At 71.5% G+C, this 112,623-nt stretch carries 100 protein-coding genes, 1 tRNA gene and 1 pseudogene (2 of these 102 cut by a window edge); 44 read left to right on the top strand and 58 right to left on the bottom strand.

Annotation, left to right across the window (positions count from 1 at the left end; genetic code table 11):
* The 16 genes from E5N76_RS04490 to E5N76_RS04415 all read left to right on the top strand — a co-directional run.
* Positions 1-474, top strand: partial view of a TRAP transporter substrate-binding protein gene (locus E5N76_RS04490; protein WP_149536088.1) — the final stretch only. Its footprint begins 615 nt before the window's first position; the window shows 474 of its 1,089 coding nt (coding positions 616-1,089); the start codon falls outside the window, past its left edge; its stop codon occupies positions 472-474.
* A gap of 225 nt (positions 475-699) precedes the next feature.
* Positions 700-1,482: an ABC transporter ATP-binding protein gene (locus E5N76_RS04485; protein WP_149536087.1), complete on the top strand. Its 783-nt coding sequence runs from the start codon at positions 700-702 to the stop codon at positions 1,480-1,482.
* Positions 1,466-2,176, top strand: coding sequence for an ABC transporter ATP-binding protein (locus E5N76_RS04480; RefSeq protein WP_149536086.1), 711 nt, complete (start codon positions 1,466-1,468; stop codon positions 2,174-2,176). Before E5N76_RS04485 ends, E5N76_RS04480 begins: the two co-directional genes overlap by 17 nt.
* 68 nt (positions 2,177-2,244) lie before the next feature.
* Complete coding sequence (locus E5N76_RS04475) at positions 2,245-3,117, top strand: branched-chain amino acid ABC transporter permease (RefSeq protein WP_149536085.1); 873 nt, start codon at positions 2,245-2,247, stop codon at positions 3,115-3,117.
* An 11-nt stretch (positions 3,118-3,128) separates the two neighbouring features.
* Positions 3,129-4,139 (top strand): branched-chain amino acid ABC transporter permease, encoded by a 1,011-nt coding sequence (locus E5N76_RS04470; protein ID WP_149536084.1) that lies wholly within the window; start codon positions 3,129-3,131, stop codon positions 4,137-4,139.
* Positions 4,140-4,230: 91 nt separating this feature from the next.
* The gene (locus E5N76_RS04465; protein ID WP_207791859.1) at positions 4,231-5,439 is read left to right on the top strand and encodes an ABC transporter substrate-binding protein; all 1,209 of its coding nucleotides are present in this window, start codon (positions 4,231-4,233) and stop codon (positions 5,437-5,439) included.
* A 55-nt stretch (positions 5,440-5,494) separates the two neighbouring features.
* A complete protein-coding gene (locus E5N76_RS04460) occupies positions 5,495-6,706 on the top strand; it encodes an ABC transporter substrate-binding protein (protein WP_149536082.1) in 1,212 nt (403 codons plus the stop codon).
* A 127-nt stretch (positions 6,707-6,833) separates the two neighbouring features.
* The gene (locus tag E5N76_RS04455; RefSeq protein ID WP_149536081.1) at positions 6,834-7,244 is read left to right on the top strand and encodes a hypothetical protein; all 411 of its coding nucleotides are present in this window, start codon (positions 6,834-6,836) and stop codon (positions 7,242-7,244) included.
* 192 nt (positions 7,245-7,436) lie between these two features.
* Positions 7,437-8,357 carry a polyphosphate kinase 2 gene (gene ppk2, locus E5N76_RS04450; protein ID WP_149536080.1) on the top strand — a complete coding sequence of 307 codons (921 nt, stop codon included), beginning with the start codon at positions 7,437-7,439 and terminating at the stop codon, positions 8,355-8,357.
* A gap of 90 nt (positions 8,358-8,447) precedes the next feature.
* A complete protein-coding gene (locus E5N76_RS04445; RefSeq protein WP_235907568.1) occupies positions 8,448-9,971 on the top strand; it encodes a pyruvate kinase in 1,524 nt (507 codons plus the stop codon).
* Between the two features lie 36 nt (positions 9,972-10,007).
* Complete coding sequence (locus E5N76_RS04440; RefSeq protein WP_149536079.1) at positions 10,008-12,341, top strand: Orn/Lys/Arg family decarboxylase; 2,334 nt, start codon at positions 10,008-10,010, stop codon at positions 12,339-12,341.
* Between the two features lie 176 nt (positions 12,342-12,517).
* Positions 12,518-13,570 (top strand): ABC transporter substrate-binding protein, encoded by a 1,053-nt coding sequence (locus tag E5N76_RS04435; protein WP_149536078.1) that lies wholly within the window; start codon positions 12,518-12,520, stop codon positions 13,568-13,570.
* A complete protein-coding gene (locus tag E5N76_RS04430; RefSeq protein ID WP_149536077.1) occupies positions 13,570-14,652 on the top strand; it encodes an ABC transporter ATP-binding protein in 1,083 nt (360 codons plus the stop codon). Before E5N76_RS04435 ends, E5N76_RS04430 begins: the two co-directional genes overlap by 1 nt.
* Positions 14,652-15,491, top strand: a complete 840-nt coding sequence (locus E5N76_RS04425; RefSeq protein ID WP_149536076.1) for an ABC transporter permease — start codon at positions 14,652-14,654, stop codon at positions 15,489-15,491. Before E5N76_RS04430 ends, E5N76_RS04425 begins: the two co-directional genes overlap by 1 nt.
* A complete protein-coding gene (locus E5N76_RS04420) occupies positions 15,488-16,288 on the top strand; it encodes an ABC transporter permease (protein ID WP_149536075.1) in 801 nt (266 codons plus the stop codon). Before E5N76_RS04425 ends, E5N76_RS04420 begins: the two co-directional genes overlap by 4 nt.
* A 148-nt stretch (positions 16,289-16,436) precedes the next feature.
* A complete protein-coding gene (locus E5N76_RS04415) occupies positions 16,437-17,477 on the top strand; it encodes a GGDEF domain-containing protein (protein WP_235907574.1) in 1,041 nt (346 codons plus the stop codon).
* Between the two features lie 207 nt (positions 17,478-17,684).
* On the opposite strand, the gene E5N76_RS04410 is transcribed toward E5N76_RS04415, so the two are convergent.
* The 6 genes from E5N76_RS04410 to E5N76_RS04385 all read right to left on the bottom strand — a co-directional run bounded on the left by E5N76_RS04410 (position 17,685) and on the right by E5N76_RS04385 (position 25,730).
* A complete protein-coding gene (locus E5N76_RS04410) occupies positions 17,685-19,136 on the bottom strand; it encodes an N-acyl-D-amino-acid deacylase family protein (RefSeq protein ID WP_149536073.1) in 1,452 nt (483 codons plus the stop codon).
* A 107-nt stretch (positions 19,137-19,243) separates the two neighbouring features.
* On the bottom strand, positions 19,244-20,917 hold the full coding sequence (locus E5N76_RS04405; RefSeq protein ID WP_149536072.1) for a hydantoinase B/oxoprolinase family protein: 1,674 nt from the start codon (positions 20,915-20,917) through the stop codon (positions 19,244-19,246).
* Positions 20,918-20,929: 12 nt separating this feature from the next.
* The gene (locus E5N76_RS04400; RefSeq protein WP_187829973.1) at positions 20,930-21,343 is read right to left on the bottom strand and encodes a DUF3574 domain-containing protein; all 414 of its coding nucleotides are present in this window, start codon (positions 21,341-21,343) and stop codon (positions 20,930-20,932) included.
* Positions 21,340-23,466 carry a hydantoinase/oxoprolinase family protein gene (locus E5N76_RS04395; RefSeq protein WP_235907567.1) on the bottom strand — a complete coding sequence of 709 codons (2,127 nt, stop codon included), beginning with the start codon at positions 23,464-23,466 and terminating at the stop codon, positions 21,340-21,342. Before E5N76_RS04395 ends, E5N76_RS04400 begins: the two co-directional genes overlap by 4 nt.
* A complete protein-coding gene (locus E5N76_RS04390) occupies positions 23,463-24,728 on the bottom strand; it encodes a hydantoinase/carbamoylase family amidase (protein WP_149536070.1) in 1,266 nt (421 codons plus the stop codon). The genes E5N76_RS04395 and E5N76_RS04390 overlap by 4 nt, the downstream gene beginning before the upstream one ends.
* Positions 24,729-24,938: 210 nt before the next feature.
* Entirely contained in the window at positions 24,939-25,730 is a 792-nt protein-coding gene (locus E5N76_RS04385; RefSeq protein WP_149536069.1) for an SDR family oxidoreductase, read from the bottom strand.
* Between the two features lie 199 nt (positions 25,731-25,929).
* Between E5N76_RS04385 and E5N76_RS04380 the strand changes: the two genes are divergently transcribed.
* Positions 25,930-26,904 (top strand): 2-hydroxyacid dehydrogenase, encoded by a 975-nt coding sequence (locus E5N76_RS04380; RefSeq protein ID WP_149536068.1) that lies wholly within the window; start codon positions 25,930-25,932, stop codon positions 26,902-26,904.
* Positions 26,905-27,354: 450 nt separating this feature from the next.
* On the top strand, positions 27,355-28,338 hold the full coding sequence (locus tag E5N76_RS04375; protein ID WP_149536067.1) for an MBL fold metallo-hydrolase: 984 nt from the start codon (positions 27,355-27,357) through the stop codon (positions 28,336-28,338).
* Positions 28,339-28,704: 366 nt separating this feature from the next.
* Here the strand turns inward: E5N76_RS04375 and E5N76_RS04370 are convergent, their stop codons facing one another.
* From E5N76_RS04370 to E5N76_RS04350, 4 genes are all read right to left on the bottom strand, one after another.
* On the bottom strand, positions 28,705-30,246 hold the full coding sequence (locus E5N76_RS04370) for an EAL domain-containing protein (RefSeq protein WP_149536066.1): 1,542 nt from the start codon (positions 30,244-30,246) through the stop codon (positions 28,705-28,707).
* Between the two features lie 1,000 nt (positions 30,247-31,246).
* Positions 31,247-32,659 carry an amidase family protein gene (locus tag E5N76_RS04360; RefSeq protein WP_235907566.1) on the bottom strand — a complete coding sequence of 471 codons (1,413 nt, stop codon included), beginning with the start codon at positions 32,657-32,659 and terminating at the stop codon, positions 31,247-31,249.
* Between the two features lie 85 nt (positions 32,660-32,744).
* On the bottom strand, positions 32,745-33,926 hold the full coding sequence (locus E5N76_RS04355) for a phytanoyl-CoA dioxygenase family protein (RefSeq protein ID WP_187829972.1): 1,182 nt from the start codon (positions 33,924-33,926) through the stop codon (positions 32,745-32,747).
* 654 nt (positions 33,927-34,580) lie between these two features.
* Positions 34,581-36,077, bottom strand: a complete 1,497-nt coding sequence (locus E5N76_RS04350; RefSeq protein WP_149536063.1) for an aldehyde dehydrogenase family protein — start codon at positions 36,075-36,077, stop codon at positions 34,581-34,583.
* A 249-nt stretch (positions 36,078-36,326) separates the two neighbouring features.
* Between E5N76_RS04350 and E5N76_RS04345 the strand changes: the two genes are divergently transcribed.
* Positions 36,327-36,737 (top strand): carboxymuconolactone decarboxylase family protein, encoded by a 411-nt coding sequence (locus E5N76_RS04345; RefSeq protein ID WP_187829971.1) that lies wholly within the window; start codon positions 36,327-36,329, stop codon positions 36,735-36,737.
* Between the two features lie 46 nt (positions 36,738-36,783).
* Here the strand turns inward: E5N76_RS04345 and E5N76_RS04340 are convergent, their stop codons facing one another.
* Complete coding sequence (locus tag E5N76_RS04340; RefSeq protein WP_207791858.1) at positions 36,784-38,262, bottom strand: aldehyde dehydrogenase; 1,479 nt, start codon at positions 38,260-38,262, stop codon at positions 36,784-36,786.
* Between the two features lie 114 nt (positions 38,263-38,376).
* Here E5N76_RS04340 and E5N76_RS04335 point away from each other — a divergent pair, with 114 nt between their 5' ends.
* The 3 genes from E5N76_RS04335 (at position 38,377) to tsaA (ending at position 40,076) form a co-directional block, all read left to right on the top strand.
* The gene (locus E5N76_RS04335; RefSeq protein ID WP_149536061.1) at positions 38,377-39,090 is read left to right on the top strand and encodes a M24 family metallopeptidase; all 714 of its coding nucleotides are present in this window, start codon (positions 38,377-38,379) and stop codon (positions 39,088-39,090) included.
* Positions 39,091-39,092: 2 nt separating this feature from the next.
* Positions 39,093-39,500 (top strand): peptide-methionine (R)-S-oxide reductase MsrB, encoded by a 408-nt coding sequence (msrB, locus tag E5N76_RS04330; RefSeq protein WP_149536142.1) that lies wholly within the window; start codon positions 39,093-39,095, stop codon positions 39,498-39,500.
* 84 nt (positions 39,501-39,584) lie between these two features.
* Complete coding sequence (tsaA, locus tag E5N76_RS04325) at positions 39,585-40,076, top strand: tRNA (N6-threonylcarbamoyladenosine(37)-N6)-methyltransferase TrmO (protein WP_149536060.1); 492 nt, start codon at positions 39,585-39,587, stop codon at positions 40,074-40,076.
* Positions 40,077-40,683: 607 nt separating this feature from the next.
* Here the strand turns inward: tsaA and E5N76_RS04320 are convergent.
* Both E5N76_RS04320 and E5N76_RS30935 read right to left on the bottom strand, forming a co-directional pair.
* On the bottom strand, positions 40,684-41,457 hold the full coding sequence (locus E5N76_RS04320) for a hypothetical protein (protein WP_149536059.1): 774 nt from the start codon (positions 41,455-41,457) through the stop codon (positions 40,684-40,686).
* Positions 41,458-42,154: 697 nt separating this feature from the next.
* Positions 42,155-43,111 (bottom strand): LysR family transcriptional regulator, encoded by a 957-nt coding sequence (locus E5N76_RS30935; RefSeq protein WP_149536058.1) that lies wholly within the window; start codon positions 43,109-43,111, stop codon positions 42,155-42,157.
* 130 nt (positions 43,112-43,241) lie between these two features.
* On the opposite strand from E5N76_RS30935, the gene E5N76_RS04310 reads away from it, so the two are divergent.
* Positions 43,242-43,673 (top strand): DoxX family protein, encoded by a 432-nt coding sequence (locus E5N76_RS04310; RefSeq protein ID WP_149536057.1) that lies wholly within the window; start codon positions 43,242-43,244, stop codon positions 43,671-43,673.
* A gap of 89 nt (positions 43,674-43,762) precedes the next feature.
* On the opposite strand, the gene E5N76_RS04305 is transcribed toward E5N76_RS04310, so the two are convergent.
* Together E5N76_RS04305 and E5N76_RS04300 are read right to left on the bottom strand one after the other, a co-directional pair.
* The gene (locus E5N76_RS04305; protein ID WP_149536056.1) at positions 43,763-44,587 is read right to left on the bottom strand and encodes a TauD/TfdA dioxygenase family protein; all 825 of its coding nucleotides are present in this window, start codon (positions 44,585-44,587) and stop codon (positions 43,763-43,765) included.
* 289 nt (positions 44,588-44,876) lie between these two features.
* The gene (locus tag E5N76_RS04300; RefSeq protein WP_149536055.1) at positions 44,877-45,239 is read right to left on the bottom strand and encodes a hypothetical protein; all 363 of its coding nucleotides are present in this window, start codon (positions 45,237-45,239) and stop codon (positions 44,877-44,879) included.
* A gap of 184 nt (positions 45,240-45,423) precedes the next feature.
* On the opposite strand from E5N76_RS04300, the gene E5N76_RS04295 reads away from it, so the two are divergent.
* Positions 45,424-46,869 carry an FAD-linked oxidase C-terminal domain-containing protein gene (locus E5N76_RS04295; RefSeq protein ID WP_149536054.1) on the top strand — a complete coding sequence of 482 codons (1,446 nt, stop codon included), beginning with the start codon at positions 45,424-45,426 and terminating at the stop codon, positions 46,867-46,869.
* Positions 46,866-48,062, top strand: a complete 1,197-nt coding sequence (locus E5N76_RS04290) for an FAD-binding protein (RefSeq protein WP_187829970.1) — start codon at positions 46,866-46,868, stop codon at positions 48,060-48,062. Before E5N76_RS04295 ends, E5N76_RS04290 begins: the two co-directional genes overlap by 4 nt.
* A 410-nt stretch (positions 48,063-48,472) precedes the next feature.
* On the opposite strand, the gene E5N76_RS04285 is transcribed toward E5N76_RS04290, so the two are convergent.
* The 8 genes from E5N76_RS04285 to thyX form a co-directional block, all read right to left on the bottom strand.
* Positions 48,473-48,549, bottom strand: a tRNA-Pro gene (locus tag E5N76_RS04285).
* A gap of 54 nt (positions 48,550-48,603) precedes the next feature.
* A complete protein-coding gene (locus E5N76_RS04280; protein ID WP_149536053.1) occupies positions 48,604-49,590 on the bottom strand; it encodes a Bug family tripartite tricarboxylate transporter substrate binding protein in 987 nt (328 codons plus the stop codon).
* 19 nt (positions 49,591-49,609) lie between these two features.
* Positions 49,610-50,287, bottom strand: a complete 678-nt coding sequence (locus E5N76_RS04275; protein WP_149536052.1) for a DUF1028 domain-containing protein — start codon at positions 50,285-50,287, stop codon at positions 49,610-49,612.
* Between the two features lie 439 nt (positions 50,288-50,726).
* The gene (locus E5N76_RS04270) at positions 50,727-51,140 is read right to left on the bottom strand and encodes a RidA family protein (RefSeq protein WP_149536051.1); all 414 of its coding nucleotides are present in this window, start codon (positions 51,138-51,140) and stop codon (positions 50,727-50,729) included.
* A gap of 157 nt (positions 51,141-51,297) precedes the next feature.
* A complete protein-coding gene (locus tag E5N76_RS04265; protein WP_149536050.1) occupies positions 51,298-52,347 on the bottom strand; it encodes a TauD/TfdA family dioxygenase in 1,050 nt (349 codons plus the stop codon).
* Between the two features lie 119 nt (positions 52,348-52,466).
* On the bottom strand, positions 52,467-52,694 hold the full coding sequence (locus tag E5N76_RS04260; protein ID WP_149536049.1) for a hypothetical protein: 228 nt from the start codon (positions 52,692-52,694) through the stop codon (positions 52,467-52,469).
* Positions 52,694-53,302, bottom strand: a complete 609-nt coding sequence (locus E5N76_RS04255; protein ID WP_187829969.1) for an HD domain-containing protein — start codon at positions 53,300-53,302, stop codon at positions 52,694-52,696. The genes E5N76_RS04260 and E5N76_RS04255 overlap by 1 nt, the downstream gene beginning before the upstream one ends.
* Positions 53,299-54,225 carry an FAD-dependent thymidylate synthase gene (gene thyX / locus E5N76_RS04250; protein ID WP_149536047.1) on the bottom strand — a complete coding sequence of 309 codons (927 nt, stop codon included), beginning with the start codon at positions 54,223-54,225 and terminating at the stop codon, positions 53,299-53,301. Before thyX ends, E5N76_RS04255 begins: the two co-directional genes overlap by 4 nt.
* A 490-nt stretch (positions 54,226-54,715) precedes the next feature.
* Between thyX and E5N76_RS04245 the strand changes: the two genes are divergently transcribed.
* Both E5N76_RS04245 and E5N76_RS04240 read left to right on the top strand, forming a co-directional pair.
* On the top strand, positions 54,716-55,753 hold the full coding sequence (locus tag E5N76_RS04245; RefSeq protein WP_149536046.1) for a polysaccharide deacetylase family protein: 1,038 nt from the start codon (positions 54,716-54,718) through the stop codon (positions 55,751-55,753).
* Positions 55,754-56,116: 363 nt separating this feature from the next.
* Positions 56,117-57,517, top strand: a complete 1,401-nt coding sequence (locus E5N76_RS04240) for a TIGR03013 family XrtA/PEP-CTERM system glycosyltransferase (RefSeq protein ID WP_149536045.1) — start codon at positions 56,117-56,119, stop codon at positions 57,515-57,517.
* A gap of 219 nt (positions 57,518-57,736) precedes the next feature.
* Here E5N76_RS04240 and E5N76_RS30255 read toward each other — a convergent pair.
* Positions 57,737-57,844 (bottom strand): annotated as a pseudogene (locus tag E5N76_RS30255) (thermonuclease family protein); the annotation flags it as partial.
* A gap of 77 nt (positions 57,845-57,921) precedes the next feature.
* Here E5N76_RS30255 and E5N76_RS30020 point away from each other — a divergent pair.
* Positions 57,922-58,203, top strand: a complete 282-nt coding sequence (locus tag E5N76_RS30020; RefSeq protein WP_207791857.1) for a hypothetical protein — start codon at positions 57,922-57,924, stop codon at positions 58,201-58,203.
* A gap of 152 nt (positions 58,204-58,355) precedes the next feature.
* On the opposite strand, the gene E5N76_RS04230 is transcribed toward E5N76_RS30020, so the two are convergent.
* From E5N76_RS04230 to E5N76_RS04205, 5 genes are all read right to left on the bottom strand, one after another.
* Entirely contained in the window at positions 58,356-60,035 is a 1,680-nt protein-coding gene (locus E5N76_RS04230; protein ID WP_149536044.1) for a M3 family oligoendopeptidase, read from the bottom strand.
* A 28-nt stretch (positions 60,036-60,063) separates the two neighbouring features.
* On the bottom strand, positions 60,064-60,606 hold the full coding sequence (locus E5N76_RS04225) for a HutD/Ves family protein (RefSeq protein WP_187829968.1): 543 nt from the start codon (positions 60,604-60,606) through the stop codon (positions 60,064-60,066).
* A 4-nt stretch (positions 60,607-60,610) separates the two neighbouring features.
* Positions 60,611-61,228, bottom strand: coding sequence for a glutathione S-transferase family protein (locus E5N76_RS29335; protein WP_187829967.1), 618 nt, complete (start codon positions 61,226-61,228; stop codon positions 60,611-60,613).
* A gap of 295 nt (positions 61,229-61,523) precedes the next feature.
* Positions 61,524-63,143 carry a DEAD/DEAH box helicase gene (locus E5N76_RS04215; RefSeq protein WP_328593053.1) on the bottom strand — a complete coding sequence of 540 codons (1,620 nt, stop codon included), beginning with the start codon at positions 63,141-63,143 and terminating at the stop codon, positions 61,524-61,526.
* 344 nt (positions 63,144-63,487) lie between these two features.
* Positions 63,488-65,800, bottom strand: a complete 2,313-nt coding sequence (locus tag E5N76_RS04205; RefSeq protein WP_408021693.1) for a helicase-related protein — start codon at positions 65,798-65,800, stop codon at positions 63,488-63,490.
* 234 nt (positions 65,801-66,034) lie between these two features.
* Between E5N76_RS04205 and E5N76_RS04200 the strand changes: the two genes are divergently transcribed.
* Complete coding sequence (locus tag E5N76_RS04200) at positions 66,035-67,021, top strand: DMT family transporter (protein WP_149536039.1); 987 nt, start codon at positions 66,035-66,037, stop codon at positions 67,019-67,021.
* Between the two features lie 107 nt (positions 67,022-67,128).
* Here the strand turns inward: E5N76_RS04200 and E5N76_RS04195 are convergent, their stop codons facing one another.
* The 3 genes from E5N76_RS04195 to E5N76_RS04185 all read right to left on the bottom strand — a co-directional run bounded on the left by E5N76_RS04195 (position 67,129) and on the right by E5N76_RS04185 (position 70,905).
* The gene (locus E5N76_RS04195) at positions 67,129-68,475 is read right to left on the bottom strand and encodes a globin-coupled sensor protein (RefSeq protein WP_149536038.1); all 1,347 of its coding nucleotides are present in this window, start codon (positions 68,473-68,475) and stop codon (positions 67,129-67,131) included.
* 124 nt (positions 68,476-68,599) lie between these two features.
* Positions 68,600-69,316: a metallophosphoesterase gene (locus E5N76_RS04190; RefSeq protein WP_149536037.1), complete on the bottom strand. Its 717-nt coding sequence runs from the start codon at positions 69,314-69,316 to the stop codon at positions 68,600-68,602.
* Entirely contained in the window at positions 69,313-70,905 is a 1,593-nt protein-coding gene (locus E5N76_RS04185; protein WP_235907565.1) for an ABC transporter substrate-binding protein, read from the bottom strand. The genes E5N76_RS04190 and E5N76_RS04185 overlap by 4 nt, the downstream gene beginning before the upstream one ends.
* 380 nt (positions 70,906-71,285) lie before the next feature.
* Between E5N76_RS04185 and E5N76_RS04180 the strand changes: the two genes are divergently transcribed.
* From E5N76_RS04180 to E5N76_RS04170, 3 genes are all read left to right on the top strand, one after another.
* Positions 71,286-71,744 (top strand): MaoC family dehydratase, encoded by a 459-nt coding sequence (locus E5N76_RS04180; protein ID WP_149536036.1) that lies wholly within the window; start codon positions 71,286-71,288, stop codon positions 71,742-71,744.
* Between the two features lie 208 nt (positions 71,745-71,952).
* Entirely contained in the window at positions 71,953-73,458 is a 1,506-nt protein-coding gene (argH, locus tag E5N76_RS04175; protein ID WP_187829966.1) for an argininosuccinate lyase, read from the top strand.
* A gap of 92 nt (positions 73,459-73,550) precedes the next feature.
* Complete coding sequence (locus tag E5N76_RS04170; protein WP_149536034.1) at positions 73,551-73,904, top strand: hypothetical protein; 354 nt, start codon at positions 73,551-73,553, stop codon at positions 73,902-73,904.
* Positions 73,905-74,428: 524 nt separating this feature from the next.
* Here the strand turns inward: E5N76_RS04170 and E5N76_RS04165 are convergent.
* The 11 genes from E5N76_RS04165 to E5N76_RS04115 form a co-directional block, all read right to left on the bottom strand.
* The gene (locus E5N76_RS04165) at positions 74,429-75,391 is read right to left on the bottom strand and encodes a Bug family tripartite tricarboxylate transporter substrate binding protein (protein WP_187829965.1); all 963 of its coding nucleotides are present in this window, start codon (positions 75,389-75,391) and stop codon (positions 74,429-74,431) included.
* A 43-nt stretch (positions 75,392-75,434) separates the two neighbouring features.
* Positions 75,435-76,487, bottom strand: coding sequence for an Ldh family oxidoreductase (locus tag E5N76_RS04160; RefSeq protein WP_149536032.1), 1,053 nt, complete (start codon positions 76,485-76,487; stop codon positions 75,435-75,437).
* A gap of 113 nt (positions 76,488-76,600) precedes the next feature.
* Entirely contained in the window at positions 76,601-77,005 is a 405-nt protein-coding gene (locus tag E5N76_RS04155; protein ID WP_207791855.1) for a hypothetical protein, read from the bottom strand.
* Positions 77,002-77,367 carry a nuclear transport factor 2 family protein gene (locus E5N76_RS04150; protein WP_149536030.1) on the bottom strand — a complete coding sequence of 122 codons (366 nt, stop codon included), beginning with the start codon at positions 77,365-77,367 and terminating at the stop codon, positions 77,002-77,004. The genes E5N76_RS04155 and E5N76_RS04150 overlap by 4 nt, the downstream gene beginning before the upstream one ends.
* Positions 77,368-77,417: 50 nt before the next feature.
* On the bottom strand, positions 77,418-78,587 hold the full coding sequence (locus E5N76_RS04145) for a CaiB/BaiF CoA transferase family protein (RefSeq protein WP_149536029.1): 1,170 nt from the start codon (positions 78,585-78,587) through the stop codon (positions 77,418-77,420).
* Positions 78,588-78,816: 229 nt separating this feature from the next.
* A complete protein-coding gene (gene fahA, locus E5N76_RS04140; protein WP_149536028.1) occupies positions 78,817-80,088 on the bottom strand; it encodes a fumarylacetoacetase in 1,272 nt (423 codons plus the stop codon).
* The gene (gene hmgA, locus E5N76_RS04135) at positions 80,088-81,401 is read right to left on the bottom strand and encodes a homogentisate 1,2-dioxygenase (protein ID WP_149536027.1); all 1,314 of its coding nucleotides are present in this window, start codon (positions 81,399-81,401) and stop codon (positions 80,088-80,090) included. Before hmgA ends, fahA begins: the two co-directional genes overlap by 1 nt.
* Before the next feature lie 232 nt (positions 81,402-81,633).
* Positions 81,634-82,491 (bottom strand): HpcH/HpaI aldolase/citrate lyase family protein, encoded by an 858-nt coding sequence (locus E5N76_RS04130; protein WP_235907564.1) that lies wholly within the window; start codon positions 82,489-82,491, stop codon positions 81,634-81,636.
* Entirely contained in the window at positions 82,488-83,816 is a 1,329-nt protein-coding gene (locus tag E5N76_RS04125) for a CaiB/BaiF CoA transferase family protein (protein WP_149536025.1), read from the bottom strand. Before E5N76_RS04125 ends, E5N76_RS04130 begins: the two co-directional genes overlap by 4 nt.
* Positions 83,817-84,674, bottom strand: a complete 858-nt coding sequence (locus E5N76_RS04120; protein ID WP_149536024.1) for an HTD2 family dehydratase — start codon at positions 84,672-84,674, stop codon at positions 83,817-83,819.
* 9 nt (positions 84,675-84,683) lie between these two features.
* Positions 84,684-85,655: a Bug family tripartite tricarboxylate transporter substrate binding protein gene (locus tag E5N76_RS04115; RefSeq protein ID WP_149536023.1), complete on the bottom strand. Its 972-nt coding sequence runs from the start codon at positions 85,653-85,655 to the stop codon at positions 84,684-84,686.
* Between the two features lie 118 nt (positions 85,656-85,773).
* On the opposite strand from E5N76_RS04115, the gene E5N76_RS04110 reads away from it, so the two are divergent.
* Positions 85,774-86,562, top strand: coding sequence for an aldolase (locus E5N76_RS04110; protein WP_149536022.1), 789 nt, complete (start codon positions 85,774-85,776; stop codon positions 86,560-86,562).
* A gap of 62 nt (positions 86,563-86,624) precedes the next feature.
* Here E5N76_RS04110 and E5N76_RS04105 read toward each other — a convergent pair whose 3' ends face one another.
* The 4 genes from E5N76_RS04105 to E5N76_RS04090 form a co-directional block, all read right to left on the bottom strand.
* Positions 86,625-87,383, bottom strand: a complete 759-nt coding sequence (locus E5N76_RS04105; RefSeq protein WP_187829964.1) for a sensor histidine kinase — start codon at positions 87,381-87,383, stop codon at positions 86,625-86,627.
* Between the two features lie 66 nt (positions 87,384-87,449).
* On the bottom strand, positions 87,450-87,752 hold the full coding sequence (gene rpmB, locus E5N76_RS04100) for a 50S ribosomal protein L28 (RefSeq protein WP_149536020.1): 303 nt from the start codon (positions 87,750-87,752) through the stop codon (positions 87,450-87,452).
* Between the two features lie 130 nt (positions 87,753-87,882).
* Positions 87,883-88,152 carry a hypothetical protein gene (locus E5N76_RS04095; protein ID WP_149536019.1) on the bottom strand — a complete coding sequence of 90 codons (270 nt, stop codon included), beginning with the start codon at positions 88,150-88,152 and terminating at the stop codon, positions 87,883-87,885.
* 79 nt (positions 88,153-88,231) lie between these two features.
* Positions 88,232-90,106, bottom strand: a complete 1,875-nt coding sequence (locus tag E5N76_RS04090; RefSeq protein WP_235907563.1) for an ABCB family ABC transporter ATP-binding protein/permease — start codon at positions 90,104-90,106, stop codon at positions 88,232-88,234.
* Positions 90,107-90,332: 226 nt separating this feature from the next.
* Between E5N76_RS04090 and E5N76_RS04085 the strand changes: the two genes are divergently transcribed.
* Positions 90,333-91,157 carry an NUDIX hydrolase gene (locus E5N76_RS04085; RefSeq protein WP_149536018.1) on the top strand — a complete coding sequence of 275 codons (825 nt, stop codon included), beginning with the start codon at positions 90,333-90,335 and terminating at the stop codon, positions 91,155-91,157.
* A 190-nt stretch (positions 91,158-91,347) separates the two neighbouring features.
* Here the strand turns inward: E5N76_RS04085 and proC are convergent, their stop codons facing one another.
* From proC to E5N76_RS04070, 3 genes are all read right to left on the bottom strand, one after another.
* Positions 91,348-92,163, bottom strand: coding sequence for a pyrroline-5-carboxylate reductase (gene proC / locus E5N76_RS04080; RefSeq protein WP_149536017.1), 816 nt, complete (start codon positions 92,161-92,163; stop codon positions 91,348-91,350).
* Positions 92,164-92,267: 104 nt separating this feature from the next.
* Positions 92,268-92,771 carry a type III secretion system chaperone family protein gene (locus tag E5N76_RS04075; RefSeq protein WP_149536016.1) on the bottom strand — a complete coding sequence of 168 codons (504 nt, stop codon included), beginning with the start codon at positions 92,769-92,771 and terminating at the stop codon, positions 92,268-92,270.
* A gap of 141 nt (positions 92,772-92,912) precedes the next feature.
* Positions 92,913-93,269: an accessory factor UbiK family protein gene (locus E5N76_RS04070; protein WP_149536015.1), complete on the bottom strand. Its 357-nt coding sequence runs from the start codon at positions 93,267-93,269 to the stop codon at positions 92,913-92,915.
* 483 nt (positions 93,270-93,752) lie between these two features.
* On the opposite strand from E5N76_RS04070, the gene rfaD reads away from it, so the two are divergent.
* The 5 genes from rfaD to E5N76_RS04045 all read left to right on the top strand — a co-directional run bounded on the left by rfaD (position 93,753) and on the right by E5N76_RS04045 (position 98,948).
* Positions 93,753-94,730 (top strand): ADP-glyceromanno-heptose 6-epimerase, encoded by a 978-nt coding sequence (gene rfaD, locus E5N76_RS04065; protein ID WP_149536014.1) that lies wholly within the window; start codon positions 93,753-93,755, stop codon positions 94,728-94,730.
* The gene (lgt, locus tag E5N76_RS04060; protein ID WP_149536013.1) at positions 94,730-95,554 is read left to right on the top strand and encodes a prolipoprotein diacylglyceryl transferase; all 825 of its coding nucleotides are present in this window, start codon (positions 94,730-94,732) and stop codon (positions 95,552-95,554) included. The genes rfaD and lgt overlap by 1 nt, the downstream gene beginning before the upstream one ends.
* A 373-nt stretch (positions 95,555-95,927) precedes the next feature.
* Positions 95,928-96,935, top strand: a complete 1,008-nt coding sequence (locus E5N76_RS04055; protein ID WP_149536012.1) for a class I SAM-dependent methyltransferase — start codon at positions 95,928-95,930, stop codon at positions 96,933-96,935.
* Entirely contained in the window at positions 96,932-97,714 is a 783-nt protein-coding gene (gene pgeF, locus E5N76_RS04050; RefSeq protein WP_149536011.1) for a peptidoglycan editing factor PgeF, read from the top strand. Before E5N76_RS04055 ends, pgeF begins: the two co-directional genes overlap by 4 nt.
* Before the next feature lie 367 nt (positions 97,715-98,081).
* A complete protein-coding gene (locus tag E5N76_RS04045; protein ID WP_149536010.1) occupies positions 98,082-98,948 on the top strand; it encodes a hypothetical protein in 867 nt (288 codons plus the stop codon).
* A 391-nt stretch (positions 98,949-99,339) separates the two neighbouring features.
* Here the strand turns inward: E5N76_RS04045 and E5N76_RS04040 are convergent, their stop codons facing one another.
* Both E5N76_RS04040 and fliK read right to left on the bottom strand, forming a co-directional pair.
* On the bottom strand, positions 99,340-100,005 hold the full coding sequence (locus E5N76_RS04040; RefSeq protein WP_149536009.1) for a flagellar hook assembly protein FlgD: 666 nt from the start codon (positions 100,003-100,005) through the stop codon (positions 99,340-99,342).
* A gap of 18 nt (positions 100,006-100,023) precedes the next feature.
* Positions 100,024-100,971: a flagellar hook-length control protein FliK gene (gene fliK / locus E5N76_RS04035; RefSeq protein ID WP_149536008.1), complete on the bottom strand. Its 948-nt coding sequence runs from the start codon at positions 100,969-100,971 to the stop codon at positions 100,024-100,026.
* 1,114 nt (positions 100,972-102,085) lie between these two features.
* Between fliK and flgE the strand changes: the two genes are divergently transcribed.
* The 4 genes from flgE (at position 102,086) to E5N76_RS04015 (ending at position 106,809) form a co-directional block, all read left to right on the top strand.
* Positions 102,086-103,387 (top strand): flagellar hook protein FlgE, encoded by a 1,302-nt coding sequence (gene flgE, locus E5N76_RS04030; RefSeq protein WP_149536007.1) that lies wholly within the window; start codon positions 102,086-102,088, stop codon positions 103,385-103,387.
* 31 nt (positions 103,388-103,418) lie between these two features.
* Positions 103,419-104,942, top strand: coding sequence for a flagellar hook-associated protein FlgK (locus tag E5N76_RS04025; RefSeq protein WP_149536006.1), 1,524 nt, complete (start codon positions 103,419-103,421; stop codon positions 104,940-104,942).
* Between the two features lie 245 nt (positions 104,943-105,187).
* Complete coding sequence (locus E5N76_RS04020) at positions 105,188-106,246, top strand: flagellin (RefSeq protein ID WP_149536005.1); 1,059 nt, start codon at positions 105,188-105,190, stop codon at positions 106,244-106,246.
* A gap of 107 nt (positions 106,247-106,353) precedes the next feature.
* On the top strand, positions 106,354-106,809 hold the full coding sequence (locus E5N76_RS04015) for a flagellar biosynthesis repressor FlbT (protein WP_149536004.1): 456 nt from the start codon (positions 106,354-106,356) through the stop codon (positions 106,807-106,809).
* Positions 106,810-106,880: 71 nt separating this feature from the next.
* Here E5N76_RS04015 and E5N76_RS04010 read toward each other — a convergent pair whose 3' ends face one another.
* Positions 106,881-107,417, bottom strand: a complete 537-nt coding sequence (locus tag E5N76_RS04010; RefSeq protein WP_149536003.1) for a hypothetical protein — start codon at positions 107,415-107,417, stop codon at positions 106,881-106,883.
* Positions 107,418-107,512: 95 nt separating this feature from the next.
* Between E5N76_RS04010 and E5N76_RS04005 the strand changes: the two genes are divergently transcribed.
* Entirely contained in the window at positions 107,513-108,550 is a 1,038-nt protein-coding gene (locus E5N76_RS04005) for an AbrB family transcriptional regulator (protein ID WP_187829963.1), read from the top strand.
* A 153-nt stretch (positions 108,551-108,703) separates the two neighbouring features.
* On the opposite strand, the gene E5N76_RS04000 is transcribed toward E5N76_RS04005, so the two are convergent.
* The 5 genes from E5N76_RS04000 to E5N76_RS03980 form a co-directional block, all read right to left on the bottom strand.
* Positions 108,704-109,045 carry a Lin0512 family protein gene (locus E5N76_RS04000; RefSeq protein ID WP_149536001.1) on the bottom strand — a complete coding sequence of 114 codons (342 nt, stop codon included), beginning with the start codon at positions 109,043-109,045 and terminating at the stop codon, positions 108,704-108,706.
* A gap of 1 nt (position 109,046) precedes the next feature.
* Complete coding sequence (locus tag E5N76_RS03995) at positions 109,047-109,412, bottom strand: Lin0512 family protein (protein WP_149536000.1); 366 nt, start codon at positions 109,410-109,412, stop codon at positions 109,047-109,049.
* A 231-nt stretch (positions 109,413-109,643) separates the two neighbouring features.
* Positions 109,644-111,218 (bottom strand): ABC transporter substrate-binding protein, encoded by a 1,575-nt coding sequence (locus E5N76_RS03990; RefSeq protein ID WP_187829962.1) that lies wholly within the window; start codon positions 111,216-111,218, stop codon positions 109,644-109,646.
* Positions 111,219-111,464: 246 nt separating this feature from the next.
* Positions 111,465-112,445 (bottom strand): Bug family tripartite tricarboxylate transporter substrate binding protein, encoded by a 981-nt coding sequence (locus tag E5N76_RS03985; protein WP_149535998.1) that lies wholly within the window; start codon positions 112,443-112,445, stop codon positions 111,465-111,467.
* 96 nt (positions 112,446-112,541) lie between these two features.
* Positions 112,542-112,623 carry the final stretch of a radical SAM protein gene (locus E5N76_RS03980; protein ID WP_149535997.1) on the bottom strand. 872 nt of this gene lie beyond the right edge of the window, so 82 of the gene's 954 nt are visible here — the last part of the coding sequence; the start codon falls outside the window, past its right edge; its stop codon occupies positions 112,542-112,544.

Below are 112,623 nucleotides of genomic sequence, written 5' to 3'. Positions count from 1 at the left end.
ACGATCGACGGCGTGGAATATATCGGCCCCTATGACGACGCCAAGCTCGGCTTCAACAAGGTGGCCCGCTACTACTACTACCCGGGCTGGGGCGAGGGCGGCGCCATCTTCCACGCCTATGTGAACCTGCAGAAATTCCAGGAATTGCCCCCCGCCTACCGCGCCGCCATCGAGACCGCCTGCACTGCCGCCACCAACTGGATGCTGGCGCAGTACGATTGGAAGAACGTCGAGGCGATGTACCGGCTGGTGGCGGAGGGCGTGCAGCTCCGCCAGTTTTCCAATGAGGTGATCGACACGCTCTACCGCGCGACGCAGGAGGTGTTCGCCGAGCAATCCGCGGCGAACCTGCAATTCAAGGCGATCCTCGACAGCCAGATCGCCTTCCGGGACCGGCATTTCGCCTATCACCAGGTCTCTGACTACGCCTTCGACAGCATGATGCTGCGGCTGCGGCGGCAGCAGGCAAGGTAGGCGCCGTCGCGATTTGTGGCTTGCGCCTAGCGTTGTGTTTTGTGGCTTGCGCCTAGCGTTGTGTTTTGTGGCTTGCGCCACGGGCGCGATCTCCGCTCCAATATCCCCATTCAAGGATAAGCCCCGGCCGGCCAAGCGCCGGGGCGGCAAGAATGGGGAGGTTGCGGCATGGTCCTTCCGGGCCGGCCCGTCCTGGCGTGCGCATCGCGCTGGGCGGCTTGAGTCGTGGCGCTGCTGGAGGTGGAGGAGGTGGTGGTGCGCTTCGGCGGCGTCACCGCCGTGGCCGGGGTCTCCTTCACGGTCGAGGACCGGCAGATCTGCGGGCTGATTGGCCCGAACGGCGCCGGCAAGACCACGCTCTTCAACGTCATCAGCGGCATCTACCGGCCGAGTGACGGCCTTGTGCGCTTCGCCGGCGAGGTGGTTACCGGCCAGCCGCGCCACCGCATGGCGGCGCTGGGGCTGGGCCGCACCTTCCAGAACCTGGCGCTGTTCCGCAGCATGAGCGTCAGGGAGAATGTGCTGGCCGGGGCGCATGCCGAGGGCCGCACCGGCTTCCTCGCCAATGCGCTGCGCCTGCCCGCGGCGCGGCGGGAAGAGCGGGCGGCGGCGGTGCAGGCGGCGCAGCTTCTCGCCCTGCTGGAACTCGACCATGTGGCGGAGGTGCCGGTGGCCGCCCTGCCCTTCGGCACCCAGAAGCGGGTGGAAATGGCCCGCGCCCTGATCTCCCGCCCCCGCCTGCTGCTGCTGGACGAGCCTGCCGGCGGGCTGAACCATGGCGAGGTGGATGCGCTGGCCGCGCTGCTGCGGGAGGTCGCCGCCCGCTTCCACTGCGCCATCCTGCTGGTCGAGCACCACATGAACCTGGTCATGCGCGTCTCCGACAAGGTGGTGGCGCTGGATTTCGGCCGGAAGATCGCCGATGGCACGCCGGCCGAGGTGCGCCGCGACCCTGAGGTGATCCGCGCCTATCTCGGCGATGGGGGCGGCCATGCCCGCGCTGCTTGAGGCGAAGGGGCTGACCGCCGGCTACGGCGCCGCGCCGGTGCTGCACGGGCTCGACTTCGAGGTGGAGGAGGGCGGCGTCACCGCGCTGCTCGGCGCCAATGGCGCAGGCAAGACCACCACCTTGCGCGCCGTCTGCGGCATGCTGCGCACCGCCGGCGAGATCCGCCTCGGCGGCCAGAGCATCGCGGGGCGGGCGACGGAGGAGATCGCCCGGCTGGGCCTCGCCCATGTGCCGGATGGACGCGGCACCTTCATGGAACTGACCGTGGAGGAGAATTTCCGCCTCGGCGCCTATATCCGCCGCGACCGCGAGGTGCAGGCGGATTTCGAGCGCATGTGGGCGTGGTTCCCCCGGCTGAAGCAGCGCTGGCGGCAGCAGGCCGGCACGCTTTCAGGCGGGGAGCAGCAAATGCTGGCCATCGCCCGCGCTTTGCTGCTGCGCCCCCGCCTGCTGCTGCTGGACGAGCCGAGCTTCGGCCTGGCGCCGCTGATCGTGCAGGAGATCTTCGCCATCATGCGCCGCATCCGCGAGGAGAGCGGCGTCGGCATCCTGCTGGTGGAGCAGAACGCCAACCTCGCGCTGGAACTCGCCGACCGCGCCTATCTGCTGGAGACCGGGCGCATCGTCGTCGCCGGCCCCGCCGTGGAGCTGCGCGAGGATGAGGCGATCCGCCATTCCTATCTGGGGTACTGAGGCCGTCCGATGATCGGAGCATCGCAGATGCAGAGATCTGAATCGGCCGGCTCTTACGGAGCATGAGTATGGATGGGCTCACGCATCAGATCATCGCCGGCATCGCCACAGGCGGCATCTATGCCGCCGTCTCCCTTGCTTTGGTGATGATCTACCAGGCGACGCATCACGTGAATTTCGCGCAGGGCGAGATGGCGACCCTATCCACCTTCATCGCCTGGAGCATGATCCAGGCAGGCATTCCCTACTGGGTCGCCTTCTTAGCCACCATCGCCATTTCCTTCGTCATCGGCGCGGCGGTGGAGCGGCTGCTGATGCGGCCGGTGCAGAACGCGCCGGTGCTGACCCATGTCGGCGTCTTCATCGGGCTGCTGCTGATCATCGGCAACGCCACGGGCTGGATCTTTGGCTACACCACGAAGCTGTTCCCGACACCCTTCGAGAGCGAGAGGCCGCTGCTCGGCGGGCTGGTTTCGGCACATGAGCTGGGCAGCACCGCGGTGACGCTGGCCGTGCTGGTGCTAGTCTATCTCTTCTTCCGCCATACCAGGCTGGGGCTGGCGATGCGCGCCGCGGCCTACAACCCGCGCTCGGCGCGGCTGGTCGGCATCCGCGTCGGCTGGATGCTGGCGCTGGGCTGGGGGCTGGCGGCGGCGATCGGCGCGGTGGCGGGCATGATGGTGGCGCCGGTGGTCTTTCTCGACCCCAGCATGATGCTCGGCATCCTGCTCTACGCCTTCGCCGGCGCGCTGCTCGGCGGCATCGACAACCCCTCGGGCGCCGTCATCGGCGGCTTCGCCGTAGGAGTGCTGGAGAATCTGGCGGGCGCCTATGTGGTCGGGACGGAGCTGAAGCTGACGGTGGCGCTGGCCATCATCATCGGCGTTCTCGTCGTCAAGCCTTCCGGCCTGTTCGGCCGGGTGGTGCTGAGCCGCGTCTAGGGAGGGCGGGGATGAGCGCCACGGACCGCATCGCCGCCCTGCCCCTGCGCCGCCCCGCCGCGGGCCTCGCCGCCTGGCAGCGCGGCGCGCTGCTGCTGGCCGGGCTTGCCGCGGCGCTGGTGCCGCTCTGGCTGCTGGAGAGTTTCCATCTGTTCCAGCTCACCATGGCGGTGATCATGGCGCTGGCCGTGCTCGGGCTGAACATCGTCACTGGCTATAACGGCCAGATCAGCCTGGGCCATGGCGCCTTCTTCGCGGTCGGCGCCTATGCCACCGCCATATTGATGTCGCATCTGGACTGGTCCTTCTGGGCGACGCTGCCGGTCTCCGCCGCGGTGTGCGGGCTGGTGGGCTATGGCGTCGGCTTTCCGGCGCTCCGCCTCGGCGGGCTCTATTTGGCGCTCACCACCTTCTCGCTCGCCGTCGCCGTGCCGCAGATCCTGAAGCACCGCGCCATCGAGGACTGGACCGGCGGCGTGCAGGGCCTGTTCCTCGTGAAGCCGGACCCGCCCGGCTTCCTGCCGCTGAACGCCGACCAGTGGATGTACTGCGTGGCGCTGATCGTCGCGGCGCTGTGCTTCCTGCTCGCCTGGAACCTCATCCGCGGCCGCATCGGCCGGGCGCTGATGGCGACGCGGGACCACCCGATCGCCGCCGAGGCCATGGGCATGGACATCGCCGCGCTGAAGACCCAGGCCTTCGCGGTGAGCGCCATGATCACCGGCCTCGCCGGCTCGCTCTCTGCCGTCGCGGTGGAATATGTGGCGCCGGACAGTTTCAGCTTCGCCCTCTCCATCAACCTCTTCGTCGGCATGGTGGTGGGCGGCGTCGCCTCCATCCTCGGCTCGCTCTTCGGCGGCCTCTTCGTGCTCTTCGTCCCGAACATCGCGGAGGCGATCAGCAAGGCGGCGCCGGGCGTGATCTATGGCGTGCTGCTCATCGCCTTCCTCTATTTGCTGCCGGATGGCTTCGCCGGGCTGCTGCGCCGCCTGGCGGCAAGGCTGCGGCGGGGCGCGGGCTGACGATGCCGACAAACCGCCATCATCTCCCTGTCCAGTGCGTTGCCCTCGGCGCTGACGGGGGAGACATGGCCTCAGACCGGGAGAGACGATGATGAGGACGACCCGCCGCGCCCTGCTCGCCGGTACCGCCGCGGCGCTGGCCGCGCCGCAGATCGCGCCGGCCCAGGAAGCGCCGGGCGTGACCGCGACGGAGATCCGCATCGGCAGCACCAACGCCCTCTCTGGCCCTGCCTCCGCCTACTCCGTCATCACCAAGGGCCTCGCCGCCATGTTCAGGCGGGTGAACGACCAGGGCGGCATTGCCGGGCGGCAGATCAATTTCATCGCCTATGACGACGGCTACCAGCCGCCCCGCACGCTGGAACAGACGCGTCGCCTGGTGGAGCAGGACCGCGTCGCCTTCCTCTTCAACCAGCTCGGCACGCCGACCAACAGCGCCATCCACCGCTATGTGAATCAGCGGAAGATCCCGCATCTCTTCCTGGCGACCGGCGCCGACAAATGGGCCAATCCGCGGGAGTTTCCCTGGACCATCGGCTGGCAGCCAAGCTACCGCACCGAAGCGCAGATCTACGCGAAGTATCTGCTGGAGCAGAAGCCGGATGCGAGGCTCGGCCTGCTCTACCAGAACGACGATTTCGGCAAGGATTATGTGAACGGCGTGCGCGACGTGCTCGGGGCGCGCTTCGACGCCATGGTGAAGCTCGCCAGCCATGAGGCGACCGACCCGACCATCGACAGCCAGATCGTCTCGCTGCAATCGGCGGGCTGCGATGCGCTGATCTGCGGCATCATCCCGCGCTTCGCGGCGCAGGCCATCCGGCGGGTCTTCGATCTCGGCTGGAAGCCGATGATGTTCATGACCAATGTCTCGGTCTCGGTCGGCACCGTCATGCAGCCGGCCGGTGCCGAGAAGGGCATCGGCCTGCTCACCTCCGACTACCGCAAGGACCAGTCCGATCCCGCCTGGGTGAATGACCCGGGGATGAATGAATGGCGTGACTTCATGCGCCGCTACGTCCCGGATGGCGAGCTGGGCGACAACAACTACACCTATGCGTATGGGGTGGGCAGCACCATGCTGCAGGTGCTGAAGCAATGCGGCAACAATTTCAGCCGGGAGAACGTCATGCGCCAGGCGACCGATATCGCGCCGATGGAGATCGCCACGCTGCTGCCCGGGGTGAAGGTGCAAAGCCAGCCGAACAACTACAACGTCATCCGCCAGATGCAGCTCCAGCGCTGGAATGGCCGCGCCTGGGAACGCTTCGGCGGGGTGATCGAGGGCGCGCATGTCTGACCTGCCACGCCCTGCCGCCGGTGAAGGATAAGAACGACAGGGAGGAACAACGCCGATGCACACCCGCCGCACGCTGCTGGCCGCCACCGCGGCCGGCCTTGCCGCGCCACGCCTGGCCCGGGCGCAGGAAGCGCCTGGCGTCACCGCCACGGAGCTCCGCATCGGCAACACCATGCCCTATAGCGGCCCGGCCAGCGCCTATGGCTCCATCGGCCGTTCCCACCAGGCCTTCTTCCGCATGATCAATGACCAGGGCGGTATCGCCGGACGGAAGATCAATTTCATCACCTATGATGATGGCTACAGCCCGCCCAAGACGGTGGAGCAGGTACGCCGGCTGGTGGAGCAGGACCGCGTGGCCTTCCTCTTCAACACCCTCGGCACCGCGGCCAACAGCGCCATCGTCCGCTACGCGAATCAGCGCAAGGTGCCGCATCTCTTCCTCTCCACCGGCGCCGACAAATGGGGCAACTACCGGGAAACGCCCTGGACCATCGGCTGGCAACCCAGCTACCGCACGGAAGCGCAGATCTACGCCAAGCACCTGCTGGAGCAGAAGCCGAACGGCAAGCTCGCCTTGCTCTACCAGAACGATGATTTCGGCAAGGATTACGTCGCCGGCGTGCGGGACGTGCTGGGTGCGCGCTTCGACGGCATGGTGCGCACCGTCAGCCACGAAGCCACGGACCCGACGGTGGACAGCCAGATCGTGACTCTGGCCGGCAGCGGCGCCGATATCATGCTCACCGCCACCACGCCGAAATTCGCCGCCCAATCCATCCGCAAGGTGTTCGAGGTGGGGTGGCGGCCGCTGCACTACCTGACGAACGTCTCCATCAGCGTCGGCACGGTGATGGAGCCGGCGGGGCCGGAACGCGGCATCGGCATCATCACCTCCGCCTATCTCAAGGACCCGACGGACCCGGCCTGGGATCAGGATGCCGGGATGAACGAATGGCGCAGCTTCATGGCGAAATACCTCCCGGAGGGCGATATCAAGGATGGCAGCTTCCCCTTCGCCTATGGCGTGGCGCAGACGCTGATGCAGGTGCTGCGGCAATGCGAGGGCAATTTCGCCCGCGACAACGTCATGCGCCAGGTCGCGAATCTGCGCGGCTTCGTCCCCGCCACGCTGATCCCCGGCATCACGGTGAACACCTCGCCGAGCAATTTCCACCCGATCCGGCAGATGCAGTTGCAGCGCTGGACCGGCAGCACCTGGGAACGCTTCGGCGAGGTGATCGAGGGCGCTGCGCTGAGCGGCTGAGCGACACAGGCATCTTTCCGTCACGCCCTTGTCGTGGCAGCCATTTCGGCAACTATGAGGTGCTGGTCTCCCAGGCGCCGACCGTCACCCCAGCTTCGAGCTCGGGGCCAGCGATGCCGGGCATTTCATGCTGGCCATCGCCGAATGGGGCGGCGAGGCGCCGGCCGGCAGCCCGCTCTACACCAGCGCGCCGACGGCCGGCATTCCCGGCGCCGAGACCGGGTATAGCTTCACCGGCATCGGCCTCGCCCTCACCGCCGGCGCCTCCTACATCGCGATCCTGACGACGGCGGGCGTCGCTGACCCGCTGCTGGCGGCCACCGTCACCAGGGCCATCGGCGATGGCGGCCTGGGCGGCGGCTTCATCTTCTGGGATGGCGAATCCCCGACCTGGGTGAGCTGGTTCATTCCGCATCTGCTCTTCACCGCGGAATTCGCCGAGGCCACGCCGGTGCCGGCCCCGCCGGGGCTGGCGCTGCTGCCGGTGATGCTGCTCGGGCTCGGCCTCGCCGGGCGGCGGACGCAGCCGGCAGGTTGAACCGGCAGACTCGAGGCGGGCCCGGGGGACGCTCTTCCCCGGCGGGTCCAGGGGCAGAGCCCCTGGCGGGGGTTGGCGGCGAAGCCTCCGCGCTCCGCCTCTGTCATGCTTTCGTGATAGATGCGTCCCGCCTCCTCCCGCAGTCTGGCGCGCCAGCCCTGGCACCACCAGGCAGGATCAAGGGTAGGACAGATGCCAGATTCCACCGAAGCGCCCGCCGATCGCCCCTGGGTCGAGCTCGAGCTCGAGGATGATTTCGACGAGGAGCTGGAGCAGGAGATCGATGACAGCCGCCTGCCGCCCGAATTGCGGGCGCTGCGGCATGCGCATAAGCGCCCGGCCCTGGAGCGCGGCGCCTATTTCCGCGAGTTGATGCGCCTGCAGGCCGAGCTGGTGAAGCTGCAGGACTGGGTGATGCACAAGGGCCTCAAGCTCGTCGTGCTGTTCGAGGGCCGCGACAGCGCCGGCAAGGGCGGCGTCATCAAGCGCATCACCCAGCGCGTGAACCCGCGCACCTGCCGCGTCGTCGCCCTGCCCGCGCCCTCGGACCGCGAGAAGACGCAATGGTATTTCCAGCGCTACGTCCCGCACCTGCCCGCGGCCGGGGAGATCGTGCTGTTCGACCGGAGCTGGTACAACCGCGCCGGCGTCGAGCGGGTGATGGGCTTCGCCAGCGAGCAGCAGGTGGAGGATTTCTTCCGCGACGTGCCGGAATTCGAGCGCATGCTGGTCCGCTCCGGCATCATCCTGGTGAAGTACTGGTTCTCCATCACCGACCAGGAACAGCAATTCCGCTTCCTCATGCGCATCCACGACCCGATCAAGCAGTGGAAGCTCTCGCCCATGGACCTGCAGTCCCGCGTCCGCTGGGAGCAATACACCAAGGCGAAGGAGGACATGTTCGAGCGGACGAACATCCCCGAGGCGCCCTGGTACATCGTCGAGGGCAATGACAAGAAGCGGGCGCGGCTGAACTGCATCGCCCATCTTCTCTCCCGCATCCCCTATGAGGAAGTGCCGCATCCGCCGGTGGTGCTGCCGGAGCGGGTCTTCGACCCGAATTACGAACGCCGGACGCTGCCGTCGGAGCTCTACGTGCCGGAACGATACTGAGCGCCGCGCTCGCGGTCATTGCAACTTCATCCACGCCCGGCGTTGGGGGAGGCTAGACCGCCAAGGATGCAGCCAAAGGGTGACACAACGATGGAGGCGATCCTCAGCCGGCACGGCCTGCCGACACAGATGGGTGCGGGGCTGCCGGATGCCGCTGCCCTGCACGCGGTGCTGGAGGAGCTGCTGCAGGCGCTGGAAGCGGAGGCAGGCCGCATCGCCGCCGGCTGGGGCGCGCCGGGCCCACGCGCGGAATTCGCCCCCGGTGCGGAGAACCTCGCCTGGTACCTGGCGCTGCGCCGGCACGATATCCGGCCGCTGCAGCGGCTGCTGATGGTGCTCGGCCTGTCCTCGCTCGGAAGGCTGGAAAGCCGGGTGCGGCCGGCGCTGCAGGCGGTACGGGCGACGCTGGCCGGGCTCGCCGGCCTGCCCCCGGCGCCGCGCCCGGCGGCGGAGGATTTCTTCGCCGGGGAACGCGCCCTGGCCCGCCATACCGCGGAGGTGCTGGGGCCGGCGACGCCGCAGCGTCCGGTCGGGCTGCTCGTCACCTGCCCCAGCGAGGCGGCCGATGACCCGGGCTTCATGCTGCAGCTTGCGCGGCGCGGGGTGGAGGCGGTGCGGCTGAATTGCGCGCATGACGATGCGGCGGCCTGGGGCCGGATGATCCGCCACCGGGACGCCGCCGCCGAGGCCACCGGCCACCGCATGCGCGTGCTGATGGATCTGGCCGGGCCGAAGATCCGCACCGGCGCGCTGCGCCTGCCCGGCCCCGGCCAGCGGGTGATGCCGGAGTCCCTGCTGGCCGTGGTGCCGCCCGGCGGGCTTGGGGAGGCGCCGGAAGGCCCCACCACCTTCGCCGCCGAATGCACGCTGCCGGAGGTGCTGGAGATGGTGGCGCCCGGCGACCGGCTCTTCGTCGATGACGGCAAGATCGAGACGGTCGTGGAGCGCAAGGCAGCCTGGGGCCTGCTCGCCCGGGTGACGCGGGTGCCTGAGGACGGCGCGAAGCTGCGCAGCGAGAAAGGGCTGAACTTCCCGGACACCACGATCCGCTGCGCCGCGCTGAGCGAGAAGGACCGGGAGGATCTGGCCTTCGTCGCCCGCCATGCCGACGGCATCGAATATTCCTTCGTGCAGTCGGCCGAGGATATCCGCCTGCTGCAGGCGGCGCTGGCGGAGCACCGGCCGGAGGATTGGCGGACGCTCTCCCTGGTGCTGAAAATCGAGACCACCCGCGCGGTGCGCGCCCTGCCGGAGATGCTGGTGCAGGCGGCCGGTCAGCAGCCCACCGCCATCATGATCGCCCGCGGCGACCTGGCGGTGGAGATCGGCTTCGCCCGCACCGCGGAGATGCAGGAGGAGATCCTCTGGCTGGGCGAGGCGGCGCATGTGCCGGTGATCTGGGCCACCCAGGTGCTGGAGCATCTGGTGCGCAAGGGCACCCCGCTGCGCGGCGAGATGACGGATGCCGCCATGGCGGCGCGGGCCGAATGCATCATGCTGAACAAGGGCCCGCATCTGCTGCTGGCGATCGCGGAGCTGGACGGGCTGCTGCGCCGCATGGGCCAGCATCAGTACAAGAAAACCCCGCAATTGCGCGCCCTGACGAGCTGGTAGGGCGCCGCGCGCGGCGCCGCGGCACCGGAGAGGACCATGGAATACGCACGACGCTTCAAGCTTTTGGTCTGCGCTCCGAATTTCGACGAGACCGATCTGGAAGGCGTGCGGCTGCGGGAGATCCTGACCCGCGTCGAGGGCATGGGCTATGCCGTGACCCGCGCCCGCCGCGACGATGATGCGGAGCTGGTGATCCGCACCGATGCGGCGCTGGGCTGCATCATCGTCGATTGGGGCAAGAAGGGGCTGCAGGGGAAGTCCGCCGCGCTGATCCACCTGGTGCGCAAGCGCGGCCTGGATGTGCCGATCATCGTGCTGGTCCGCCGCCACCGGCTGGAGGACATCCCGGTGGAGGTGCTGGACGATGTAGACGGCTTCATCTTCCTCGCCGAGGAGACGCCGGAATTCATCGCCAAGAATCTGGTCTCCCGCCTGCGGCAATATGCCGAGACGCTGAAGACGCCCTTCTTCGGCGCGCTGGTGGATTATGCCGAGCAGGGCAACATGCTGTGGACCTGCCCCGGCCATAATGGCGGCATGTTCTACAGCCGCAGCCCGATCGGCCGCATCTTCGTCGAGCATCTGGGCGAGGCGGTGTTCCGCGACGACCTCGACAATTCCGTGCTGCAGCTCGGTGACCTGCTGACACATGAGGGGCCGGCGCTGAAGGCGCAGCAGGAGGCGGCGGAGATCTTCGGCGCCGAACGCACCTATTTCGTGCTGAACGGCACCTCCACCTCCAACAAGATCGTGCTCTCCGCTTTGCTGGCGGAGGGCGACCTGGTGCTGTTCGACCGCAACAACCACAAGGCGGCGCATCACGGTGCGCTGTTCCTCGGCGGCGCGGTGCCGGTCTTCGTCGAGACGGCGCGCAACCCGCACGGGCTGATCGGGCCGATGAACCTGGCGGCGCTGGAGGAGGAGAGGCTGCGGCAGGCGATCCGCGACAACACGTTGGTGCAGGACAAGGAAGCCTGGCGCCGCCCCCGCCCCTTCCGCGCCGCAGTCATCGAGCAATGCACCTATGATGGCACGATCTACTCGGCCGAAGCGGTGCTGGCGAAGATCGGCCATCTCTGCGACTACATCGTCTTCGACGAGGCCTGGGCCGGCTTCATGAAATTCCACCCGCTCTTCAAGGGGCGGTTCGGGATGGGGCTGCAGAAATTGGGGCCGGAGAGCCCTGGCATCTTCGTGACGCAGAGCACCCACAAGCAGCTCGCCAGCTTCTCGCAGGCCTCGCAGATCCATGTGCGGGACGCGCATCTGGAAGGGCAGCGGCGGAAGGTGAACCACCACCGCTTCAACGAATTCTACCTGCTGCACGCCTCCACCAGCCCCTTCTACCCGCTCTTCGCCTCGCTGGATGTGGGCGCGCAGATGATGAAGGGCCGCTCCGGCGAGGTGCTGTGGGACGACACCATCCGCCTCGGCATCGAGATCCGGAAGAAGATGCGGCTGACCCGGCGGGAATTCGAGGAGAAGGAGACCGACCCCGCGCGGCGCTGGTTCTTCGAGCCCTTCGTGCCGAAGGAGGTGCGGCTGCCGAATGGCGAGGCCGCGCCCTGGGAGACGGTGCCGACCGATCTGCTCGCCGCCGACCCCGCCTATTGGGCGCTGAAGGCGGAGGAGGGCTGGCACGGCTTCGGCGATGTCCCGCCAGGCTGGGCGATGACCGACCCCAACAAGCTGACGGTGCTGACCCCTGGCTTCCGCGACGGCGGCTATGACGAGCATGGCGTGCCGGCGCCGGTCGTGGCGGAATATCTGCGGCAGAACCGCATCGTGCCGGAGAAGAACGACCTGAACAGCCTGCTCTTCCTGCTGACGCCGGGCGTGGAGAGCAGCAAGGCGGGCACGCTGCTCTCCCACCTCGTCACCTTCAAGAAGCTGCATGACGAAAATGCGCTGCTGGAGGATGTGATCCCGGATTTCGTCGCGCAGCGGCGCGCGCGCTATGGCAAGGCAAGGCTGCGCGACCTCTGCGCCGCCATGCATGCCTTCTACCGGGCGGAGGATGTCAGCCGGCTGCAGGCGGCGCAGTTCCGCGAGGAGCATTTCCCGGACATGGCCATGCCGGCGCAGGCAGCGGTGCGGGCGCTGGTGCGCAACAAGGTGGATTACGTGCCGCTGGAGGAGGCGGAAGGGCGGATCGCCGCGACGCTCTGGCTGGTCTATCCGCCGGGGATTGCCACGGTTATCCCGGGGGAGAGGCTGGGGCAGCGCTCGCGGCCGATGATCGCCTATCTCAAAGCCTTCGAGCGGGCGGCGAATCTCTTCCCTGGCTTCGAAAACGAAATTCAGGGCCTGTACCGGGAGAAGGGGCCGGACGGGCAGATCCGATTCCACACCTATGTCGTGCAGGAATAGGCGCCGCCGCAGCCCAGGGGCGGCCTGACGCCGGCAGGACGGGGGCCATGGGGCAAAACCCCGATCCTCCCTCGCCGCCGGCCGCGAAGCTGCTTGACCGCGGGCCCCTGGCCAGGAATGCTGCGCAGCAACAAGAACACTCTGGGGACGACGCCGCATCGAGGGGATAACCGCCGATGTCGGGACTGATTCTGCCGCGCCGCACCCTGCTGGCCGCAGGGCTTGCCATGCCTTTCGTCAAGACCGCCGCGGCCCAGGCCGGGGAGGTCATCATCCGCAACCCGGGCGGCGTCTATGACGACGTCATGCGGAAGTATGTGTACGACCCCTTCACCCAGGCCACCGGCATCAAGGTGACCGCCGTCGCCGCGACGGCGGCGAAGCTGCTGGCCATGTTCCGCGCGAACAATGTGGAGCTGGACGTCATCGACGCCGGCGACAGCATCCTGGAGCAGCTCCGCCGGCAGAACGCCCTCGCCCCGCTGGATTACGGCAATTGGCGCTGGACCAAGCCGGACGACATCCCGGCCGAGGTGCGGCTGCCGACGCGCGCCGCCAACATGCTCTACGGCTCCGTCCTCGCCTACAGCAAGGAAGCCTTCCCGGACGGCAGGCACCCGAAGAGCTGGGCGGAATTCTGGGACGCGACGAAATTCCCCGGCCCGCGCAGCTTGGCGGACATGGCCACCGGCAATCCCTATCTGGAATTCGCCCTGCTGGCCGATGGCGTGCCGAAGGACAAGCTCTACCCCATCGACATCGACCGCGCCTTCCGCGCCATGGGCCGCATCCGCCCGCAGATCCGTAAATTCTGGGACACCGGCGCGCTCTCCGCGCAGATGATGGCGGACAAGGAAGTGGTGCTGGCCGGCCTCTGGAACGGCCGCGTGCAGGTGCTGATGGACCGCGGCGCGCCGCTCGGGATCGAGTGGAACGAGAACATGATCGAGGTCCAGGCGGTCGGCATCTTCAAGGACGCGAAGAACGTCGCCGGCGGCCAGAAGCTGATCGACTTCATGCTGCAGCCGGAGGCGCAGGCGGGGTATTGCCGCGACCTGACCTACGGCCCGACCAACAAACAGGCCTTCGCCCTGCTGCCGGCGGAGCAGCTCACCCGCATGCCGGGCAGCCCGGCTTCGGCGGACAAGGGCTTCTACAAGAACATCGCCTGGTGGGAGGACAACCGGGACCGCGTGAACCGCCAGTGGTCGCGCTGGATCCTGGGTTGATGCCGCGGGATTCCGGTCCCGCCACCACCCCCGCCATCCTGCTGGAAGGGCTGACCAAGCGCTACGGCGCGGAGACGGTGGTGGCGGATGTCAATCTCGACATCGCGCCGGGGGAATTCCTGACGCTGCTCGGTCCCTCGGGCAGCGGCAAGACCACCACGCTCTCCATGCTGGCGGGCTTCGTGCTGCCGGATGCGGGGCGGGTGGTGCTGGCCGGCCGCGACGTCTCCAAGGCGCCGCCCCGCGCCCGCGGCCTCGGCATGGTGTTCCAGAACTACGCCATCTTCCCGCATCTCGACGTGTTCGAGAACGTGGCCTTTCCCCTCCGCGTGCAGCGCAAGCCGCAGAAGGAGGTGGAGACGCGCGTCTGGGACGCGCTGCAGATGGTGAAGCTGACGGGGTTCGAGAAGCGCTATGCCCGCCAGCTTTCTGGCGGCCAGCAGCAGCGCGTGGCGCTGGCCCGCGCCATCGTCGCCCACCCGCCCGTGGTGCTGATGGATGAGCCGCTGGGCGCGCTCGACAAGAACCTGCGCTACCACATGCAGGTGGAGATCAAGGAGATCCAGCGCCGGCTCGGCACCACCATGGTCTACGTCACCCATGACCAGGAGGAGGCGCTGACCATGTCGGACCGGATCGCCATCATGAATCACGGCCGCATCGCCCAGCTCGGCCCGCCGCGGGAGGTGTATGAGAAGCCGGAGAACGCCTTCGTCGCCCGCTTCCTTGGCGAGGCGAATCTGCTCGCCGCGAAGCCGGCCGCGGGCGGCGCCGTCACCGCCAAGGGCGCACCGCTCGAAGCCGGCAGCGGCGCGCTGGGCGCGGAAGGCGGCTTCCTCTTCGTCCGGCCGGAGAAGGTGACGCTCTCCGCCGGGGCGGCGCCCGCCGGCCCCAACCGCCTCTCCGGCACCATCCGCCACGCCTCCTTCCTCGGCAATGTCGTGCGCTATGCGGTGGAGCTGGGCGAGCCGGAGCCGCTGCTGGTAGATGCGGCGAATGCCGCCGGCGCCGCCATCTTCGGCCCGGGCGAGACGGTGACCGCAAGTTGGGACGCCGGTGATTGCCGGCTGCTGGCCGGCTGATGCCGCTCGGCCGTCTTGGCGCCCTGCTGCTGCTGGCGCCCACCCTGCTGCTGATGCTGCTGATCTTCGTCGGCCCGATCGGCTGGTTCCTCTCGGCGGCGCTCGGGGAGCTCGGCTCGCTGTCGGAGATCTGGGAGGAGGCGGTGGCCACCCTCGGCTCCCGCACCATCCTCGCCGCCATCCTCAACACCAACTGGATCGCCTTCCTGGTGACCCTGGTGGTGCTGGCGCTGGGCTACCCGCTTGCCTATGCGCTGACGCGGGCGAAGGGCCTCGCCTTCACCGCCATCCTGGTCTGCATCCTGCTGCCCTATTTCACGAGCGTCATTGTCCGCACCTATGCCTGGATGGTGCTGCTGGGGCGTAACGGCCTCATCAACCAGGCGCTGCTCGGCCTCGGCGTGATCCAGCAGCCGCTGGAGCTGATGTACAACCGCACCGGCGTCATCATCGGCATGACCTATGTGCTGCTGCCCTACATGATCCTGACGCTCTACAGCGCCATGAAGGCGGTGGACCCGCGCCTGCTGCAGGCCGCGGAGGGCATGGGCGCCTCCCCCTTCGAGGTGTTCCGCAAGGTGTTCTTCCCCCTCACCCTGCATGGCGTCGTTGCCGGTGCGCTGATCGTCTTCATCCTCGGCGTCGGCTTCTTCATCACCCCCGCCCTGATGGGCGGCCCAGGCGACATCATGATCGCCATGCTGATCGAGCGGGAGATCGAGCTGACGCAGAACTGGCCGGTCGCGGCGCTGATGACGCTGGTGCTGCTGGCGGTGACGCTCAGCCTCTACGCCGTCTATCACCGGTTCTCGGCGGAGCGCCCGGGGCTGGCGGCATGAGCGGGCTGGTGATCCGCACCGCCCTGGTGCGCGCCTTGGTGACGGTGTTCTGCGTCGGGCTGCTGGCGCCCATCGTCATCGTCGTCATCGCCTCCTTCAGCGGCGATGGCTACCTGAAATTCCCGCCCAGCAGCTTCTCGCTGCACTGGTATGACCGCTTCCTCGGCGATGCGCGCTGGCGGAACGCGCTGCTCAACTCGCTCTGGATCGCGGCGATGACCTGCGTCATCGCGACGGTGCTCGGCTTCCTCGCCGCCTATGCCATGGTGCGGGCGGGGTTCAAGGGCAAGGGCGCGCTGACCGCCTTCCTGCTGGCGCCCTTGATCGTGCCGCATGTCGTCACCGCCATCGCGGTCTATTTCCTGTCCGCCCCTTGGGGCCTGATCGGCGTCAAGCCCTGGATCGCCCTGACCCATGCGGTGGTGGCGCTGCCCGTGGTGCTGGTCATCCTGCAATCCGCGCTGCAGGCGGTGGACCCCAACCTGGAACGGGCGGCGATGATCTGCGGCTGCACCCGCTTCGGCGTGTTCCGCCGGGTGGTGGTGCCGCTGGCCCTGCCGGGCGCCATCTCCGCCGCGCTCTTCTCCTTCCTCACCTCCTTCGACGAGCTGATGATCTCCCTCTTCCTCGCCGGCGTCCGGTCCGAGACCTTGCCGGTGCGGATCTGGAACAGCCTGCTGCTGGAGGTGGAGCCGACCATCGCCGCCGTCAGCACGGTGCTGATCGCCGTCACGGTGGTGGCGCTGCTGGCGGATTGGGGCGTGCGGCGGCTGCGCGGGGCGCGGCTGGCGGGCTGAGCGCCTGCCCGAAACACCTGAGCAGAGCCCGGCCGCCCCGAAAGCGCGGGCCATGCAACTGCCTTCTTTACGTCGGTTTCATTCCTATACCATAAGAATTGGGCGAGGACAGGCAAAGTTGGGAATGGGCTCGGACGCGACCTTGTCGATGCATGCCGCCGCGGCGCCGGCCAGGACCGGCAATGCCGCCGTGGCCTTCGCCCATGCCGCCATCGCCTCCATGCTGCGCTTCGGCATCCGCCCCACACCCGCGCATTTCACCATCTGGTACGACTACCATTCCGGCGAGCAGCCGATGGTGCGCCGCGTACTCAGCACCTTCCTCGACAGCGGCCAGCCAGTCGACGAAAGGCTGATGTTCGAGATCCATGACCGCTTCTACCGCCCAGGGCGGGAGATGCAGCTTTTCCTGGACGCCTCGCAGCACATCCAGTCCGCGCTGCATGTGGCGGTGAGCCAGGTGGCGGAGGCGGGCAGCAACGCCACGCGCTACGGCAGCACGCTGCGCCGCTTCTCCGGCGCGCTCGGCGCCGAGGGGCCGGAACTGCCCGGCCTGCTCGCCCGGCTGCAGGAGGAGACGGAGGCGCTCTCCCGCCGCTGCGACCAGCTCGGCGGAGACATCTCCAGCTCCGCCGAGCGCATTGGCGCGCTGGAGCGCGAGCTGGCGGAGGCGCGGCGGGAAGCCACCACGGATGTGCTGACCGGCCTCCCCAACCGCCGGGCCTTCGAGGATCAGCTCCGCCGGGCGGCGCAGGAAGCGACGATGCGGGGCCATTCGCTCTGCCTGCTCATCGCCGATATCGACCGCTTCAAGCATATCAACGATACCTGGGGCCACCCGGTGGGGGATGCGGTGCTGCGCCGCGTGGCCCAGACCATCGGCGCCTGCCTGGGCGAAGGCATCCTGGCCGCGCGCATGGGGGGCGAGGAATTCGCCGCGCTGCTGCCGCACGCCACCCTGGCCGCGGCGCAGCAGGCGGCGGAGCGGATCCGCCAGGCGGTAAGCGAGAAATCCTTCTCCGTCCGTTCCACGGGGAAAGACCTCGGCATCGTCACCATCTCGATCGGCGTCGCCGCCTATCAGCGCGGGGAGCCGCTGCCCTGCCTGGTGGAGCGCGCCGATGTGGCGCTGTACCAGGCGAAGCAGGCAAGGCGGAACCGCGTGGCCAGCCTGCCGGAGCCGGTATAGGCCGGGAGGGGCTCTGCCCTCTTCCGCATCGGACGCCGTGCGTCCGATCCGCCAAAGGCCGCAGGGCCTTTGGAAGCCTTGAGTTTTGCGCCTCGACCGTCGGGTCCAGGCTCAAGGGCTCCAAAGGGGTTGGACGCATTGCGTCCGACCGGCCCTTGGCGGGTGGGGGTTTGGGAGTTGTGGCACTGCCGCAACCAGCGCCCTCCCTCAATCGCGGTTCCGCCGGATCAGCCGCCCCGGCGTCGCGCCCGTCATCTCCCCGGCGCGATAGGTGGGGACGCCGTTGGTCCACACCTCCTCGATCCCGTCCGAGGGCTGCTTCGGGTCCTCGAAGGTCGCGCGGTCGATCACCTTGTGCGGGTCGAACAGCACGAGATCCGCATAGGCGCCCGGCTTCAGCACGCCGCGATCCACCATGCCGAAGAGCGAGGCGGTGCGCCCCGTCATCTTGTGCACCGCCTCCTCCATCGTCAGCAGGCCGAGCTGGCGGGAATAGAAGCCGAGCACCCGAGGGAAGGTGCCCCAGAGCCGCGGATGCGGGTGCGCATCATGCGGAATGCCGTCCGAGCCGATGACGCTCATCTTGTGCGCCATGATGCGGCGCACGTCTTCCTCGTCCATCTGGAAGGTGATGGCGCCGGCTGGCAGCAGCCTCTCCGCCGCGGTGCGGATATCCGTGTTCCAGCCCCGCGCCACCTCCTTCAGATCCTTCCCCGCAAATTCCGGATGCGGGATGGACCAGGTGATGATGACGCGGACGTCATCCCGCAGCCGGTCCGGCATCAGCACGGTGGAGCCGGCCGGGTAGGGGTACATGTCATAGGCGACTTCCTGCAGGGAGGCCGAGGCTTCCAGCAGCGCCAGGGTCTGCACGGAGCGGCCGTAATTCTCCGGCATCGAGCATTTGTGGTGGCTGATCCAGACCGGCACGCCGACGCGCTTGCCAATCTTCAGCGTCTCCTCGATGGAGGCGCAGACCTTGTCCGCCTCGTCCCGCATATGGGTGAAGTACATGCCGCCGGCGGCGCGCAGCGGCTCGGCGACGGCGATCACCTCCTCGGTCGGCGCATGCATGCTCGGCTTGTACCAGAGGCCGGTGGAGAAGCCGGAAGCACCCTCCGCCAAGCTTTCCGCCACGATGCGGCGCATCTCGGCGATCTCGTTGTCCTTCGCCGGGCGATAGACATCCTCGCCCATCACCCGATAGCGCAGCGTCTGGTGGCCGACGATGGCGTAGGTGTTCACCGCGGCGGGTGTCTTCCGCAGCGCCTCGGCGTACTCGGAAAAACTGCCGAAGCGCCACCAGCCATTCTCCCCGACAAGGTCGAGCGGCGGCACCGGCCGCTTCTCCGTCACCAGCGGCGCGAGGGAGACGCCGCAATTGCCGACCACCACCGTGGTGACGCCCTGGCTGGATTTGCAGCGCAGGCACTCGCAGCCCATCAGCACGGCGCGGTCGTCATGGGTATGCGCATCGATGAAGCCCGGGGCGAGGGCGCGGCCGGTGGCGATCACCTCGCGGTCCGCCGTCGCGCCGCCGAGATCGCCCACCGCGGCGATGCGGTCGCCGGTGACGCCGAGATCGCCGACCCGGCGCGGCGCGCCGGTGCCGTCGAACAGGGTGGCGTCGCGGATGATGAGGTCGCAGCGAAGGGCCATGAGCGTTGCGCGTCCGAAGTGGCGTTGAGCAAGCCGGGATCATGTCCCGCCGCGACAGGCAGCGCCAGAGGCAAGCCCTGCCGCGGCGGGGCCTCAGGGCCGCAGGGTCAGATCTCCACCCCGTAGATCTCCTTCGCCGCGGCGCGGGTGATCAGCCCATCCGCCACGTCGCGCTTCACCAATTCCGGGTCGCGCGCCTTCGGGTCGCCCATGCCGCCGCCGCCGGGCAGCTTCAGCAGCAGCCGCCGCCCCTTCGGGATGATCTGGAAGCCCTTGGTGCGCAGCGGCGTGCCGTTGGCGTCGTTCAGCCCGACCCAGCCGGCGGCGCCCTCGCCGCCGCCATCGCGGCCCTTGGGCGGGTTGGCCACGCGGTCGAAGATCGCGTTCACCGCGAATTCCGCCTCGCCCTTGGCGCCGATCTCCATCACCTGGCCGAAGCCGCCCCGCGTCTTCCCGGCGCCGGCGGAATCCGGGCGAAGCTGCTTCTGCCAGAAGATCACCGGCGCGACATTCTCCGTCGCCTCCACCGGCATGGTCCTGACGCCGGAGGGGAAGGCGATGCCGTCCAGCCCGTCCTTCCCCGGCCGCGCGCCGGTGCCGCCGGAGTTGAAGGTGATGATCTCGAAATCCTCCACCTCCGCCGCCTGGCCGGAGACCTGGGCGCCACCGCGCAGCGGCGGGTTCCACAGCGCGGAGGAGCCTTCCGCATTCACCCGCCCCGGCACCGCCTGGTGCAGGCAGCCCATCATCAGGTCCGGCAGCAACTGCCCTACCACATGGCGGACGCTGACCGGATAGGGCCGCGGCGCGTTCAGGATGCAGCCGGACGGGATCTCCATCTGGAAGGGGCTCAGCGAGGCCCAGTTGTTGGGAATTTCCGGCGCCACCACGCATTTGATGCCGAAGCAGGAATAGGCCCGGCAATAGGCCGGCGGCACGTTGATCCCCCGCGTGGAGAGGCCGGAGGTGCCGGCGTAATCCACTACGATCCGCGCTTCCTCGATGGTCATGGCGGCGTTCAGCGTTACCGGCGCCTCATAGCCATCCGACTTGATCTGGGCGCGGAAGGTGCCGCGCGGCAGCTTCCTGATCTCCTCGATGGTCGCGCGCAGCGAACTCTCGAAGATGTACTCGGCCAGCGGGTCGATCGAGTCCATCTCGAACTCGTCCATCATCTCCACCAGCCTTTTGGCGCCGGCATCGTTGCAGGCGCAGAGGCTGTAGATGTCGCCCTCCAGCTCCACCGGCGTGCGGCTGCCGGCGCGGATGAAGTCGAAGAAGGTCTCGTTCGGCGCGTTGCGGTCGAAGCATTTCACGATGGGGATGTAGAGGCCTTCCTCGAAGACGCTCCGCCCCTCCGGCCCCATGCCGAGCCCGCCGATATCGATGATATGCGCGGTGTTGGCGAAGAGGCCGACGATCTTCCCCTTCCGGAAGGCCGGCGTGACCACGGTGAGGTCGTGCAGGTGCCCGGTGCCGAGCCAGGGATCGTTGGTGATGTAGTGGTCGCCCGGCTGCATCCCCGCGGCGGGGAATTTCGCCAGGAAATGCCCGACGCTTTCCGCCATGGAGTTCACATGGCCGGGGGTGCCGGTGACGGCCTGGGCCAGCATGCGGCCCTGCAGGTCGAAGATGCCGGCGGAGAGATCGCCCGCCTCCCGCACCGTGGTGGAGAAGGCGGTGCGGATCATGGTCTGCGCCTGCTCCTCCACCACCGCGATCAGGCGGTTCCACTGGATCTGGCGCTGGATGGTGGCGAGCGCGCCCTTCTGTTCAGCCATGGTCGCTCCTCTCTAGAAGCCGGCCGCGCAGGCCTGGGTGAGGGTGATGCCGACGCTCTGCTGCGCGAAGTCGCGCTTATAGGCTTCGGCGGCCGCCTGAAGGGCGGCAAGGGATCGGGTCTCGGTTTCGGGCGGCACCACCAGGGTGACAACCTTGGTCGGGTCCGGCCGCAGCGCGCCGCGCCAGGTGCCGGTGGCATCGGTGGTGGTGGAGCCGGCGGGGAAGCGAGGCAGCAGTTCCGCCTCCAGGTAGCGGGTCCACTCCGCGTCCGTGACGCGCAGCGCCCCGCCGCTGGTGCGGCCGAAATAGCCGGTGATGACCGCGCGCCGGGCGAAGCTGGCCGGGCAGGCCGTCTCCCCAGGGGGCGGCGGCGCGGCGCAGGCGGTGGCCAGCGCCAGGGCCGGCAAGGCAGCGCCGCGGATCACGCCTGGACCAGGTCCAGATAGCCGAGCCCATCCATCCGGCAGGACCAGCCTCGCCCGACCAAGGTGCTCGTCTCCGCCTCCGCCACGATGCAGGGCCCGGGAACGACAGCGCCAGGTGCCATGGCGGCGCGGTCATAGACCGCCCATTCCGTGACCTCGCCCGTGGTGGTGTCGCGCACCTGCTGGTGGCGGATCGGCGCCGGGGCCGGCGCGGCCTCCACCTCGGCAACCGGCTCCACTGCCGGCACCTCGGTTGCCACCGTCACCGCGAAGCTGAGGATCTCCACATCGCTGCCCGGCACGGGGCGGTCGTAGAACTTCGTGTACTCGGCGTCGTAGGCGGCGCGGATGGCCGTCACATCCGCCTCGGTCAGGTCGCGCGCCGGCAGCTTCACCGCGATCTCATGCCCCTGCCCGACATAGCGCATATAGGCGAGGCGGCTTTCCGTGGTCCGCGCCCCGAAGGCGCCGTTGGCCACCACGGCGGCGGCCTCGTTCGCCATGCCGGCCAGCAGCGCATTCACCGCGCCCACATCGAAGCTGGCAAAGCGCTGGTAGAGGCTGCGCACCACCTCATACCCCACCGGCGCGCGCAGGAAGCCGATGGCGCTGCCGACGCCGGCGCCGCTCGGCACCAGCAGCCGCTTCACCCCGATCTTCTCCGCGACGCGGTAGCCATGCACCGGCCCGCCGCCGCCGAAGGCGATGATGGTGCGGCCCTCGAACCCCTTGCCGCTTTCGATGGCATGGACGCGGGCGGCATTTGCCATGTTCTCGTCCACCATCTCGACGACGCCGAGCGCGGCCATGTCGGCCGGCAGGCCCAGCCGGCCGCCGACTTCCGCCACCAGCGCATCGCGCGCCGGCTCCGGGAACAGCCGCAGCGCGCCCCCCGCGAAATGCTCCGGATCGTAGCGGCCGAGCGCCAGGTTCGCATCCGTCACCGCGGGCTTGGCGCCGCCGCGGCCATAGCAGGCCGGCCCTGGATCGGCGCCGGCGGATTCCGGCCCCACGGTGATCCGCCCCATGCTGTCCACCGCCGCCAGCGAGCCGCCGCCGGCGCCGATCTCCACCATCTCGATCACCGGGATGCGCAGCGGCAGGCCGGAGCCCTTCTTGAAGCGGCCCACCCGCGCCACCTCGAAGGTGCGGCTGGCCTGCGGCTGGTACTGGTCGATCAGGCAGATCTTCGCCGTGGTGCCGCCCATGTCGAAGGACAGCACTTCGGTCAGCCCGCGCTGCTTCGCGACATGCGCCGAGAAGATGGCGCCGCCCGCCGGGCCGCTCTCCACCAGCCGGATGGGGAAGCGCCGCGCCGTCTCCAGCGTCGTCAGCCCGCCGCCCGAGAGCATCATGAAGACCGGGCAGGCGAGGCCCCCCTCGCGCAGCCCCACTTCCAAGCGCTTCAGGTAGCTCGCCATCAACGGCTGCACATAGGCGTTGGCGACGGTGGTGCTGAACCGCTCCCACTCCCGCATCTCCGGCGAGACCTCGGAGCTGAGCGAGACCGGCACCTCCGGCCACAGGCGATGGAGGATCGCCGCCGCCTGCTTCTCATGCGCCGGGTTGACGAAGGCATGCAGGAAGCCGATCGCCACGGCCTCGATGCCCTCGGCGCGCATGAACTCCACATGCCGCGCCACCGCCGCCTCATCCAGCGGCAGCAGCACCTTGCCGGTATTGTCCAGGCGCTCCGTCACCGGCAGGCGCCAGCGCCGCGGCACCAGGGGCTGCGGCAGCTCGATGTTCAGATCGTACTGGTCGTAGCGGCTCTCATTGCCCAGGGCGAGGACGTCGCGGAAGCCCTCCGTCGTCAGCAGCGCGGTCTTCGCCCCCTTGCGCTCGATGACGGCATTGGTCGCCAGCGTCGTGCCATGGATGACCAGCGCAATATCGGGAGGTGCCAGCCCCGCCTTCTCCAGCACCAGCTTCACGCCCTCCAGCACGCCGAGCTCCGGCGCATGCGGCGTGGTCAGCACCTTGCCGGTCCAGCGCTGCTCGCCCTGCTCCACGGCCACGTCGGTGAAGGTGCCGCCGATATCCACGGCGAGACGGGCGGCTGCGCCGCCCTGGGGGGCAAGGCGGGCGGCCGCGCCGCCCTCAGGGGCCAGCCGCGCGCTCACGCGCCATACTCCGCCGCAAAGTGCTGCGCCACCTTGCAGGCCTCCGCAAAATCCTCGATCCGCATGGCTTCCTTCGGGTTGTGACTGCCGTGTTGGTTGCGCACGAAGAGCATCCCCGCCGGGATGCCCGCCTGGGCGAAGGCCGCGGCGTCATGGCCGCCGCCGCTCGGCATCACCAAATGCCGCACGCCGAGCGTCTCCGCCGCGCGCCGCAGCGCCGCCTGCACGCCCGCATCCATGGGCGATGGCTGGCTGCCGCCCTCGCTGCCCAGCTCGAAGCGCACGCCGCGGCGGGCCGCGATCTCGGCGGTCTTCTCGTACAGCAACTCGTAGATCCGGTCGCAGCAATGCAGGTTCAGGCTGCGGACATCGAGCTGGAACACCGCCTCGCCCGGGATCTTGGTGAAGCCCGCCTCCGCCGTCGTGCCCATGACGCAGAAGGTCACCACCAGCCGGTTCCCCAGCGCCTCCAGCCGCACCCATTCCTCGTCCAGCGCCACCGCCAGCTCGGCCAGCGCCATGGCGGCGTCGCGGCGGTATTTGCGCGGTGTCCCGCCGGAATGGTTGTACTCGCCGAGCACTCGCGCCGCCCGCAGCCGCCGGCTGCCGGGAATGCCGGTGACGATGCCGACGGGGATCTGCTCCGCCTCCAGCACCGGCCCCTGCTCGATATGCACCTCCAGATAGGCGGCGGTGTTGTCGGGGGTGATCACCTTTTCCCCGCGCCGGACGAAGCCGGGGTCCAACCCCTCCTCCGCCATGTGGTCGGCGAGGCTGCGGCCGCTATCGGTCCGCTTCACCGCCAGCTCGCTTGCCGCCAGCGTGCCGAGCGCGCCGCGGGAGCCGGGATAGGAGGTGGGGAACCACGCCCCCGCCTCCTCCGCCCTTATCGCCATCACCGTCACGTCCCGCGCCGGGGTGAAGCCGGCCCGCTTCATGCCCGCCACCGCCGCCAGCCCGGCCAGCACGCCGGCGGCGCCGTCGAAATTGCCGCCCTGCTGCACGCTGTCCAGATGGCTGCCGAGGATCACCCGCTTCGCCGCCCGGTCCGCCCCCGGCAGGGTCACGTAGAGATTGCCGACCGGGTCGGCCTTCTTCTCCAGCCCCAGCGTCTCTGCCGTCTCCGCCAGCAGGGCATGTGCCATGCGCTCGCCCGGCCCATAGGCCTCCCGGGTGATGCCGACGCCATCGAAACTCTTCGCCCGCAGCTCATCGAACAGCGTCGCCGCCAGCTCGACATCCGGCGTCAGATTGGGGAGCACCACCAGCCTCCAGAACAAGCAATTTCTCCGGGTCGGCGCCCCGGGCCCCGCGGCCCGGCGACTCCCGGCATCTCTTCCGGCGGCCTGCTGATCCCGTCGGCCCTGGGCCAGACCCAGGACCTTCAGGGGCAGGACGCCCTGTCTTCTGCGGCCTGCTGATCCCTTCCGGTCCCGGGCCAGGCCCAGGACCTTCAGGGGCAGGACGCTGCGCTACACCATCCCGCGCACCCGCCCGCCATCGACGCGGATGAGGCTGCCGGTGATGTAGCCGCCCTTCTCGCTTGCAAGAAACGCGCCCATCGGCCCGTAATCCCCCGGCACCCCCAGCCGCCCGGCCGGAATCTCCGCCGCCGCCTGGGCCAGCGCGTCCTCGTAGCTGATGTTGAGCTGCTGGGCCCGCTTGGTGGTGGTCTGGATCACCCGGTCCGTCTGGATGGTGCCGGGGGCCAGGATGTTCATCGTCACCCCGTCCTTCGCCACCTCGCCGGAGAGCGTTTTCAGCCAGCCCCAGATGGAGGCGCGCAGCGTGTTGGAGAGCGCGAGCGTCGGGATCGGGTGCTGCAGCCCGGTGCTGCCGACCACGATGATCCGCCCCCAGCCCCGCTCCCGCATCTTCGGCAGCAGCGCGTTGGTGATGCGGATGGGGGAGACGACGATGTGCTGGAACCACTCCAGCAGCGCCGGCTCGGTGATCTCGGAGGCGGTGCAGGGCGGCGGGCCGCCATGGTTCAGCACCAGGATATCGACGCCGCCCAGCGCCTTCTCGGCGGCCGCCGCCAGCTTGTCCATGTCCGCGCTGCTGGCGACATCGGCCACCACGCCGGCGGCGCTGGCTGCGCCCTTGGCCTTCAGCTCCGCCGCCGCCTGATCGAGCCGCCCCTGGTCGCGGCCGCTGATGACCAGCGCCGCCCCCTCCTCCGCCAGCGCATCGGCGATCGACCTTCCGAGCCCCTTGGTGCCGCCCATCACCAGGGCGCGCTTGCCCTGCAACCCGAGATCCATGGCCTCTCTCCCTGTTCCGGCGCCAGCCGGGGACCCTGCCCGCCGGCCGGAGCCCTGGCAAGTCCGGCGCCAGGCACCGGGGCTCGCGCCGGCCCTGGCACCTCCGCCCCGGCAAGCGTCCCTGGCAAGCGCCCCGGCAAGCGCCCCTGGCAAGCCCGCCAACCCCTGCTACATCGAAACCCATGCGAAGGAGACGCTGATGGCCAAGCCCCCCCTGCTCGTCACCCGCCATTTTCCGGAGGCCATCGAGGCCCGCGCCGCCCGCGACTACGCCGCCGCGCTGAACCCCACCGACGAGCTCTGGTCCGGCGACGCCGCCGAGATCATCCGCCGCGCCACCGCCATCTCCGCCCAGGGCATCCTCTGCGCCGCGGGTGACCGGCTGGATGCCGCCTGCATTGCCGGCCTGCCGCCCTCGGTGAAGCTGCTCTCCACCTTTTCCGTCGGCACCGACCATATCGACCTGGAAGCCGCCCGCGCGCGGGGGATCCAGGTGGCGAACACGCCGGACGTCCTCTCCTTCGCCACCGCCGAGATCGCCTTCACCCTGCTGCTGATGGCCGCCCGCCGCGCCGGGGAGGCGGAGCGGATGGTCCGCGCCGGGCAATGGCGCGGCTGGTCTCCCACCCAGCTCATCGGCGTGACGCTGGAGGGCAAGAAGCTCGGCATCCTCGGCCTCGGCCGCATCGGGCGGGAGATGGCAGGCATGGCCCGGGGCTTCCGGATGGAGGTGCATTACCACGGCCGCCGCCGCCTGCCGCCGGAGCTGGAGCAGGGCGCGATCTGGCATGACTCGGAAGACAGCTTCCTCGCGGCGATCGACGCGCTCTCCATGCATATCCCCGGCGATGCCGGGAATCGCCACTGGCTGAACGCGGCACGCCTCGCCCGGCTGAAGCCCGGCGCCATCGTGGTGAATACCGGCCGCGGCAGCACGGTGGAGGATGCGGCGCTGATCGCCGCGCTGCGGTCCGGGCAGGTCCGCGCCGCGGGCCTCGATGTCTATGACGGCGAGCCGATGATCAACCCTGGGTATTTCGCGCTGGAGAATGTCGTCATGCTGCCGCATCTCGGCAGCGCCGCGGCGGAGACACGGGACGCCATGGGCCACCGGGCGCTCGACAATCTCGACGCCGTGCTGCTGCGCGGCGAGGCGCCGCCTTTCCCGGTTTAGGCCTGCGGTATTGCCGCGCGGCTCGACGGCGGCGCTGCGTCATGCCTGGCGCCGCGCGGAGCCTGGAGCGGTGAGGCCGTGCCCCGCCGGGCAGCGCCTTCCTCTCCGCGAAGACGCCCGCCGTGGCGCGGGGCTTCGCGCAGCCGGAAGCGGGAAGCCGCTGCAAGGCAACGGGCAGCGCCTTCAACCTCCCGGCATGGACGCCAAGCGGCGCCGCGAAGGCCGCGCAGCGCGTGGAGCGGCAAAGCCGGGCCGGATGATTCGCGCCTTCCGCGAGGACGCCGCACGACGCCCGGCGCCCTGAAAACATCCGATCCAGGCCGCCGCGCAACCTGAAGCGGCAAAGCGGTTTCAGGGCACCGGGCAGCCGCCGCCGGACCCTGGCGCCCCCGGTTTGCGCGGGAAAAGCGGCCGGCGACATCATGGCCGGCAGATCCGGGGAGCACGCCTATGCCCATCGCCCGCCGCACGGCCCTGACCGCCCCCATGGCCGCCCCCCTGATCGTCCCCCTGGCCGCGCCCCCCGCGCTGCTGGCCCGCAAGGCCGCCGCCCAGGCCCCGGCCTCCAGCCGCTTGGCCCAGGCCCCCGGCTATTACCGCTTCAAGCTGGGCAGCCTCACCGTCACCACCGTGTTCGACGGCTATAACCGCCGCCAGGTCCAGGGCCTGGTGCGCAATGCACCGCTGGAGGAGGTGCAGGGCGTGCTCGCGGAGAGCTTCCTGCCCACCGCCACCTATGACGGCCCCTACACCGTCACCTTCGTCGAGACCCGCCGCCAGCTCATCGCCTTCGATGCCGGCACCGGCGGCCAGATGGCGCCGACCGCCGGGCTGCTGGCCCAGAACATGGCGGCGGCGGGGCTGGACCCGGCCAGGGTCGGCCTGGTCGTCATCACCCATTGCCACCAGGACCATATCCACGGGCTGACGACGCGGGAGGGCGAGGCGGTCTTCCCCCAGGCGGAGGTGGCAGTGCCCGATGCGGAATGGGCCTGGTGGAGCGATCCGGGCAATGAAAGCCGCAGCCCGGAGGGGCAGCGGGTGAATTTCGCCAATGTCGCCCGTCGCTTCGCCCCCTATCGCAGCAGGCTGCGCCGCTTCGCCCCGGGGGCGGAGCTGGCGCCGGGCCTGCGCGCCGTGGCCGCGCCCGGCCATTCGCCCGGCCACAGCCTGATGCAGGTGGAGGATGACGGGCAGACCCTGCTGCTGCTGGCGGACACCACCCACCGGCCGGAGCTGTTCGCCCGCCGCCCCGACCTGCATTCGATCTTCGACTTCGACCCGGAGGCGGCCGCCGCCACGCGGCGCCGGGTGCTGGATCAGGTGGCGACCGACCGCATCCGCGTCATCGGCTATCATTTCCCCTTCCCGGCCGTCGGGCATATCGCGCGGGACGGCCAGGGCTACCGCTACCACCCGCAGGAATGGGCCTAGAGCGTGATCGGTTGAGGTCGAATCGACCGAAACCGTGAATCACGCGACCGAACAACGAGCTAGAGCGGGGCGGGTGAGCGCAGCTCAACCGATCCCGCTCTAGAGCGTCTTCACGCTGACTGCGCAGCGTGAAGACGCTCTATCTCATTGATGGTAGAATAGATTCACGCCTCCGGGCGATTCCGCCCTCCGGCGATCTGCTCTAGCGCCCTGCCCGCTCCGTTCGCTGGATTCCGGCGAACGGAGCGGGCAAGCACGCCATGGCCCTGCTCGCCGGTCGGCCCGCGGCGGCACCGGCAGCGTCGGAGGGCGCCCGGAATGAGTCAGAGGTCGGGGGGATTCGCCCCGACTCTCAGCCCTCAGCCCTCAGCCCGGCATCGGCCCCGGCCGGCCGAACAGCCAGCCCTGGCCGAATTCCACCCCCAGCTCCTGCATCAGCGCCGCCTCCGCCTCGGTCTCGATCCGCTCTGCCACCACCTTCGCGCCGACCGTCCGGGCCAGATCCACCATGGCGGCAACGATGCCGCGGTCCATCGGGCTGGCCATGGCGTTCTGCACATAGAGCCCGTCGATCTTGACGTAATCCACCCGCAGCACGCGGAGATAGCGGAAGGCGGCGGAGCCAGCGCCGAAATCATCGATGCAGACCGGCACGCCGAGGCCGCGCAGCGCCTCCACCGTGCGGATCGCCTCCGCCTCATCCTCGATCTCGGCGGTCTCCGTCACCTCGAAGAGCAGGCGGTGGGCCAAAGGCGGCTCGGCTTCCAGCATCCGCACCAGGGCCTGGCGGAAGCCCGGGCTCTGCAAGGAAAGGCCGGAGAGGTTGGCGGCGATGCGGGTGCCGCGGGCGCGGCGGGCGGCGCTGCAGACGGCGAGCAGCACGGCCCAGTCCAGCTCCTCGGAAAGCCCCAGCGCCTCGGCGAAGATGACGAAATTCTGCGCCAGGGAGAGCGGCGGCTCGATCTCCGCCTCCGGCCGCAGCAGGGCCTCGTAATGATGCGGGCGGCGATCCGCCAGCCGGACGATGGGCTGGAAGGCGAGGCGGAATTTCCGCTCCGCGATCGCCTGGCGCAGCCGCACGGTGCGGCCATAGGCGCTGGCAACGAAGCCGGCGAGTCCGCCGCCGAACCCCGCCTCCGCCAGGGCCTCGGCGCCGCCCCGGGTGAAGGCAGAGAGGGCGTAGCGCAGCGCCCGCGTCATCTGCATCGGCGTCAGGCTGGCATCGTCCAGCGCCAGGGTTTCGGTGGCGATGGCGGCCTCATGGCCGGAGGCGGCGGCCAGCGCCTCGATCTTCGCGGCCATGGCGGCGAGATCCGCCTGGGCGCGGGAGATGATGCCGTAGCGCCCCGCCGCCAGCTCCCCCGCCAGGCTGTCCGGGGAGATGCTGGCCGCCAGCTCCTCCCGCACCAATTGGGTCAGGGCGCCGTCCGGGGCCAGGCTGCTGTCCGGCGCGCGGATTTCCAGCAGGCCGAGCGTGCCGGAGGAGGCGCCGCCGCGGGCCAGCGCATGGGCGGCGTCGCGCAGCGGGGCGGGGCCGCCGACCCGCGGCGGCTCCTGCGCGGTGGCCAGCGGCAGGGCGGCGAAGGTCAGGCAGAGCCGGTCGGCCTCCCGCCCCAGCAGGCGCAGCCCGCTGCAGGCCATGGGGGTGGTACCGGCATTGGCCAGGTGGAAGATGGTGGGCGGCAGCCGGTCCCGCGCCAGCAGGGTGTTGAAGGCGATTTCGAAGGCGGCGTGGTCCGGCAGGGCCAGCACGTCCCGCACATGCTGGCCCACCAGGGAGTCCGGGGAGCGACCCAGCCGGCTGTGGAAGGCGCCGGCGGCGAAGAGGATGCGGCCCGCCGAGGAGACTTCCAGCAGCATCTCCGCGGCGGCCAGGGCGAAGGTCAGGAACCGTTCCCGGTCGGTCACCGGCCTTGGCCGGCGCGGCGGCTTCCCTTCCTCACTGCCCATCCCGGTGAAGGACCCTTGTCGCATCCCGTGCAGGGTCGCATGGCGGGAGTGAACTGGCCGTGAATGGCCCAGGCAAAGCGGCAATCAATTCGTAAGTGGTGGCGGTAACGCTTCGGCCGCCTCCGCCGCCGGGCAGCGCGGCAGGGCGTGGGCGGAAACGCTTCGGCGGCGACGGGCTCGCCGGAACCGTCCCGGGCCGCGCCCGCCCGCGCATCCCCACGGCCGCGCGCGGAAGAGCTAGAGCGGGGCGGGTGAGCACAGCTCAACCGATCCCGCTCCAATGTCCCGATTCCGCAGTCCTGCGGACTTCGTTCTCGGGCCAACAGCTCTTGTTTTCAGTGGCCTGCCTGCCCGCTGCCTTCGCTGGAAATCCAGCGAAGGCAGCGGGCAGGACACTAGGCGGTGTGGACGGATTTGATCCGGAGTATGGCGCAGTAGCCAGCGGCTCTCAGGCGCGCCTACTCGCCGAGCCGGCGTCGCCCGCGCGGTAACGCGCGATAACAGGACGTAGGATCCCGAATCGGGCCGGAATTCTACCAGCTCCCGCGACCCGCGACGCCCCTCGATTCCAGACGCCGCTCCGGATACAGGCCCATCGCCAAGGCAGTGTTGCGCTTTGGTGCGATCGACCTGCTGGTGAGCAATGCCGGCATCCAGCCGCGGCACCGCTCGATGCATTCGAACGTCACCTGCCCCGGCTTCGTGCGCATGCCGCCGATGGACAGGCAGCTCTCTGAGCAGGCGAAGGAACTCGGCCTCACCGAGGCCGAAATCCTGCGCGAAGTCATGCTGAAGGAGACGGTGGATGGCGAGTTCACCACCGTCGAGGACGTGACACGGGCTGTGCTGCTCTTTGCCGGTTTCGGCGCCAACGCGCTGAAGGGCCAATCGCTCGTCGTGAGTCACGGCCGGTTCATGCAACAGGCATCCGGATGCCGCAGCCCGAAGGCCGCGAGCTTCAGCGCGCCAGCGGCGGCCGGTGCTGTGCCCAGGGGCGCGCCGCCTCGAAGGCCGCGCTTGCCTGCAGCACGCCGAGATCGTCGAAGCGCCGGCCGACGATCTGCAGCCCCACCGGCAGCCCCGCCGGGGTGAAGCCGCAAGGCACGCTTGCCGCCGGGCTGCCCGACCAATTGAACGGGTAGGAGAATTCCGCCCACATCAGCCAGTCCCATTCATGCTGCGGCCAGTGCGCCGGCTGCAGCCTCTCCGCCGGGAAGGCGGCGACGCTCACCGCCGGGGAGAGCAGGAAATCGTAGCCCTCCATGAATTCGTGGATCGCCTGGATATAGGCGAAGCGCCGCTCCCGCATTTCCATGAACTGCCGCACGGTGAAGCCCGCCGCCGATTTGATCATGGCGACGAAGCCGGGATCCATCCGGTCCTCGTACTCCGGCAGGTGGCGCAGCCGCGCGGTGAAGGTCGCCGGCCAGAAGAATCGCGCCAGCTCCGGCCCGAGCGGACCCCAGGCGGGCGTCACCTCCTCCACCTCGGCGCCCATCTCCTCGAAGGCGGCGACCGCCCTGGCGACGACCTCCGCCACGTCGGGATCGACGCGCGCATGGCCAAGGTCGCGGGTGAAGCCGATCCGCTTGCCTTTCATGCGCGCGGCCTTGAGCTGGCCGGCATACTCCTGCGGCGGCGTCTCCAGCGAGGTGAAATCCCAGGGGTGCGGTCCGGCGATCGCCTGCAGCATCAGCGCCGCATCTTCCACGCTGCGGGTCAGCGGGCCGACATGGGTGGCGAGGTCGTTATTCGAGATCGGCCAGCTCGGCACGCGCCCATGGGTCGGCTTCAGCCCGTAGACGCCGGAGAAATGCGCCGGCATGCGGATGGAGCCGGCGCCGTCGCCGCCCTGGTGCAGCGGCCCATAGCCGCAGGCCGCCGCCACGCCGGCGCCGGAGGAGGAGGCGCCGGCATTCAGCCCCTTGCCCCAGGGGTTGTGGGTGATGCCGGAGATCGGCGCCTGGCTCACCCCCTTCCAGCCCCATTCGGCGGCCGAGGTCGTCTTGCCCAGCATCATCCCGCCGGCCTCGAGCAGCCGGGTGACCACCGGCGCATCGACATCCGGGATGGTGCCCTGCATCACCGCCGTCGCGTAATCCGTCTGCACGCCCTTCGTCGGCTGCAGATCCTTGATGGTGACCGGAATGCCCTCGAGCAGCCGCGGCGTCTCGCCCTTCTGGAACACCGCCTCGGAGCGCCTTGCGGCGGCGAGCGCGTGTTCCGGCGTGACGCGCATCATCGCATTCACGCCGGGGTCGATGCGCGCGATCCGCTCCAGCACGGAATTCGCCACCTCGACGGGGGAGAGCTTGCGCGCCCGGTACAGCGCCGCGAGCTCCGCGACGCTGAGATAGCCGATCTCGTCCACGCCCACTCTCGCCCCCCCCCATGGCCGCCCGCGACCGGGGCAGTTTCGCCCCTGGCCGCGCGCTGTCAACCGAAGGGCGGCGAGGTCAGATCGCCAGGTCCTTGGTGTTGTAGTCGCGAATCACCCGGTCGAAGGTCTCGGGCGTGAAGCGGAACTGCTCCTCCAGCCCGGCGAAGGGCTGGTAGCGGAAGGCCGGCTCCTCCGGGCGCGCCTGGCGCCGCGCGTCGATCGCCACCTGGATCACCGCGGCGCGGTCGAAGATGCGCTGCTCGTCATAGACGGCATTGGTCTCCGCCATGGACAGCGCCGCCTTCTGCCCCAGCACGGAACGGCGCCGGTGGAAGCCGAAGGTCAACGAGATGCGGATGTCCGGCGAGCTGTTGGCGAAGGAGCCATGCACCATCTGGCGATTCACCATGGTCACGTCGCCCGCCTTGCAGACCAGCGGCACCGCGCCCGGCAATTGGTCGCTGCCGCCATTCGCCGCCACCATGCCCTTGATGTCCGCCTTGCCCAGCTTGTGCGAGCCGGGGATCACCCAGAGGCAATTCGCCGGCGTCGTCGGGTAGAGCTGCACCTGGTAGTTGAAGCCGTGGATCCCCTCGTCCCAGTCGGGCGAGTTCCAATGCGTCACGCCATCCTGGTGCCAGGCGACGGAGCCGCCGAGGCCCGGCTGCTTGACGAAGATGGCATCGTTGAAGGGCACGAAATCCGCACCGTTGATGGATTGCGCCGCGGCCAGCAGCTTCGGGTGCCCATAGAGCCGCAGGCCCGAGGGCATCGACTGGCACATGGAGTACATCAGGAACACCACCCATTCCGGCGCATCCGCATCCGGCTTCGGCTGGCTCATCTGCGCCGGGTGGCGCCCGCCGAGAAGCTGCGTGCCGCCCCAGGGATCGGCCAATGGCCTGGTGAAGCGGTAGGGCAGGCGGGCATGGTCGAGGCCGAGCGCCGGGCGGCCCTGCGCATCCACCTTGGCATCCGGCCCGACCGGCGCGCGCTCCAGCATGTTCTGCGCATCGGCGCGCAGCGCCGCGACCTCCGCCGCGTCGATCACGCCCTCGAAGATGTAGTAGCCATGGCGCCAATAGGCGGCCTGGATCTCGGGATGCAGCGCCCCGTCCGCGGTGAGGCGCAGCGGCCCGCGATTGCCGATCTCGGCGGCCAGCTTCTCGCCCGTAGCGCGATAGGCCTCCATGGCGGCGGCATGCTCGGCGCGGGACAGGCTGCGCGGGGTTGTGGCTGGCTCGGCCAGGGCGTTCATGGCACCCATCTCCTCCCGTGATTTCCGCCATGGTCGCCGCAGGGCGGGCGGCGCACAAGCGGCTTTCGCCAGGCGTCACGGGCCGGTGCGCTGCCGTTCCGGCATGGCCGCAGCCGCGCCGGGGCGGTCTCGCGCCGTCCAGCCGCCTGGAGCCGGCCACCGCCGGCCCGCCGCCGCGCCGTCATCGCCATGCGGGATTTTGCCGGTGACGGTGGCGGCCTTCCGGTCCTGCGGCATGGGCGCAGCCTTGGCCATGCCTGCGCGGCTGCTGCGGGAGATGCTGGAAGGGGGGCGACGGGGCCGGATCCGCTGGCGGCGGAGACGGGCTTCATGGCGGCCATCCCCGCGGTGCTGGAGACGCCCTGGGCCATGGCGGCGATGGCGGATTTGGCCTTCCCGCCACGCGCGGCGAGCGGCCGGAGGGCTTCGCCGAGGGCCAGCGCTTCGAGGCGGCGCTGTTCCGCGCCGCCGTCACCGCGCCTGACGTGCACCGGGTGCTGTCCGAGGTGATGCGGCTCCTGCAGCCGCGGGCCGATCCGCAGTCGCCGGGAATCCGGCAGCGGACCGTGGCCTTGGCCGGACCGCAGGGCGGCGACGTGACGCGGAAAGCCCCCGGGCAGCGACGCGCTGCCCGGGGATGGGGGTGGCGGCGGCTCAGGCCGGCGGCGGCGGCAGAGCGAGGTTCACGCTGACATTCTTCCGCTGGGTGAAGCTGTCCAGCATGCCTTCCAGCGAGAATTCCCGGCCGATGCCGCTCTGCTTGTAGCCGCCGTAGGAATGGCCGGGCACCTGGCCGCCGGCCTGGTTCACCTGCACCCAGCCAGCTTCGATCTGGTGCGCGGTGCGCAGCGCGGTGCCGATGTCGCGGGTGAAGACATAGGCGGCGAGGCCGTAATGGCTGTCATTCGCCATGCGCAGCATCTGCGCCTCGTCCTCCCAGGGAATCGCCACCAGCACCGGGCCGAAGATTTCCTCCCGGGCCAGCCGCCAGTCATTGGTGGCATCGGCGAAGATGGTGGGGACGGCGAAATAGCCCTTGGAGAGCGGCCCCTCGTTGGGCGGCAGCCCGCCGACCACCAGCCGCGCATCGTCGCGGCCCAGCCCTTCCTTCACATAGGAACAGACCCGGTCGAATTGCTTGCGGTTGATGATGGTGCCGATGTCGGTCGATTCCTCCAGCGGATCGCCCAGCTTCAGCGTGGCGACCTTGGCGGAGAGCCGCGCCAGCACGCTGTCGAACACCTTGCGGTGCAGGAAGAGGCGGGAGCCGGCGGTGCAGGACTGGCTCTGCCGGGTGAAGCGCATGGCGGCGATGATGCCGTCGATGATCCACTCCTCCTCGCCGACGTCCGGGTAGATAACGCAGGGCGATTTCCCCCCGAGCTCCAGCGAGACCGGCACGATCCGCTCCGCCGCCCACCCCATGATGAGCTTGCCGACGGCGGTGGAGCCGGTGAAGGAGAGCTTGCGCACGGCAGGGTGCTTCGCCAGCGGCTCGCCCGCTTCCGGCCCGGTGCCGGTCAGCAGGTTCAGCACACCTTGTGGCAGATGCTCCTGGCAGATCGAGGCCAGCAGCAGCACGCCGAGCGGTGCATCCTCCGCCGCCTTCATCACCACCGTGTTGCCGGCGCAGAGCGCGGGCGCGATCTTCAGCGCCGCCAGCAGCACCGGCGCATTCCAGGGGATGATGGCGCCGACGACGCCGAGCGGCTCGCGCCGCGTATAGCTCAGCACCTGTTCGCCGAGCGGGATGGTCTCGCCCTTCAGCTCGCTGGCGAGGCCGCCGAAATAGCGGAAGATCTGCGACAGGCCCTGGGCCTCCGGCCGTGCCTGGGTGCGCAGCGCGTTGCCGGTCTCGGTCGCCACCTGGCGGGCGATCTCCTCGGTGCGCGCCTCCAGCACATCGGCGATGCGCAGCAGGGCGCGGCCGCGCTCCCGCGGCGGCACGCGGGACCAGGCGGGGAAGGCGGCCTGCGCCGCGGCGACGGCCTGCTCCACATCCGCCGCGCGGGCGCGCGGCACGGCGGCGATGGGCTGCCGCGTGGCGGGATTCTCGACCGGGATGGTCTCGCCGGAAGCGGCCTGCACCCAGGCGCCGTTGATGAGCATGGGGCGCGGCGCCAGGGCCGCTGCGCTGTCGATCGCATTCATGCGTGGTTCCCTCCTGCGGCGTGAGACGACCCGGCGCCGCGAGCGGCGACAGGGCAGGGCCGGTTGACTCCGGCGATCCTCGATATGATCATTTGTTCATAGCGCGCCACGACCCGGCCGCCAACACGGGAGAGCGCGGCCATGCCGCGGTGGCGGCGCGCCGCCGGTGCTCGGCAGACCCGGTGCACCCGTGACAGCGCGCCAGCCCTCCGGCACCATCGCGTCCGGGAGTTCCACCAGGGAAACGCCATGACCCAGCACCCCTTCGACGAGAACGAGCTGTTCAAGACCGGCCGCGACGTCTGGTTCGAGATGCGCGGCAATGCCGTGGCGCAGAAGGCCATGGACGAGGCCGCGCAGCACGAGATGACGCGCGACCTGCGGCAATACCTGTTCGAGCACTGCTTCGCCGCCGTCTGGGCGCGGCCGGGGCTGGAGCGGGCGACGCGCAGCACCATCACCATCTCCGTGCTCACCGCGCTCGGCCGGGCGGAGGAGCTGAAGTCCCATATCCGCATGGGGCTGAATAACGGGCTGACGCGGGAGGAGTTGAAGGAGATCTTCCTGCATGTCGGCATCTATGCCGGCGTGCCGACGGCGGTGGCCGCGGTGCGCGCCGCCATGGAGGTCTTCGCCGAAATGGACAAGGCGAAGGGCTGACCATCGGCGCCGGGGCGGCATCGGCGCCGCCCCGGCTGCCCTGCCGCTACCGCATGATGAAGGGGTTGGCCGGCGCGCCCTGGGCGGTGGAGATCCAGACGCTCTTCGTCTCGAGAAATTCACGGATCGCCTCGATGCCGCTTTCCCGCCCGAGGCCGGAGCGCTTCATGCCGCCGAAGGGCATCATGTAGCTGACCGCGCGATAGGTGTTCACCCAGACCGTGCCCGCCTTCAGCGCCGCGGACATGCGCACGGCGCGGCCGATATCGCTGGTCCAGACGCCGGCGGCGAGGCCGTAGATGGTGTCGTTCGCCAGCTTCACCGCTTCCGCCTCATCCTCGAAGCCGAGGATGGAGAGCACCGGGCCGAACACCTCCTCCCGCGCGATGCGCATCTCCGGCTTCACATCCGTGAAGATGGTCGGCTCCACGAACTGCCCGCCCGGCAGGCCCGCGGCCGGCCCGCCGCCCAGGATGCAGCGCGCGCCTTCCGACTTGGCGATGTCGATGTAGTCCAGGATCTTGCGGTATTGCGGCGCGGTGGTGACCGGGCCGATATTGGTCTCCGGCAGCATCGGGTCGCCCTTCCGCGCGGTGCTGCCCAGCTCCACCAGGCGGCGGCTGAATTCCTCGCGGATGGAATTCTGCACCAGCACGCGGGAGCCGGCGATGCAGGTCTGCCCCGTGGCGGCGAAGATGCCGGAGACGGCGCCGGCCACCGCCGCGTCCAGATCGGCATCGGCGAAGACGATGTTGGGCGATTTGCCGCCCAGCTCCAGCGAGACGCGCTTCAGCGTCTTCGCCGCCTGGGCATAGATGCGGGCGCCGGTGGCGTCCGAGCCGGTGAAGGTGACCTTCGCCACATCCGGGTGATCGACCAGCGCCGAGCCCGCCTCCGGCCCCAGACCGGTGACGACGTTGAAGACGCCGTCGGGGAAGCCGGCCTGCTTCGTCAGCTCGGCGAATTCCAGGGTGGAGCAGGAGGCGAATTCGGAGGGCTTCACCACCACGGTGCAGCCCGCCGCCAGGGCCGGGGCGCATTTCCAGGCGATGAAGAGCAGCGGCGAATTCCAGGCGGTCAGCGCCGCCACCACCCCCACCGGCTCATGCCGGGTGAAGGCGAACATCTCCGGCTTGTCGATCGGCATGACGGCGCCCTCGACCTTGTCGGCGAGGCCGCCGAAATAGCGCCACCATTCGGGGTTGTAGCGGGTCTGGCCCAGCATCTCCGCCAGCAGCTTGCCATTGTCCCGCACCTCGGTCGCCGCCAGCCGCTCGGCATTGGCGGCGATGAGGTCGGCCAGGCGCTGCATCAGCAAGCCGCGGGCGGAAGCGGTAAGCTTCGGCCAGGGCCCCTCGGTCAGCGCGGTGCGCGCGGCGGCCACGGCGCGGTCCACATCCTGCGCGCAGCCCTGGGGGATGCGGGCCCAGACCTCGCCGGTATAGGGGTTGTGGCTGTCGATCCAGCGCCCCTGCGCCGGCTCGACATAGGCGCCGGCGATGTAGTGGCCGAAGGTTTTCACCATTTTCTCCTCCCGTTGCGGGCCGCGGCGGCACGGCCTCGCTTCGATATGTTCAACGAGTTATAGCGATGTGACGGCACTGGCAATCGCCCCCGCCGCCACGAAGGAGAGGATAGGATGGAAGCAGCCCGCCTGGCCGCCCTGCGCGAGGCCGAACGGCAGGCGGAACGCCTGTTCGAGGCCATCGAGGCGGAGCGGCTGATCGCCCCCGGCCGCAGCGAGCGGGAGGTGGAGCAGGATATCTACGCCCTGGCGGCGCAGCGCTTCGGCGTGACGCAGCACTGGCACAAGCGGATCTGCCGCGCCGGCCCCAACACCCTGACCATCGCCGCCGACAACCCGCCGGTCCGAACGATCGGGGCGGAGGACATCGTCTATCTCGACCTCGGACCGGTCTTCGCGGCGTGGGAAGCCGATGTCGGTCGGAGCTACGTGCTGGGCACGGACCCGGAAAAGCACCGCCTCTGCGCCGATCTGCCGGTGGTGTTCGAGGCGCTGAAGGCGCATTTCGAGGTGCATCCGGATCTCACCGGCGCGGAACTCTATGCCGAGGCGCATCGTCTGGCGGAGGCGCGGGGCTGGCGCTTCGGCGGCCAGATCGCCGGACATATCGTCGGCGAATTCCCGCATGCGCGCATCCCGGGCGCGAAGGACCTGTACCGGATCAGCGCCGACAACCCTACCCGCCTGCGCGACCCGGATGGCAATGGCCAGAGCAAGTACTGGATCCTGGAAGTGCATCTGGTGAATCGTGACCGGCGCTGGGGCGGGTTCTATGAACGGCTTCTCCTCCCCGAGACGGAGGCGCCCGGAACGGAGGCAAAGCGATGAGCATGGAGAAGGCCTATCCCGTCACGCGGAGCGATGCCGAGTGGCGCCGCCTGCTGACGCCGGAACAGTACCGCGTGATGCGCGCCCATGGCACGGAGATGCCGGGGAGCTGCGCCCTGCTGCAGGAGAAGCGGCGGGGCAGCTTCCGCTGCGCAGGCTGCGGCCAGGTGCTGTTCGAATCCGGCACGAAATTCGAGAGCGGTACCGGCTGGCCGAGTTTCCAGGACCCGGTCGCCGGCGCGGTGGAAACCGCCATCGACCATTCCCACGGCATGGTGCGGGTGGAGGTACATTGCGCCCGCTGCGGCAGCCATCTCGGCCATGTCTTCGAGGACGGGCCGCCGCCGAGCTTCCTGCGCTACTGCATCAACGGCGTGGCGATGGAGTTCACGCCGGCGGAAGCGGGCTGAACCGATGGCAGGAGGCCGGATAGCCGCCTTCGCCGATGTCGCCGCGGGAGGCCGGCCGATGTTTCCCCGGCGCCTGGCCGCGCCGTGAGCTTCGCGCTGCGCGCCGGCGAGACGGTCGCCGCAACCCTGCCGCCGGAGGCGGCCGGGCTGGTCTTCATCGGCCGCATCCGCACGCCCTGGACGGACCGTGCCGCCTGCCCGCGCCAGGGCCGGCCTGACGGCCCCGTCTGCACGCTGGAGCTCTTCGAGCCCTGGGCCTCCGGCGGCGCGCTGGACGGGGTGGAGGCGCATCAGCGGCTCGAGGTGCTGTACTGGCTGCACCTCGCCCGGCGCGACCTGCTGCGGCAGGTGCCGGCGGCGGAGGGCCGCAGCTACGGCACCTTCGCCCTGCGCTCGCCGCTACGCCCCAACCCGATCGGGACCAGCCTGGTCGAATTGCTGGGCCGCGAGGGCGCAGTGCTGCGGGTGCGCGGGCTGGACTGCCTGGACGGCACGCCGCTGCTGGACCTGAAGCCGGAGCGCGGCAGCTTCCGCCCGCCCGCACCGCCGACGCCGGGGGATGCCGAAACCGGGTAAGCCGCCCCGCGCGAGGGAGACGAATGGGGGCCTTCCCGTTGGCGGCGCGTTCTGGCGGCCCCTTTCCGCCCTGGCGTCCTGCGCCAGCATGCCACTCGCATGGTTCCGCGGACTTGCCGCTGCCACCGGCATCGGCTGGCGCCGTCGCGGGACGCAAGATCCCGCGCCGATCCGCTGCCGGGACCCTTTCGCGACAGGCTCCGAGTTGGCTGGTTAACCGTCGGGTGCGAAACTCGGACCGGGGTCCGGGGCCAGGTCCTGGCCCCGGTGGGGGTTCGGGGGCAAAGCCCCCGATTTCAGCCGGGCCTGGACCCGGGGCCAGACATTTCCTGATCGGCCATTCACGGCCTGAGCGTACCCACCGTTGGGGCACGCCGATCGCAGTCTGGTGTCCCGATTCCGCAGTCCTGCGGACTTCGTTCTCGGGCCACTGGCTTGTGTTTTCAGTGACCTGCTTGTCCGCTGCGTTCGCCGGAAATCCGGCGAATTTCGCGGGCAGGACGCTAGAGCGGTTTCACGCTGACTGTGCAGCGCGAAACCGCTCTAGCTTATGGACTATAGGAGCAGATTCACGCCTCCGGGCGATGCCGCCCTCCGGCGATCTGCTCTAGCTGCCTTCCTCCGCCGCCGCCCAGCTCCGCCCCAGCACCGGCTGCGCCACCCCTTCCTGCCGGTGGTGCCGGGCTTCCAGCCGGCGCAGCAGGGGGCTTGCCGCATGCGGGTCGGCAAAGTGGAACAGCGCCGTCGCCCGCACCACGTCCGCCGGGCAGGGCCGGTTGGCATGCAGCGACCGGTAGCCCCAGAACAGGTAGAGATGCCCGCGCTCCGTCGGCATTTCCCGCCCCCCGAGGCGCCGCTGCACCCAGGGCGCCGCCAGCGCCCGCGCCGCCACCGGGTTCTGCCACGCCGCCTTTTCCGCCAGATTGGCCAGCAGGCTGCGCCGTACCGGACGGCGATTGGGGTAGATCACCAGCGTGCCGCGCGCCGCCTCCGGCCCCGGCGGGATGATGATGGGCAGCAGGGCGGTGACCAGATAGGCGTCGAAATGGAAGCGGTGGGAATGCCGCTGCCCCGCGGCGCCGGAGAGCACGCGGAGCACCGGCAGGATCCGCTCCTCCCGCCCCGGCGGCAAGCCGGCGCGGACCTGCAGCGCGGCCAGCAGCCGGTGGAAGGCGGCGGATTGGCCAAGCAGGCCGAGCGATGTCCGGGCCAGCCTCTCCTGCCCCAGATGGCAGAAATACTCCGCCCCGGTCGCCGCCAGCTCTGCCCGCACCTCCTGTGCCGCCTGGTCCAGCAGCCAGCCCGGTATCGCCTCCCGCAATATCCCGAAGCCGTTGCGCTCGATGTCCTGGTACAGCGTATCGGCCGTCGCGGCTGACACGTCAGGGAAAGCATCCTTCTCCATCCGGCGTCGCCTTTCCGGGGATGTGGGCGCCGGGGCATTCAGCCCCACCGGGAGAAATCTCGGACGCCGACGGAACATGACCGGTCCGGATGGTTCTAGAGGCGGTTGGACCTGGCGGGAGAGAGGCTCCGGCATCACGCCAGGGTGGCTTCCGCCGTTTGTGACCGGAGGCGTTATGTTCCGGTTGGGAAAGACCTGCGCCCGACCACCAGCGGGCGAGGCGGCGCGGCCTGCCGGCGTGGCACGAGGGAGAGGGCCAGGCTGCTGACCGGACGTGCACCGCCAGGTGCCTGAAGCGGAACTTTCGCTCTGCGGTCGCAAGGCCTCAGCCTATCCAGCATCCCCCGCCGGCGGGCGGAGGGGGCGAGACCAGCATGGGGCGTGCCGGAAGCGAGCTGCTGCAGCCGGACCTGCCGCTCTCCTATCTCGACCCCGCCATGTCGGGGCTGCGCCGCGCCCTGGTCCCGGCTGGTCGAGCGGGTGACGGGCCAGCCGGAGCGGAAGGTGCTCTACACCGCCTTCCGCCCCGAGGGCGGCACGGCGGCGATCTTCCGGGAGGGGATTTCTTGCTCTGGAAAATATAATGCCTGGAGCAGCTTATCTCCGATCTGCCGGATCACGACGTGATCCGGCAGATCGGAGGCTGCTCCGAGGGCCGAAGCCCCCCGATCCTTCACGCATCCGCCTCCTCCGGCACATCCTCCGCCGGCGCCCCAACCGGCGTGATCTCCCGCGCCACGCCGAGGATGAGCCGGCGCAGCCAGGCATGGCCGGCATCCGCCTCGAACCGCCGGTGGAAGATCAGCGAAAGCCGGTGATGCCGCACGCCCACCGGGGTCGGCCGCACCACCAGCCCATGCGCATCGGCCAGCAACTGCGCCAGCCGGGCGGAGAGCGTCATGATGAGGTCCGTGCCGCGCAATATCTCCGGCACCCCCGCCAGATGCGCCACCACCGCGCCCAACCTCCGCTTATGGCCGCTGCGCGCCAGCACCCAGTCCAGCGCGCCGTCGCGGGAGCCGTTCGGCGAATGCAGCAGATGCGGCACGGAAAGGAAGCGGTCCAGCGTCAGCTCCCCTTCCGCCAGGGGGTGGCCGGCGCGCATCACCGTGCAGAACACCTCCGGCAGCAGCCGCAGCCTTGTGTAGAGCGCCGGCGGCTCCGGCAGCATGCCGATCGCCAGCATCGCCTGGTCGCTGGCCAGCAGCTCCTCCCAATTCGTCCGGTCGGCATGGCGGGTGGCGAGCAGCGCGCCCGGCGCCTGCTGCTGCATCCGGGCGATCAGCGGCGGGGCCAGCACCGCCTCCGCATATTCGCTGAGGGCAATGGGGAAGACGCGCTCCGTCGTCGCCGGATCGAAAGGCGCCTGGGCGACGATGGCCTCGGCGATGCGGTCCAGCGCCTCGGCCACCGGCCCGGCCAGGGAAAGGGCCAGGGCCGTCGGCTCCACCCCGCCCGGGCGGCGGAGGAAGAGCTCATCCCCCAGCGCGTGGCGCAGGCGGGCAAGGGCGTTGGAGACCGCGGGCTGGGAGAGGTGCAGCCGCTCCGCCGCCCTTGTGACGTGACGTTCCCGCGCCACCGCGTCGAAGACCCGCAGCAGGTTGAGGTCCAGGGTCCCGAGATCGGCCATGCCGCTTCCACATCATTCAGCGGCGTGATGATGGATGTTCCGGACCTCCGTTGGAAGCGCCCCGGCCGGGCCGGCCATGCTCCGCGCCGACGGCAGCGCCGGAAGCTGCCCCCCGAACGGAGCCATCCCGATGATCCACGACCGCGTGACCACGCCCTATGCCGCGCTGCTGCTGCGCGTCGCCATGGGCATCCTGTTCCTGGCGCATGGGCTGCTGATGAAGATCCTCACCTTCGGCTTCGCCGGGGTGATGGGCTATTTCGGCAGCATCGGCTACCCGCCCATTCTCGGTGCCGTGGTGGCGGTGGCGGAGACGCTGGCGGGCATCGCCCTCATCCTCGGCGTCTGGGTGCGGCCGGTGTCGCTGGCGCTGGTGCCGCTGATGATCGGCGCGACGCTGCAGCATATCGGCAATGGCTGGGTGTTCAGCGCCCGGGGCGGCGGCTGGGAATTCCCGGCCTTCTGGGTCGTGCTGCTGGTGGTGCAGGCCGGGCTCGGCGCCGGCGCCCATGCGCTGGATGTCCGCCGGCTGCTGGGCGGCCGCCGGCCCGTGGCGGCCTGAAGCCGCTGCCCGGTGCCCCCGCCGCGGCTTCGCCGTGGCGGGCTGTGCCGCACCTTTGCGGCTCCCGCGACGCCAGCGGCGTCGTGGGATTACTGCAGCGGCACCCCCTCCAGGGTGACGCGGTGCATCAGCCGCCGCTCCCCCTGGTAGTCGTTCAGCGCGTAATGCCAGGTAAGGCGGTTGTCCCAGAAGGCGATGGAGCCTTCCCGCCACTGGAAGCGCATTTGGAATTCCGGCCGCTGGGCATGGCGGTAGAGGAAATCCAGCAGCGGCTTGCTCTCCTCGTCGGTCCAGCCCTCGAAGCGCAGGGTGAAGCTGGGATTCACATAGAGCGCGGTGCGGCCGGTGCCGGGCACCTTCAGCCCCACCGGGTGGATGGCGTCCTGCACCGCCTGATCGGCATTCTGGTAGCGGCCGTCCTTGTGCTCCTCCCGCTGCCGGTTGCCGAAGGCGTGGCGGCTGGAATGGACGGCGCGCATGCCGGAGAGCGTCTGCCGCATCCCGGGCGACAGCGCCTCCCAGGCCGCGACCATGGAGGCGAAGAGGGTGTCGCCGCCCATCTCCGGCAGCTCCCGCGCCAGCAGGATGGAGCCGAGGGCGGGGACCTGGTCATAGCTGTGGTCGGTATGCCAGCCGCCGCCGATATTCTTCGTCTGGCCCGGCTCCTTCCGCACCTCGGCGATCTGCGGATAGCCCTCCACCGGGCGGAAGAAGCGGTTGATGTTGATGGCGGCGAAGCGCTCGGCGAAGGCGATGTGCTGCTCGGGCGTCAGGTGCTGGTCGCGGAAGAAGACCACGCCGTTCTCGGCCAGCGCTTCCCGGATCTCCGCCACCTGGCCCTGGTCCAGGGGCGCGGCCAGGTCGATCCCGCCGATCTCCGCGCCGACCATGGCGCCAAGCTTGCGCAGTTGCATGTTCCGTTCTCCCGACCTTGCGGCGGGGAGTGTTCCACGTGGCGCGGCGGGAGGCCAGAAGGAGCCCCTGCCCTTGCACCCCCGCCAGGGGAAAGCGTCCTTCCGCCCCCGCCCCAAGAGCCTGTCCGAAATCCCCCCGATCCAGAGCCGACCCTCTTGAGACAGGGCCGGCAAGTTCACCCCCTTCCGAAACTCACACCGGGGTCCGGGGACCGGTCCGGTCCCCGGCGGGGTCCAGGGGCGGAGCCCCTGACGGGGTACGGGGGCGGAGCCCCCGCTTTTCCTTCCCTCACTCCGGCGTCAGCGTCTCCTGCCCGATGCCGCCGCCGGTGGTCCAGCTCCCCCGCAGCTTGCCGTCCGGCTCCACCTGGTAGGCTGCGACCCCCGGCCGCCCTTCCGCGGCGAAGCCGATGGACAGCACCCCGCCTTCGATCAGCCCCAGCCCGGCCAGCCGCACATTCCCCACCTGCCAGACGGCCACCCAGCTCCCGCCCGGCCCCGGCTGCAGGGCGAATTGCCCCGTATAGGGGCTGCCATCCGGGTTGTTGCCCTCCACCGCGTAGCGGCCTTCGCGGATTTGCGCCCCGGCCGGCGCGGCGAGCGCGCCCCACAGGATCAGCGCAGGCAGGGCAAGGCGATAGGACAGGCGCACGAGAGTCTCCATACAGGCCGAGGGCGGCGGAGAGTGGCGGCGGCGGGCGCGTCAGGCAAGCCGGCTTGTCCGTCGCTCGTGGCCGGCCCATCTTCGGCCGGTGTCCTGCCCCCGACCCCGCTGGATTCCGGCGGGCGGAGCGGCCAGTCAGGCCACTGACGTCAGCGCGAAACGGAGCCCGCCCATGATCCGGCTGCCAGACCCGAAGCCCGAGGTGCTCGCCCGGCGGGAGGCGATCCTGGCCGGCCTGCGCGCCATCCTGCCCGAGGACGGGGTGATCAGCGAGACGCTCCGCCTGAAACCCTATGAGACGGACGGGCTCTCCGCCTATCGCCAGCCGCCGCTGGCCGTGGTGCTGCCGACCAGCACGGCGGAAGTGGCGGCGGTGCTGCGCCTCTGCCAGGCGGAGGGGGTGCGGGTGGTGCCGCGCGGCGCCGGCACCTCGCTCTCCGGCGGCGCGCTGCCGCTGGCGGATGCCGTCGTCATCGGCATGATGCGGATGAACCGGATCCTGGAGGTGGACTACGCCAACCGCCTGGCGGTGGTGGAGGCGGGCGTCACCAATCTCGGCATCACCAACCATGTCTCCGCCGACGGCTTCTTCTATGCGCCGGACCCGTCCAGCCAGCTCGCCTGCATGATCGGCGGCAATGTCGGGATGAATTCCGGCGGGGCGCATTGCCTGAAATACGGCGTCACCGCCAACAACCTGCTCGGTGTGAAGCTCGTCACCATGGCGGGGGAGGTGGTGGAGATCGGCGGCCAGCACCTGGACGCCGCGGGCTATGACTGGCTCGGCCTGATCACCGGCAGCGAGGGGCAGCTTGGCATCGTCACGGAAGTCACGGTGCGCATCCTGCGCAGCCCGGAAGGCCAGCGCGCCATGCTGGCCGCCTTCAAGGGGACGGAGATCGCCGGCCAGGCGGTGGATGCCATCATCGGCAGCGGCATCATCCCCGTGGCGCTGGAGTTCATGGACCGTCCCTGCATCCATGCCTGCGAAGCCTTCGCCCATGCCGGCTACCCGCTGGATGCCGAGGCGATGCTGATCATCGAGGTGGAAGGCAGCGTCGCGGAGCAGGACATGCTGCTCGGCAAGCTGAAGGAGATCTGCAACCGCTTCGACCCGATCAGCCTGAAGGTGGCGCAGAGCGCCGAGGAGTCGCTGGCCATCTGGAAGGGCCGCAAGGGCGCCTTCGGGGCGGTCGGCCGTATCTCGCCGGACTATCTCTGCATGGACGGCACCATCCCGACCGGGGAGCTGCCCTTCGTGCTGAAGCGCATCGGCGAGATGAGCGCATCCTATGGCTTGCAGGTGGCGAATGTGTTCCATGCCGGCGACGGCAATCTGCACCCGCTCATCATGTTCGACGCCAATGATCCCGAGAGCTTCCGCAAGGCGGAAAGCTTCGGCGCCGACATATTGAAGCTCTGCGTCGAGGTGGGCGGGTGCCTGACCGGCGAGCATGGCGTCGGTGTGGAGAAGCGGGACCTGATGGGCGTGCAATTCACCGCGGCGGAGCTGACGCAGCAGCGGGCGATCAAATCGGCCTTCGACCCCGCCTGGCTGCTGAACCCAGCCAAGGTCTTCCCGCTGGAAGACAACCCAGCCCTGCAGCGCGCGGCATGAGCGATTCGGTGCTGGCGCCGGCGGATGAGGCGGAGCTGGCCGCTGCGGTGGCGGCTGCCGCTGCGTCGGGGACGCCCCTGGCGATCGAGGGGGCAGGGACCAAGCGCGGGTTGCTGCGGCCGGTGCAGGCGGCGCGGACGCTCTCTCTGCGCGGGCTCTCCGGCATCACCCTCTACAAGCCGCAGGAGCTGATCCTCCAGGCCCGTGCCGGCACGCCCCTGCCGGAGATCGCGGCGGCGCTGGCCGAGCATGGCCAGCACCTGATCGCCGAGCCGCCGTCGCTGACGGCGCTGTTCGGCAGCGAGGGGGCGCCGACCCTGGGCGGGCTGGTGGCGACCAACCTCTCCGGCCCGCGGCGCATCTCGGGCGGGGCGATGCGAGACCATGTCATGGGCATCCGCGCGGTGAACGGGAAGGGCGAGGTGTTCCGCAGCGGCGGGCGGGTGCTGAAGAACGTCACCGGCCTCGATCTCTGCAAGCTGCTGACCGGGGCGCATGGGACGCTCGGCGTGCTGACGGAAATCACGCTGAAGGTGCTGCCGGGGCCGGAGGCGACGGGCACGGTGGCGGTTGCCGTGGCCGATCTGGCGCAGGGGGTGCAGGTGCTCTCGGCCGGGCTGGGCAGCCCCTATGGCGTTTCCGCCGCCGCGCTGCTGCCCCAGGGGCTGCCAGCGGGCTGGGCCGGGCTGGACGGGCCCCAGGCGGTGCTGCGCCTCGAGGATTTTGCCGAATCGGTGGCCTATCGCGGCGGCCGGCTGCGGGCGGAGCTGGCCGGCTTCGGCGCTGTGCACTGGCTGGAAGGGGAGGCAAGCCGCGCTCTCTGGGAGGCGGTGCGGGAGGCGGAGCCGCTCTCCGCCGAGCCGGAGGACGCCGTCTGGCGCGTCTCCGTGGCGCCGGGGGAGGGGCCCCAGGTGGTTGCCGACGCCGGCTGCCCGAAATCGCTGCTGGATTGGGGCGGCGGGCTGGTCTGGCTGGCCGGCCCCGCCACCGAGGCGCAGCATGACGCCGTGATGGCGGCCGCGGCGGCGGCGGGCGGTACCTTCACCCTGTTCCGCGCGCCGGAAGCCCTGCGCGCCGCCGTCGCGGTGCTGCCGGCGGAGCCGCCGGCGCTGGCGGCCATCGGCGCCCGGGTGAAGGCGGTGATGGACCCGGCCGGCATCCTCAACCCAGGGCGGATGCGGGCGGGGCTTTAAAGCAAACTCCGATCAGGTGGACTCAGCTGATCGGAGTAATTTGCTCGCCTGAACAAAGACCTGGAGCATTCTCCATGCGCCTTGGTGCATGGAGAATGCTCTAGAGCCTGATCGGTTGAGGTCTAGTCTAATCGACCGAAGCCGTGAATCGCGCGACCGAACAAGGAGCTGACGCGGGACAGCTAAGCGAAGTTCAACCGATCCCGCTCCAGGGCAGCCTCGGCCCGGCGGATCCATGTCATGATCTGCCAGAGCGGAGACGGTCTGCTCTCGACGCTACATTTTCCAGAGCAAGAAATCCGACCAGGCGATTGCGCCTGATCGGATATCGCCCTGGCCAGCGGCGACTGTCCGGCCTGGCCGCGGCGGGCCGGGAAAGCGGGGCCGGTGGGAGAAAAGTCTTGGGGGGATGGTCGGACCGGCGGGATTTGAACCCACGACCCCTTGACCCCCAGTCAAGTGCGCTACCAGGCTGCGCTACGGTCCGTGCGGCGGGCTGAGTAGCACCGGGCCGGGCCGGCCGCTACCCCTCCGCCCGCACTCAATCCAGCGAGATCCGCGTCCGCTGCGCCAGGGCGCGGAACTGCGCCGTCTCATTCGCCACGAAGCTGGCGAAGGCCTCCGGCCCCTCCACCGCCGCCTCGGCCGAGGCGCTGGTCAGGGCCCGCTGCGCCTCCGGCCCTGCCATGGCGGCCACTGCGGCCTCGGCCAGCGCCGCCACCAGCCCGGGCGCCATCCCCGCCGGCCCCATCAGCCCGAACCAGGAGCCGGGGACCACGCCCTCCACCCCCTGCTCGGCAAAGCTCGGCAGCGAAGGCCAGCGGGCGATCCGCCGCGGCGCCGCGGTGCCCAGCGCCTTCAGCGACCCGGCCTCAATCAGCGGCGCCGAGACGCCGACGCCGTCGATCGCCCAATGCACCTGGCCGGCGGCGATGTCCGTCATGGTCGGCGCCGAGCCGCGATAGGGCACATGCACCGCCTCGATCCCCGTCGCCATGCAGAATTGCTCGCCCTGGACATGCTGGACGGAGCCGACGCCGGAGGAGGCGAAGGTGATCACCCCCGGCCGCCGCTTCGCCTCCGCCACCAGCTCGGCCAGGGAATTCCACGGCGAATCCCCCTTCACCAGCAGCACATGCGGCTGCCGCGCCAGCAGCGTCACCGGCGCGAAGGCGCGGGCGGCGTCGAAGGGCAGGCGCTGCGCCAGGGCCGGGGCGATGGCGATCGCCGTGGGATGGGCCAGGAGCAGGGTATGGCCGTCGGGCGGGGATTTCGCCACCAGCTCGGCGGCGATGATGCCGGAAGCGCCGGTCCGGTTCTCCACCAGGAAGGGCTGGCCGAAGCGCGCCGGCAGCGCATTCGCCAGCACCCGGGCGAGGACATCCGTCAGCCCGCCGGGCGGGAAGCCCACCAGGATGCGCACCGGCTTCTCCGGCCAGCCCGCCGGCGCCGTCGCCTGGGCGCGAACCAGAGCGGGGCGGAGCAGCGGCGGCAGGGCCAGCCCGGCCAGCAGCGTGCGGCGGCGCATCGTCAGCCCCTCCTCCTCGTCACGGATCCCCCGGCACGCCGTAGGAGGGCGCGGCCCCGGGGTTCAGCGCCCGGTTCACATAGGCTTCCTGCTGCGGCTCCCACAGCGTCCAGAGCCTGGCCAGCGTCTCGATCGGGTCCTGCTCGGTCCAGTCCACCCGCAGGTCGGCGATGGGCCAGGGCTGGTCCCGCACCACCAGCAGCCCGGCGGAGAAGACCGGCCCCGCCTCCCCGCCCGCCGCCACCGCCGCGCGCATGGCGGCGATCAGCCGGGCGCCGAGCGGCAGCTCCGGCGCGGTCTCGAAGGCCGCGACCATCCGGGCCGGCACGCCGGGATTGGCGAGGAGATTGCCGAGGGCGATGCTGTCCCGCCCCAGCGCCTCGGCATGGATGCCGAGCGCCTGGGCGCCGGAGAAGCAGGCCGCCGGCCCCTCCCGCGTCAGCACGGCGAGCTGGCGGTATTCGATATGCGGCGCCTCGGCGCGCAGCCGCGCCAGCACCTCGGCGGCGGGCAGCCCCTGTTCCAGCAGCGCCAGCCCTTGCGGCCCCAGCCGCGGATCGGTGATGTTCTGCGAGGCCACCACCCCGACCCCCGCCCGTGCATGGGCGCAGCGCGCGGCGACGGCGGGGGAGGAGGAGGCGACGGCGATGCCGAACTCGCCGCTGCGGGGGCAGCGGCCGCTGATGGAAAAGGTCATGCCTGCCTCCCTGCCCGGCACGGGCCCCGTCCCACCGGGGTGCGACCTACCGGTCCCTGATCCGCCAGTCCCCGGCCCGCCAACCCACGGCCTGCCAATCTCGGACCCGCCCGCCGCCGACCCGCCAGTCTCGGACCCGCCAGTTCCTGACCCGCCAGCCCCCGGCCTGCCAGTCTCCGGCCCGCCAGTTCCTGACCCGCCAGCCCCCGGCCTGCCAATCTCGGACCCGCCAGTTCCTGACCCGATCCCCGACCCGACGGGGTCTGTCCCGCCAGTGTCCGCCCCGTCGCCAATGTCCGTCCCGCCGGCGTCCGCGACGCGCCGCTTGCGGCCGGCGGCCGCGGCGCCCGGCCCCGCCGCACTCCGGCCGCGGAGGGGCGCCGGCCAGGCGGCACCGCCCCTCGCCACATGGCCGGACCCGGTTCGGAACGCCCCTCCCTCATTCCGGAATCACCGCCGTGGCGTCGATCTCCACCAGCCATTCCGGCCGGGCCAGCGCCACCACCACCAGGCCGGTGCAGACCGGATGCACGCCGCGAATGTATTCGCCCATGGTCCGGTAGACCGCTTCCCGATGGCGAATATCCGTCAGATAGACCACGAGCTTGGTCACGTGCTCCATCCGGGCGCCCGCTTCCTCGACGAGTTGGCGGATATTCTGCATGACCTTGTGGGTCTGCGCCACCGGGTCGCCGACGCCGACATTGGCGCCGCCGTCCAGCTCCTGCGGGCATTGGCCGCGGAGGAAGACCATGGCGCCGCGAGCGACCACCGCCTGGCTGAGGTCGTTGTCGAGCTTCTGCTCGGGATAGGTCTCGCGGGTGTTGAAGGGGCGGATGCGGCGATGCGCCATCACACGGAGTCTCCGGCCGGAGCGTGACCGCTCGCGGCGGGATCGCCGCAAGCGTGAATCACGCGAACAAGCAAATGCGTGACCGCTGGCGGTAGAGTCACCGCCAGCATGCGCCACGCGAGCAAGGAAATGCCCGGCGCCGGGGGGCGAGCGACGCTCAGCCACCCGGCGCCGGGGCGAGGTCGAGCGGGCTGCGATAGCCGGCTTCCGCCACCACCCCGCCGCGCACCGCGCCGGCCGCGGTCGGGCCCCAGAGCTCGGCGAAATCCTCCGGCAAGGCGCGGCTGTTCGGCATGGCGAGCCAGAGGCGGTAGAGCAGCCGCTTCCTCGCCTTGTCCTCATGGTCCACCAGCGCGGTGCGGGCGTGGTAGGTGACGTGGTTGTTGAGGAGCTGGATGTCGCCCGGCTCCATGCGCGTATGCAGCGCCAGCTCCTGCGCCAGCGCCGCCAGCAGGTCCAGCGCCTCCTCCTGCGCCGCGGTCAGCCGCGGCACCTGCTCGAAGCGCTGGGCGTTCTCGATGAAGCTGCGGGAATACTGGCTGGTGAAGCGGCCCTGGTGCAGGGCGAAGACCGGGTTGACGTACCAGGGATCCTCGCCCGGGCGCTGCTCCTGCTGGCGGCTGTGGTACCAGGGCGCGAACAGCAGCTCCAGCAGGTCCGGCCGCTGCGCCAGCATGGCGTTGTGGATGGCGGGGGTGGAGACGATCAGGCTGTCGCCGCCCGAGACGGATTGCCGCACGCAGAGCAGCGCCACCACGTCGCAGCGATCCGTATGGAACCGCAGCCTGCCGCCGGTGCGGTAGCCGCGGGCGCCGGGATCGCCGAGCCTGTCGCCGGTATCCGTCACCTCGCCCAGCAGCTCGCCGAATTTGCTCTGCGAGACCGGCGTGCCGAGATGCCGGCCGATGGCCCAGAGAATGGCGCGCAGCCGCTCAGGCGGCATCCCCGGCGGCAGGCCGCGGAGATTGACCAGGCCCGGCCCCTCCTCCAGCGCCGCGGCGATGCGGGCGAGCTTCGGCGCGGTGACCGGCAGCGGGACGTCGCGGGCCGAGAGGCTCTCCAGCTTGCGGCCGGCGGCCAGCACCGCCTCGGCCGCGGCCTCCAGCTCCGCCAGCTCCGCGGCGGACCAGGGCCAGATCCAGTCCTGGCGCGCCGCCATCTCCGCCCCGGTCCAGACCGCGGCGCCGGCGAGGGGAGATCGGGTCATGGGCAGAGCGTCCTTGGCGGCATGGCGGGAGGGTACCGCAAAGCGCGGGCCTGTGAAGCGCCCGGCGCCGTCCCGCGGCGCCACGCCCCCGACGGGCGGCCCGGGCCCGGGGGCGCCGGTCAGCGCCGCGGCGCCGTCCAGCGGCCGAGCAGGAAGCCGAGCAGCATGGCGCCGCCGAGCAGCGCCACCACCTCCCCGAACAGCGCATGCGCCAGCGGCAGGCCGATGGTGACGGCGGCGACCAGCCCGCCCACCCAGGCCCAGCGCCGCCAGCCGGCGAGCGGGGTGGCGGCGCCGCGCTTCCCCCCGCGGGCGGCGGTACGGGGGGCGGCGCGGGCGGCCGCCATCAGCCCGCGGCCCCGGCGAACATCCCGCCGGTCTCGGCGCGGGCATAGAGGGCGCCGATCAGCGCGGCGAAGGCCGGGTCCACCGCCATGGCCGGGTGCATGCGGGGGTGCGTGGTGGGGGCGGCGACGCCATGCTCCCGCCAGGCGAGGCCCTGGCTGAGGACGTTCTGCAGAAAGCCCTGGGCGCGGTCGCAGGCCATGGCGAAGCGGGCCTCGGCGGTCTCGCCCGCCTCGAATTCCTCCCAGGCGGCCCGGAGGCGGAGGGCGAGATCGGCCGGCAGCCCGGCGAAGACGATGTCGGCGGCGGCGCGCTCGCGTTCCGCGGCGGTGGCCTGGGCGGCGGGATCATAGGCGTAGGAATCGCCGGCCTCGATCTCCACCAGATCATGCACCACGGCCATGGTCAGCACCCGGGCGAGGTCGATGGGCGCCGCCACCTCCTCCGCCATCAGCAGCGCCACCAAGGCGAGGTGCCAGCAATGCTCGGCGCTGTTCTCCCGGCGGGTGGTGCCGTCCGGCAGGGGGATGCGGCCGCGGCGCTCCACCAGCTTGAGGCGGTCGGCCAGCGCGAGGAAGTCCAGGATGGCGGCGACGCGGTCGGGAGTCATTCGGCCAGCCCCAGAATCTCCATCAGCTCCCGCCATTCCCGCTTGGAGAGGCCGCTTTCCGGCTGCCCCACCTTTTCCCCGGCGAGGCGCCGGCGGACCACCGCCAGCATGCCGGCGGACAGCGTGGCGGCGCCGAGGCGGTAGTCGCAGAAGGCCTCGTAGCTAGCGGGAACCCAGGCCTTCACCGTCTCCAGCATCGCCTCGGCATAGGCGCGGATTTCGTACTGGGCATGCGGGTCGGCGCGCAGCGAGAGGAAGTGGAAGAGGTTGTGGAGGTCGGTCTTCCAATACCACTGGGTATAGGTGTTCAGCGTCAGGTTCATCCGCGCCAATTCGCGCGCCAGCCCCTGGCGGGCCGGGTCCGCCTGATCCTCGTTCAGCATCCAGGCGTAGTGGTCATAGGCCTGCCCGGCATCGGCGCGGAGCAGGCGCAGCACCTCGGCGGCCTCGTCGCCGGTGAGGATGTCGCCGCGGCCCTGGCGGTTGACGGTGGATTGCGCGGCCAGATGCTCCGGCGCCGGGATGTAGAACTCCTTGTCCAGGATGGAATAGCGCGCCGAGTACTCGTTCACATTGGCGGTGCGGTGGCGGATCCATTGCCTGGCGACGAAGATCGGCAATTTCACATGGTACTTGATCTCGCACATCTCGAAGGGGGTCGAGTGGCGGTGGCGTATGAGGTAGCGGATCAGGCCGCGATCCTCGTTGGCCGCCCTTGTGCCGCGGCCATAGGAGACGCGGGCGGCCTGCACCACCGCCGCGTCGTCGCCCATGTAGTCGATGACGCGGAGGAAGCCGTGGTCCAGCACCGGCATGGCGTGGAACAGCATCGCCTCCAGCGCCGGGACGGTGGGGCGGAGGGTGCGGGCCTCCGCGGCGCGGGCGGCGGCGATTTCGGCGGTCTGTTGCGCGCTCAACGGCATGCTGGGGCCCCTTTCGCCTGCGAAGGGCGGCGGTAGCCCGCCCCGGGGCGGCGGGCAAGCGGCACGCCTGTGCCCGGGCCGGGCAGCGCCGCGGGGACGCGGCGGCGGCCGATGGCGGCGCGCCAGGGACGCAGCGGCAGGCGCAATCGCCCGCGGAGGCCTGAGCCGGGTTCGCCCGGCGTGGCGATGGCGTGGGCGAGCTTCCCGGCGCGCTCCAGGTCCGCAGCCAGGGGTGGACGTGGCCGGGCCGGCGCAGGGGCGGCGCGGCACGCACGGCGTGTGAGCGCCCGGGTTTCCTCAACTCACCGACGCTTCAATTGCCTCGCCGAGACGTGTGCTGGCTCGAAACATTGCAAGCCTGCAATCCTCCGGTCGTCAATCTGACATGGTGCGGGCAGGACCCAGGCACCGGGCAGGCGAGGCGGAGACCCCCGCCCCGCCCGCTCCGGACCCCGGCCGCCGCACCGTCCGGCCAACGGGGAGCGCAGGGATGCTGAAGGAGCAATTGCCGAGGATTGTGACGCGCCTGCTGCGCGCCTGCGGCGCCATGCCCGCGGTCCGCCGCGTGCTGGGCGGCCAGGGCCTCATCGTCATGCTGCACGAGGTGCGGGAGGACCCCGCCGCCGAGCTGCAGCAGGGCTGCCCGCCCGAGACGCTGGCGTGGATGATCGCCTGGCTCCGCGCCGAGGGCTGGGAATTCGTCAGCATGGATGAGGCGCGGCGGCTTGTGGCCGCGGGCGGCACCGAGGGTGGAGAGGACGGGGGGCGCTTCGTCGCCCTCACCTTCGATGACGGCTTCCGCGACACGATGACGCAGGCGCTGCCGGTGCTGGAGCGGCACCAGGTGCCGCTGACCTGCTACGTGCCGACCACGGCGGTGAACCGGGAGATGTATTGCTGGTGGCTCGGCCTGCGGGCGCTGTTCCTGCGGCACGACGTGGTGGAGATCGAGGCGCTGGGGGCGCGGTACGAGTGCCCGGATGCGGCGCGGAAGCGGCGCGCCCTCAGCGAGGTGACCTGGTGGGTGCATGAGGATTACCGCCGGAAGCAGCAATTGCAGCCGAGCTTCGCACGCTACGGCATCTGCCTCGCCGGGCTGAACGACCGCTACTTCCTGACGGAGGCGGAGCTGCGGCGCTTCGCGCGGCATCCGCTGGTGACGATCGGCGGCCACACCACCAGCCATGCTGCGGTGGCGGTGCTGGAGGAAGGCGCGGCCGCCGGCGAGATCGCCGAGAACCGGATCTACCTGCAGAACCTGCTGGACGCGCCGGTGGAGCATTTCGCCTTTCCCTATGGCGATCCGCTGGCCTGCGGCGAGCGGGATGCAGCCTTGGCGGCGCTGGCCGGCTACCGGACGGCGGTGGCGACGGTGGATGGGCCGGTCTCGCGGCAGAACCCGCACATGTTCCTGCTGCCGCGCGTCGCCGCGCCCATCGAGATCGACCCGGTGGGTTTCGACGGCAGGGTGAGCGGGGTGTACCGCCATGGCGCCGACCTGGCGCGGCGGCTTGGCGTGATGCGCTGATGCGCCGGGCCTGAGGTTCTGCGGCCTGCGGCCGCAGGACACCGGCCTTGCCGCGCAGCGGCCTGCTCGTCCACCCGCTTCGCCGGAGACCGGCGGAAGCTCGCGGGCAGGCCACCGGGGCGGCGGCAAGCTGGCCGGCGGGGAGAAGCTCGTGCCTGGCCTTGCCGTATCGGGGGCGTTGGCACGGAACGGCCGAGCCTGGCGAGAAAGGCCCCGACCGGATGGCGCAGCTCGGAGCAGGGACGGCATCAGGGACTGCGCCGGCGGCGCGGCGCCACCACAACCGCCGGACGTTCTTCGAGAGGTTCCATCAACACAAGGGCGCTAGGCTGGGACGCCGCTGCAAGGATCCCGCCCACCGCCATGGCCCAGACCACCCGCCCCGGACTGACCGCCGGCCCGGCCCTGCTGCTGCTGGATGCCGGCCTCACCGCCCTGGCCTGGCCCGCCGCGCTGCTGGTGGCGCTGGGCAGCCTGCCGGAAGGCACCAGGCCCAGCCTCTTCACCCTGCTGCTCTACCCGGCCGGCTACCTGCTCTTCCTCTACGCCCTCGGCCTCTACCGCCGGGACGCGCTGGTGGAGACGCGGAAATCCATGGGCCGGGCGCCACTGGCGGCGGTGCTGGCGGCGCTTTCCGTCGCCTTCGCCTCCGCCGCCCTGCCGCCGCCCTTCGGCGGGCCGGCCGGGGCGGGGCTGCTGCTGGCCGCCCTCACCGCCTTCGTCGGCGCCGGCTTCGCCGCCCGGGTGCTGCATTTCGCCCTGCGCCGCCGCGGCGCCTTCCGCCGCCGCCTGCTGGTCATCGGCGCAGGACACCGGGCCTGGGAGCTGGTGCTGCTGCTGCGGCGGGAAGGCCGCACCCTGAATTACGAGGTGACCTTCGCCCACGCCCCCTCCATGGGGGAGGTGGATTCGCGCCTCGCCGGCAATGGCGAGAACCGCATCCTGCCGGCGGAGAGGGATTTCCTTGCCATCGCCCGCCGCATCGGCGCCGACCAGATCGTGGTGGCGCCGGATGACCGGCGGGGGCTGGACATGATGGCGCTGCTGGCCTGCCGCACCGCCGGCTACCCGGTGCGGGAATATCTCCGCTTCCTGGAGAAGGAGATCGGCCGGATCGACGTGAAGCGCATCGAGCTCGGCTGGCTGGTGTTCAATGACGGCTTCGTCTTCGGCCCGATCGACCTGGCGCTGAAGCGGGCGCTGGACGTGACGGCCAGCCTGGCGCTGCTGGCGGCGGCCGGCCCCTTCCTGCTGGCCGCCATGCTGGCCGTGCTGCTGGAGGATGGCGCGCCGGTGCTCTACCGGCAGAAGCGAGTGACCCAGGGCGGGCGGGAATTCGACATCCTGAAGCTGCGCACCATGCGGCGGGATGCGGAGCGCCTCGGCGCCGTCTGGGCGGCGGCGCAGGATCCGCGCATCACCCGCATCGGGCATTTCCTCCGCCGCACCAGGCTGGACGAACTGCCGCAGCTCCTCAACGTGCTGCGCGGAGACATGTCCCTGGTGGGACCGCGGCCGGAGCGGCCGGAATTCACCCGCAAGCTGGCCGAGTCCCTGCCGCTGTATGAGGAGCGGCATCTGGTGAAGGCGGGGCTGACCGGCTGGGCGCAGGTGAACTACCCCTATGGCGCCTCGCTGGACGATGCGCGGTCCAAGCTCTCCTACGACCTGCATTACGTGAAGAACCAGAGCTTCCTGTTCGACCTGCTGATCCTGGCGCAGACGCTGCGGGTGGTGCTGTGGCCGGGCAATACGGTGCGGTGAAGGGCGGACTTCGCGCTGCAGGTGCCGGCTTGCGGGCGGCGGCGCCGGCAAGGCCGGCGCAGGCAGCCGCGGCGGGACGGAAGCCCGGCCGCGCATCCCCGGGGCCGCCGCCGTCCGGCGACGCCATTCCCAGGGCGGCTGGCGCTGCGCCTCCGGCAGGGCCCAGAGGCCGCGGCGGGCGGCGCGCGCCGCCGCCTCCAGGCGCAGCAGGGCGCGGTCATCGGTATAGGCGCGATAGACCCAGGCGGCGCCCTGGCGGACCAGGGCGGCATTCACATCCCGGCCGCCCGCCATCACCCGGCCGAGGGTCCGGCCGAAGCGGTCCACCCCCAGCACCTGCACCCTGACGCGCCGGCCGAAGGCCAGCACCGCCAGCGCCTGCCGGGCCGGCGGCCATAGGGCTGGTGGGCCTCCGGCGTGTCGATGCCGGCCAGGCGGATGCGGCGCTGCCGGCGGCGGTCATCCAGCAGGGTGAGGGTGTCGCCATCCGCGATGGCGACGACCTTGCCGAGGATCTCCCTGGCCTGGGCCGGCAGGGCGAGAAGGAGGAGGAAGAGAAGCAGGAGCGGCAGCGGGCGGCGGATGCCGGCCGGAACGCCGGCCCGGCCGGCCGGTCCCGCCCTGCCCGAGGCGGGCCTCACCCGGCACTCCACCGCCTCCAGGCCAGCCGGTCCCGCCCCGCCTGAGGCAGGCCTCGCCCGGGGCTCCGCCGCCGCGGGCGAGCAGGGCAGGCGGAAGCCGGGTTCGGTCTGGCAGCGGGGCATAATGTTCTTATTATGTTCTTGTCCTGCCGGTGTCCAGCCGGCCTCCCCCGCGGGCGCCAAAGCTGGCCGGCGGCTCAGCCCGCCAGCACCGCCTCCGCCTCCCGCACCACCGCCTCCAGCGCCCCCGGCTGGAAGGGCGAGATCAGCCCCGCCGAGGCCACCAGCGCCTGAAACGGCGCCGAGCCGCCCCGGCCGCACAGCGCCACGTAATCCGCCAGCGCCGCCCGCTGGTCCTGCCGGGACTTCACCCAGAACTGCAACGCGCAGCACAGCGCCAGGGTGTAGTCGATATAGTAGAAGGGCGAGCGGTAGATATGCGGCTTGGCCTGCCAGCGCCCGCCCTTCTCCGGCCAGGCGAGGTCGCCGTAATCCGTCCAGGGCATGTAGCGCTTCTCCAGCCGCCGCCACATCTCTTGCCGCTCCGCCGGCAGGGCGCCGGGATTGGCATAGACCTCGTGCTGGAAGTGATCGACGCAGACGCCATAGGGCAGGAAGGCCAGCGAGGCCTCCAGATGCATCCGGCGGAAGCGCTCCGCTGCCGCCTCCCCCACCAGCAGCCCGATCTGCGGCAAGGTGAGGAATTCCAGGCTCATGGAATGGATTTCGGCGGATTCCATGGTGGGCCAGAGGTAGTCGATCCCCGGCAGCCCCCGGCTTTCCCAATTCTGGAAGGCGTGGCCCATCTCATGGGTGAAGACGCCGATATCGTGATGCGTGCCGTTGAAATTGGCGAAGATGAAGGGCGTGCCCACCGAGGGGAAGCTGGTGCAGAACCCGCCCCCCGCCTTGCCCGGGCGGTTCTTCATGTCGAGGAAGCCGCCCGCCTCCATGTTCCGATAGAACGCCGCCAGGCGGGGGTCCATCCGGTCGAACATGGCCTGGGCGGCAGCCACCAGCTCGTCATGCCCGCCGATCGGCTGGGGGTTGCCGGCGGGGTCGATCAGCGCCTCGTCCCAGAAGCGCAGCCGGTCCCAGCCCAGGCGCTGGCGCCGCTGCTCCAGCAGCCGGCCGACCAGGGGGGTGACGTGCCGCAGCACCTCCTCCCGGTACCGCGCCACGTCGGCGGGCTTGTAGTCGGTGCGCCGCATCCGCCGGTAGCCGAGCGGGATGTAGTCCCGGTAGCCCAGCTTCACCGCCATGCCGTGCCGCAGCGCCACGAGCTGGTCGTAGATCTCGTCCAGCGCCGCGCCATGCTCTGCGAAGAAGCCCCAGCGCAGCGCCTCCGCCCGGTACCGCAGCTCGCGGTCCGGATCCTCGGCGAAGGGGGCGAGGCCGGAGAGATTCACCACCTGCCCGCCGATCTCGAGCTTCGCCGAGGCCAGCAGCTCCGTGTAGCGGGCGCCGAGCTTCGCCTCCTCCTCCAGCTCCGCCTTGATGGCGGGGTCGAAGGTGGTGATGTCGGTCTCCCACAGCAGCACCGCATGGCGGCCGGCCAGGCGTTCCAGCGCGACGCGGTCCGGCAGAGCGAGCAGGGCACGCTTCACCGCCACCTCATGCTCGGTGGCGATGGGCGCCAGGGCGTCGGCATATTCCCGCGCCGCCTTGGCCTCGGCGCTCGCCGTGTCCTGGGAGAAGTGGAGATGGACGAGCGAGGCCCAGCTTTCATAGTCCCGCCGCTGCCGGTCCCATTCGGCCAGGGCCGCCTCCACCTCCCCGGCGGCGATATGGGCGAGGATGGCCCTCGCCGCCGCCGCCAGCCCCGCCTCGGTCGGGGTGGGGAAGGCCAGGTCGGCGAAGCGGGGGAATGCGGTCATGCCTCTGCCTCCATCATTGCCGCCTGCTTCACTGCCGCGGCGCCAGCCGGGCCAGGGCCAGCCGTGCCCGGGGCCCCTGCAGCACCAGCCTTCCGGCGACCTGCAGCGTATCGTGCCGGGCCAGCGCCGGCCCATTGGCGATCGCCGCATCGCCCTCCAGCAGCACCGCATGGCAGGGGCCGGAGAGCGGCATGACGGCCAGCTCCCCCGCCAGCTCGACGATCTCCACCGAGGCCTGCCAGCGCACCCGCGCCGCGATCAGGTTCAGCACCATGGAGGGGCCGCCCAAGGGCTGGCATTCCACCGCCCAGTCGCCGCTGAAGATGGTGGGGGTGGCGGGCCGGTCCACCACCACCGGCGCATGGTCGGCGAAGGAGAGGCGGAAGCCGGGACCTTCCAGCAGGGTGATGATGCGATCCTGGCCGGTATAGGCGGAGAAGGGCGCCACCGCCTCGATCCAGGCGAAGGAAAGCTGCCACCCCTCCCCCGTGGCGATATCGGCCTTGCGGCCCTTCCCGTTGCGCCAGGGCGTGATGGGGAGGTCAGCGAAGCGGCGGATGCGGTCCGGCATGATGTCAGATCCCCGAAAGCGGCGGCAGGGTGGCGGCGAAGGAGGGGCGGGCGGCGATGCCTTCATACCACGCGACCAGCTTCGGCCTTCCCTCCCGCCAGGGCCAGGCGCGGTGGCGGCGCTCGGCATAGCCCAGGATGCAGCCGAGCAGGATGCGCGGGGCGTCCGGCGCGCCGGCGAAGGCCCAGCTATCGGCCTCGGCTTCCAGCGCATCCGCCACCCGGTCGGCACGGGTGGCTTCCAGGGCCAGCACGGCGGGGGAGCGCTCCTCCGGCGGGCGGCGCAGCTCCCGGTTCCACACCGCGATGCCGTCCAGCATGCCGATGACCCGGCCGAGCGCGGCCTGGGCCTGCCAGCGGACGGGCCCTTCGGCGGGCAGCAGGCGGTGGGGGGCGCCCATTGTATCCAGATGGTCGAAGATCAGCACCGTCTCGGTCAGCGCGGTGCCGTCGGGGAGCACCAGGGTGGGGACGCGGCCCACCGGGTTGTGCGGCAGCAGCACGGAAGCCGGGTCGCGCAGCGTCGCCTCCACCTCCTCGATCCCGGGCAGCAACGCGGTTTCCCGCAGCGCGATGCGGACGGCGCGGGCGAAGGGCGAGCCTGCGGAATAGTAGAGACGCACCTGAGTCCTCCCGGCTTTGGCCCGCAGCATGGCGCATGGGGGCTCTGCCCCCAAACCCCCGCCGGGGGCAAGAGCTTGCCCCCGGACCCCGCCCTGAGTTTGCCGGTTCAACCCTCGGGTCCGAATCTCAGGCCGGTCCAGGGGTGAAGGCACTGCCTTCACCGCGCCTCCCCGGTGAGGGGTCGGACGCACGGCGTCCAGTGGGCAAAGCCCCCGACCTGTCTTCCTTGGTATTTTTCTTGAACTTGCGCGCCATTGGGCAGCGCCCTGGTGTGGGATTGGGGCAAAGCCCCGGCTACCGCCGCCCCCGCGCGGCCTCCACCGGGGCGATGCGGATATGCGCGTCCTTGTCCTCGCCCGGCCGGCGGATGGCATGGGCGAAGCGATCGGCGGCCCAGGGGGCGACCTCGAATTGCGTCTCCCGCTCCAGCACCCGGATGCGGCCGATCTCCTGCCGGGTGACATTGCCGCGGCGGCAGAGGAAGGGCAGCACCCAGCGCGGATCGGCATTGCCGTTCCGCCCCAGGCTCATCCGGAACCAGACCCCTGGCTGCCCCTCCGCCGCCTGGGCGGCGTTGTCGCGCCGGCCGCGCGGGGCGGCGGCGGGGCGTTCGGCCATGGCCGCCAGCTCCTCCGGCGCCGGCAGAGGGGCGCGGAGCTGGCGGATCAGGGCGGCGGCCAGCGCCTCGGCGGGCTGGGCGGCGAGGAGCTGGCGGGCCATTTCCTGCTCATCCTCCGCCGCCTCCTCGGCGACCAGCGCCGCGGCCTGCTCCAGGATGCGGGCATTGTCCTGCGCCCGGATCGCCTCGGCCGAGGGCGCCGGGCCCCATTCGGCGCGCACCCGGGCTTCCGCCAGCAGCCGTTCCGCCGCGCGCCGGCGGTTATGCGGCACCAGCAGGGCGGAGGTGCCCTTCCGCCCCGCCCGCCCGGTGCGGCCGGAGCGATGCAGCAGGGTTTCCGGGTCGTTCGGCAACTCGGCATGGATGACGAGGCCGAGATCCGGCAGGTCGATCCCGCGCGCCGCCACGTCGGTCGCCACGCAGACCCGGGCACGGCCGTCGCGCAGCCCTTGCAGGGCGCGGTTCCGCTCGGCCTGGGAGAGCTCGCCGGACAGCGGCACGGCGGCGAAGCCGCGCTCCGCCAGGTTGCCGTGCAAACGGGCGACGGCGGCGCGGGTGCGGCAGAACACCATGGCGGCGCGCGCCTCGAAGAAGCGCAGGGCGTTCACCACGGCGCGCTCCATCTCATGCGGGGCGATCAGCAAGGCGCGGTAGTCGATATCGCCATGCTGCGCGCCCTCGTCGCCGGCGGCGATGCGCAGCGCGTCCCGCTGGTACCGCGCCGCAAGCTGGGCGATGCCCTTCGGCACCGTCGCGGAGAACATCAGCGTCCGGCGCTCGGCCGGCGTGGTCTCGAGGATGGCTTCCAGCTCCTCGCGGAAGCCCATGTCCAGCATCTCGTCCGCCTCATCCAGCACCACGGCGCGGATGCCGGCGGGGTCGAGATTGCCGCGCTCCAGATGGTCGCGCAGCCGGCCAGGGGTGCCGACGACGATCTGCGCGCCGCGCGCGAGGGCACGGCGTTCCGCGATGGGGTCGGTGCCGCCGACGCCGGTGACGACGCGCCCGCCCGCCGGGGCGTAGAGCCAGGCGAGCTCCGCCTGAACCTGCAGGGCCAGCTCGCGGGTGGGGGCGACCACCAGCGCCAGCGGCGCGCCGGGCGGCGGCAGGCGGTCGGCCTCGCCCATCAGCTCGGCGGCCATGGCCAGGCCGAAGGCGACGGTCTTGCCGGAGCCGGTCTGGGCGGAGACGAGCAGGTCGCGGCCGGTGGTCTCGGGCGTCAGGACGGCGGCCTGGACCGGGGTGGGCTCGGCATAGCCGCGGGCGGCGAGGGCGGCGAGGAGCGGGGCAGGCAAGGACGGAAAGGGCATTTTACATCACGCTCCCTCCCCCGCCTTGCGGGGGAGGGTTGGGGTGGGGGTGTGATTGGGGGTGGGGGTGTGATTGGGCGTGGGGGTGTGATTGGGCGTGGGGGTGTGATTGGGCGTGGGGGTGTGATTGGGCGTGGGGGTGCGGTCGGGCGCGGGGACGTGGTTCGACCCGGGCGCCTGCCACGGACGGAGCCTGGCGACGGCGCGACGGGCAGACACCCCCACCCCGGCCCTTCCCCGCCGAGCGGGGGAGGGAGAAGGCAGGGTATATGGGACCAGCGCCACGTGGCACGACGCCCTTGGGTAGCTGGGCTCCATCGGCACAGCGATCACGCCACCAGCCTCGATTTGCGCTGCGTCCGCAGCACCTCCTCGATCCAGCGGTCGAGGCGCGCGGTCTCGCCCTCCGCCTCGGCCCGGGCGGGATAGGCCTCGGGGAAGCGGAGCGAGAGCCAGCGCCAGGCGACCAGGCGCTTATGCGTCTTTTCCGCCCGCTCCAGCTCCTCCCGCCCCGCCCGCTCGGGCGGCGGCAGGCGGCCGGCGGAGGGCGGCGCCACCGGCCGCCCGGCGCCATGCTCGATGGCCCAGCGCGCCAGCCGCGCCACGCCATTGTCCCGCTCATCCACCGGGCAGAGGGCGTAGGTCCAGCGCTGCAGCAGGCTCAGCCCGGCAACGCCGTCGATGGCCGAGGCCACCGCCATGGCCTGGGCCAGATCGGCCAGCCGGTAATTCGGGTCGTCGGCCCGCAGCACCGCGCGCTTGATCCGCGCCAGCACGCCGAACAGGCTGTCCGAGCCGATCTCCTGCGCCACATTGGCGATGATGTCGGCATCCGGCTGCACCAGCGGGCGCGGATCCTCGGGCGAGGCGGGCGGGGCCTCCAGCAGGGCGCGGACCAGCTCCGGGCTGCCGCCGCCGGCCAGCACCGCGACGACGCCCTCCTCGAAGCGGCCGAAGCGGCCGGCGCGGCCGCCGATCTGCTTCACCTCCTGGGTGTTCAGCTCGCGGCGGCCCTCGCCGTCGAATTTCCGCAGCGTCGAGAAGACCACGCGGCGGATCGGCAGGTTCAGCCCCATGCCGATGGCATCCGTCGCCACGATGATCTCGGCATCGCCCTCGCGGAACCTGGCCGCCTCGGCCCGCCGCACCTCCGGCGAGAGCGCGCCGTACACCACGGCGACGCGCCGGCCCCGCCGCACCAGCTCGGCGCGCAGGTCCAGCACGTCGCGGCGGGAGAAGGCGACCAGCGCATCCCCCGCCCGCAGATCGGTGAAGGGCACCGGGGCGCGGGCGGCGATGAGCGGGCTTTTCCGCTGCAGCGACACTTCCTCGACCGGATCGCCGCACAGCCCGGCGATGCGCTTCACCATCGCGCCCGCCTCCGGCGCGCCGAGCACGTAGAGGTGCCGCGCCGGCGCGCCCATGATGGCGGCCGTCCAGGCCGCGCCGCGATCGCGGTCGGCCAGCATCTGCGCCTCATCCACCACGGCCACGTCGACCGGCAGGTGGAAGGGGCACATCTCCACGGTGGCGGCCAGGTGCCGGGCGCCGGGGATTGGGATGCGCTCCTCCCCGGTGGAGAGGGAGGCGAGGACGCCGCGATTCCCCAGCGCCTCCTTGAACTCATGCGCCAGCAGGCGCAGCGGGGCGAGGGCCATGCCGCTCTTCCCCGCCGCCAGCGCATCCAGCGCGGTATGGCTCTTGCCGGAATTGGTCGGGCCGGTGACCAGGGTGATCCGCCGGTTCAGCGCCCGCGCCGTGGCGAAATGCCCGGCATAGCGATCCAGCGCCGCGACCCGGGCGATGGCGGCATTGCCCGCCCGGGTGCCGCGGCCGATGGCCGGCGCCGCCGGCTTCGCCTCCTGCCGCCAGCCGGCGACGGCGCGGCGCAGCGGCGCCAGCTCGGCCGGGTCGAATTCCCATGTCTCCCGGCCGTTCTTCTGCGGGATGCGGCGGGCGACGGGGATCAGCCCCTCGGCGATCCAGCGCAGCGCCTCCTTCTCAGAACAGCCGAGCAGCCCGGGCACGGCGCGGAACTCCACCAGGGAGTGCTCCCACGCCTTCAGCCGCTTCACCTCCTCCCGCCGCTTCTCGCGGGCGGCGGTTTCGGCCTCGCGGCGCTCCTTCCGGCGGCGCTGCTCCAGGCTGCCGACGGCGTCGAGGAAGGGCGCGGCGGCCTCGCCGAACAGGCCGAAGGCGGCGGCCACCTCCCGCGCCAGCATGGCATGGCGGTCGGCGGAGAGGGCGGCGGTGCCGGATTCGGTCAGCTCCGCCAGCACCGCCTCCAGCGCTGCCTCGGGCGTCGGGCCCAGGGCGCGGAAGCGGCGGGCCAGCACGGCATCCAGCGCCGCCAGCAGGGTGGCGTCCTCCGGCTCCAGCGCGGTGGTCTCGCCGGCGGCCAGCTCATTGTCGGCGCGGCGCACCCAGGCGCGGCCGGCGCGGTTGGCCAGGTCGTTCAGCCGGGCGATCCAGGCGCGGCGCCGCACCTCCAGCAGGGCGGCGCGCACCGCTTCGGCATCGGCCGGCATGCGGCGCGCCACCCGGCGGATCAGGGCGGGCATCTCCCGGCTCTCCACCGCGAAACCGGCGGCCAGGATGGCCGCCTCGGCGGGGGAAGAGGCGGGCGTCGCCAGCTCCTCCAGCTCCGCCGCGGCGCCAGATGTCAGGGTCAAATCACAGAACTCCACACGGCCGAAGGGCGGGCCGCGGCTTTCGAAAACAGAGGGGGAGGCCGGCCGCCGCCCTTCTAGGCGAAATCGGGCGCGCATGGCACCCCTTCCGGCACATGCCCGATATGGGGACGGCGCGGACGGATTGCCAGCCACCGCCGCCCAGCCCATCCTGCCGCTGAAACGTCAAGGGAGTACGAAGGCCGCGTGCCAGACCAACGCCAAGCGGCCGCGGCGCCGAGCCCGCAGCGCCATATCCTGCTCGGCATCCTCTTCATGTGCGCGACGGCGCTGTTCTTTCCGCTGATGAGCGGCTTCGCCAAGGCGCTGGGGACGGAATATTCCTCCCTGCAGATCTCCTGGGCGCGGGCCTTCGGCCATATCCTCTTCCTGCTCGCCGCGCTGCTGCCGCGCTACGGCGTGGGGGTGCTGCGCAGCCGCCGGCCGCTGCTGCAGCTGGGGCGCTCGGCGCTGCTCTTCACCTCCAACATGTCGCATTTCTTCGCCATCACCTTCATCCCGCTGGCCAAGGCGGCCTCCATCAGCCTCGCCTCCCCGCTCATCGTCGCGCTGCTGGCCTGGCCGATGCTGGGGGAGCGCACCACGCCGGCACGGGTTGCGGCCCTGCTGGTCGGGTTCCTCGGCGTGCTGGTAGTGATCCGGCCGGGGATGGCGGTGTTCCACTGGGCCTCGCTCTTCGTGCTGCTGAGCGCCACCTGCTATGCCCTCTATCAGATCCTGACGCGGCGCCTCGCCGGGTTGGACAGCCCGGCAACCTCCACCCTGTGGTCCTCCGTGGTGGGCGCCTTCGTGATGCTGGCGGTGCTGCCCCTGGTGTGGAAGACGCCGCACGGGCTGCTGCATATCCTGATGTTCTGCGGCATGGGCGTGCTGGGGGCGGCCGGGCATTACTGCGTGGCGCGGGCGCTGAGCTACGCGCCGGCGAACATCGTCTCGCCCTTCCAGTACTGCCAGCTCATCGGTTCGGTGGCGGTGGGCTGGCTGCTGTTCGGGGATTGGCCGGATGCCGAGACCTGGGCGGGGGCGGCGATCATCGTGGCGGCGGGGCTGTGGATCGGCTGGTCGCAGGCGAGGCCGGGGCGGGTCGGGGGCGTTGCCCCCAAACCCCCAGCAGAGGGCGCTGCCCTCTGCACTCCCGCCGGGGGGAAGGCTTCCCCCCGGACCCCGCCCTGAGTCTGCCGAGCGTAAAACTCACACCGGGGTCCGGGGAGGGGTCCCCTCCCCGGCGGGGGTCCAGGGGGCAGCGCCCCCTGGCGGGGTCGGGGGCGGAGCCCCCCGCTTCACGCCACCTTCAGCTCCTCCAGAAACCCGCCCACCGCCGCGCCCAGCGCCGCGGTCTGGCCACCCAGCGCCCCGGCCGCCGCGCGCACGGATTGCGCCGCCGCGCTCGCCTGCCCAGCCGAGGCATCCAGCGCCCCGATATTGCCGGCCACCTGCCGGGTGCCTTCCGCCACCTGCTGCGCGCCGCGGGCAATCTCCTGCGTCGCGGCGCGCTGCTCCTCCACCGCCGCGGCGATGGCCTGGTGCGCCTCGTCGATCTCCCGCACGATGTCGCCCAGCGCGCGGATGGCCCCGACCGTCTCCCCAGTCGCCGCCTGGATGGCGGCGATCTGCGCCGCGATCTCCCCGGTCGCCTTGCCGGTCTGGCCGGCCAGGCTCTTCACCTCGCTCGCCACCACGGCGAAGCCCTTGCCGGCCTCGCCGGCCCGCGCCGCCTCGATGGTCGCGTTCAGCGCCAGCAGATTGGTCTGCCCGGCGACGTCGCTGATCAGCCGCACCACGTCGCCGATCCGCTGGGCGCAGTCGGTGAGCGCGCCGATCGCCCGGTCGGTCTCCGCCGTGGTCGCGGCGGCGCGGGTGATGACGGTGGCGGAGCGGGCGATCTGCCGGGCGATCTCGGCGATGGAATGGCTCAGCTCCTCCGCCGCCCCGGCCACGCCATTGACGTTGAGCGAGGTCTCGTCGCTGGCGGCGGCGACATCGGCAATGCTGCGGCGCGTGGCCTCGGCGGCCGCCGCCATGCCCGCGGCGCTCTGCCCCATCTGCCCGGCAGCCTCGCCCACCGCCTGGGCCACGCCGGCCACCTTCGCCTCGAACCCCTCGGCCAGCCTTGCCAGCCGCGCCTCGTACTGCGCCTTGTCCTGCTCGAGGTAAATGGAAATGGCGAGATCGGCATCGAGCGAGATGGCCCGGCTCAGCGCCGCCAGCAGCGCCTCCGGCCTGGCCGCCGCGGCGCGCCGCCGCCAGCGGCCGGCGCCCTGCCGCGCCGCCAGGGCGTAGAGCTCCGCCGCCAGCCGCCCATAGCCGCCGAGGAACCAGCGCGGCTCCAGCCCGATCCGGCTATGCGCCTGCCCGACCCGGCGGACGGAAGCGTGGTACTCCGCATCGAAGCGGCCGGAGAACAGGCGGAGCCAGTGCTTCTCCTGCTCCGCCCTGGCATGCGCCATCGCCTGCTCCGAGCGGAACATGGCCCGGAGCTCCGGCTGCTGCCGCAGATGGGCGTAGAAGGAGTCCAGCAGCGCCGGCAGCGCCTCCCGGACCTGCGGCAGGAAGGCGGCAAGCTGCGCCTGGGTCCCGGCATCGATGCCGAGGAATTCCAGGCGCGGGGCGAGGGCCTCGTCGGTCATGGAAGGCCCTGCGGATATGTCATGGATGGCTCGCCCCCGGGGACTATGCGGCGGCAATCTATCGGGGCGAGGGTTTTCGTTTCGTAACCCCGGCCGGCCCCCGGGGCCGCATGCCCGGGCCGGTTCAGGCCGTCAGGAAGGCCAGGCGCTCCGCTTCCAGCACCAGGCAGGTCAGCTCCCGCCCGAAGACCGCGCCGGTATCGATGCCGATGCGGTTGGGTTTCACCACCGGGCCGCGGCTCGGCGAATGGCCATGCACCACCACCGCGCCGAATTCCGCCTCCGAATTCAGGAAGGCGTGGCGGATGCGCAGCAGATCCTCGGGATCCTGCGCCGCCAGGGGCAGGCCGGGCCGCACCCCCGCATGGGCGAAGAAATAGCCGCCCAGCGTGTGGGAAAGCGCCAGGCCCGCGACGAACGCCCGCTGCGCCGAAGGAATGCCGACGGCCCAGCCGGCGGGATCGGAGTCGGCCTCCAGCCCCCAGCTCGCCAGCGCCTCCCGCCCGCCATGGAAGCGCCAATCGGTGATCGCCGCCCGTTCGCCGGCCAGCGCATCCAGCATGGTGCGCTCATGGTTGCCCATCAGGTTCACCACGGGCAGGCCCGGCACCGGCGGGCCGGCGAGCAGCAGCGCCAGCACCCCGGCGCTGTCGGGGCCACGGTCCACGTAGTCGCCGAGATGGATCAGCAGCGGCTGCGCCACCGGCCGGGCGGCGAGATCCGCCGCGATCTGCCGGTGCAGCGCCGCCAGCCGCGCCGCGCAGCCATGCACGTCGCCCACCGCATAGACCCGGTGGCCCGGCGGCAGCCAGCCGGGGGCAGGCTGGAATTGCAGGCTCACTCCGGCTGCAGCCCCATGGCCAAGGTCCGCTCATCCATCCTGGGCTCATAGCGCAGCCCGGCCCGCACCGCCCAGACCGCCAGCGGCCGGATCAGCGGAATCACCGGCACATCCTCGGCGGCCAGCCGCACCGCCTGGCGCAGCAGCGCCTCCCGCGCCGGCGCCGCCTCCGTGGCCATGGCGCGTTCCACCAAGCTGTCCAGCGCCGGGTTGCTGTAGCGGCCGAGATTGGCGCTGCCGCGCCGCAGCACCGGGTCATAGCTGCCGAGCACATGGGTCAGCGGGAAGCTCGCCTCCCCGGTCAGGCTGATCCAGGAGGCAAGGCGGGTGGCAAATTCCAGCCGCATGGAGCGGTCGGTGAAGCCGGCCCAGGGCAGCGCCACCACCTCCGTCGCCACGCCGATGCCGCCCCACATCCCGGCCACCGCCTGGGCCATGGCGAGGTCGGCCAGGTAGCGGCCCTGCGGCGCGAGCAGGACCAGGCGGAACCCGTCCGGATAGCCGGCCTCCGCCAGCAGCTGCCGGGCGAGCGCCGGGTCGTGGCGCGGCGCCGGTGTTTCGGGGTCGAAGGAGGGGGCGCCGGGCGGCAGCCATTGCCCCGCCGGCTCCGCCGCGCCACCGAGAACCCGCTCGGCGATCGCCGCCCGGTCGATGGCATGGGAGAGGGCGAGCCGTACCCGGCGGTCCCGGAAGGGATTCCCGGCCAAGGGCCGGCCGCTGCCATCCGTCACCTGCGGCGGCGCCTGGGCATGGCCGATATCCGGCTGCAGATACATCAGCCGCAGGCCGGGGATGGCGAAGACGCGGAAGCGCGGGTCATGGCGCAGCGCGGCGAGATCGGCGGCCGGCACCTGCTCGATGAGGTCCACCATGCCGGCGCGCAGGGCGGCGCTGCGCGCGGCCTCCTGCGGCAGGGCCTTCAGCGTCACCCGGGCCCAGGGCTGGCGGGGGCCGAAATACCCCTCATGCCGCGCCAGCTCGGTGCGTTCGTTCGGGATGTGCGAGACCAGGCGGTAGGGGCCGGTGCCGATGGCGGCGCGGCCGTTGTTGTAATCCTCCGTGCTCGCCCCCTGGCCGGCATGGCGGGAGATGACGGCAAGGGTGCTGAGCTCGAGCGGAAGCTGGGCATGCGGCCGGCGGGTGACGATGCGGAGGGTCAGCGGGTCCGTCACCTCCACCCGGGCGATCATCCGCAGCAGGCCGGAAAAGCCGCCCGGGCTGTTCGGTACCGACTTGGCGCGGGCGAGGGAGAAGGCGGCATCCTCCGCCGTGAAAGGCCGGCCGTCATGCCAGAGCACGTCCGGGGAGAGGCGGAATTCCCAGGCATCAGGCTCCGCCTGGCGCCATTCCCGGGCGAGGCCGGGGCGGAGCTGGAAGCGCGCATCCCGCTCCACCAGGCGGGAGAAGAGATGGGCGGCGAGCTGGCTGTTCGGCGCGGCGTTCAGCACATGCGGGTCGACCGAGCTGGCCGGCACGGCGATGCCGAGGGTGACGCTGTCCGCCGGGCGCTGCGCCGCCGCGCCCCCCGCCAGCATCGCCCCGCACCATGCGGCGCCGATCAGCGCCCGGACATGCCGCGCGTCCCGCACCCCGCCCCCCGGCCTTCAGCTTTGCCCAAGCTTGCGCCGCCGTGACGGGATGGCAAGAGCCGATGGCGCCTCGCCGCGGGCCGGGGCGCCGCCCTGGCCCGGTGCGGATGGGGCTCCACCCCCGGCCCCCCCGGCAGGGGGCGCTGCCCCCGTTGGCGGCAGCGCCGCCACCCCCCGCCGGGGGGAAGGCTTCCTCCTGGACCCCGCCCGGAGTCCGCAGGTTCGACCTGCCCGCTCTCGCCGGGCCCAGGGGGGGTGAAGGCACGGCCTTCACCGCGCCTCCCCCGTACTTTTCCCCGGCGTTCAGGACCGGGCCGGGGGTCCCTGGCCAAGCGCCGGCCGTCATGCCAGGACTCCAGGGTACGCATCGGGAGGAGCGAATGCTCGAAGTCGAGAACGTCGCGGCGCTGAAGGCGCATATCGGTCAGAAGCTCGGCAGCAGCGACTGGCTGGTGGTGGACCAGAAGATGATCGACCAATTCGCCGAAGCGACCGGCGACCATCAGTGGATCCATATCGATGTGGAGCGGGCCAAGAAGGAAATGCCGGGCGGCAAGACCATCGCCCATGGCTACCTGACCCTCTCCCTGCTGCCCAAGCTGAACCAAGGCATCTTCAAGATCACCAAGCGCAAGCGCGGGGTGAATTACGGATCCAACAAGGTGCGCTTCACGGCGCCGGTGCCCTCCGGCGCGCGGGTGCGGGGGCACCTGACGCTGAAGAACATCGAGGATCTGGGCAATGGCTGCTCCCGCCTGACCATGGAAGCGATGGTGGAGGTGGAGGGGAATGAACGGCCGGCGTTGGTCGCGGAGACGCTGTCGCTGGTCTACGAATAGGAGGCGGATGGGGGCTCCGCCCGCTGGTGGCGGTGCCGCCCCCCGGCCGCCCCCCCCAGCGGGCGCTGCCCTCTGCATTGCCTCCGGGGCCAGGACCTGGCCCCGGACCCCGGTCCGAGCTCGGGCCCATGGGCCGAGCCGTCCCGCCCGCTTTCCCCGCGCCGCGCAGCCGCCTACCCTGCCGGCAAGGCAAGGGGAGGACACCGCCATGGCCGAGGCCGGCAATCTGCGCGAGCGGGTGAAGGAACCCCCCTCCCCGCTGCTGGTCGAAAGCTACTACCGCGGCGCCGTCGCCCGCGCCCAGGCGCTGGTCTTCGACCACGAGATGTGGGCCCATCTGGCGCATGGGCTGATGCTGGAACGCCAGGGGATCGTGGCGCGGCCGGCCATCGCTGCCTGCCTGCGCGAGGTGCTGGCCATGGCCGAGGCCGGGCCGGAAAGCGTGCCGGTGGATCACCGGCAGGAGGATCTCTACTCCTATGTCGAGCGGCGGATCATCGCCACCCTCGGGCCGGATACCGGCGGCCGGCTGCATACCGGGCGCAGCCGCAACGACCTGAACGCCACCACCTGGCGCATGGCGCTGCGGCAGGCGCTGGTGGCGGTGCAGCGCGGCGTGCTGGCCCTGCGTGCCACGCTGCTGCGCCTGGCAGAGGCACACCAGGCCACGGTGATGCCTGGCTACACCCATGGCCAGCACGCCCAGCCCATCACCTTCGGCTACTGGCTGCTGGCCGCCGCCGATGTGCTGGCGCGGGACCAGCGGCGCCTCGCCGGCGCCCTGGCGCATGCCGATCTCTGCCCGCTCGGCGCCGGGGCGCTCGCCACCACCGCCTTTCCGCTGGACCGGGGCCATACCGCATCGCTGCTCGGCTTCGCCGCGCCGCTGGAGAACGCGTACGACGCCGTCTCCTCGCGCGACGACGCGCTGGAGGCGGCCGCTGCCATGGCGCTGCTGATGACCTTCCTCTCGCGCCTCGCCACCGATCTGATGGCCTGGGGAAGCTGGGAATACGGCTTCCTCGAGCTGGCGGACCGCCACAGCGCCGTCTCCTCCATCATGCCGCAGAAGAAGAACCCGGTGGCGCTGGAGCATGCGAAGGCCGCCGCCGCCATGGTGACCGGCGCGCTCGGCGCGGCGCTGGCGATGACGAAGAACACCGGCTTCGCCGATGTGAATGACGCGGTGACGGCGGTGAACGAGCCGGTGCTGGACGCCGCTGCCCGCGCAAGCCGCATCCTGGCGCTGCTGGAGGAGGTCTTCGCCGGCCTGACGCTGCGCCCCGCCCGCATGGCCCAGGCGGCGGCGGAGGGCTTTGGAACCGCGACGGAGCTGGCCGATGTGATCGTGCGGGAGAGCGGGCTTTCCTTCCGCCAGGCGCATGGCATCGTCGCCGCGGTGGTGCGGCAGGCGCTGGAGGCGGGGCGCCTCGCCGACAGCATCACCAGCGCGGAGCTGGATGCGGCGGCAAAGGCGGCCGGCATCGCCCCGCCGCGCCTGGCCCCGGCGCTGGTGGCGGCAGCGCTGGATCCGGCGAGGAATGTCGCCGGGCGGCGCGTGCCGGGTGGGCCGGCGCCGGAGGCCATGGCCCCCGCCCTCGCCGCCCGCCGCGCCGCCTGGGCGGCGGAGAGCGCGGCGCTGGAGGCGCTGGCCGGACGGCTCGCCAGGGCACGGGAAGGCTGCTTCGCGGCGGCCAGGGCGCTGGCCGGCTGAGTTCCGGCCCCGCACCGACGCGGTTCGATACAGGCACGCCGCTTTCCACGGGCGGGCCGACTTCCTATGTCCAGGGTTGGAGGTTCACCGCCATGTCCACCCGCAAGGCCTGGCTTCTCGGCGCCGCTTTCCTCGGACTCGGCGTGCTTGCCCTGCCGCAGCCGGTTGCGGCGCATCGCTGGCATTCCGGCCCGCATGTCGGGATCGGCTTCCATATCGGCCCGCCGGCCTATTACTGGGGGCCGCGCTGGTATCCGCCGCCGGTCGCCTATTACGTGCCGCCGCCCATCTATTACGCGCCGCCGCCGGTGGTCTATGCCCCGCCCCCCGGGGCGACCTGGCCGGGCGGCCAACTCTATATCCCGGGCTATGTGCCCATCACCCCGGCCAGCCCGCCCCAGGCGGCACCACCCCCGGTGGCGGCCCCGGCGCGGCCGGTCCGCTGAGCCACGCGGTCGATGGCACCGGGGGCTGCCTAAGCGGCACGAGCCTGCGGCGGGCCGTGAGCACGTAGCTGCGTCCGGGCTGGAGCCTGTCGCAAAAGGGTCCCGGCGGCGGATCGGCAAAGGATCTGCGTCCGGTCAAAGGTGCATGCCGCCGATGTCGGTCGCATCGGCAGCTTCGCGGGAGGCATGCGAACCGCACGCCGGCGCATGACGCCAGGGCGGAAAGGACCCGCCGAGACGCGCCGGACCCTTCTGCAACAGGCTCCTGGAGCGTGATCGGCCGAGGTCGAATCGATCGGAACCGTGAAGCCGCGACCAGACAATGCGCCGGAGCAGGACGGGTGAGCGAAGCTCAACCGATCCCGCTCTGGACGAGAGGCCCAGCCGCGAGGCACGGGACGGAGATAGGCCTCCGTCCGCCCGGCACGGTCAGCGCATTGGGCGGCAACCAATAATAACCAATAACAACCAGCGCGGCCCGCATGTCCACGCCGCCGCCCCGCCCTGGCGGTGCCGACACGCCGCTACTCCAGCCGGATATCGGCCCGCCGGATCACCTCCCGGTAGCGGGCGATATCGGCATTCAGCACCGTCGCCGCCTGGCCGGGCGAGCCGCCGGCCGGGCCGAAGCCCGATTCGACCAGCCTGGCGCGGAACGCCGGATCGGCGAAGGCGGCGTTCACCGCCTGCGCCCAGCGCTGCGCCGCCCCCTCCGGCAGCCCGGCGGGGCCGAACAGCGTGTACCAGAGGTCGATGTCGTACTCCGCCAGCCCGGCCTCGATCATCGTCGGCACCTCCGGCAATTGGTCGGAGCGGGCGCGGGTGGTCACCGCCAGCGCCCGCAGTCGGTTCTGCCGGATATGCGGCAGCACGGTGGAGAGCGTGTCGAAGTTCACGTTCACCACCCCGGCCGTCAGGTCGATGGTCGCCGGCCCGCTGCCGCGATAGGGCACATGCGTCAACTGCGTGCCGGTGCCCAGCATGAACAGCGCCGCCGCCATGTGCTGGGTGGTGCCGACGCCGTTGCTGGCATGGTTCAGCGCCCCCGGCTGCGCCTTCGCCAGGGCGACGAATTCCGCGACGCTGCGGGCCGGCGAGGTTTCCGGCACCACCATCACCAGCGGCACGCTCGCCACCTGCACCAGCGGCGTCACGTCCCGCTGCGGGTCGAAGGGCGGGCTGCGCATCGCCAGCGGCACCTGGACATTGTTGGAGAGGGTGCCGAGCGTCACCGTATGCCCGTCCGGCCGCGCCCGAATGGCGGCCACCACGGCGATGGTGCCGCCGCCGCCGGTGCGGTTCTCCACGGCGACGGGCTGGCCGAATTCCTCCGAGAGCTTCGGCGCGATCAGCCTTGCCAGGATGTCCGTCCCGCCGCCGGGGGCGAAGCCGACCAGCAGGGTGATGGGGCGCGAGGGAAAGGGCGCCTCCTGCGCCCGGGCCAGGCCGGGCAGCAGCGCAAGGGCAAACGCGAGCAGCAGGCGCATCCGGACATCCTCCCGTTTTGCCGCCATCCTGCGGCAGCGGGGCTCAGCCGAACAGGGGCGTCACGCCCAGCTCCCCCGCCAGCCCGTCCAGCGTGGCGCGCAGCGGCGGGGGGATGGGGATGCCTTCCGCCACGCGGCGGGCGCGGGTGGCGTGACTCTGCTCGCCGGGCAGGAAGATGCGGTCCACCCCGGGCAGGCGCTGGCTGCCGCGCAGCTCCCGCGCCAGCGCATCCACCCGGGCGCGGAACGCCGCGGGGTCGCCGAAGGCCGCGATGTCGATGGCGAGGATCGCCTGGCCGGTATTGGTCACGCTGCTGTCGTCGGCGTTGAAGTCGACGACGTCGCTGCCCATCGCCGCGCCGTTCAGCGTGCCGGCGAGCAGGCCGAAGATCAGCGCCAGGCCATAGCCCTTGTAGCCGCCGATCGGCAGCAGCAGCCCCTCATTCGCGCGCTTCGGATCCAGCAGGGGCTGGCCCAGCCGGTCGATCATCCAGCCTTCCGGCATCGACTCGCCGCGCTGGGCCTTCACCTTCACCTTGCCATAGGCGGCGACGGTGGTGGCCATGTCCAGCACGATGGGCGGCTCGTGCTCGGTGGGCACGGCGACGGCGATGGGGTTGGTGGAGAGCAGCAGCTCCAGCCCGCCCCAGGGTGGCAGGTGGTTGGCGCTGCCGACCGCGAGGTAGAGGCCGATCATCCCCGCCGCCATCGGCATGCGGGCGTAGAGGCTGGCCGGCCCGGCATGGTTGCCCATGCGCACGCCGCACCAGGCGACGCCCTGGCTGCGCGCCTTGGCGATGGCGGTCTGCGCCGCCAGCGTCACGGCGAGATGGCCGAGGCCGTTATCGCCATCCACCAGCGCGGCGGCGGGGCGCTCCTCCACGATGCGCGGCACGGCGCGCGGGTTCATGCCGCCGGCGCGGATGCGGCGGATGTATTGCGGCAGGCGGAACACGCCATGGCCATCGGCGCCGATGAGATCGGCCTCGGCCATCAGGCCGGCAACCGTCGCGGCATCGGCCGCGGGCACGCCGGCGGCGATGTAGCAGCGTGCGATGAAGGCGCGGAGCGCCTCGGTGGTGACCATCCCGGACATCTCACCCTCCCCAACGAGGGAGGCTCTGCCTCCCTCGCGCTCCCCCACGAAGGGCTCCCACCACGATGCGCAGCATCGTCGATGGAGGCCGAAAGGCCTTTGGAAACCTTGTTCTAGGCAGGCTGCGCCGCGGCGGCCTGCAAGCCACGATATTCGAGCATGGCCAACAGGGCGACGAAAAGCGCCTGAGCGACGAGAAAGACCTCGCCAGGCAGATTCGGCACCACCAGCCCCAAGGGTAGCAGCAACAGGCTATCCAGGGCCCAGAGCGCATTGCCCAGAATGACCAGCCAAAGCAGCCAACGGGGCAGGGCGGCGCGGCTCGCCATCCAGGCCAGCACGAAGCCGAACAGCAGCAGGAACAGCCCGCTTTCGCGCAGCAATGTCACGGGCAGGTGCAGCGCGCCGCCGAGCGTCCCGGCCAGGGCCGCCAGCAGCACCCCCATGCCGAGGCAGGACGCCGCATCCAGCCACAGCACGCGGCGAAGGAAGGAGGAGAGGATGACCATGTCCCTCACCCCTTCGGCGCGAAATCGATGAAGCCGAGCACGGAGGCGAAGCGGCCATCCACGGCCAGCCTCCCGACATCCGTGCCACCCGCCACCGCCTCGCCCCCGGCCGGGCCCAGCGCCCAGGCGAAGCGCAGCCGGTCGTGATGCGCATCCGCCCCGCCGCGGCGGCTGAAGGCAAGGCCCGGAAATTGCCGCTGCGCGCCCTCGATGAGGGCGGCGATGCCCTCCTGCCCCTCCGCCGCGTGCAGCGGGTCCAGATAGGTCGCGCCCTCGGCGAAGGTCTCGGCGATCAGGGCGCGGCGGCGGGCCGGATCGGCCTCGTTCCAGCAGGCGATGTAGCGGTCGATCAGCGCGTCATGGGTGGACATGGGTGATCTCCTCGGCAACCGGCGGGACCAGCCCCGCCGATGCCGGGAGATCACCCTGCTTCGCGCGCGGATTCGATGACCTCGGAGGTCATGCCGTGCTGATTGAGCCGCGGCGCGGAATCCTGTCCCAGCCGCGGCGCGCCATGGCGAATGCGCGGGCGCTCCCCGTCGAAGGACAGCGGCATGGCGACGAGGGAGAAATCCTCGCCCGGCACCGGCTGCAGCATTTCCATCGCCGCAGTCTGCGGCTCGGCGAGGATTTCCGGAATCGTGTTCACCGGGGCGCAGGGCACGCCGGCGGCCACCAGCTTCTCCGCCAGCACGGCGCGCGGCCAGGGCGCGAGCAGCGCGGCGATCTCCGGCAGCAGCGCGTCCTTGTTCGCCAGCCTGGCGCGGTTGGTGGCGAAGCGCGGGTCGGCAGGCCAGTCCGGCGCACCGGTCACGGCGCAGAATTTGGCGAAGAGCCGGTCATTGCCGCAGCAGACCAGCAGCGGGCCGTCGGCGGTGGCGAAGGCCTGGTAGGGCACGAAATTCGGATGGCCGGAGGCGTGGCGCTCCGGCTGCTTGCCCGTGTTCACATAGGCGCTGATCTTCTGCCCGGCCCACATCAGCGCCGTCTCGAACAGCGAGGTGTTCACCACGCAGCCCGCCCCGGTGCGGCGGCGTTGCTCCAGCGCGGCCAGCGCGCCGATGACGGTCCACATGCCGGTGCCCTGATCCACCACGGAAGCACCCATGCGCACCGGCGGGCCGTCCGGCTCGCCGGTGATGGAGGAGAGGCCGCAGAAGGCCTGGAAGAGCGGCTCATAGCCCGGGCGCAGGCGCAGCGGGCCGAGATGGCCGAAGGCGCCCATCTCGCAATAGATCAGCCTGGGGAAGCGGGCCGTCACCACCGCCGCGCCGAAACCCAGCGCATCGGCGACGCCGGGGCGGAGATTGTGCAGCAGGATGTCCGCATCCGAGAGCAGGCGGAACAGCGCGTCCAGCCCCTCCGGCGCTTTCAGATCCAGCGCGACGCTGCGCTTGCCGCGGTTGAATTCATGGAAGTTCAGCGCGTCGCCATGGCGGAAGGCGGGGCCCATCTGGCGGGCATCGTCGCCGCCTTCGGGCTTTTCCACCTTCCACACCTCGGCGCCGAGATCGGCAAGGATGGCGCCGGCGAAGGGCCCGGCGAGGACCTGGCCGAGTTCCACGACCTTGATGCCTGCGAGGACGCTCATCCCCTTCCCTCCCCTTTCGTCAGAACGCGGTCGCGCCCGGCGCGCCATGCGCGCTCGACGCCGCGCCGGAGGCGCACCCCAAGCAACGGCCATGGGGCCGGTTTCGAGTCAAGGATGCGGCGAAGCCGCACCGCGCCTCGCGCGGCTTCGTCCTTGACCCGAAACCAGCCCCATGGCTTTGGCGAAGGGTCGCCTTCGACGCTGTCGAAGGCGCATTCATGCGCCTTCGCTACGCAGCAGGCAGCATAGTGCCGCGGCATTCGCCGAAGCCGATGGAGGCGTGGCCTTCTCGCGCGGCGCGGGCGCGGAAGATCACCGTGTCACCATCCTCCAGGAAGCGGCGCTCCTCGCCATTCGGCAGCGTCACCGGCTTCTGGCCGCCATAGGTCAGTTCCAGCAGCGCGCCGTAGCCATCCTCGCTGGGGGCGGAGATGGTGCCGCTGCCGAACAAATCGCCCGGCGCCAGCGCGCAGCCGCCCACCGTGTGGTGCGCCACCATCTGCGCGAAGCTCCAATAAAGCTGGCTGGTATTGGCGATGGAAAGCCGGAAGGGGCCACCCTGCCTCGTCTGCAGCAGCACCTCCACCGCCAGGTCCAGCGCGCCGCCGGCCTGATCCGCTTCGTCCCACAGATAGTCCAGCGGCTTCGGGTCGCCCTCCGGCCGCGGGGGCTGGGCGATGCGGAAGGGCGCCAGCGCCTCCGGCGTCACCACCCAGGGGCTGACGGAGGTGTGGAAATTCTTGGCGAGGAAAGGCCCCAGCGGCTGCGCTTCCCAGGCCTGGATGTCCCGCGCCGACCAGTCGTTCAGCAGGCAGAAGCCGGCGATGTGCTCGGCGGCGCGGCCGATGGGGATCGGCGCGTCATTGCCCGGGCCGATCCAGATGCCGAATTCCATCTCGTAATCCAGCCGCTGGCAGGGGCCGAAGCTCGGGCCATCCTCGCCCGGCAGCTTGCGCTGCCCCATCGGCCGCTTCACCGCGCTGCCGGAGACGCGCACGGTGGAAGCCCGGCCATGATAGGCCACGGGGACGTATTTATAGTTGGGCAGCAGCGGGTTGTCCGGCCGGAACAGCTTGCCCGCATTGGTCGCGTGATGGATGCCGGCGTAGAAATCGGTGTAGTCGCCGATGCGCGCCGGCAGATGCAGCGTGCAGGCGGCGGTGTCGTAGAGATGCGGCCGCACCTCCGTTGCCTTGGCACTGTCATGCGCCAGCAGCCGGGACAGCGCCGCCCGCAGCGCCCGCCGCGGCCCGGCGCCGAGGGCGAAGAACGGGTTCAGCACCTCCCCGGCCGCCGCCTCCGCCGCGCGCTTCGCTTCGCCTGCCAGCAACGGCGCGATGGCCCCGAGATCCAGCACCTTCTCGCCGATCGCCACGCCGCCCCGCTTCGCCCCGCCCGGCGGCGCAAAGACGCCGAAGGGCAGGTTCTGGATGGGGAAATCCGGATGCCCATCGGCGCTGTCGACGAAGCTCCGCAGCCCCGGATCATGCGTCGCATCCATCACCCGGCTCCCGTGAAGCTCTTCGGCAACCCGTCCCAGCAGCTATCGTAGTTCGCCTGCAGCTCCGGGCATTCCATGGCGTAGCGCGTCGCCCGGATCACCTGGCTGGTCTCGAACATGAAGGCCAGGGTGCCCTCGATCTTGTGCGGCGCCAGCTCCGCCGCAATCGCGCGCGCCGTCGTCGGCGCATCCGGCCCGTGGCCGGACATGCGGGGATGCAGCGAGATGCCGCCGGGCAGGAAGCCCTCCGCCTTGCCGTCATAGACGCCCTGCACCAGCCCCATGCACTCGTTCATCACGTTGCGGTGGAACCAGGGCGGCCGGAAGGTCTGCTCCGCCACCATCCAGCGCGGCGGGAAGATGACGAAATCCATATTCGCCAACCCCGGCGCCGTGGTCGGGCTGGTCAGCACGGTGAAGATCGACGGGTCCGGATGGTCGAAGCTGATCGTGCCGATCGCGTTGAACCGCGCCGTATCGTACTTGTAGGGCACGTTGTTGCCGTGCCAGGCCACCACGTCCAGCGGCGAGTGGTCCAGCTTGGTGAACCACAGCGTGCCCTGGAATTTCTGCACCAGCTCGGTCGGTTCGTCGCGCTCCTCGTACCACGCCACAGGCGAGAGGAAATCGCGCGGATTGGCCAGGCCATTGGCGCCGATCGGCCCGAGATCCGGCAGGCGCAGCGGCGCGCCGTGATTCTCCGCCAGATAGCCGCGCGCCGCGCCATCCGGCAGCTCCACGCGGAATTTCATGCCGCAGGGGATGACGGCGATCTCCCCCGGCGCGACCGGCAGCCGGCCGCATTCGGTGGCCAGCAGCAGCCGCCCCTGCTGCGGGACGAGCAGCAGCTCCCCATCCGCATCCATAAAGACGCGCTGCATCGAGGCGGTCGCGCGATAGACATGGATGGTAACGCCGGAAAGCGCCTCCGCCGGCGCAGTCGCGCCGATGGTGATGAGGCCGGCGATGAAATCCACCGGCACCTCCGGCATGGGCAGCGGGTTCCAGCGCAGCCGGTTCGGGTTGGGCGGCGCCAGCGGGCCGCACAGCATCCCGGCATCCAGCGGCCGGAAGCGCCCATGCCCGGCGGAGGGGCGGATGCGGTAGAACCAGGTGCGCCGCGCCTCGTGCCGCGGCACGGTGAAGGCGGTGCCGCTGAACTGCTCCGCATAGAGGCCGTAGGGGACCCTCTGCGGCGAGTTCCGCCCGGCCGGCAACGCGCCTTGCAGGGCCTCCGTCGCGAATTCATTGCCAAAGCCGGATTGGGTGGCGAATTCCAGCCCGGTTTCGGCCGGGCGTGTCAGGACGTTCATCGGCACCTCCCTTGGACTGGCGCAGTTATGGTCCCTTCCCGCCATTGGTTTCAAGTGAAACCATATGCTGGCCGCCTCCCAGTCTAGCGCGGGCGAGCAATCGGTGGACACGCACTTATCCTGCGCGAGCGAGCGGCCTGCGGGCTCGGGCTCGCACCCAATCTTGCGCGAGCGCCCAACCCGCAGGCTCGCACCCTACCTTGCGCGAGCGAGCAACCTGCGGGCTCGCACCCTACCTTGCGCGAGCGAGCAACCTGCGGGCTCGCTCGACCACCGGCAGGTCGATCATCGCCCCCTCGAAGGCCACCGCCCCCTCACCGCGCGCCAACGCCTCCTCGAAGGTGGCGATCAGGCGGCGGGCGCGGTCGGCCTCGGCCGGCGGCACGCCGTATTCCTCATTGATGATCGGCACATGCGCCGGGTGGATGCAGGCGGTGCAGGCAAAGCCCAGCTTGCGGGAACGCTGCAAGGAGGCGCGATAGCCCTCCAGATCGCGGAAATCCGCGAAGGCGCCGATGGAGCCGAGCGGCAGGACGCCATGCGCCCGCGCCGCCGCCACCACCATCATGCCGTAGGGGTAGAGCAGGTCGGCCCCGGGCACCGCTTCCAGCTCGGTGGAGAGATCCTCGCTGCCGACGCCGAGCGCGGCCATGCGCGGATCGGCCGCGGCGATGGCGTAGAGATTCGGCAGGGCCTGCGGCGTCTCGACGATGGCGATGAAGCGGGTACGTCCCACCGGCAGGCCGAGCGCCGCCTCCCGCGCGCCGACCACTTCGGCGAGCAGCTTCACATGCTCCGCGCCCATCACCTTGGGCAGCATCAGCGCCGTCACCTCCGGCATGATGGCGGCGGCGATGTCCGGCACGGCGAGTTCCAGCGGGCGGTTGATACGGACGGCCACCTCCGCGCCGGCCTGGCCCACAAGCTTCGCCGCCGCCGGCAGGGCGGCGCGGGCCGCCGCCTTCTCCGCCGGCGGGATGCTGTCCTCCAGGTCGAGGATGATGACATCGGCGCCGCGGGTATGCGCCTTGGCGACGAAGCGCTCCGCCGTGGCGGGGACGAAGAGGAGGGAACGCCAATTCGGGGTCATGCGCGCGATCCGGCTGCAATCCCCTCCCCCGCTGGCGGGGGAGAGTCAGGGTGGGGGTGGCTGGCTGAGCTTGGGGAAGGGGCGGCGACACCCCGACCGGACGCATGCGTCCGACCCCCCGCAAGCGGGGGAGCGAGGGAAGCGGCGCCGCTTTCCAGCATGGCGTCGATTTCGGCGGCGCCGTAGCCCGCTTCCGCCAATATCTCCCGCGTCTGCGCGCCAAGCCGCGGCGCGGGCCGCGTCGTCTCCCGCATGCCGCCGCGGAAGGTGACGGGCACGCGGGTGCGGCGGATGCGGCCTTCGGTCGGGTGCTCCTCGAAGCCCCAGAAGCCGACATCCTGCAGATGCGCGTCCTCCAGCAGATCGTCGATGGAATTATACGGCCCCGCCGGCACGTCGGCGCGGGCGAAGATCTCCAGCCACTCTGCCGTGGTCTTCTGCGCCAGCGCCTCCACCTGCACGGTGAAGAAGGCGGCGGCGTTCTCCGTGCGCGTCAGCGCGGTGGTGAAGCGCGGGTCGTCCTTCAGCTCCGGCCGGCCGATGGCGTCGAAGAAGGCGAAGGCCTGGCGGTTGTCGTTCGGCCGGACGGTCAGGTAGCCATCCCTGGTCGGCAGCGGCCGGTAATCCGGGGAGAGCAGCCGGTCATCGCCGCTCGGCCCCTCCGGCGGGTCGAAGGTGCGGGCGCCGAGATGCTCGCTGGTGACGAAGCTCGCCATGGTTTCGAACATCGGCACCTCGATGCTCTCGCCCGTGCCGGTCTTCTCCCGCCGGTACAGCGCGAAGCCGATGCTCTGCGCCGCCACCAGCCCGGTGATGTGGTCCGTCATCACCATGGGCACGAAGCGCGGCTCGCCGATCGCCCGCTCGAAGGTGCCGGCGACGCCGGAGAGCGACTGGATGATCGGGTCATAGGCCGGGCGGTTGGCGTAGCGGCCATCCGTGCCGAAAGCCACGATGCCGCAATGGATCAGTCGAGGATTGAGCGGGCGCAGCGCCTCGTAATCCAGCCCCGCCCGCGCCAGCGCCGCCGGCCTTACGTTGGAGACGAAGACATCCGCCGCCGCGATCAGCCGCTTCAGCGCCGCCAGCCCCTCGGGCTGCTTGATGTTCAGCACGATGCTGCGCTTGTTGCGGTTGAAGTTGATGAATTTGCCGGACATGGCCGGGCTGCGGCTGCCGGCGGCGAGGTAGCGCAATATGTCGCCGCCCGGCGCCTCCACCTTGATGACCTCGGCGCCCTGGTCGGCCAGCGTCCTGGTGCAGATGGGCCCGACCACCACCGTGGTCAGGTCCACCACCTTCACGCCTTCCAAAGGCCCCGGCATTCAGGCGAACTCGCAATCGAGCTGGGCGCAGAGATAGCCATCCTTGTCCTGCACCCAGGCATTCACCCGGCCATCCTTCGGCGCATGGCCGCAGAGGGTGACGGTATCCCCGACATAGATCGGCCGCGTCAGCCGCGCGGTGAAGCCGCGCAGGGTGCCGGGCGTATTCGCCACCGCGGCATCCAGCAGAAGCTGCATGGTCAGCCCGCCATTCTGCACCGTGTTCGGATAGCCCTCCACCTGGCGGCTGTAATCGGCATCGTAGTGGATCCGGTGCGCGTTCCAGGTCACCGCCGAGTAGCGGAACACCAGCGGCGAGGAGAGATGCTTCTCCACCCGCCACGCCGCGTCCGTGGGCGCCGGCATGGGCGCGCCGGTGCCGCTCTTCTCTCCGGGCTTCACCGCCTCGCGGTAGATGGCGTCGAACTCGTCCACCGCGATCACCTGACCTTCGCGGCGGATGGTGTGGCGCATGGTGAGCACGGTGATGAAGCCGGTGCGCGCCTGCTTCGGCAGGATGGCGGCCACTTCCGCCGTCTTGCTGGCGACCTCGCCGACCCGCAGCGTGTCGTGGATCGTCACCCGCCGCCCCGCCCCCATGCGCCGCGGCAGCAGAATCGGCGGCAGGAACACCGCCGGGTTGGGGTGACCGTCCGGGCCGATATCGCTCTGCCGCGCCACATCGGCGAAGAACATGGTGAACCAGTGCGGCGGCAGCTTGTCGCCATTCCTGAAGGCCGCCGGATCCATGTCCAGCATGCCGGCGATGCGGCGCACGGCGGCGAGGCCGACATCCTCCTCCACCACGCGGGTGCGGCCCACCCAGGATTGCAGCTCGGGGCTCAGCGTCTCGGACATCGTCTCTTCCTACTCGGCAACCAGGTTCAGGCGGCGGATCAGCGGCGCCCAGCGCTCGCCCTCGGCGCGCGCCATGGCGGCGAATTCCTCGGGCGTGTTGGGGTCGGCGGCATCGGCGCCGACCCTGGCATAGGCGGCGCGCACGGCAGGGTCGGCCAGCGCCTCGCCCAGCGCGGCGTTGAGGCGGGCGATCGCCTCCGGCGGCGTCCGCGCCGGGGCGGCGAGGCCGAAATAGCCGCCGCCGGTGAAGCCCGGGATGGTCTCCGCCATGGCCGGCACGCCGGGCCATTCCGGGCGGCGCGCGGCGGTGGTCAGCGCCACCGGCCGGATGCTCGGCTGGTCCTTCACCGTCGCGCCCTCCGGCAGGCCCAGGCAGCGCGCATGGATGCGGCCGGAGAGCATGTCCGTCATCGCCTGGGTGCTCTGGCGATAGGGCACATGCACCATCTCGAGCCCGAGCCGCGCGCCGACATCCTCCATGATGAGGTGCGTGTTCGCGCCGACGCCGGCGGAGGCGAAGGTGAAGCGCCCGGGGTTGCGGCGGATCCACTCCACCACCGCCGGGAAGTCGTCGCCCGGGATGGCGCGGTGCACCAGCAGCACGTTGAAGGTGGCGCAGAATTGCCCGATGGGGGCGAAGTCGGTCCGCCAGTCATAGCCGATCTGGCGGTAGAGCAGCGCGTTCAGCCCGCTGTTGGTGCCGGCGGTCGCGACCAGCAGGGTGTAGCCATCGGCCGGGCTGCGCGCCACGGTCTCGGCGGCGAGGTTGCCGGCGCCGCCCGGCCGGTTGTCGGCCAGCACCGGCTGGCCGAGGGTGCGGGTGAGCGCATCGGCGGTGACGCGGCTGACGATATCGGTCTGCCCACCCCCGCCATAGGGGATGACGAGGCGGATCGGCCGGTCCGGGAAAGCGGCGCGGGCCAGGCCCGGTGCCGCCAGCGTCGCGCCGAGCAGCAGGCGCCGTGTGGGTCGTGCGATCATGAACGTCTCCGGCTCGGATGCTAGACCACGCGCCGCCGCCTGCGAATGCCCGCCCGGGATGATTTCGCCGGCACGCGGATTGCCTTAACCTGCGGCAGCTCATCGGGAAGGACAGGTCATGGCCCACCAGCTCGGCGCGCCCGCGGCGCCGCCCATCCTGCGCAATTCGGACCTCGACGCGGCGGCGGTGCTGCAGGCGCGCATCGACCTCGCCGCCTGCTTCCGCATGGCGGCGAAGCTCGGCCTGCATGAGGGGATCTGCAATCACCTCAGCTTCGTGGTGCCGGGGCGGGACGACCTCTTCCTGGTGAACCCCTATGGCTGGGCGTTCAGCGAGATCACCGCCTCCCGCCTCCTCATCTGCGACTTCCACGGCAATGTGGTGGCCGGCGAGGGCGTGCCGGAAGCGACGGCCTTCTACATCCATGCGCGGGTGCACAAGAACGTGCCGCGCGCCAAGGCGGCCTTCCACACCCATATGCCCAATGCGACGGCGCTGGCGATGCTGGAAGGCCCGCCCTTGGTCTGGGCCGGGCAGTCGGCGCTGAAATTCTACGGCCGTACCCTGGTGGACGAGGATTACAACGGCCTCGCCTTGGACGAGGCCGAGGGCGACCGCATCGCCGCCAGCATCGGCGATGCCGACATCGTCTTCATGAAGAATCACGGCGTCATGGTCGTGGGGCCGAGCATCGCGGAGGCCTGGGACGACCTCTACTACCTGGAGCGGGCCTGCGAGGCGCAGCGCCTGGCCATGGCCACCGGCCGCAAGCTGAAGCCGGTGCCGCCGGAAATGGCGGCGAGGACCTATGCGCAGATGCGCGAAGGGGACCGGGAGAGCGCGCGGCTGCACCTGGAGAGCATCAAGCGGATCCTGGGGCAGGAAGCCCCCGACTTCGCGAACTGAGGAGGCTCTGCCCTCCTCGGACTCCGCCCGCCAGGGGCCGAAAGGCCCTTGGAACCCCTGAGTCAGGCTGCGAGCAGGCGGTCGCGCGGCAAGGTCAGCCAGGCGCGGGCGCCGATGCCGGGCACGGCCTCCAGGCGCAGCCCGCCGCCATGGGCCTCCAGCAGGCTGCGGGCAACGGCCAGGCCGAAACCCAGGCCACGCGTCCCAGCCAGGGCGGCGCCGGCGGCAAGGTCCTCGGCAGGCAGGCCGGTACCCTCATCCTCGATGACGATGGCCAGGCTGTCCGCCGTGACGACCGGGCGCAGATCGATCCAATCCTCCTCCCGCGAGAAGCGGGCAGCCCGGGTCAGCACCTGCAGCAGCGCGCCGCGCAGCGCCCGGCGGTCGGCATGCAGCACCAGCCCGGCGAAATCGGGCGCCAGGCGGAATTGCCGCCGCCCGGGGCCGAGCTGGGCGGTGACCACCGCCACCGCCTCCTCCAGCAGCGGCGCCAGCGGCAAGGGCGCCGGCGCCAGGCGGCGCGGCCCGGCCGCCGCCAGGTCCTCGTTGAGGTCATCGGCCAGAAGCAGCAGCCGGCGCGCCTCGGCCGCCACCGCCGCACCGGCGGGCGCCGGCAGGGCCTCCGCCTGGCCGAGCAGCGCCAGGGCGGCGGCCTGCACCTCCTGCCCCACTTGCCCCAGCATCCGCTCCCGCGCCGCCGCCCGGGACCGGGCCAACCCGGCCTCGGCCAGGGCGGCACGCCGCCGCCCCTCCCCCCACCCCAGCAGGGCGAGGAGAGGCACCAAGGCCATGAGGAGCAGCGGAATCGAAACGGCCGGCATCATCACAGGATGAGGCCGGCCGGTGAAGGAAAGGTGAAGGCGCCCCGAAGATAGGCCCCTGCCCGGTCAGGCCGCGACGGCGGCCTTCTTCGCCTGGGCGCGGGCGATCCGGCGCTTCAGGACCTGCGCCTCCGCCGGCAGGCTGCGGTTCGGCGTGCCGAGCAGGAAGGCGTCGATGCCCCCATTATGCTCGATGGTGCGGATGCCGTTGACCGAAAGCCGCAGCTTCACCGGCGTCGCCAGCACGTCCGAATAGAAGGAGGTTTCCTGCAAATTGGGCAGGAAGCGGCGGCGGGTCTTGTTGTTGGCGTGGCTGACGTTGTTGCCGGTCAGCACGCCCTTGCCGGTGATGACACAGCGGCGGGCCATGGGGGTCTTCCTGAAAACAGCCCGGCGCGCCGGCGCCAGGGGGTAGCTGCAAGAGGCGGGCATATGCCGCGCCGGCGCCGCCGCGTCAATGCCGCAGCCCCGATTCCTGCGGCGCCGCCGCGCCGGCGCCTCAGCCCGGCCCTGTCCCGCCGCCCGGCAATTGGTCCCGCATCTCCCGCAATTCCCCGGATTCCACCGAAGCCAGGGCGTTGCGCAGCACCGCCGAGATCGCCCGGTCGTCCATCGTGCGGGCCAGCAGCCCAAGCGCCCCGCCAAGCAGGGCCGAGGCCACCGAGATCGGGGCGATCTTCTGGTCCATCATGTATTCGATGGCCTTGTCCACCACCGAGCCGGCATGGCTCAGGTCGTCGGGCGCCACGCCCTCCGGATCAAGCTGCATATGGCGGCCTCCTGTCACCTGCGGAAATAGGCGTTCGCGGGTGAATCGGAAACCCCTGTCCAATTATGGCAATCCGGCGTTACCCGGCAGCCACGCCCTCCCCCAACCGGGCGCTGCGCGGCCGCGCCAGATCGGCCGCCGCTTCCGCCGCCGCCGCCGCCTCGGCCATCGCCACCGCCTCGGATTGCCGGCGCCACATTTCGGCATAGAGCCCGTCGGCCGCGATCAGCGCCGCATGGCTGCCGCGCTCCACGATCCGCCCCTCCTGCAGCACGATGATCTCATCCGCCTCCACCACGGTGGAAAGGCGATGGGCGATGACCAGCGTCGTCCGCTCCCGCGCCACCTGGCGCAGCGCCGCCTGGATCTCCTGCTCGGTGCGGGTGTCCAGCGCGCTGGTCGCCTCATCGAGGATCAGGATGCGCGGATCCTTCAGGATGGTGCGGGCGATCGCCACCCGCTGCTTCTCGCCGCCCGAAAGCTTCAGGCCGCGCTCGCCGACCATGGTGCGGTAGCCCTCCGGCAGGCGCAGCACGAAGTCGTGCACCTGGGCCAGGATGGCGGCCCGCTCCACCTCCGCATCGCTGGCGCCGGGGCGGCCATAGGCGATGTTGTAGCGGATGGTGTCGTTGAACAGCACGGTATCCTGCGGCACCACGCCGATGGCGGCGCGCAGCGAATGCTGCGTCACCTGGCGCACATCCTGCCCATCCACCAGGATGCGGCCGCCCGTCGCATCATAGAAGCGGAAGAGCAGGCGGGAGATGGTGGATTTGCCCGCCCCGGTCGGCCCGACGATGGCCAGCATCCGCCCCGGCGGGATGCGGAAGGAGACGCCCTTCAGGATCTGCCGGTCCGGCCGGTAGCCGAACTGCACCTCCTCGAACACCACCTCCCCCGGCCCGGCGGCGAGCGGCGCGGCATCCGGCGCATCCGCCACCTCCTGCTCCTGCCGCAGCAGCTCGAACATCTCCTCCGTGTCGGTCAGCCCCTGCTTGATCTCGCGATAGGCGAAGCCGAGGATGTTCAGCGGCATGTAGAGCTGGATGAGGTAGGTGTTCACCAGCACGAAATCGCCGGTGGTCATGGTGCCGGCGACGACGCCGCCGGCGGCCAGCAGCATCACCGCCGTCAGCCCGGCGGCGATGATCACCGCCTGGCCGGCATTCAGCAGGTTCAGCGTGGTTTCGGAGCGCGTATAGGCGCGCTCGTAGCGCGTCAGGCTCTCATCGTAGCGGCGCGCCTCATGCGCCTCGTTGGCGAAGTACTTCACCGTCTCGTAGTTCAGCAGGCTGTCGATCGCCTTGGTGTTGGCGTCCTGGTCGGTCTGGTTCATCTCCCGCCGGAAGCGCAGCCGCCAATTGGTGAAGATCAGGGTGAAGGCGATGTAGCCGCCGATGGTCACCAGCGTGACCGCGGCGAAGGAAAGGTCGAACATCGCCCAGAGGATGCCGGCCACCAGGACGATCTCCAGGATGGTCGGCAGGATGTTGAACAGCAGGAAGCTCAGCAGCAGGGTGATGCCGCGCGTCCCCCGCTCGATGACGCGGGAGAGGCCGCCGGTCTGCCGGTCCATGTGGTAGCGCATGGACAGCGCATGCAGATGGCGGAAGACGGAAAGGCCGATGCGGCGGGCGGCGCGGGCCTGCACCTTGGCGAAGACGGCGTTGCGCAGCTCCGCGAAGCCGGCATTGGCGATGCGCAGCAGCCCGTACCACAGCACCAGCGCCACCGGGACGGCGGCGACCGCGGCCGGGCCCTGCGGCGCCAGCGCATCCACGGCGCGGGCATAGGCGATGGGCACCAGCACATTGGCCGCCTTGGCCGCCACCAGCATGGCGAGGGCGAGCACCACCCGGAGCCGCAGCTCCCACTCCCCCTTCGGCCAGAGCCAGGGGGCCAGGGCCAGCAGCGTGGCGAAATGGCTGCGCTCGGTGGTCTGGTCTGGCGCCACTGGGATGCTCCGCTTGTCGCGGCGGGAGATAGGGCGGAATGCCGGGGCGGGGAACCGGCCATCCGGCCGGGGTGGCGGTTGCGGGTCGATGCCTCCGCCAGGGGCTCCGCCCCTGGACCCCGCCGGGGGGGTGGGCCCCCGGACCCGGTGTGAGTCTGGACCCGAGGGTTCGAAACCATCAGCTCAGGGCACTGCCGCCACGGGCGTCCCTGAGGTAGAGGAGGGCATGGACCCCTTCGCGCGCCACATCGCCAATTGCAACAATGGCCATGATCTTGCCGGGTTGCCGCCCTTCCGGATCGGGGCGGCGCAGGTGGGGTATGTGACACGGCCGCTGGCCGAAAGCCTCGGGGCCGGGCCGGAAGGGCTGGCGCTGCCGGACGGCGCCGCCCTGCCCGGGCTGGTGGACGGCCTGGCGGCGCAGGGGCTGCTCCGCCTGCGGGGCGAGGAATTCGACGTCCGCGAGAGCTGCGACGGCCCCGTGCTGGCCAGGCTCGACCGCGGCGCGGTGCCGGCCTTCGGGGTGATCGGCCAGGGGGTGCATGTGAACGGGCTGGTGCGCGGGCCCAAGGGTGGCGCAGAGGGGCTGCGGATCTGGGTCGGCCACCGCTCCCGCCACAAGCCGGTGGCCCCGGGGCAGTTGGACAACCTCGTCGCCGGCGGCATCCCGGCCGGGCTGACGCCCGAGACCTGCCTGCTGAAGGAGGCCGAGGAGGAAGCCAGCCTGCCGGAAGCCCTGGCCCGCCAGGCGCGGCGAGCGGGCCGCCTTTCCTACGTCATGCGCCAGCCGGACGGGCTGCGGCGCGACGTGCTGCATGTCTATGACCTGGAACTGCCGGAGGATTTCACCCCCGCCCCGCATGATGACGAGGTGGAACGCTTCGAGCTCTGGCCCGCCGAACGGGTGCTGGCGGTGGTGCGGGATACGGATGGGGTGAAATTCAACGTGAACCTGGTGCTGATCGACCTGTTCCTGCGCGAAGGGCTGATCGACCCGGCGAGCAGCGCCGGCCAGGCGCTGCGGGCGGGGCTGGACCAGGGGCCGCGGTAGGCAGAGGCGACAAGCCGCCTCGCTCGCCGCTCCGCGGCGAGGGCCAGGGGCGAAGGGTCGCGGTGGGGGTGTGGTTCCCGCCGCCGGGGCGGCTGGAACAGACAGCCCCCGCCTGCATCCGGCCCCGTCTCCGCGCCCGGCAGCCCCCCACCCTGACCCTCCCCCGCCGGCGGGGGAGGGAAACGGCGTCCTACCCCGCCAGCTCGCGGGACCGTGCCGTGGCGGCGGCAATCGCCTCCCGCATCAGCTTCGGCCAGGCCTCCGGCGCCATCAGCACCGCCAGCGCCCGTTCCGTCGTGCCCTTGGGGGAGGTGACCGCCTTGCGCAGCGTCGCGGCATCCTCGGCACTTGCCGCCAGCAGCGCGCCGGAGCCCGCCACCGTCACCCGCGCCATGCGCCGCGCCAGTTCCGGCGGCAGGCCTTCGGCGATCGCCGCCGCCTCCATCACTTCCGCCAGCAGGAAGACATAGGCCGGCCCGCCGCCGGAGACGGCGGTGACGGGGTCGATCAGCCCTTCCTCCGCCACCCAGGCGGTCTCGCCGATGGCCGAGAGCAGGCTATCCGCCAGCGCCTTCTGCGCTTCGGTCACCCCCGGCCCGGCGAAGCCTACGGTAAAGCCCTGGCGCACGGCGGCCGGGGTGTTCGGCATGGCGCGCACCACCGCCGCCTGCTCGCCCAGCAGGGCCCGCATGCCGGCGGTGTTGCGCCCGGCCATGATGGAGAGGAACAGCGTCCCTTCCCCCGCGAAGCGGGCGAAGCCCGGCAGCGTCGCCGCGGCTTCCTGCGGCTTGATCGCCAGCACCACGGCCGCGGGGCGGAAGCCGGCCGGAATCGCCTCCGGCCCCGGCACCACCGTGGCGCGGCCGGCGAAGGCAGCGGCGGCGGGCGCATGCGGCTCCACCACCACCACCTCCTTCAGCCCGCGCTCCAGCCAGCCGGCCAGCATCGCGCCACCCATCTTGCCGCAGCCGACCAGCAGCAGCGGCGGCAAAGCATCCGTGCCCATGGCACCCCCTCCCGCCCGGAAGCATCCCGGTTCGCCCGGTCTGCTCCGGCCCGTTCTTGCCAGGACGGCCCCAGGGGATCCGCCCCGGCGGAAGGGGGTAGCGGTCAGGCCTCCCCGACGCAATCCAGCATGGCGGCCTGCAGCGCCTCCGCCGGCGCCTTCCCGCCCCAGAGGACGAATTGGAAGGCGGGGAAGAAGCGCTCGCATTCGGTGATGGCGATATCCACCATGTCCTCGAGGCTCTCGGCGCTGGCGCCCGGCGCCCCGCGCAGCAGGACGGAATGGCGGAACACCGGCACCCCCTCCTCGCTCTCCAGCCCGAAATGGCCGAGCCAGAGCTTCTCATTTGCGAGCGCCAGCAATTCGAACAGCTTGGCCCTGCCCTCCGGCGGCACCTTCAAATCGAAGGCGCAGGAGAAATGCATGGCGCTGATCTCCGGCGACCAGGAGAAGTAAAGGCCGTAATCGCACCATTTGCCCGGCGCCTCGGCCGCCATTTCGCCGTCGGAGCGGCGCTCGAAGGCCCACTCATTGGCGGTGACGATCTGTTCGAGGACATCGAGGGGGTTGGTCGCCTTTTCGCGGTCGAAGGCCAGCAAGCCTGACATCGCGGCACCTCCTCATTCCGTGTGCGGTGGGCCCCCACCGAATCTTGAGGGGAATCGGCCCTTCGGCCCACCAAGGGTAGACTAGGCAAGGCCGGAACGCCGCCGCAAGGGCGCGCGTTGCGGCGCAACATCAGGTTCCGCTCAGCCGTGGCCGGCCGGGGGCGGCGCAGGCGGCTCGCCCCCGGCGCCCGGGGCAGCGGCGGCGGGAGGGGGCGCCGTCGCGGATTTGGCGGTCAGCGCCGCCAGCTTCGCCTCCAGCCCTGCCACCCTGGCCTCCAGCGCCTCCTGCGCCTCACGCGCCCGGCGGGCGACTTCCATGGCGGCGTCCAGATCCTCCCGCTTCACCAGTTCCAGCCGCTGCACCGCGGCGTCGATCTGGGCGCGGATGGCCGCCTCCACCTCCGTCCTTGCCCCGGCCAGGGCGGAGAAGGCGCCGCCCGCCACCCCGGCCAGATCGTCGAAGATGCTGCCGCGCTTGCGGCCTCCGGTGTCGCTCATCGCTTCTGCTCCGCCTGGCGCCGCCGGCCGCCGCCCCCGCCGGGGGCGCCTGGCGCCTGTCCTCCTGTGCGGTGCCACCCGCCGGCCCGTCGCGCCGGTCCGGCGCCGCACCGCTCAGCCGCACCCCGTCCTTCCGGCCCGAGACCGCCCGTCGCGCCGGACGGCATCGCACCGCTCAGCCAGCACCCCTTCCCCCGGCCAGGCCGCCCGCCACGCCGCCGAGGGGGGCGGCGCCGCGCCGCTCAACCGCAGCCCTTCCTGCCGGCCACCGCCCCATCGCGCGGGGGTGGCTTCGCCTTGCTCAGCCGCCCCTATAGCGGATCCCGGCCGGGATGGAACGCAACCCGCCACGGCCTTCACCCAGCGGACGCAACGCTGGCCCAGGCTCTTCGCGCCTTGGGCCGATCTGCTCTATACCCCGCCCCGACCGCCCCGAGCCTGGCCAACCCGGCAGGGCTGCCGCAGCACGGAAGGAGCCGGGCCTTGTATCTCGTCACCGGCGGGGCCGGATTCATCGGCTCCCACCTCGTTGCCACCCTCGCTGCCAGGGGGGCGGAAGTGATGGTCGTCGACCGCCTGGGCCAGGGCGGGAAGTGGCGCAACCTTGCCGCGCCAACCCTTGCCGGAGTCCTGCCGCCGGAGGGCCTGGCGGAGTTCTGGGCCAGGACCCCGCCTATCGCCGCCGTGCTGCATATGGGCGCCATCAGCGCCACCACCGAGACCGATGGCGATCTGGTCGCGGCCACCAACCTCACCCTGCCGCTCTGGCTGTGGGAGCGCTGCGCGGCGCGGGAGATTCCCTTCATCTACGCCTCCTCCGCCGCCACCTACGGGGATGGATCGGAAGGCTTTTCGGACGATGCAACGCCGGAGGCCCTGGCCCGGCTGCGTCCGCTCAATCTTTACGGCTGGTCCAAGCTGGCCTTCGACCGGCGGGTGGCGCAGTTGCTGGCGCTCGGCGCCAAGGCGCCGCCGCAATGGGCGGGGTTGCGCTTCTTCAACGTCTACGGTCCCAACGAGGCGCATAAGGGCCGCATGGCCAGCGTGCTGTTCCACAAATACCGCCAGGTGATGCGCGGCGAGGCGGCGACGCTGTTCCGCTCCGACCGGGCGGGAATCGCGGATGGCGAGCAGCAGCGGGATTTCGTCCATGTGGATGATTGCGTTTCGGTGATGCTCTGGCTGCTGGACAACCCCAAAGTGTCCGGGCTGTTCAACCTCGGCTCCGGCCGGGCGCGGAGCTTCCTTGCTCTGGTCCGCGCCATGTTCGCGGCACTGGACCGGCCGGAGGATATCTCCTTCATCGACATGCCGGCCGATCTGCGCGGCAAGTACCAGTATTTCACCGAGGCCCCGCTCGGGAAGCTGCGCGCCGCCGGCTATTCCGGCCAGATGCTGCCACTGGAGGAGGGGGTGCGGCGGACCGTCGCCGCCTATCGCGCCATGGATCTCGCCGAGTGATGCTGCTCGCCATCCCCTTCCCGGCCATCGACCCGGTGCTGGTCGAGATCGGCCCCTTCGCCATCCGCTGGTATGCGCTGGCCTATATCCTCGGCATCGTGCTGGGCTGGGTGCTGGCCAAGAGGCTGGTCGCCCTGGCGCCGCGGGTGGCGACGGCGGAGCAGGTGGACGATGCCGTCACCTGGATCACGCTCGGCATCATCCTCGGCGGCAGGCTCGGCTATGTGCTGTTCTACCGGCCGGGGCATTACCTGGCGCATCCGCTGGAGGTGCTGGCGGTGTGGACCGGCGGCATGTCCTTCCATGGCGGGGCGCTCGGGGTGATTCTGGCCCTGCTGCTGTTCTGCCGGAACCGCGGGATCGAGGTGCTCGGCTTCGCGGACCGGGTGGTGTCGGTGGTGCCGATCGGGCTGTTCCTCGGCCGCTGCGCCAATTTCGTGAATGGCGAGCTGTGGGGCCGGGTGACGGATGTGCCCTGGGCCATGGTGTTCCCGACCGGCGGGCCGGAGCCGCGGCATCCGAGCCAGCTCTACCAGGCGGGGATGGAGGGGGTGCTGCTGTTCCTGCTGCTGCAGGTGCTGGTGCGGCAGCGGGCGGTGCGGGAGCGGCGGGGCTTCGTCTCCGGGGCGTTCCTGGCCGGCTATGCGGTGGCGCGGGGCGTGGGGGAGATGTTCCGCCAGCCGGATGCGCAGCTTGGCTTCCTGATCGGCGGGGCGACCATGGGGCAGTTGCTCTCGCTGCCGATGTTGGCGGTGGGGGTGTGGCTGATGTGGCGGGCGCGGCCGGCCGGGGCTGCGGCGGCGGGCGGGGAGCGGGCGGCCTGAGGGGGTGGGCCGGGCGCTGCGGCCGGCCTGCGCCAGCCGCCTGCGCCAGCCGCCTGCGCCAGCCGCCTGCGCCAGCCGCCTGCGCCAGCCGCCTGCGCCAGCCGCCTGCGCCAGCGGAGGCACTGAAAGTGCCTTCGACACCGTCGAAGGCACCTTTGCCCCGGGCCACGGTGCCGCAAGCGAGTCAAGGCTGCGGCTTCGCCGCACCGCGCGAAGCGCGGCTCCGGCCTTGACTCGCTTGCGGCACCGTGGCTTTCGCGAGGGGTTCGCTCGGCCGCGCCGGAGGCGCGACGAGCGCGCGGAGGGCGCGCCCGGCCGCAGGGCCAATCCCGGCCCGCCGGACCGCCCAGGGGCGCCACACGAAAGAGCAACGATGACGGAAGCCGGCAAGCCCGAGAGGCTGGACCGCTACATGGCGCGCGCCGTTGCCGCCTATTACGCCGGGCGGGAGGCCTTCGGCGCCGGCGGCGACTTCACCACCGCGCCGGAGATCTCCCAGGCCTTCGGCGAATGCCTCGGCCTTTGGGCCGCCGTGACCTGGGAGGCGATGGGCCGCCCCGACCCCGTCCTGCTGGTGGAGCTCGGCCCCGGCCGCGGCACGCTGATGGCGGACGCCCTGCGCGCGGTGCGGGAGGTGGCGCCCGGCTTCGCCGCCGCCCTGCGGCTGCATCTGGTGGAGGCCTCGCCCCGGCTGCGCGCCCTGCAGGCGGAACGGCTGCCCAGCGCCATTTGGCATGACGGCATCGAGACCCTGCCCCCTGGCCCCGCCCTGATCCTCGCCAATGAATTTCTGGACGCCTTGCCGATCCGGCAATTCATCCGCCGCAACGGCGCCTGGGCAGAGCGTTTCGTCGCCGAGGGCGCCTTCCTGGAAGCCTCGGCCGAGTCCCCGCCCCCCCTCCCCGCCGAGGCCCCCGAAGGCGCCATCGCCGAGCATTCCGCAGCCGCCCATGCGGTGGTCGCCGCCCTCGCCCGGCGGGTCGCCAGCCGGGGCGGGGCCGCCCTCTGCCTCGATTACGGCCCGGCCGAGGCGGTGCTGGGCGAGAGCCTGCAAGCCGTCTCCGCCCATGGCCGGGCGGACCCGCTGGCGCCCCCCGGCACGGTGGACCTCACCGCCCATGTCCTATTCGCCCCCCTGGCCGCCACCGCCCGTGCCAACGGCGCCGCCGTGCATGGCCCGCTGCCCATGGGCCTCTTCCTGCAACGCCTCGGGATCATGACATTGGCCGCCCTCCAGGCCCGCCGCGCCCCCCATTTGGCCGGCCGCATCCTCTCCGGCGCCGAGCGGCTGGTGGCGCCGGAGGCGATGGGACGGCTGTTCAAGGCGCTCTGCCTGTGCCATCCCCGCCTGCCGCCACCCCAGGGCTTCGAGACCGCATGAAGGACGCCGAATACCTGATTGACTCCGGCCTCGCCGGGCTGCCGGGCCTGGCGCATGGCTTCTTCACCCGCCGCGGCGGGGTCTCGGAAGGGCCCTGGGCGGCGCTGAATTGCTCCCTCTCCGGCCAGGACGACATCGAAAAGGTGCGGGAGAACCGCCGCCGCGCCATGGCCGCCTTCGGCCTGGACCGCCCGGCGCTGCACGGGCTGAAGCAGGTGCACGGGCCGGAGGTGGCGGTGGTGGAGGAGGGCTGGGCCGAAGGCCAGGGCCCCGCCGCCGACGCCATGGTGACGCGGCGCCCGGGCCTCGCCCTCGGCATCGTGACGGCGGATTGCGCCCCGGTGCTCTTCGCCGAGCCGGCGGCGGGCGTCATCGGCGCCGCCCATGCCGGCTGGCGCGGCGCGGTGGGCGGGGTGCTGGAGGCGACGGTCGCGGCGATGGAAGCGCTCGGCGCCCGGCGGGACCGGCTGCTGGTGGCGATCGGCCCCTGTATCGGCCGGGAGAGCTATGAGGTCGGGCCCGATCTGCGCGAGGCCGTGCTGGCCTCGGGCCCCGGGCATGACCGCTGCTTCGTCCCCGGCCGGCGCGAGGCGCGGTGGCAATTCGACCTGCCGGGCTATTGCGCGACGCGGCTGGCGGCGCTGGGCCTTGCCGGCATTGCGGCGCTCGGCCGCGACACGCTGGCGGAGGAGGCGCGCTTCTTCAGCCACCGGCGACGCACCCTCGCGGGGGGCGGGCCCATCGGCCACCAGCTTTCCGCCATCGCGATGACGGGCTGAGCCATGCCCTACATGGTCCAATTCATGATCCTGACCCTGATCACCCTGATGGTCGCCTGTGCGCTGCTCTGACCTGTCCCGCAGGGCCGCGGTACGGTCTGGCCCGGGCGTCGCGGCGGAGCCGCGCGAGAGAGTTGCGGCGGAGCCGCGCGAGAGAGTTGCGGCGGAGCCGCGCCAGAGGGCTACGGCGGCGCCGCGCTGGAGAGCTGCGGCCGAGCCGCACCAGGGCGTCGCGGCCGAGCCGCGCCGGGACGTCGCGGGCGAAGCGCGCCGGCGTGCCGCGGCCGAGTCGCGCCCGAGCATGGCGGCGAGGCCCCGCCAGGGCGCCACGGGAGGCCCAGGCCGGCGCCCGGCGCGCTTCGGCTGGGTGCTGGCGCTGCTCCTGGCGGCCCTGGCCGGTTGCGGCGACCTGCCGCAGCCCTATCGCGGCCGGCCGGGCGGGCTGGCGGACCGGCTGGCGGTGCCGCTCGCCGTCCGCCTCGCCGTGCCGCCGCCCGGGGAGGCGCTGCTGCCGGAAAGCTCCGCCGCCGCCCTGGCTGAGGCGGTGACCGGCGCGCTGCAGGCGCAGGAACTGCCGGCGGTGGCCACCGCCACCCCCCTGCCGCTGGACTGGCTGGTGGAGGTGACGGCGGAGCGGCAGGGCCAGGCGGTCCGGCCGCGCTTCCGCCTGCTGGATGCCGATCGCCGCCCCCAGGCCAGCACCGAGGCGCAGCCCGTGCCGGTGCGGGACTGGGCGGAGGGGCGGCCGGAGGTCTTCGCCCGGGTGGCGGCCGAGGCCGCCCCCGCGCTCACCCGCCTGCTGCTGCAGGTGGAGGCGGCGCGGAAGCAGACCGATCCGGGCAGCCTGGCCGCCGGGCCGCCGCGGCTGCGCCTGGCCGGAGTCCGCGGCGCGCCGGGGGACGGCAATGCGGCGCTGGCCGGACGGATGCGGGATTTCCTCGGCAATCAGGGCTTCGTGGTGCAGGAGGCCGCGGATGGCGCGCAATACGCGCTGGAGGGCGAGGTGGCCGTGGTGCCCGGCACCCCCGGCAACCAGCGCGTCGAGATCCAGTGGATCGTCAGCCGGCGGGACGGGCATGAGCTGGGCCGGGTGGTGCAGGTGAATGAGGTGCCGCAGGGCCGCCTCGCCCGGCTGTGGGGCGATGTCGCCTATGTGGTGGCGGAGGAAGCGGCGGATGGCGTCCGCACCGTGGTGGCCAACGCCCAGGCCGCCCCGCCCCCGGCCGCCGAATAACGGCAGGCCACCGGCGTCGCGCAGGGGCGCCTGCCGCCCGGCGCCCTGCCCTGCCGTAGCAGGCCGTGCCGGACCGCGAGCCTCCGGCACCTAGATCGTGATCGGTTGAGGTCGAATCGACCGAAACCGTGAATCACGCGACCGAACAATGAGCTAGAGCGGGGCGGGTGAGCGCAGCGCAACCGATCCCGCTCTAGCCGCTGCCCGTTTCCCAGGGGCGCCAGCCGAGCGGCACGCCCGGCGCCGAACATGCCGTGCCACGGCGCCGCCGCGGCGCACCGGGCTGCCCGTTGCCCTGCCGCGGCTTCGCCCCGCGCCAAGCCGTGCGAGGCGCCGGTCACCCAGCGACTCCCGGGGCCCCCAGGAAGCCGCGCAGCGGCTCCCCGGGAATCTAATTCACCACCCGCCGCACGGCGGTGTAGTCCACCGCAAGCCCGCCCAGCACCAGGCTGAGATCGCCATCGCTGCCGGTGCGCTCGGTGGCCGTGACGGTGCCACGCACATTCGCCGTGACGGTCACCGGATTGCCATCGGCATCCCGCCCGGCCACGGCGAAGCGGTAGGCGCCGTCCGGCTGCACCACGCCGGAGCTGTTCTTCCCGTCCCAGCTCCAGATGCTCCCGGCGGTTTCGAGCTTCACCTCCTCCTGCCGGATGGTGCGGCCGGCATTGTCGGTGACGGTGATGATGGCCCTGGTCGCCGTGCCCGCCGCCGGCAGCACGAGCTGCGCCTGGCCGTTCTGCAGGCTGAGCCTGTCGCTCTCCACCTCCACCGTCTTGCCGAGCAATGCCTGGGAAGCGGTGACCTGCGAGGCCTGCTCCAGCGAGATCATCTTCTGCAGGTTGGTGTTCATCGCGATCTGCTGCTCGACCTGGGAGAAGGCGACGAGCTGATTCGTCATCTCCGTCGTGTCCATCGCCTTGGTCGGGTCCTGATTCTTGAGCTGGGTCGTGAGCAGGGTGAGGAAGGTGCTGAAATCGCTGCCGAAGGTGGTGGCGGCGGAGGCGGCGGCCTGGCTGCTGGCGCTGCTGCTGCCGGTCGGGTTGACGGTCGTCATGGGCGGGGCTCCCGGGGGTCAGACGGCGATATCGAGAAGGGAGAGAAGGCGCCGGGGCGGCGCGGCCTCGGCGGCGGCCGGGCCGGACCCGGCGCCGAGGCGCGGCCCCGGGCGGGCACCGCCGCCGCCATGGCCGTCCCCTTGGCCACCCCCCTGGCCAGCCTGCTGGCCGGCGGCGCGGCCGCCGCTGTCGGAAAGGCTGAAGCTCATCCCGCCCTCCGGCACCTGCACCCCTGCCTGAGTCAGGCTGCGGTCGAATTCGCGGGCGTCGCGCTGCAGCAAGGCGAGGGTTTCCGGCCGCTCCGCCCGCACCTGCACGGCGGCCACCTCGCCGGCGGCGTCACGCTCGATGCTGATCTCCACCCGGCCGAGGGAGTCGGGCTCCAGCGCCACCATCAGGCGGTTGCTCCGGCCGGGGGCGAGGGCCAGGGCGACGGCGATGGGCGCGGCCTGCTGCACCACCGGCGGCGGGGCGCTGCGCAGGGCGGGGGCCACCGGCGCCGGGGCGGCCGGGGCCGGCGTCGGGGAGGCAATGACGGCGGCCAGGGCAGTGGGCGGGCCGGCTTCGCCGCGACCCGGCGCCGTGCCGGCCTCGGGGATGGCGGGGGCCGCGGCGCCGGCAGGGCTGGCCGCCTCCGGTACCGCCTCGGGGTCCGGGCCCCGGCCGGTGGCGGTTGGGGCCGAGGCAAGGCCGGGCGGGACGTCCGGGCCGGCGGACGGCGCCCCGGCCGCGTCGGAGCTGCCGGCCGGTTGCGGCGCGGCCACGCGGCTGCCGGCGGGGCGGGGGGCACCAGGGGGCGCGGCGGCCGCGGCCGCCGGGTCGGGCGGCGCCGCGACCGCGGCCTGGGCGGCGGCCCGCATGGCCGCCGGTTCCGAGCTGGCCGGCAGGACGAGCGTGGTGGTGGAGTTGCCCGCCACGGGGCCGGCCGGGGGGGCCTTGGAGGGGGGCGGGGCGGACGCGGTCACGGGCTGCGCGGCCAAGGCCTGGACAGGCCCGGCCGCCGGGCCGGCTGCCAGCGACGCGCTTCCACCGGGGTCCCGCCCGGCCTGAGCCGGCTCGGCCAGCGGCGCCGGGGCTGGGGGCCGCACACCGGCCGCCGCAGCGCCGGCCACCCCGACGGCAGGCCCGGCCGCCCCTGCGGCGGGGGGCGGGGTTGCCACGGCGGGCAGCGCCGGAACAGGCGGCGGTCCAGGCAGGAGGAGGGGCAATGCCGCCGGTCCGGCCGGATCGGGGGCGCTGGCCGTCCCGGGCGTCTCCGGCACGGCCGCCCCTGCCTCGTCTTCCCCGCGGGAGGCCGCTGGCTCGGCGGGCAGGCCGGGAATTGCCTCCCCCAGCTCCGCCGGCGGGACCGCCGGCTGGTCCATGGCCGCCGCCTCCGCCGCTCCCGGGTCGGCTCCGACATCCGGCGCAGGCGCCAGGGCCGGAGGCGGCCTCGTGCCGGGATCAGGCGCCTGGGCCGACGAATCCGGCGCCATCGCCGCCGGAGCGGCAGCGGTGTCTGGCGCCGCCGCCTCGACCGCCCCCTCCGCCTCCTGACCGGCGGAAGCGGGCTTCGGCGGCGCGCCGGGCCGGGAAGCAGGGCCCGCCCCCGCCTCCCGCCGCGCCGCCGCGCCCTCCGGCGCCGCCGCCCGGGGCCGCGGAGCGGCGGGCCGGTCCGCCGCCGCCGGGCGGGGGGCGGGCCCGGCCGCTTCGTCGGCGCGGCGCAGCGCCAGGGCGAAATCCTCGCCCCCGCCGGCGCCGGCAGGGGCGTTGGCCGGCGGCCGGCCGGCGGCAGGGCTCGGGGCAATCGGGGCGGCGTCCACGGCAGGTCCGATCCTTGTCTGGCCGGGTATCCTCGGGGCGGGCGGGCCGGCGGCGGCACCGCCCACGGCGATCCGGCGCTGCCGTGCGAAGGCCGGGCCAGGCGAGGGCCGCGCCGCGCCGGCAAGCGCCGCCGGCCCCCCGGCAAAGCTTGCCGCCGCACCGGCAAGCCCGGCCGGCGCCGCGCCCGCAGTCGCTGGCACGGCCCCTGCTGTGCGCCCTCCCTGAAGCCCGGCGCCCCCGCCGCAGGCCTTACGCCCGACGCCCTGGAGCCCCGCCATGTCCCTGTTCGGCTCGCTCACCGCCGCCATCAGCGGCCTGACCGCGCAAAGCCGCGCCCTCGGCCATATCTCGGACAACGTCGCGAACAGCCAGACCGTCGGCTACAAGCGGGTGGACACCAATTTCGTCTCCTATCTCACCTCGTCCAGCGCCTCGATGCACCTGCCGGGCGCCACCATCGCCCGGCCCAGCTACACCAACAGCACCCAGGGCACGGTGGAGCAGTCGGAAAATTCCCTGGCGCTCGCCATCAGCGGCCAGGGCTTCTTCGCCGTCGCCGCCTCCACCGGCACCAGCAACGGCCAGCCGGTCTTCGACGACCGGCAATTCTTCACCCGCGCCGGGGATTTCGGCCTGGACCAGGACGGCTACCTGGTGAACGGCTCCGGCTACTACCTGAAGGGCTGGCCGGCGGATGCCAACGGCAATCCGGACCGCACCGACCTCGCCCCCATCCGGGTCAGCCAGCAGGTGTTCAACCCGGTGGCGACCACCGAGATCGAGCTCGGCGCCAACCTGCCCTCCTCCATCGAGGACAACGCCTCCGTCAGCACCCAGACGGAGCTCTATGACGCGCTCGGCACGCTGCACACGGTGAACCTGACCTTCACCAAGAACAGCAACAACGACTGGACCATGTCGATCGACGTGCCGGATGCCGTCACCGCGACGGCCGGCACGGTGGACCTGCGGTTCGGCGCGGCCGTTTCCCCCACCACCACCCCCGGCACCCTCGGCGACCTGGCCAATGCCACCGGCAGCATCGTGCTGCCGCCCAGCGCCAATGCCGGCGACCTGGCCGCCGTCACCTTCGAGGTGGATTTCGGCCAGGGTGTCCAGACGGTCAGCCTCAACCTCGGCGCCTTCGGGGAAGCGCAGGGGCTGACGCAATACGGCGCCGAATTCGGCATCCGCAACCGCAACCAGAACGGCGTGCCGCTCGGTTCCTATTCCGGCCTCAGCATCGCCACCAACGGCGACATCTCGGTGAACTACGACAATGGCCAGAGCCGCGTCGTGGCGCGCATCCCGCTGGTCGCCTTCAACGACCCGGATGCGCTGCAGCGGCTGGACGGGCAGGCCTTCATGCGCACGCCGGAATCCGGCGAGGCGCGGATCACCGACGCCTCCTCCAACGGCGTCGGCAAGCTGGTCATCAGCTCCGTCGAGCGATCCAATGTCGACATCGCCACGGAATTCACCAAGCTGATCCTGGCGCAGCGCGCCTACACCGCGAACACCAAGGTCGTCACCACCAGCGACGAGATGCTGCAGGACACGATCAACATGCGGCGCTGAGGCGCCGCCCGGGGACTGGGACGCCGCCGCCATGAGCCTCGACCTCGCCCTCAGCATCGCCCGCAGCGGCCTCGCCGCGGTGCAGCGGCAGCTCTCCGTCGCCTCGCAGAACGTGGCGAATGCGGATACCGCGGGCTACACGAAAAAGAGCATCGCCCAGGCGGCGATGACGGTCACGGACATGCCGGCGGGGGTCCGCACCGCCGACCAGCAGCGCAGCGTGGATACGGCGCTGGTGAACCGGATGCAGAGCGCGGGCGCGGCGGCAGCGGCGGCAACGGTGCGGGAGACGCTGTTGACCGGCGTCGAGCAGGCGCATGGCGCGACCGGCTCCGGCGACAGCCTCGCCGAGGCGGTGAGCGGGCTGCAATCCGCCTTCATCGCCCTGCGCGCGACGCCCGCCGATGCGGGGGAGCAGCGCAGCGTGCTGGACGCCGCCGCCACCCTGGCCAACCGGCTGAACGGGATTTCCAGCGCCATCGGCACCGCCCGGCAGCAGGCGCAGGACGGGCTGGTGGCGGAGGTGGACAGCGCCAATGCGGCGCTGAAGGAGATCGCCGCGCTCACCCTGCAGCTCCGCAGCGGCACGGCAAGGGATGCGGCGGCGCTGGAGGACCGGCGCGACCAGGCGCTGGCGCGGCTGTCCGAATCCCTCGACGTCACCGTGCTGCGCAAATCGGATGGCGACATCACCATCGTCGCGCGCGGCGGCATCGTGCTGCCGCTGGACCCGAAGCACGACGTGCTGAGCATCGGCGAGGCGACCGTCGCGCCGGAATTCTACTATGGCAGCGGCGGCACCCTGCCGGGGGTGATGCTGAACGGCATCGACATCACCGGCCAGATGAAGGGCGGGCGGATCGGCGAATACCTGAACCTGCGCGACGACACCCTGCCGCGCTTCCAGGCGGAGACCGACCTGATGGCGGCCACCCTGGCGGAGCGCTTCGCCGCCCAGGGGCTGACGCTCTTCACCGATGCCGATGGCAGCGTGCCGGCTACCGGGACCGCCTATGCCGCCGGCAGCCAGCTCGGCTTCGCCGGGCGCATCCGGGTGAACCCCGCCATCACCGCGACGCCGAGCCTGCTGCGCGACGGCACGAACGGCATCAGCGGCAGCCCCTTCGGCGCCAGCGACTTCGCCCCCAACCCCAGCGACGGGCCGGCGAGCTTCACCACCCTGCTGGACCGCGTGCTGGATTTCAGCTTCACCGGCAATGCCGCCGCCGGTGTGACCTGGCCGGGCATTGCCGGCACCGGGCTTGGCCCGGATGGCAGCCTCGCCTCCCCCTTCGCCGCCCCGGCGAGCGTCACCGCCTATGCCGACCGGGTGACGACGGAGCAGACCAGCGAGCGCGCCTTGGCGACCGCCGCCAGGGAAAGCGCGACGACGCTGCAGGACAGCCTGCGCGCGCGCTTCGATGCGCAATCCGGCGTCGATGTGGATGCCGAGATGTCCGGGCTGGTGCAGTTGCAGAATTCCTTCGCCGCCAATGCCAGGGTGGTGAGCACGCTGCAGAGCATGTGGGATTCGCTGCTGGGCGCGGTGCGCTAGTGCCCCGGTTCCACAGTCCTGCGGACTGCGGAACCGGGGCACTAGAGCGGTTTCGCGCTGACTGTGCAGCGCGAAACCGCTCTAGCTTATGGATGGTAGAGCAGCTTCACGCCTCCGGGCGATGCCGCCCTCCGGCGATCTGCTCTAGCCATTGTTTTCAGCGGCCTGCTTGTCCGCGAAGTTCGCTGGAAGTCCAACGAACTTCGCGGGCAGGACACTGGCGGCGACGATGACGGAGGCGCTCGATGGACGTCCTGACCCGGCTGGACCGCGACACCGCGGTGCTCCGCCTGCGGCTGCAGCAGCAGATGCGGCAGATGAGCACCGGCTTCAAGGCCGAGACGCTCGGCGATTACGGCACCACCCAGCCGCGGCTGTTCAACCTGAAGGCCGACATGACGCGGCGCGACGCCTATGCGCACGCCATCGACCAGGCGCTGGCGCGCACCCAGGCGACGCAGACGGCGCTCTCCCGGCTCAGCGAGATCGCCCGCAAATTCGCCGACGATGTGGCGATGAAGCTGGATGCCAACAACACGGAGACGATCCCGCTCTATGCCGACCAGGCCCGGCAGGCGCTGGTGGAGGTGGGGCAGCTACTGAACAGCCAGGCCAATGGCGAATACCTCTTCGCCGGCAACGACACCGGCAACCCGCCGGTGCCGGATGCCGCCAACCTCGACAGCAGCGCCTGGGTCACCGACATCGTCGCCGCCGTGCAGACCCTCGGCACCGGCAATGCCGCGGCGGTGAACGCCGCGACGCTGGCCGCCGTGCGGGATGATGCCGCCGGCGCCTCCCCCTTCTCCGCCTATTTCCAGGCCGGCGGGGCGGGGCTGGCGGAACCGCAGCGCAGCGTGCCCACCGCCGACGGGGTGGCGGTGAGCTACGGCATCACCGTCGCCCGCAACGGCGCGGCGGTGAGCCAGGGGGAGACCGCTGGGTCCTGGGTGCGGGACCTGGTCCGCGGCCTTGCCTCCATCGCCGGCCTGACCCCGGCCCAGGCGGCGGACCGCGACACCTTCCGCGACTTCACCACCAATGTCCGCAACGGGCTCACCGCCGCCAGCAACGCGCTGGCGGATGAGAGCGGCGCGCTGGGCCTGACCGAGGCGCGGCTGGAAGCGACGAAGACGCAGCATGCGACGATGACGACCTCCCTCACCTCCCAGGTCTCCGGCATCGAGGAGGTGGATCTGGCGGAGACGCTGACGAAATTGCAGGCGACACAATCGGTTCTGGAGACGAGCTACACCGCCATCGGCAATCTCAGCGCGCTGAGCCTGGCGAAATTCCTGGCCTGAGGCGAGGGGTGGCGGGCGCTGCCGCGGCGTCCGGCTTCAGGTGGCGTTAAGCGCCCAATGCCACACTGGCGGCTGCCCAATACGGCGCGGCCTCGAAAGGAAGAGACATGTCCACGCTGGTGCTCGAACTGCGTCAGGGCGATCTGATGGTCGTGAACGGCGCCCCGATCCGCTTCCGCAACCGCACGCGGATCGAGCTGGCGGCCAAGGCGCGTTTCCTGTTCGGCAAGCAGATCATGGCCCCGGAAGCGGCGACGACGCCGGCGCGGCGGATCTATTTCGCCCTGCAGACCGCCTATATCGGGACCGATGAGGAAAGGTCGCGCGGCCTCACTTCCGCCCGCGCCCTGATCGCCGAATTCCAGGCCGCCACCACCTCCGGCCTGGCGCGGGAGATGCTGCGCCAGGCGCTGATCCTGGCCGAGACCGATGATTGCTACCAGGCGCTGAAGCTGGCCCGGCGGGTGATGCGGCATGAGGAGGAGGTGCTGGGCATCCCGCCGCTGATGCCGGTACGGCAATTGGCCTCGCCGCGCGCCGAGGGCAGCCGGGTGGAGGGCTGACGCCCCGCCCGGCGCCGCGCCCCTTGCAGGGCGCCGGCGGAAGGCGAAGCGGAGGGATCAGGACAAGCGGATCAGATGGTGTGGAGGGCGAGGATGGTGCTGCCGCCGGCCCGGGCGCTGCCGCCTGCCTGGCCGGCGGCCGGGGTGATGGCGGCCGGGATCGCAGCAGCGGGGATCGCAGCGGCCGGGGTGGCGGCGGGCACGGCGTGGCTGGCGGCGCTGGCCGGGGCCATGGCGCCAGCGGCCCCGCTGGCGGCAGCGGGGCCCCCGGGGCTGGCCGCGGCGGCGACCTGGGCCGGGCCGGGCAAGGCGGCGGTGCCCGCCCCGCCGCTGCCGGGCGGGGCCGGGCTGGCTGCCGGCCGCTTGCCGGCATTGCGGTAGGCGGCCAATTCGCGCTCGGTCGGCAGGGTGGCGGTGACTTGGCCCTGGTCGTCGCGGAATTGCAGCACCACCAGCCCCAGCCGCGGATCCAGCTTCATCGCCGGGTTCGGAGTCGCCTGGAACGTCTGGGCCGGCGCCGCCGCGCCAGCCCCGCCCGGCAGCGCCTGCGGCGCTTCGGTCCGGGCCGCCGGCAGGCGGGGCATGGCGAGGGACGGGGCGATCTGCATGGTTCTCCAGCCCGATGGAACCACAACGGACGTTAATTAATGGTAAGCGCCTCCCGCAATTGACCCCGGCGGCGGCAGGGAAGAGGATGCCGGCCTTGCCGAACGCCCTCTTCCTGCAGCTCCGCACCCTCGCCGCCGCCAGCCTCGGCGGGCTGCTGCTCACCTTCCTGCATGTGCCGCTGGCCTGGATGATCGGCGCCATGCTGGGCACCGCCGCCCTGGCCTGGCATCTGCCGGTCGCCGTCCCCGGCTGGGCGCGGCCCACCGGGCTGGTCTTCCTCGGGCTTGGCCTCGGCGCCAGCTTCAGCGGGCCGGTGCTGGCGGCGGTATTGGCGGCGCTGCCCGTCATGCTGGTGGGCGGCGTGCTCGCCATCGCCTCCGGCCTCGTCGTCGCCCAGCTCTTCACCCGGCTGGCGGGCACGGACCAGAAGACCGGCTTCTTCTGCGCCGTGCCGGGCGGCGTCATCGTCATGGCCGTGCTGGCGCAGGAGGCGAAGGCGAGCGTCGCCACCGTCACCCTCGCCCAGACCATGCGGGTGCTGGTGGTGGTGCTGAGCTTCCCGCCCCTGCTCGGCTGGCTGGCGCCGCATGGCGACTACGCGGATTTCACCGCCGCCGGCATCGCCACCTGGTGGCCGGGGCTGCTGGCCATGGCCGCGGCCGGCCTGGCCTGCGCCCTGCCGCTGCAACGGCTGGGCCTCGCCAATCCCTGGATGCTGGGGCCCTGCGCGCTGGCCATCGCGCTGGCGGCGACGGGGCACCTGCCCTCCGCCGTGCCGAAGCCGCTGGTGGATGCGGCGCAGGTGGCGATGGGGGCTAATCTCGGCACCCGCCTGACGAGGAGCTTCCTGCTCTCCTCCCGCCGGCTGGCGGTGGCGGCGCTGATCTCCTCCGCCGTGCTGTCGCTGCTGCTGACGGCGCTCGGCCTGCTGGTGGCCTGGGCCAGCGGCTTGCCGGTGGCGGCGCTGATTCTCGGCCTGGCGCCGGGCGGCATGCCGGAGATGGCGCTGACGGCCAAGGCGCTGGAGCTGGGCGTGCCGCTGGTGCTGGGCTTCCACCTGACGCGCACGGTGCTGTGCAACCTGCTGGTGGGGCCGCTGCACCGGGGGGCGGTCAGGCTCGGGCTGCTGTAGTCCGTCGCGAGACCGCTGCGCGGTTCCGCCCGGGCTCCGGAGAACATTCCCAGGAAAGCGCTGCGGGGCCCGGTGCGCCCCGGATTGCCCATGCGCCCAGGGCCCTGGCGCAGCCTCCCCGGCGAAGCCACGGCGGGGCAGCGGCCGATCAGGTCAGGGCAGCTCGAGCCTTACCGCGATGGCGGCGGTGGCCATCACGGCGGGGTCGTCCTGCTCCGGGTTCATCACGTCGAGCCCACCCTTCACCACCCGCACCGTCACCTGGCCATGCGGCAGGGAGGCGCGGATGCGCTCCGCCTCCACCTTCTCCGGCTGCTGCACGCCGATGGTGACATCCACCAGCATCGTCTTCGGGTCCACCTTCAGCGCCCGCAGCATGGAGAGGGAGGAATGGTGCAGCGCATCCTGCACCGCCCGCAGCGCCGCCTTGGTGTAGTCGCCGCCATGCAGGTCGTTGCCGGCGCCGAGTTCCAGGATCACCCGCTTCGCCGGCATCTCAGCGTCCTCCTCCATCCAGGTCCCTTGGCAGATCGAGGAAGACCTCGGCCGCCGCATGCGCCACCAGCGTGCCGCCATCCCCGGCCTCGTTCGGGATCATCAGCCCGCCCTCCACGCATTTCACCTCCCCCGTGCCATGCGGCAGCACCGCCAGCACCTGGGCCTTGTCCACCGTTTCCGGCTTCGGCACGCCGATGGTCACCACCACCTTCATGCTGTCCACATCCACCCCCAGCGCATGGGTGATGGTGAGGGAATTGTGCCAGAGCGCGTCGCGCAGCGCCCGCACCGCGGCCTTGGTGCTGTCCAGGCCGCGGATATCGGTCCCCATGCCGATCTCCAGCACCACGCGCTTCATCGCCATTCGGTATCTCCCCTCCGATTCACGCCTTCGGTGCTCGGCTGCACCTGCGCCCCTCCGGCGGCCGGTGAGCGTTTGCCGGCCCGTTTCACGCCGCCGGTCCTCGGTTTCGCCTACGCCCTCCAGCGGCCGGTGAGCGTTTGCCGATCCGACTCACGCCGCCGATCCTCGGCTTCGCCTGCGCCCTCCGGCGGTCGGATCGGCCCTCTGCGCTGCTTCGTCCTGCGGCCCCGGTCAGGCCTTCTCCACATTCCAGAAGACCGGCACCGGCCCCTTCAGCAGCCCCCGCAGATTGCCCCGCCAGGCGCTGGGCGGAAAGTACTGGCCGAGCGGGATGAAGGGCACCGTCTCGAAGGCGCGGCGCTGGATCGCCTGATCCAGCCGGCGCAATTCCGCCTCATCCGTGCCGTCCATCCAGGCGTCGCGCATCCGCTCCATCTCCGGGTCGTCCGGCCAGCCGAACCAGGCGCCGCCGCCATTGCCGCGGAGATTGGTGGCGAAGACCGGGTCGCGGTACTCGGCGGCAGGGAAGCCGGAGGGGAAGAGCGACCAGCCACCCTTCTCCAGCGGCTCCTTGCTCGCCCGCCGCTGCACGATGGTGCCCCAATCCATCGCCTGGTCGTCGATGTTCAGCCCCGCCTCCCGCCAAGCGGCGACGGCGACGCTGGTGAAGGCGTCGTAAAAGGTCTGGTCGGTGGGGTGCATGCAGGCGATGCGCTCCCCGGCATAGCCGGCCTCCGCCAGCATGGCGCGCAGCCGCGCCTTGTCCGGGCGCTGCGTCACCGCCTCCATCCCCGCCTCGCTGGCGGAGGGCGTGCCGGGCAGGAAATAGCCGACCGGGGCGCGGTAGAGCGAGCGGTCCTCGCCCATCGCCGCGGTCATCGCCTCCGCCGGGTCGATCGCCGCGGCCAGCACGCGGCGGATGGCGGCATTGGCGGTGGGGCCCTGCATGTGGTTGGGGCGGATGGCGCCGAAGGTGCCGTAATTGTCCAGGATGCCCACCGCGACGCCGCGCGCCCGCTTCAGCCGCGGCAGCAGATCCGGCAAAGGCTGGTCGATCCAGTCCACCTCGCCATTGATCAGCGCATTGGCCGCCGTCGCCGCATCCGGGATGAAGCGCCATTCGACGCGGTCCACCTTCACGCGGTAGCCGCCGGCGGCGTGGCTCACCGGCTCGTCGCGCGGCTGGTAGGCTTCGTATTTGGCGAAGATGGCGCGGCTGCCGGGCAGGTATTCGTCGGCCACCCAGCGGAAGGGGCCGCTGCCGACGATCTCCGAGACCTGGCGATAGGGGTCCGTCGCCGCCAGCCTGGCCGGCATGATGACGGGGCTGGGCTGGGTCTTGGCCAGGGCGTAGGGCAGCGAGGCGAAGGGCTTGCTCAGCCGCCAGAGCAGGGTGCGATCGTCCGGCGCCTCCAGCGCTTCCAGCCGCGCCTTGATGGTCTGGCCGACGGGGTCCCGCACCATCCAGCGCTGCAGGCTGGCGACGCAATCCCGCGCCAGCACGGGCTCGCCGTCATGGAAGCGGAGGCCCTCGCGCAGCCGCATGGTCCAGCGCTTCGCATTGTCCTCGGCGCGGAAGCCTTCCAGCATCTGGGGCTTGGGTTCGAGATGCTCGTCGCGGCCAAACAAGGTCTCGAACAGCATCCCGGCGACGTTGCGGGTGACGACGGCGGTGGTCCAGACTGGGTCCAGGCTGCCGATGCTGGCCTGCGGCACATGCACCAGCACCTTGGGGGCCTGGCCGAGGGCAGGGCGGGCCAGGGCGACAGCAGCCCCGGCCGCCAGCAGATCGCGGCGTCGCAGCATGATTTCCTCCCGTGCTTTGGCGGGAGTGTCCTGCAATCCCATGGCGGTGTCGAGGAGGGCTCTGCCCTCCCCTCGCATCGGACGCGGTGCGCCCGATCCGCCAAAGGCCGAAGGGCCTGCGGAAACCATGGGTCTCAGGCCCGTCGGTCGAGACGCCAAGCTCGGGGGCTCGAGGGTCCTTCGGCCCTTTGCGGGGTTGGACGCACTGCGTCCAACGTGAGGGGAAGGGCGGAGCCCTCCCCCAACTCAGCGGCCGGTGGCGATCCCCGCCTCCGCAATCACCTTCGCCCATTTCGGGATGTCCCGCGCGATGAGGTCCCGCATCCCCTCCGGCGCGCCCGGCGTGACGTCGAGGCCAAGCTGCGCGAAGCGCGCCTGCATTTCCACATCCGCCAGCACCCGCCGCGCATCGGCATTCACCCGCGCGACGATGGCGGCAGGCAGGCCGGGCGGGCCCATCAGCCCGAACCAGGAGGTGGCCTCGAAACCCGGAAACCCCTGCTCCGCCACGGTCGGGAAATCCGGCGCGTTCGGCGACCGCTCCAGCGAGGTGATGGCGACGCAGCGCAGCTTGCCGTCCCGCACCATGGACAGGGCGGCGCCGGTGTTCTGGATGCCGATCGGCACCACGCCGTTCAGCACATCGGCGAGATTGGCGCCGCGATAGGGGATGTGCTCCATCCGGATACCGGCCTGGTGGCACAGCATCTCGCCCGCGATGTGCTGCGGCGTGCCGACGCCGGGCGTGCCATAGACCAGCGTGCCCGGCTCCGCCTTCGCCCGGGCGATGATCTCCGGCAGCGTCCTCTGCGGCAGGTCGAGATTGGTGAAGATCAGCGAGGGCATGGTCAGCAGCAGCCCGATCGCTTCCAGATCCTTGCGCGGATCGAAGGGCAGGGTCTGCAGGCTGGGCACGATGGTCAGCGCGCCATTGGCGCCGAACAGCAGGGTGTGGCCGTCCGGCGCGGATTTCGCCACCCGGTCGGCGCCGATGGCACCGCCATTGCCGGGGATGTTCTCCACCACCACGGGCTGGCCCCAGGCCTCGCTGAAGCGCTGGGCGAAGATGCGGCCAGTGATGTCCGTGGCGCTGCCGGGGGTGAAGCCCACCACCAGCCGCACCGGCCGGCTCGGCCAGCCGGTTTGTGCCAGGGCGGGCGCCGCCAGCCCCGAGCCCGCCGCCGCCGCAACGCCCAGCAGCGCCCGGCGAGACCATGCGTGATGCATGCCGCTTCCTCCCTTCCGACGGCGCCTTGGCGGCGCATGCGCGATGTTACGCCGGAAGGGTAAAGGGATGTCTCCGCCGGCGTCCAGAACGGCCTGTCAACGGGAACAGGCGGCGCCGCCGAGGACGCAGAATTTCGCGCAATGCGGGTGGTTCAGCGGCACCGGCCGGGCGGCCTCG

The organism is Siccirubricoccus phaeus, from assembly GCF_008360935.1.
Lineage (GTDB): Bacteria > Pseudomonadota > Alphaproteobacteria > Acetobacterales > Acetobacteraceae > Siccirubricoccus > Siccirubricoccus phaeus.
The sequence above is the reverse complement of the archived record's forward strand: the minus strand, read 5'-3'. Positions and strand labels throughout refer to the sequence as shown.

What these genes read in the sequence shown, in the direction of transcription:
- E5N76_RS04105 (WP_187829964.1), bottom strand. Translation starts at nt 87,383, where the DNA reads ATGCCGGCCGTTTCGATTCCGCTGCTCCTCATGGCCTTGGTGCCTCTC.
- lgt (WP_149536013.1), top strand. Translation starts at nt 94,730, where the DNA reads ATGCTGCTCGCCATCCCCTTCCCGGCCATCGACCCGGTGCTGGTCGAG.
- E5N76_RS04070 (WP_149536015.1), bottom strand. Translation starts at nt 93,269, where the DNA reads ATGAGCGACACCGGAGGCCGCAAGCGCGGCAGCATCTTCGACGATCTG.
- E5N76_RS04085 (WP_149536018.1), top strand. Translation starts at nt 90,333, where the DNA reads ATGGACCCCTTCGCGCGCCACATCGCCAATTGCAACAATGGCCATGAT.
- E5N76_RS04455 (WP_149536081.1), top strand. Translation starts at nt 6,834, where the DNA reads ATGCTGGCCATCGCCGAATGGGGCGGCGAGGCGCCGGCCGGCAGCCCG.
- E5N76_RS04240 (WP_149536045.1), top strand. Translation starts at nt 56,117, where the DNA reads ATGGCCCAGACCACCCGCCCCGGACTGACCGCCGGCCCGGCCCTGCTG.
- E5N76_RS04170 (WP_149536034.1), top strand. Translation starts at nt 73,551, where the DNA reads ATGTCCACCCGCAAGGCCTGGCTTCTCGGCGCCGCTTTCCTCGGACTC.
- E5N76_RS04145 (WP_149536029.1), bottom strand. Translation starts at nt 78,587, where the DNA reads ATGAGCGTCCTCGCAGGCATCAAGGTCGTGGAACTCGGCCAGGTCCTC.
- E5N76_RS04405 (WP_149536072.1), bottom strand. Translation starts at nt 20,917, where the DNA reads ATGGCTGAACAGAAGGGCGCGCTCGCCACCATCCAGCGCCAGATCCAG.
- E5N76_RS04280 (WP_149536053.1), bottom strand. Translation starts at nt 49,590, where the DNA reads ATGCGCCGCCGCACGCTGCTGGCCGGGCTGGCCCTGCCGCCGCTGCTC.
- E5N76_RS03995 (WP_149536000.1), bottom strand. Translation starts at nt 109,412, where the DNA reads ATGGCGATGAAGCGCGTGGTGCTGGAGATCGGCATGGGGACCGATATC.
- E5N76_RS04335 (WP_149536061.1), top strand. Translation starts at nt 38,377, where the DNA reads ATGGAAGCAGCCCGCCTGGCCGCCCTGCGCGAGGCCGAACGGCAGGCG.
- E5N76_RS04480 (WP_149536086.1), top strand. Translation starts at nt 1,466, where the DNA reads ATGCCCGCGCTGCTTGAGGCGAAGGGGCTGACCGCCGGCTACGGCGCC.
- E5N76_RS04350 (WP_149536063.1), bottom strand. Translation starts at nt 36,077, where the DNA reads ATGAATGCGATCGACAGCGCAGCGGCCCTGGCGCCGCGCCCCATGCTC.
- rpmB (WP_149536020.1), bottom strand. Translation starts at nt 87,752, where the DNA reads ATGGCCCGCCGCTGTGTCATCACCGGCAAGGGCGTGCTGACCGGCAAC.
- E5N76_RS04000 (WP_149536001.1), bottom strand. Translation starts at nt 109,045, where the DNA reads ATGCCGGCGAAGCGGGTGATCCTGGAACTCGGCGCCGGCAACGACCTG.
- E5N76_RS04440 (WP_149536079.1), top strand. Translation starts at nt 10,008, where the DNA reads ATGGAATACGCACGACGCTTCAAGCTTTTGGTCTGCGCTCCGAATTTC.
- E5N76_RS04475 (WP_149536085.1), top strand. Translation starts at nt 2,245, where the DNA reads ATGGATGGGCTCACGCATCAGATCATCGCCGGCATCGCCACAGGCGGC.
- E5N76_RS04445 (WP_235907568.1), top strand. Translation starts at nt 8,448, where the DNA reads ATGGAGGCGATCCTCAGCCGGCACGGCCTGCCGACACAGATGGGTGCG.
- E5N76_RS04375 (WP_149536067.1), top strand. Translation starts at nt 27,355, where the DNA reads ATGCCCATCGCCCGCCGCACGGCCCTGACCGCCCCCATGGCCGCCCCC.
- E5N76_RS04265 (WP_149536050.1), bottom strand. Translation starts at nt 52,347, where the DNA reads ATGACCCGATCTCCCCTCGCCGGCGCCGCGGTCTGGACCGGGGCGGAG.
- E5N76_RS04095 (WP_149536019.1), bottom strand. Translation starts at nt 88,152, where the DNA reads ATGCAGCTTGATCCGGAGGGCGTGGCGCCCGACGACCTGAGCCATGCC.
- E5N76_RS04110 (WP_149536022.1), top strand. Translation starts at nt 85,774, where the DNA reads ATGGCCCACCAGCTCGGCGCGCCCGCGGCGCCGCCCATCCTGCGCAAT.
- argH (WP_187829966.1), top strand. Translation starts at nt 71,953, where the DNA reads ATGGCCGAGGCCGGCAATCTGCGCGAGCGGGTGAAGGAACCCCCCTCC.
- E5N76_RS04470 (WP_149536084.1), top strand. Translation starts at nt 3,129, where the DNA reads ATGAGCGCCACGGACCGCATCGCCGCCCTGCCCCTGCGCCGCCCCGCC.
- hmgA (WP_149536027.1), bottom strand. Translation starts at nt 81,401, where the DNA reads ATGAACGTCCTGACACGCCCGGCCGAAACCGGGCTGGAATTCGCCACC.
- E5N76_RS04025 (WP_149536006.1), top strand. Translation starts at nt 103,419, where the DNA reads ATGAGCCTCGACCTCGCCCTCAGCATCGCCCGCAGCGGCCTCGCCGCG.
- E5N76_RS04245 (WP_149536046.1), top strand. Translation starts at nt 54,716, where the DNA reads ATGCTGAAGGAGCAATTGCCGAGGATTGTGACGCGCCTGCTGCGCGCC.
- E5N76_RS04310 (WP_149536057.1), top strand. Translation starts at nt 43,242, where the DNA reads ATGATCCACGACCGCGTGACCACGCCCTATGCCGCGCTGCTGCTGCGC.
- E5N76_RS03985 (WP_149535998.1), bottom strand. Translation starts at nt 112,445, where the DNA reads ATGCATCACGCATGGTCTCGCCGGGCGCTGCTGGGCGTTGCGGCGGCG.
- proC (WP_149536017.1), bottom strand. Translation starts at nt 92,163, where the DNA reads ATGGGCACGGATGCTTTGCCGCCGCTGCTGCTGGTCGGCTGCGGCAAG.
- E5N76_RS04420 (WP_149536075.1), top strand. Translation starts at nt 15,488, where the DNA reads ATGAGCGGGCTGGTGATCCGCACCGCCCTGGTGCGCGCCTTGGTGACG.
- E5N76_RS04295 (WP_149536054.1), top strand. Translation starts at nt 45,424, where the DNA reads ATGATCCGGCTGCCAGACCCGAAGCCCGAGGTGCTCGCCCGGCGGGAG.
- E5N76_RS03990 (WP_187829962.1), bottom strand. Translation starts at nt 111,218, where the DNA reads ATGCTGCGACGCCGCGATCTGCTGGCGGCCGGGGCTGCTGTCGCCCTG.
- E5N76_RS04385 (WP_149536069.1), bottom strand. Translation starts at nt 25,730, where the DNA reads ATGGATCTCGGGTTGCAGGGCAAGCGCGCCCTGGTGATGGGCGGCACC.
- E5N76_RS04415 (WP_235907574.1), top strand. Translation starts at nt 16,437, where the DNA reads ATGCATGCCGCCGCGGCGCCGGCCAGGACCGGCAATGCCGCCGTGGCC.
- E5N76_RS04150 (WP_149536030.1), bottom strand. Translation starts at nt 77,367, where the DNA reads ATGTCCACCCATGACGCGCTGATCGACCGCTACATCGCCTGCTGGAAC.
- E5N76_RS04340 (WP_207791858.1), bottom strand. Translation starts at nt 38,262, where the DNA reads ATGGTGAAAACCTTCGGCCACTACATCGCCGGCGCCTATGTCGAGCCG.
- E5N76_RS04010 (WP_149536003.1), bottom strand. Translation starts at nt 107,417, where the DNA reads ATGCAGATCGCCCCGTCCCTCGCCATGCCCCGCCTGCCGGCGGCCCGG.
- E5N76_RS04115 (WP_149536023.1), bottom strand. Translation starts at nt 85,655, where the DNA reads ATGATCGCACGACCCACACGGCGCCTGCTGCTCGGCGCGACGCTGGCG.
- E5N76_RS04465 (WP_207791859.1), top strand. Translation starts at nt 4,231, where the DNA reads ATGAGGACGACCCGCCGCGCCCTGCTCGCCGGTACCGCCGCGGCGCTG.
- E5N76_RS04195 (WP_149536038.1), bottom strand. Translation starts at nt 68,475, where the DNA reads ATGACCGACGAGGCCCTCGCCCCGCGCCTGGAATTCCTCGGCATCGAT.
- flgE (WP_149536007.1), top strand. Translation starts at nt 102,086, where the DNA reads ATGTCCCTGTTCGGCTCGCTCACCGCCGCCATCAGCGGCCTGACCGCG.
- msrB (WP_149536142.1), top strand. Translation starts at nt 39,093, where the DNA reads ATGGAGAAGGCCTATCCCGTCACGCGGAGCGATGCCGAGTGGCGCCGC.
- E5N76_RS04055 (WP_149536012.1), top strand. Translation starts at nt 95,928, where the DNA reads ATGACGGAAGCCGGCAAGCCCGAGAGGCTGGACCGCTACATGGCGCGC.
- E5N76_RS04125 (WP_149536025.1), bottom strand. Translation starts at nt 83,816, where the DNA reads ATGCCGGGGCCTTTGGAAGGCGTGAAGGTGGTGGACCTGACCACGGTG.
- pgeF (WP_149536011.1), top strand. Translation starts at nt 96,932, where the DNA reads ATGAAGGACGCCGAATACCTGATTGACTCCGGCCTCGCCGGGCTGCCG.
- E5N76_RS04290 (WP_187829970.1), top strand. Translation starts at nt 46,866, where the DNA reads ATGAGCGATTCGGTGCTGGCGCCGGCGGATGAGGCGGAGCTGGCCGCT.
- E5N76_RS04435 (WP_149536078.1), top strand. Translation starts at nt 12,518, where the DNA reads ATGTCGGGACTGATTCTGCCGCGCCGCACCCTGCTGGCCGCAGGGCTT.
- E5N76_RS04225 (WP_187829968.1), bottom strand. Translation starts at nt 60,606, where the DNA reads ATGCCGGACCGCATCCGCCGCTTCGCTGACCTCCCCATCACGCCCTGG.
- E5N76_RS04355 (WP_187829972.1), bottom strand. Translation starts at nt 33,926, where the DNA reads ATGAACGCCCTGGCCGAGCCAGCCACAACCCCGCGCAGCCTGTCCCGC.
- E5N76_RS04425 (WP_149536076.1), top strand. Translation starts at nt 14,652, where the DNA reads ATGCCGCTCGGCCGTCTTGGCGCCCTGCTGCTGCTGGCGCCCACCCTG.
- E5N76_RS04020 (WP_149536005.1), top strand. Translation starts at nt 105,188, where the DNA reads ATGGACGTCCTGACCCGGCTGGACCGCGACACCGCGGTGCTCCGCCTG.
- E5N76_RS04460 (WP_149536082.1), top strand. Translation starts at nt 5,495, where the DNA reads ATGCACACCCGCCGCACGCTGCTGGCCGCCACCGCGGCCGGCCTTGCC.
- E5N76_RS04130 (WP_235907564.1), bottom strand. Translation starts at nt 82,491, where the DNA reads ATGACCCCGAATTGGCGTTCCCTCCTCTTCGTCCCCGCCACGGCGGAG.
- thyX (WP_149536047.1), bottom strand. Translation starts at nt 54,225, where the DNA reads ATGCCGTTGAGCGCGCAACAGACCGCCGAAATCGCCGCCGCCCGCGCC.
- E5N76_RS04015 (WP_149536004.1), top strand. Translation starts at nt 106,354, where the DNA reads ATGTCCACGCTGGTGCTCGAACTGCGTCAGGGCGATCTGATGGTCGTG.
- E5N76_RS04180 (WP_149536036.1), top strand. Translation starts at nt 71,286, where the DNA reads ATGCTCGAAGTCGAGAACGTCGCGGCGCTGAAGGCGCATATCGGTCAG.
- ppk2 (WP_149536080.1), top strand. Translation starts at nt 7,437, where the DNA reads ATGCCAGATTCCACCGAAGCGCCCGCCGATCGCCCCTGGGTCGAGCTC.
- E5N76_RS04270 (WP_149536051.1), bottom strand. Translation starts at nt 51,140, where the DNA reads ATGGCGCATCGCCGCATCCGCCCCTTCAACACCCGCGAGACCTATCCC.
- E5N76_RS04160 (WP_149536032.1), bottom strand. Translation starts at nt 76,487, where the DNA reads ATGTCCGGGATGGTCACCACCGAGGCGCTCCGCGCCTTCATCGCACGC.
- E5N76_RS04410 (WP_149536073.1), bottom strand. Translation starts at nt 19,136, where the DNA reads ATGGCCCTTCGCTGCGACCTCATCATCCGCGACGCCACCCTGTTCGAC.
- E5N76_RS04275 (WP_149536052.1), bottom strand. Translation starts at nt 50,287, where the DNA reads ATGACCTTTTCCATCAGCGGCCGCTGCCCCCGCAGCGGCGAGTTCGGC.
- E5N76_RS04120 (WP_149536024.1), bottom strand. Translation starts at nt 84,674, where the DNA reads ATGTCCGAGACGCTGAGCCCCGAGCTGCAATCCTGGGTGGGCCGCACC.
- E5N76_RS04260 (WP_149536049.1), bottom strand. Translation starts at nt 52,694, where the DNA reads ATGGCGGCCGCCCGCGCCGCCCCCCGTACCGCCGCCCGCGGGGGGAAG.
- E5N76_RS04305 (WP_149536056.1), bottom strand. Translation starts at nt 44,587, where the DNA reads ATGCAACTGCGCAAGCTTGGCGCCATGGTCGGCGCGGAGATCGGCGGG.
- E5N76_RS04230 (WP_149536044.1), bottom strand. Translation starts at nt 60,035, where the DNA reads ATGACCGCATTCCCCCGCTTCGCCGACCTGGCCTTCCCCACCCCGACC.
- E5N76_RS04040 (WP_149536009.1), bottom strand. Translation starts at nt 100,005, where the DNA reads ATGACGACCGTCAACCCGACCGGCAGCAGCAGCGCCAGCAGCCAGGCC.
- E5N76_RS04075 (WP_149536016.1), bottom strand. Translation starts at nt 92,771, where the DNA reads ATGTCAGGCTTGCTGGCCTTCGACCGCGAAAAGGCGACCAACCCCCTC.
- fahA (WP_149536028.1), bottom strand. Translation starts at nt 80,088, where the DNA reads ATGGATGCGACGCATGATCCGGGGCTGCGGAGCTTCGTCGACAGCGCC.
- E5N76_RS04430 (WP_149536077.1), top strand. Translation starts at nt 13,570, where the DNA reads ATGCCGCGGGATTCCGGTCCCGCCACCACCCCCGCCATCCTGCTGGAA.
- E5N76_RS04380 (WP_149536068.1), top strand. Translation starts at nt 25,930, where the DNA reads ATGGCCAAGCCCCCCCTGCTCGTCACCCGCCATTTTCCGGAGGCCATC.
- E5N76_RS04165 (WP_187829965.1), bottom strand. Translation starts at nt 75,391, where the DNA reads ATGCGCCTGCTGCTCGCGTTTGCCCTTGCGCTGCTGCCCGGCCTGGCC.
- E5N76_RS04345 (WP_187829971.1), top strand. Translation starts at nt 36,327, where the DNA reads ATGACCCAGCACCCCTTCGACGAGAACGAGCTGTTCAAGACCGGCCGC.
- E5N76_RS04255 (WP_187829969.1), bottom strand. Translation starts at nt 53,302, where the DNA reads ATGACTCCCGACCGCGTCGCCGCCATCCTGGACTTCCTCGCGCTGGCC.
- E5N76_RS30935 (WP_149536058.1), bottom strand. Translation starts at nt 43,111, where the DNA reads ATGGCCGATCTCGGGACCCTGGACCTCAACCTGCTGCGGGTCTTCGAC.